The sequence below is a fragment of the Ructibacterium sp. SJQ-7 genome, from assembly GCF_054696575.1.
Genome location: NZ_CP195193.1, coordinates 1268772 through 1384114, shown reverse-complemented (window position 1 = coordinate 1384114; position 115343 = coordinate 1268772). Strand labels below are relative to the sequence as shown.

The following is a 115343-nucleotide window of genomic DNA, read 5'->3' as shown; positions in this document are numbered from 1 at the left end:
ATTATATTCAGCGGAATATGCGACAATTCTTTGACTGTTAATCAACCGCAAAAAGACAAAGTAAGAGCAAATATATTTAAGAATATGCTTGCTATGGCAGGTAAATAAGGAGGATGATTGGAATGTATGATTTATTTTCAGATTTGTTTGATGGGTTTGATTGGTTTATGCAGCCGACAACTTATAAAGAGGAAAAGAAGTGTCCCGTTTGCGGACGTACTTATTCCGATTTCAGACGAGATGGCAAGCTTGGGTGCAGTGAATGTTACAAAGTGTTCAGAGGTCCTGTAACCGAAACATTACGACAAATTCATCCGAGTACCGTTCATGTCGGTAAGATACCGTCAAAGTCAGGCGAAGAACTTAAATTAAAGAGAAAGTACGAAACACTAAAGCAAGAACTTTCGGCGGCGGTTAAAAATGAGGATTACGAAACAGCCGCAAAACTTCATAAACAGATTCGTGAAATAGAAAATGAGGTGAAAAAGTCATGATTTGGTATAAAAATAATAATTCGGACATAGTTGTTTCAACAAGAATACGTCTTGCGAGAAATGTTGATAAAACACCGTTCCCGAATGCCCTAAAGGACACAAAGGAAGTAACAGAAAAAATTAAAAACGCTGTTTTGGGCGGTAATTCGACATTGGCAAAGGATTTTGACTTTATTGACCTTGATAATACACCGCTTATCAGAAAACAGGAGCTTGCCGAAGAACATCTTATAAGTCCTGTTATGTGCGAGGGCAAAGGTAAGTCGGTTATGATAAGCAAAGACCGGACAATGAGCATTATGCTTATGGAGGAGGACCATATCAGACTGCAAATCATAAAAGACGGCTTTGCACTTGACGAGGCTTACTCACTTGCAAGCAAGGTTGATGATGTAATCGAAGAAAATATCACATATGCTTTTGATAATGATTTCGGTTACTTGACAGCTTGCCCTACAAATACAGGTACAGGTATGAGAGCGTCGGTAATGATGCACTTGCCTGCACTTACAATGACCGAGAATATCAACAGAGTTATTTCTTCGGCAGGCAGTCTTGGCATTGAAGTAAGAGGTCTTTACGGTGAGGGTACAAAGGCATACGGTAATTTGTATCAGATTTCAAACAGAATTACTTTGGGACTTTCCGAAAGTCAGGTAATCGAAAAATTGACTAATGTGGTTAATCAGATTGTCGATATGGAAACAAAAGCAAGAAATATGCTTAAAGAAAAAAATTATGACGTCATTGCGGACAGATTGTTCCGCTCATACGGTACACTTAAATATGCACGAAGTGTGTCGTCATCAGAGGCGAAATCACTTTTGTCCGATGTAATGCTTGGACAAAGTTTGGGTATAATTCCAAAGGAAAGCAAAATTGCACCGCTTGAATGTATGGTGCTTTCAGAGCCGGCGCTTGTGTGTGACGGTAAGGAATTATCACCGAATGAACGTGATAAAAAACGTGCAGAATTAATAAGAAACAATATCTAAATAACAAATAACACATAGAAGAAAAGGAGTTGATTATTATGTTATTCTCAAATTTCACAGAAAAAGCAAGAATTGCGATTAGCGAGGCTCACGATGCGGCTGCGGAAATGGGTCATAACTATATTGGCAGTGAACATCTTCTTATGGGACTTATTCGAGAGGGTAGCGGAGTGGCTGCTAAAGTGCTTGAGAAAAACGGCGTAACCGCCGAAAAGGTTAAAGATAAAATAAACGAATATATCGGTATCGGAGTTTCTCTCCCACAGCAGACCGAACTTCCGCTTACACCGCGTTCAAAACGTATTTTGGAAATGAGTGCTCTTGAAGCAAGACGTTTGAACCACAGTTATATCGGTACAGAACACTTGTTAATGGCTATCATTCGTGACGGTGACGGAGTTGCCGCAAAAATTCTTGAATCGCTTGGTGTTAATTTGCCGAATTTCTATACGGATACAGTCCGTTCAATAGAGGGTGACGTTGAAATGGAGTCACAGCCGGGCGGCGAATATCACCCAAATCCAAATTCGTCAACACCGACTCTTGACCAGTTCGGACGTGACTTTACAGCTATTGCAAAAGAGGGTAAATTTGACCCCGTAATCGGCAGAAGTAAGGAAATCGAACGTGTAACTCAGATTTTGTCAAGACGTACAAAGAATAACCCGTGCCTTATAGGTGAACCGGGTGTAGGTAAAACAGCCGTAATTGAGGGACTTGCTCAGAAAATTGCGTCAGGCGACGTTCCTGAACCGTTAAAGACAAAACGTCTTGTATCGGTTGACCTTTCGAGTATGGTTGCCGGTGCAAAATACAGAGGCGAATTTGAAGAACGTTTGAAGAAAGTTGTAAATGAAGTTCTTGCGGCAAAGAATGTAATATTGTTCATTGATGAATTTCATACAATCGTCGGTGCAGGCAGTGCCGAGGGTTCGATGGACGCGTCGAATATCCTAAAGCCGTTCCTTGCAAGAGGTGAATTGCAGCTTATCGGTGCGACAACGCTTAAAGAATATAAGAAATATATCGAAAAAGACGCCGCACTTGAAAGACGTTTTCAACCTGTAACAGTCGGTGAGCCGACAGTCGAAGAAACGGTTGAGATATTGAAAGGTATCCGTGACAAGTACGAGGCACATCACAGCGTAACAATCACGGATGACGCATTGAAAGCCGCCGCAACATTGTCGTCACGTTATATCACAGACAGATTTCTTCCCGATAAGGCAATCGACCTTATTGATGAGGCGGCATCTAAAAAACGTCTTGGTTCACAGACAGAACCCGATGATTTGAAAGAAAAAGAAAAGAAACTTGAAAAATTGCAGTCGGAAAAACAAGAGGCTATAACTGCACAAGACTTTGAAAAAGCCGCAAAAATCCGTGATGAAGAAAAGGTATTGAAAGAAGAAGTCGAAAAACTAAAATCTTCATGGAAAGGTACAGGCTCATCTTCGGGACTTGTTGTAGACGAGGACGATATTGCCGACATCTTGGCAGACTGGACTCATATTCCTGCCGCAAGATTGAAAGAGGAAGAAATGGAGAGATTAAAGAATCTTGAAAATATTCTTCACGCAAGAGTTATCGGTCAGGACGAGGCTGTAAGTGCGGTTGCGAAAGCAATCAAGCGTGGCAGAGCCGGACTTAAAGACCCTAAACGTCCTATCGGTTCATTCCTGTTCTTAGGTCCTACAGGTGTAGGTAAAACAGAACTTTCAAAGACTTTGGCTGAAGCGATGTTTGGCAGTGAAAATGCACTTATCCGTGTAGATATGTCGGAATATATGGAGAAGCACGCCGTATCTAAATTTATCGGTTCGCCTCCGGGATATGTAGGTTTTGAAGAGGGCGGTCAGCTTACTGAAAAAATCAGAAAACACCCTTATTCGGTAATCTTGTTCGATGAAATCGAAAAGGCACATCCTGACGTATTCAACATTATGCTGCAAATTCTTGATGACGGTATTCTTACAGACGCACAGGGCAGAAAAGTAGACTTCAAGAACACTGTTATCATTATGACATCTAACCTTGGTGCAAAAGAAATTCTCGGCAATGTATCATCTAAACTTGGTTTCAAGAAAGACGAGGAAAAGGACAAGAACATCAGTGAACACGACAGTATCAAGAACAAAGTTATGGAAGAAGTTAAACGTGCGTTTAAACCTGAATTCCTTAACAGAATTGACGATATAATCGTATTTGACAGATTGACAGAGGATAACATCAAGGAAATTGCAAAACTTATGCTTAAATCTCTTGAAAAACGTTTGAATGCGAATGAAATCAATGTAACATTTACGGAGAGTGCCGTAAGTAAAATTGCTAAATCGGGCTTTGACCCTGTATACGGTGCAAGACCTTTAAGACGTGCAATTCAAAACGAAATCGAAGATATGCTTTCGGAAGAAATAATTGACGGTAACATTAAGAGCGGTGACAGCATTACTGTAGATGTTGAGGACGATAAGTTTACTGTTAAAAAATAAGACTCAAATAAGGCAGTCACATTTTTGCGACTGCCTTATTTATGCAAAAAAATATAGTTGCTCATTTGAGCAACTATATAAATTTTTGTATTTAATTATGCAGCCGGAGTAGCTGTCGGAGCAGCTGTTTCAGCCGGAGCTTTTGTCGGTGCTACAGTAGCAGATGGGTCTGCGGTAGCATCAGGAGCAACAGTAGCTGTTGGGTCTACAGTAGCCTCAGGAGCAACAGTAGCTGTTGGATCTGCAGTAGCAGTTGGTTCAACTGTTTCGACAGGAGTATCAGTACCGTTTATAACAACTTCAGCTTGGCTGATCTTTAGATCATCACCTTCATATTGTACTGATTTATTTCCTGCATTGTTGACTGAGTCAACAAGAAGTGATGTGTTGTAACCAAGCTTTGTGTTGTATCCGTTTGAAAGTTGGAATGAACCCTTTTCGCCTGTAAGTGACTTAAATGTAAGTTTCATAACAGCACCGTCTGTCTTAACTGCTGTTTCGGCATTAACAGTAACAGATGCGGCTTTTACATAACCGTATGTAAATTCAGGGTTTGCTGCACCGATTGCACCTTCGATTACGTTGTCGCCGTTTACAAGTTCAGCTTTTACGAATTCAAATGCAGTAGGGTCATACTTAACAGTTGCAGTTACGCCTGAAACGAATTTTTCAGTCGGAAGATTTTCTGCGTTTACAGAAAGAACAACTTCTTCATCCTTAGCGGCTGTTAGCTTGTCAGCTGAAAGTGACAATGCAGGAACGCCTGCGTCTGCTGAAGGAGCGTTAGCTGTTGTGATATTGATTGTGTAATCAGCGTCATTCCAGTTGACTTTTGCGTCAAGAGCTTCACTGATTGCTCTTAGAGGAATCATAGTTCTGTCGCTGATTATTTGAGGAGCAACGTCCAAAGTTACGTCATTTTCAGGAGCAACGAAGTCTTGTCCTGACATAAGAGCTCCAAAAACACCGCTTACGTCAAAAACTTTCATTGTACTGTCGTCGATAGTCAATCTGATAAGAGTTTTGTTATCAGAACTTGTAACGTCAACAGTTCTTGTATCTTCTTTCCATTCAACCTTTGCACCCATAGCCTCAAATACGCCTCTTGCAGGAACAAGAGTAGTACCTTCGCCAAGAATTACAGGAGCTTGGTCGTCAAAAAAGATTTGACCTTGGTTCACGAATACAGTAGGAGTTTTATCCTCTGCCATAGCAATACCTGTGCATGAAACTGCAAGTGCAGCTGCAAGAGAAATGCTTAAAATTTGTTTCTTCATAAAAAATACTTCCTTTCATTTTACGAATTTATCAAACATTATAACACAAAAACTCGAAATATACAATAAAATTTTTTAAATTTGTATAGCCATACAATCGAAAATGTAGTATAATAATAAACAACTGAGGTCATATAGAGGATATATCGCCTTAAGCTCCAAGAAAATGAAAGGAGTATCTGAATATGAATGCGTTTTTGGAATACTTAGTAAAATATGTACAGTTGCTTAGAATAAGTGATTTAATTGACATATTGATAGTTTCGGTTATAGTGTATTATCTTATAAATTTAATTCGTGAAACAAGAGCAATGCAACTTGTAAAAGGTATTATATTTTTGTTTATAGCATTCTTTTTAAGTCAGTGGCTGAAACTTAATGCTTTAAACTATATTTTAGGCGGTGCAATGCAAATCGGTGCATTTGCGGTAATCGTAATATTTCAGCCCGAATTGCGTAATTTGCTTGAAAGAATGGGGCGTTTCAAAGTCGGACGTATAATTGATTTTGCGTCGGACACTACAGAGGACGATTTACACAGGGTTATAGATTCGATTGCACAAGCCGCCGCGAATATGTCGGCGACAAAGACGGGTGCGCTTATTGTAATGGAACGTGCAACGCGATTGGGTGAATATATAAGTACGGGGACAATGCTTGACGCGAATGTATCAAGCGGACTTTTGGAGAATATATTTGTACCGAATACACCTTTGCATGACGGTGCGGTTATAATAAGGAATAATAAAATTGTGACAGCCGGCTGTCTTTTGCCGCTTACCGCAAATAATAATTTATCAAGAGATTTGGGTACGCGTCACAGAGCGGCGATAGGACTCAGCGAAGTCACAGACGCAGTTATTATAGTGGTTAGCGAAGAAACAGGCAAGATTTCCATAGCGTTAAACGGCTCGCTTACACGTAATCTTTCAAGAGAATCGCTTGCAAAGGCACTTAAAAAGATTATGAGTCAAAAGCAGGAAACGAACGAAAAGATAGATAAGATTATGTTTTGGAGGACGAAATGACGGAGAAGAAAGCGAATGTAACGAATACTCAAAAGCTGAAAACCGTAATACTTTCGGTTTTCCTTGCAGTAATCGTGTGGTTTATGGTTATATATGTGAATGATCCCGATATTACGACTACCGTTTCGGATTTGAATGTAAGATTTGTCGGTGAAATGTCGCTTAGGGATAAAAAACTTGCGGTGACCGGTAAGGATAAAATTCCCGAACTGTCAGTTGTTGTAACGGGTAAACGAAGTGACCTTATGAATTTTATGGACGATATATATGTTCAGGTTGATGTCAGCGATATTGACGCAACGGGTGAATATAATTTGTCGGGAGTGATTTCAATTCCGACAACGAGAATTTCAGTTGAAAAGGAAAAGTACGGAGATATTCCGATTACGGTTGAACCGCTTGAAATGAAAGATATTGAGGTTACTGTAAAACAGACCGGTATGCTCAAAGACAAGATAGTAAAATCGTCTGTAAATAATCCGACTGTCACAATAACAGGTGCAAAAAGTGAAATAGACGAGGTTGCAGGTGCTATTGCAACGGTTGATGTGTCAAGTATTCAAGAGGACGGCGTGGAAAACGTGAACTATCTTCTGACGGACACAAACGGTGAACTTATAAACAAGAATGAAACGATTGAAAGTGCACGTTCTTATGTGGAGGTTGTAAATACGATATATGACGCAAAACTTTTGCCTGTTGTGCCGAGACTTTCGGCAGAGCTTGACAAGGAATATATTTTGAAAGCGGATAAATCTTTTGCCACACCTGCAAGCGTTACGGTTGGCGTGGACGAAACTAATACGGATGATAAAGTCATTGCACTTATAGATAAAGTTCCGTCAGACGGTTTCGGCGAATATGAACTTGAATTGTCAAGCGGTATGTATATACCGGAGGATAATAAAAAAGTCAAGTATAAATTGGATATAGTAAAAAAAGCCGTTGCACAGCTTGAACTTACCGTACAGGCACAAAATGTACAATCAGGTTTGACGGCTAAGATAAACAATAAACTCATCGCACAGGTTTGGGGTGAGGAAGGAAAAATTACCACAGATAATGTAAAGGCTTACGTTGACGTAAGCGGACTTGGAGCGGGAACATACAATTTGCCTGTAAAAATTGAAGGTGAAAATGTTAGTTTCGCAGAAAATTATACAATAGAAGTTACTGTAGAATAGGAGAATAAATAAATGGCAGATAAATTAGTAAGAGGAAACAGTATGGACGGTGCAATCCGTGTTTTTGCGACGGTGACAACCGACCTTGTGAATGAGGCACAGAGAATACATCATACTTATCCGGTTGCAACGGCTGCACTCGGCAGATTGCTTACAGGTGCGGCAATTATGGGTGCGGCAGGATTGAAGAATGAAACAGACAGTATGACGGTTCAGATAAAGGGCGAGGGTGAAATTACAAACCTTGTTGCCGTTACGGATTGTCACAGTAGGGTCAGAGGTTATGTTTCAAACCCGTATGTTGACAGACCGCTTAACAATAAAGGTAAACTTGATGTCGGCGGTGCTATCGGCGGCGGATATTTGAGTGTTGTACGCGATTTGGGATTGAAAGAGCCGTATGTCGGACAAATTCCGCTTGTATCGGGCGAAATTGCGGAGGACTTGACATATTATTATGCAAAAAGTGAGCAGATACCTACATCGGTTGCACTTGGCGTGCTTGTTGATACAGACAACAGCGTAATAGCGGCAGGCGGTTTTATGATACAGCTTATGCCGGAGGCTACCGAAGAAATGGCAGTTCAGCTTGAAGATATATTAAAGGAGTTGCCTCCTGTTACGACAATGATTAAAGAGGGTATGACTGCGGAGGATATTCTGTTCAGAGTAACGGAAGGATTTTCGATGGTATGTGAAAACAAGGCGGTTGTACCGGAATATAAGTGTACGTGTTCAAAAGAGCGTATGGAAAAAGCACTTATTTCAATAGGTAAAAAAGAGCTTGAAGAACTGATTGAGGATCAGGGGGAAGCTGAACTTACTTGCCAGTTCTGTGATAATAAATACCATTTCAATAAGAAAGAACTCGAAGATTTATTGGAAAAAGCAAAATAAATAAAGAATTTAGTAAAAAATGCTTGACAATCCGAGAGAAAATCTATATAATATTTGAGGTGTCTATTTTTATGATAGGAATAAAGACGGCTGATTGGGGCCGGAATTAAGCAGAGGAGGTGCTGTAACAATGAAAAGAACATTTCAACCGAAAAAGCGTCAAAGAGCTAAGGAACACGGTTTCAGAAAGAGAATGTCTACTAAGTCAGGCAGAAAGATTTTGGCTAGCAGAAGACAGAAGGGCAGAAAGAAGTTATCTGCATAATATATGAAGATGTAGGCAGGAAGCGGGGAGGAATTCTTTGCTTGTTGCCTTTTTTTCATAATAAGACAAATGAGGTTTAATATGAAAAACACTCAAAGTTTAAAACTCAACAGAGATTTCAGACGTGCATACAAGGGTGATAACTTTGTCGGAGGATATACCGTTGTATATATGAAGAAAAATAAATATCAGTTTAACCGTCTTGGTTTGAGAGTCGGTAAGGCGACCGGTAAGGCTGTTACGCGAAATCGCTTGAAAAGGCTTATGCGTGAGAGTTATCGCCTTATGGAAGATGATATTGAAAAGGGTTATGACTTCATAATTGTTGCACGAAACAGAGCTGTTGGAAAAACACAGTCGCAGATTCAAGGCGATATTAGGTTTGCTATGAGAAAGCTGGGACTAATTAAATGAAAAAATTTTTAATCGCATTGATTGATTTTTACAGACACCAAATTTCACCGTATAAAGGCGGGGCGTGCTGCCGGTTTGTCCCGACCTGTTCACAATATGCAAGAGAGGCAATAGAGAAATACGGTGCTTTGTACGGGACATATCTTGCCGTAAGAAGAATATTGAGATGTCATCCGTTTCATAAGGGCGGCTATGACCCTGTACCCGATAAACATAAAGGCAGCGGAGAGGAAAAATAAGACATATGTTTGAATATCTTATTACACGACCGATGGGCTTTATAATTGAGCACATCTATAATCTTGTTTCAAATTATGGTCTTGCGATAATTATCTTTACGATTCTTATAAAGCTGATTTTAATTCCGCTTAACATACATTCGCAAAAGGCTATGAAGAAACAGCAAAAAATACAGCCGCTGATGGCTGAACTTCAAAAGAAGTATGCAAATGACCAAGAAAAACTTCAGCGTGAAATGATGAAGATTTATAAGGAAAATAATATAAGTATGACAGGCGGCTGCTTGCCTATGCTTATTCAAATGCCTATATTGATTGGTCTTTATCAGGTTATTCAGAAACCTCTTTCATACCTAGCAGGTGTTGATTGGGCTAATGCGTCGGTTATTAACGAAGTTATCCGTCTAAAGGACGCAATGGTAAATTTGGGATATAACATTGGTAATCTTGCTAATGCTACAATGGAACAGCTTGCGAACAATTCGCAAATCCAGCTTTCAAAGTGGGCAGGTATTGTCGGAACACAGGGAACGGCTCTTGAAGGTGTTTCGGGCGGAGTTCACCCTTGGGTATTGAATTTCAATTTCCTTGGTCTTGACCTTTCAAACGCACCGTCAGCGGCTTTCGGACATATTATGGCACTTGATTTTTCAAATATGAGTGTTATATTATTGCTGCTAATTCCTGTTTTGGCGGTTATTGCGTCGGTAATTTCAATGAAAGTTACTCAGGCACAGACAGGTCAAAATCAAAACACAGAAGGTCAGGCTGCTCAAATGACAAAGTCAATGAATCTTATGATGCCGGTAATGACAGCGTTCTTTACAGTTACACTTCCGGCAGGTCTTGGATTGTACTGGATTATAAGCTCAGTTGTACAAATTCTTCAGCAGTTGATACTAAATGCTTTTTTAGATAAGAAAGGGGAAGAGATCGTTGTCACAGTTCCAGAAAAGAAACAACAGCATAGAAAAAAACGCAAAAAATAAACAAGACGCAATCGAACTTGCATTAAAAGAGCTTAACGCAAGCAGAGAGGATGTTGAAATAGAAGTTCTTGACGAGGGTTCAAAAGGATTTTTGGGAATAGGTGCAAGAGATGCACGTGTTAGAGTAACTCTTATAAAGAGCGAAGAACCTGTAAATGAAACTTATGTTCAAGAAAAAGAAGAAGTAGCAGAAACAGAAGTTAAGCCTGTAAAGCGTGAGCCGAAAGTGAAGAAAGAATCACTTGGCGATCCGGCTGATGACGCTAAGAAATTCCTAAGCGACATATTTAACGCAATGGATCTTGACGTTGCCATTGACGCAAAGATGGAAGAACAGTCTGTTTCAATCGACCTTTCAGGCGAAAATATGGGTATTGTAATCGGTAAAAGAGGTGATACTCTTGACAGCTTGCAGTATCTTACTTCACTTGTTGTAAACCAAAGATCAGATGATTATATCAAGGTTTCAATAGATACTGAAAATTACAGAGAAAAACGTGCGGAGGCATTGTTGGCACTTTCAACACGTCTTGCCGATAAGGTTACAAAGACAGGTAAGAAGTTTACTTTAGAGCCGATGAATCCGTATGAAAGAAGAATAATTCATTCAAATCTTCAAGACAGCGAAACAGTAACAACTTATTCTGTAGGTTCTGAACCGTATCGTAAAGTCGTAATTGCACCTAAGAATGCAAAGCCTTACGGTAAGGGCGGTTATAAAAAGGACGGTTATAAAAAGAGAGGTCCTAAGCCGCACAGAAATCATTCGGATAAGCCTGTTGCAGAAAAAACAGGAAGTTACACAACAACTTATAAAGCTGACTTCAAGCCTCAACAGCATAAGGCAGAATACAAGAATTTTGAAGATTATCTTGCAGGTCACAGTGATGAATTTAAAGGTGAAGAATAAGTATAAAAGCTATCGCATATTTGCGGTAGCTTTTTTGTTGACAAAAAAGTAAAAAAGATATAATATGAATACATAATTTAAGTGTGAAATGAGGGGATACGATGGAAAAATATTTAGAGTGTCACGGAACAAAAATGTACCTAAAGGAAATGACTCCTGAAATAGAGTTTTTATTTAAAATATTTGCAGGTAACTTCAAAACAAAAAAATGGGTATTAGATAATATAGATTTTATAATTAAAATAATGACAGATAGATTGCCGGAAAAATATAAAAAAATAACTAAGCGTATATATGATTTACCAAAAAACAAACAAGAAGATGAATTATTAATATATTTAGATTTTGATTATGATGAAGATGTAGCAAAGCTATTTAGAATGCTAAGACATCCAATGAGAAGTAAAATTGTAAAAGGAGTTTTAGGTAGTCATTGCAATGCAACTTCGTTAAGATTCGTATATGAAGAAATTTTTGAAGAAATAAAGCACCTTTTAGAATATGGTCATCTTGTTACTGAAACAGTATATTTAAAAACAATAATAGATAGATATAAATTATCTATAAAAATTGAAAAACATGAGTTAGATGCTGATTGCAATCAAAAAAGTGAAAGTGAGCTGGATGAAAATTTTACGTCTGTAACTTTTTTTCATGACGGGGAAAGAACAGTATACAATTATTTCGGATATGCGCAAGAAAAAATTATAAAATCGATGTTTTGGAATATAATGAATATTTGTAATAACAAGGAATTATTAATCAAATCTGATAGCTTTTCATCAAAACTACGTCATTTTTTACTGCTCAAAGGATATTTATATGTGGAAGATGTATTTCAAGATATAGAGATATTAATTCAACAGTTTATAAATTTTGATGAAAACGAGTGTGCAGATGAACTGAAACATTTAAAATTGGTTAACGAGGAAAGAGAAGATGTAGATGTAGATGTATATAGAATCAATGACGCAGTGAAAAATAAAATTGAGAAATATTCAGAGGTTCCAACAGTTATGGATTTTATAAATGATTCAAAAGGTGAAGATGCTGAAAGTGATATTGTAGAATTTGCTGAAAGATTGAAAGAAGATTTTGCTGAAAGATTGAATGATGATGAAGATGAGATAGATGACATAGATTTTGAGGAAGATGATGAGATATAGATAAAGATTAGCCTAATAAATGATTTAGTAAAACGACGTGTGAAAAGTGTTAAAAATGTATCAAATTGACAAAACAAATATAGCATAGTATAATAAAAATAAAGTACCAAAATATAAGGAGCGGAGATATGAAAACGGAATTTGTGAGATACCTCGAAAGACTATCGGAACTTTATCCGACGATAGACAAAGCATCTACGGAGATTATCAACTTGCAGTCAATCCTGAATTTGCCAAAGGGAACGGAACATTTTCTTTCTGATATTCACGGTGAATATGAGTCGTTTTCGCACGTTTTGAGAAACGGTAGCGGTGCGGTCAGAAAGAAGATTGATGATGTATTCGGGCATACACTTGGTACAAATGACAAGAGTGAGCTTGCGTCACTTATTTACTATCCAAAAGAAAAAATAGATTACATAAAAAGCCTTGATAAAGATACGGAAAATTGGTACAAAATAACGCTTTACAGGCTTATTGAAATATGTAAGGTGGTTTCGTCAAAATACACGCGTTCAAAGGTCAGAAAAGCACTTCCGCCGGCATATGCGTATGTTATCGAAGAACTTATAACGGAAAAACCTGAGGTTTTAAATCGCGGTGCGTATTATGACGGAATAGTGAATACAATTCTTGAAATCGGTGCGGCGGAAAAGTTTATTATCGCAATAGCGGAACTTATACAACGACTTGTCGTTGACCATTTGCACATAATAGGCGATATATACGACAGGGGCAGCGGAGCGCACAAGATAATGGATAAGCTTTGCTCTTATCATTCACTTGATATTCAGTGGGGCAACCACGATATTCTTTGGATGGGTGCGGCTGTCGGCAATCCTGCTTGCATTGCAACCGTTATCAGAAACAGTATCAGATACGGCAATCTTGACGTTATCGAGGACGGTTACGGAATTAATATGATACCGCTTGCAACGTTTGCTATGAGTGTGTATGCAGATGATGACTGCAGTTGTTTTGAAATCAAAAATAAAAAGCACTCATACGAAACGGAAATAGAACTTGAAATGAAAATGCACAAGGCAATTACCGTTATTCAATTCAAACTTGAGGGACAGCTTATACAAAATCACCCTGAATTTGATATGAACGAAAGGTGCTTGCTTGATAAAATTGACTTTGAAAACAGTACGGTAACTATCGGTGAAAATGTTTATAAAATGAAAGATGTCAATTTTCCTACAATTGACAAGGAAAATCCGTATAAACTTACCGAACGTGAAGAAGATATGATGAATAAACTTTACAGCGCCTTTGTGAAGTGTGAAAAATTGCAGAAACATATGCAGTTAATGCTGAAAAAAGGCGGTATGTATAAGGTTTATAACGGTAACTTGCTGTTTCACGGTTGTGTGCCGATGAACAGTGACGGCAGTTTTAAAGCAGTTAATGTGAACGGCAAGGAGTACAGCGGTAAAGATTTGTATGACGCCTATGAGGCTTGCGTGAGAAAAGTGCTTGTTTCAAACAATAAAAAGGAAAAAAGCATCGGCGGTGATATTTTGTGGTATCTTTGGAGCGGTTCGGGTTCACCATTGTTTGGTCGTGACAGAATGACAACGTTTGAAAGATACTTTATTGAGGATAAAACTTCACATCACGAAGAAAAAAATGCGTATTATGATTTGATTGAAACGGAGGACGCGACAAACAGGATTTTTGAAGAGTTCGGTCTTGACGGAACAGGGCATATTATAAACGGTCACGTTCCCGTACATCAAAGCGAGGGTGAAAATCCGCTTAAATGTGACGGTAAGGTTATAATGATTGACGGCGGTTTTTCAAAGCCGTATCATAAAGTGACCGGAATTGCCGGATATACTCTTACATATAATTCATATGGACTGACATTAACGGCACACGAGCCGTTTGAATCGGCGGAACAGGTTATTCAAAACGGCAAAGATATTGTGTCCAACCAAGTCGCCGTGCAGCACGCATTTAACAGAATACTTGTCGGCGATACCGACAACGGTAAGAAATTAAAAGAAAATATAGCCGATTTAAAGGAGCTTATAGAGGCGTATAGACAAGGTATTATAAGCGAACGAGAAAAATAAAACATCATTATAAAATCAGATGGTGAGAAATTAGTTCGCAAAAAGTGCACAGGCAAGCCGTATCTCAAAGATAGGCTTGCCTGATGTTTTTTTATAGTTGAAATAATATTTTGCACGTTCCGGACAATTTGTCGGTAATCTGATAGACAAAACCGTTGCGGTTTTGTCTATTTTATTATTTTAGTCCGTTGTTTTCTACGAGATTTTTAAATTCCTTCAGCTTATCAAGTGTATTCACACCTGTTCCGCGGTCAAGAATTTTTTGCTGCATTTCGGCGGAAAGTGAGTTGAAATATTGTGTTGCCTCAACATTCGACGAAATAAGCTGACTTATATTTTCGCAATCCATAAAATCACCCTGTAATAGTATGTGCGAATAATTACGAATTATGCGATAAATTGTTGCTTGCGTTTATAGGTGTGCTGTTTTTGTAATTTTTGCCGAGTATCAAAACCGACAGAAACGGTATTTTCCGTATTATGAATTTTGACACGACAATCGGAATAAACAATCCCAACACAAGTACCGATACACAGCATATAACAGTCGGAAGCGGTGAATATGCGAGCAGTATTCCCATCAATCCCGACACAAGAAACGGTGCGTGCATAAGATAAATGTCATACGAATACATACCGAGTGTTTTTAATAATCTTTGCGGTGCTTTGTTTTGAAGATGTTTTGAAATGTTGCATACCGTCATAATTCCTGTTACGGACGAGATACTTCTTATCAAATACAGTACACCTTTCAAAACACCCGACGGCATTTGTGTAACGTAAAAATAACTGTACAGACAGTTGGTAACAACGAATATCACTGCGGTGACAATAGTGTTAATTGATTTTTTGTTGCCGGTGCTAAACGCAATTCTTGCAAGTGAGAAAAACAGTAAATCGCTTGTTACATAGTCAAGTATTCCGTAATAATGCACATATGCTTTTGAAATATACAATCCGAGAAGTACAATAAGCATTGGTTTTGATTTCATAATTTTCGGAATAAGTATATTCACAAGGAATACAATAAACAGTGAAAAAACAAACCATAAATGCTTGTCAATGTGGTTATTGTATGTAACAATTTGCAGAATTGCGTCTTTTAAACCGACTGACGTATATCCGCCGTTTTCAAGAACTTTTGCAAGCAGTGGAATTTTTAACGAAAAACCGATAAATAAATATGCAAAGGTTGAGAATATCAAATACGGCAACATCAGATATTGTAATTTTCCGAGTATGAATTTTCCTTTGTTCGTGTAGTGAGGAAGTCCTTTTTCAAACAAATACCCCGATAAAAAGAAGAATAACGGCATATGAAAATTATATATAAATATCCATAAAAAGCCTGCAAAACCTGTTTCGCGAACCTGAGGAACAAGTGTATGACCGAGTACAACGAGGATTATTCCGATACCTTTTGCAATGTCTATCCAATCAAGTCTTTTTGTATTCATAGCGATTAACCTTCCTTGATTATAAATTATATGTATGATTATATAATAGTTGTAACAATAGTGTCAAGTATTGTTATTTGATTTGAAATATTAAATTTGATATAATTGATACACATATTATAGTGGGAGGAGTCTGCCTTGAAGATATTGTTGGTAAATAAATATCTGTACCGAAAAGGCGGTGCGGAAACTTATTTTATAAAATTAGGCGAATATCTGAAATCACTCGGCAACGAGGTTGAATATTTCGGTATGGCAGATGAGCGTAACTGTGTAGAAAATAGGGTAGAGGCATATACGGAAAACATTGATTTTCACAAAAAATCGTTAAAGCATATTACTTACCCTTTTAAAATTATTTATTCGGTTAATGCAAGAAAACAAATCCGCAAGGTGTTAAGCGATTTTAAACCGGATGTTGTACATTTGAATAACTTTAATTATCAGCTTACGCCGTCAATAATATATGAAATAAAGAAACATAATATACCGATTGTTTACACCGCACATGACGTACAGCTTGTATGTCCCAATCATAAATTAAAAAATGATTATACGTACGGTCTTTGCAGAAAATGTGACGGCGGTAAGTATTTTGAGTGTGTAAAAAATAATTGCGTACATTCTTCAAAAATACGCAGTATTCTTGGAGCGGTCGAGGCTTGGTACTATAAATTGCGTCATACATACAAAATGATAGATTTAACCGTCTGTCCGTCTGAATTTATGGAAAAAGAAATCAGCCGTAATGATGATATAAACGGAAGAACGGTTACGATGTACAATTTTATTGACGAGATAAAACCGTTGGGAGCAGAATGTGAAAATTATGTTTTGTATTTCGGCAGATATTCAGAGGAAAAGGGAATATTAAACCTTGTTAAAGCGGCAAAGAAACTTAGTAATATACCGTTTGTATTCGCGGGCAAGGGCGAACTTGAAAATGAAGTGAACAGTGCGGATAATATTAAAAATGTCGGTTTTAAGACAGGCGATGAATTAAGGAATATTATAGAAAAAGCGTTGTTTACCGTACTTCCTGCCGAATGGTCGGAAAATTGTCCTTTTTCTGTTATGGAGTCGCAGAGTCTTATGACTCCCGTACTCGGTGCAAAAATCGGCGGTATTCCCGAACTTATCAATGACGGCAAAACAGGCATACTTTTTGAAAGCGGAAACTTGAAAGAGTTGACTGAAAAGATAGAATATTTGTATAACAACAAAGAACTTTGCAGACAAATGAGTGAAAATTGCAGAGATATAAAGTATGACACAATAAAAGAATATTCCGAAAAACTGATAAAACTGTATAAGGAAGTTACAAAATGAAAATCGCAATGATAGGACATAAAAGAATACCGTCACGCGAGGGCGGTGTTGAAATAGTTGTTGAAGAACTTGCTACAAGAATGGTCGAAAAAAGTCATAGCGTGACGGTGTATAACCGAAAAGGGAAACACGTTTCCGGCGGTAAGACCGTTAATTTGAAAGAATATAAGGGCGTTAAGATAAAGAGTGTACCGACGTTTGAAAATGGTAAACTCAACGCAATAGTTTATTCGGTTATAGCAACATTTCTGGCACTTTTCGGCAGATATGACGTTATACATTTTCACGCCGAAGGTCCTTGTTCGATGATATGGCTTCCGCATTTATTCGGAATACATACCGTTGCGACAATACACGGACTTGATTGGCAGAGAGCCAAATGGGGCGGATTTGCCACGAAATTTCTCAAATTCGGCGAAAAAACGGCGGCGAAATATGCAGATGAACTTATTGTACTGTCTGAGGGAACGCGTGACTATTTCAAAGAAACTTACGGCAGAGAAACGGTTTTCATACCGAACGGAATAGATGTTCAAAATGAAAAGAAAGCCGATATAATCACAAAAAAATACGGTCTTGAAAAAGATGGATATATATTGTTTCTTGCAAGAATTGTTCCGGAAAAAGGATTGCATTATTTGATAGACGCATTTATGCAGACGGATACTGATAAAAAACTTGTAATTGCCGGAGGAGTAAGTCATTCAAGCGAATATGCAAAACAAATTCACGATATGGCAAAAGACGACAGAATAATATTTACCGGCTTTGTCGAGGGGGACGAGCTTTGGGAGCTTTATTATAATTGCAGAATGTATGTACTTCCGAGTGACGTTGAGGGTATGCCGATAAGCCTGCTTGAAGCAATGGCTTGCGGTTGTGAGTGCCTTGTAAGCGATATAGATACTGCAAAAAACGTAGTAGGGGAGTATGGGTATACATTTAAGAAAAGTGATGTAAATGACCTTAAAAACAAGCTGTGCGAAATACTCGGCAAACCGAAAGCGGATAAGGCAGAGCAGATTGAATATGTAAAAAACAATTACAGTTGGGACGAAATTACGGACAGAACATTGGAATTATATAAAAAATGATAAATGACGGAGATTTGTTTTCTGTCAAAAAGGTGAATTGAATGAAAAAAAGAATTTCACTGTACGTCAGAAGTGTATTGACATTTTTGCGTATAGTAATAACAAAAATATTTAATATAAAAGGTTTTCGCTCTGCATTTATACAGGATTTTTCGATTACAACAAAAATATCTGTAAATGAAAGAGGGAAGATTTTATTAAAAAAGCATATACATACTAAACGTAATGTTATTTTATGTGCAGAGGGAGGAACGCTTGAAATCGGCGAAGGGTGTTTTTTCAACAACGGCTGTATGGCGGTTGCAAAAGAAAGAATAACCATAGGAAATCGAGCGGCATTCGGTCCGAATGTGCTTATATATGACCACGACCATGACATATCATCAGCTGAAAGCATACACGACAGCGGTTATAAAACGTCGCCTGTCGTTATAGGTGATGATGTGTGGATTGGTGCAAATACAGTTATACTTCGCGGAACGGTAATAGGGCGTGACTGCGTTGTCGGTGCGGGTTCGGTGCTGAAAGGCGTATATCCCGCAGGCAGTGTGATAGTGCAGAAACGAACTGAAAATATTTATGAGAAAGGGCGTGTAAGCGGTTGATTATAAACGGTGAAAAACGAAAGATAGCAATGGAAATTGCGTATATTTTAATGCTTATGTCTGCGGCTATGGGTGACCTAAAAGTGTTTTCCGTTTCCCAAACCCGTATGATGAAAGCGATAAGTCTTTTCATTGTTGTTATGGCTGCGGCGTACCTGTTTATATCAGGACGGTTGGAAAGAGTTAAAACGGCGGCAAGCTTTGTCGGTGTTTACGGCTTTGTCCTTATCGGAATTATCGTATGGTCGATATTTTTGTGGATAATCAACATTGAATCTATCGACTTCATTCTGCGTGGCGCATCGAAATTTATGTATCAGTTTCTGGTGCTGCTCATTATTTTCTCCGGTGCATATTTGTTCGGAGAACGAGCGATATTTACTACATTTTACGGACTTGCGGCGGCAAATATGCTAATGGTCGTGTACAACTTGGGCGTGTACGGAATATCGGACAGTATAAATTCCGTAATTGCAATGCTTATGGGCAGTGATGCACAAGAAGGTTTTGCAAGGGCAATGGAAATACACGATATTACGTTTACATACGGCTTTTTCATAATATACTTACTGTTTTTTGCACAACACACGAAAGAGAGAATATTATGCCTTTTGGTGTCAATATTCTTCTTCATACTCGGATGGAAAAGAATTGCACTTTTGGCTTTGCCGGTTGCGTTGTTTTTCGGATTGATTATGGGGCGAATGAAACCTAACAGACGTATCGGATTTATGAAATTCATCGGTTGGTGTGCGGTTATCATTTCGTTTGGGTATGTGGTTGTAACAAAAACAGGTGCATTTGAATACATAACGAATTACTTCGGCATAGATACAATGGGTAGAAATGATGTGTACAAGTACATTGAAAAATACTATCAGATAAGCTTAGGTTTTATGGGGTACGGATTTGAGTACACAACAGTAATTTTACAGAAAATTATGGTTGACAATCCTAACGCACATATCGGTGTCGTTGCACTTCACAATAACATACTTACAATTTACATAGAGCTCGGTTTCTTGGGATTCTGGGCATGGATGATATATACTTGGGTATTTCAGGTTAATTGGATGATAAATCACTGGGGAGAAAAAACAGGTATGCTGTTCTTCCTCTGTGAAATGTACATCTTTATAACATACACAACAGATAATACATTATACTATTTCTTTACAAGTCTTGTACTGAGACTTATGCCGCTGGCTTATGCGTTCCATATTCCGACAACACAGGATATAAAGCTGTGGCCATGGGTAAAGGAAAAAAAATAGAGCCTGTCGACAAAATGTCGGCAGCTCCAAAAATCACATCATAGATGTAATTTTTGGGTATTTTCAGAGAAAAAATCAAAAGTTCCTCCAAAGTCGAAACTTTAGATTTTAAGCCATTTCTGCCGCACAGGTCGTCAGAAATGATTTTTACTTGAGGTTGCACCTCAAACACCCTAAAATAAAGTCGACAAAACCATAAAGGTTTTGTCTGCAATCCCAAAAATGGTTAAATACAGAAAACTATTATTGGAATTGATGGAAGAATGTGATAAAATATAAAGTAGTTATGATATTTTAAGATTATAAATTATAGTTGGGAGAGAGAAGATGAAAAAAATGTGGAAAGGTCTGCGTCGTTTCTTTAAGAGAAGTGATGAGAAATTTACAAATGTGAATTTGGAAGACACAAACATATTCAAACGTATTCTTTTTATAGTGCTCAGCAATATAAAAACGATAGTCGTACTTATGTGTGTGTTTGTATTTATATCTCTTATCGTGACGTATACAGGCAGTTTTAACAAGAAAAGCGTAGTGTTGTCGCTTAACTATGAGGAAGCGTCAAAGGGGCAGAACCCTAACCTTACACGTTACAATGTCTATGAATTAAAGTCTGACAGAGTAATGGAAAGGGTAATCAGTAATGCCGGACTTCAGGACGTTTTGACACCGACTGAACTTTCGGAACATATTGATATTGCCGAAAACAGCAGCGGTAAGACGATAGATCCTAACGATTCAAGCACTTACTATATTTCAACAAGCTATACGGTTTCGTACAGAATGAACAGGGAGATTAAAAATATTTCTGTTGACGATATGATGACGCTTATTTGTAAATCGTATAACGATATGTTCCATGAGGAATATGTAGGTACAAAGTCTGTCCTAAAGTACGACCTTGGCGATATTGAGGGTAAGGAATATATCGAAATCGCAAAGCTGTTTACAAACAAATCGGATCAAATGCTTAGATATATTCAGCAAAGAATTGAAGAAAATGCTACATATCGTTCAGACATAACCGGTCAGAGCTTTCAGACTATAAAGAAAATGATTCAAAATGTTCAGAATTACAGTATTAAAAAATACAGTGCATTCGTACTTGAATCGGGACTTTCAAGAAACAAAGACCACTACATAAGAACATTGAATTATAAAAACGATATGCTGAATATAAACTACCAGAAATTTATGATTGATTATAATGTCAGAAAACAACAGGTACAGGACTATGATTCGGCAATGATTGGTACGGTTATGGTGCCGTCAATCAACGAAAAACAGGAATATTATATGTCGAGAACAAATACGGGTACCGACTACCTTACAAAAGAGGCTGATTACAGTCTTTCGCAAGGTAATGCGGTTGACCGTGACATTATCGACAACAACGATATAATCGCAAAAGTAAACGCGTCAACGGCTGATGAGGAAAGCTATAAAAAAGCCGATGAGCTTATCAAAACAGTTGATGAAGAATTAAAGCAAGTAGCAAATACTGCTGACACAACCGACAAGGAGTATATCAAGCATACAACAAAGGATTACTTGACGTTTACCGAATATACAGGCTCGGGTAACAAGATGTTTATTCTTGAAACGGTTATCGGAACTGCTGTAGTATTCTTTATTATACTTTGTGCTGTATATTACGTTATAGACGGATATATCAGACGAAAGGAGGACGGCAGATATGAATAAATTTAATTTGCTTAAATATCTTAGTAAATGGAAATATCTTATTTTTGCTGTCTGCGTACTCGGTGCATTGATTGTTTACAAGTATGCCATGTATAATCAGGAATATACAGCAAGTACGGTTATCAGTTATACCGGACAGAATGCCGCAGACGGAAAAACTCCGAGCGGTGACGATATAGACGTTACGGAAATTTATTCGGCGGCGGTAATAACCAATGTTTTGGAGGACCTTAACTTGAATATCGGTGCGGACGCAATCCGTTCAAAATGTAAGGTTACGGAAATTATCCCTCCGGACGAAGAAGTTAAAAAACAGGCTCTTTTGGAAGCCGGTGAAGAATATACTTATTTCCCTACAGACTATGTTGTGTCGTTCTCTGTCGGCAGTGAGTACAGCCAAGATTTTGCAAGAACCGTGCTTGATTCGATAATCAAGAATTACTTCGCAACATACGGTGAAAAATATATCAACCAACAAACATTGCCTAATAATAACGTGCGCGGAACTGACGGTCAGTATGATTATATTGAACGTGTGGAAATCCTTGACGCGTGGGCGCTTAATATTTCCGACTATCTTGCGGCTAAAAAGGAAACTCAGCCGAATTACAGAAGTGCGGAAACGGGATATTCATTCAGTGACTTGTATGAAATTTATAAGTCATATATAGATTACGATATTCCGCAGATTTATTCGCTTATATTGGAACAAGAGGTTACAGGCGATAAGGAAACTCTTATTAAGAAGTATCAGAGTGATATAAGTACATATGAACTTGATTTGCAGAATATGGAGGAGAAAATCAACGACTTAAATGACCTTATTACAAAGTACAGTGATAAGAATAAAGAGGGCGTTGAATATCACTACGGTACACAAAGTGACGAGGGCAATGACGCAAGTGACTACATCTTGAAGAATGTGTATGATGAATGGAATCAAGAGGACGGTCACGTTCAGAGTGAAACAACATACGATACTCTTATTAATGAGTACGTGGACATTGAAACAGAAAAGGAAAAACTTGAAGTTGACCTTGAGCATAAGAAAAAGCTGCTTGCCGTATTTACTGACGGCGCTCAATCGGATGATATGAGCAATAAGGACGAAATCGAACAGAGCCTTGAAGAACTTTCACAAAAGCTTGGTGATATGTATTCAAGTGTTTCGACAACTGTTGATGAATACAACCAATATATCGGTGCGTATAACGTTTCAACACTTTCGAGTATTTCGACAAGTGAGAAGATTAATGTAAAAATGTATATCGTTCTTGCGATTATCATATTCTTCTTCGGCGGTTGTATCGGTGCTATTATACTCGGCCGTTCAAAAGACTTCCTTGATTATATTATGTACACTGACCGTAAGACAGGGCTTCCGAACAGAGCAATGTGTGATATTGAGATTGAAAAGTATGCAGCTGATAAGCTTAAAGACTCATTTGTATTCTTGCTTATTAAGCTTGATAACTTGAAGTATGTCAATGACAAGGGAGGACGTGAGGCAGGCGATGCACTTTTGAAAGTATTCGGTAAGGTGCTAAAGAGAGCCGCGTCAAGTTACGGATTTGTCGGATATAACGGAAGTGACCAGTTTATCGGTATGTTTGAAGAGTGTACCGTTCAGCGTGCAGAGGACTTTAAGCAGTACCTTGAAGAACTTGTGCATTATCATAATGTACAGACGCCTAACGTTACAATGCAAGTAAGCGTAGCTGTTTCGGAAACAAATTCAGAGCAGATTTATGATATAAGAAAACTTATGGGTGCTACATTCCGTAAAGCTTCTGCTCAACAGCCAAGACGTGAGGCTGAAAATAAGTCGGAAGATAAAAAAGAAGAAAATAAAGAAGAAAATAAAGAAGAAAATAAAGATAACAAATAATCGGGGAGGATACGTTAATGGCAGAGAGTGAACAAACTCAAGTAATTCAGCCGAAAAAGAAAATGGGATTCGGCAAAAAGCTGATTATAATTTTAGCTGTTATAGTTGCATTTTTGGGCGTATGCTCGCTGATGATTGTTCATCAGAATAATCAACTTGAAAAGAAATTTTATCAGGTAAAATCAAATAAAGTTGTAGATAATATCCGAATTGTGGCACTTGCCGATTTGCATTTAAAGGAATTTGGCAAGGACAACGAAAAACTTGTGGCTGAGGTTAAAAACCTCAGTCCGGATATTGTCGCAATAGTCGGTGATATGAATTTGGAAAGTCAGCCGGACAATTACAGCAGTGTAATATCACTTTGTAAACAGCTTAATGAAATTGCACCTGTGTATTATTGTCTTGGTAATCACGAAATTGACGCAATGCTTTTCAAAAATTCCAATATATATAAGGATATTAAGGCGGAAGGTATTAAGATATTCAATAATGAAACCGAAACCGTCAATATCGGCGGAACTGCTATTGATATAATCGGTTTGACGCAAAATCCGACGGAGTTTGATGAATACGGAAAAGATTTCTTTGAAAAAGCAATGAGTGCGGACGATAATTTCAAACTTTTGTTGACGCATTATCCGGAATATTTCTTGGGTAAATTAAATGACTATGATATTGACCTTGCAATTACAGGTCACGCACACGGCGGTCAAGTCAGACTTCCGTTTATAGGGGGACTTTACGCGGCGGATCAAGGCTTGTTCCCTAAGCTTTGTGACGGATACCACGAAGACGGTAACAGTAAGTTCATCGTTTCACGCGGTTTGGGTAAATCGGGAATTGTTCCGAGAATTAATAATAAGCCTGAAATCGTAATTGCAGATATAAGCTGGTATTAATGAAGGAAGTGGGGCGAATGAAAACAAAAGAGCTTAATAAAGGTGAAATTATTATAACATCACAAGATTTGCATAAACCGATATATGAATTTTTTAAAAGAATTCTTGATGTAATTTGTTCGGTTGTGGCTCTGATTGTTCTTTCCCCTGTTTTTCTGGTAACGGCATTGGCGGTAAGAAGTGACGGCGGACCTGCGTTTTATAAGCAGACAAGAGTGGGGAAGAATAATACTCATTTTGAGATGTATAAATTCCGCAGTATGTGTAAAAATGCAGAGAATCTGCAAGATGATTTGATGAAATATAATGAAATGGACGGTCCTGTATTTAAGATTAAGGGCGACCCGAGAATAACAAAGGTCGGTAAATTTATCAGAAAATACAGTATAGACGAACTTCCACAGCTTTTAAATATTGTTAAAGGCGATATGAGCATAGTAGGACCGCGTCCTCCGCTTGTAAGGGAGGTTGAACAGTATAATTCATATCAAATGCAGAGATTGCTTGTTACGCCCGGTTTGACGTGCTTTTGGCAGGCGTACGGCCGCAGTGATCTGTCTTTTGATGATTGGATGGATATGGATATGAAGTACATAAAACGTAGGAATATTTTCCTTGATATTAAACTTATCGTTAAAACTGTTTTTGCGGTTATTTTTAAACGCGGTGCATATTAAAGAGCGGTCTTTATGTGTGGTAATTTTGCGTTGTGGTATGTGATTTGTTTTCGTAGGGGCGACCAATGGTCGCCCTTTTTGGTACATTCAATAATCAGTGTACTTTTTTTCCGTAGGGGCAGTGCCGACGATGTCCATTTTTCTCGAATTATTTCATATGACGGTCTTTTGGATAAAGCCACCACTCCGCCTTTCAGGCACCTCTCCTCAAGGAGAGGCTTTTTCGGCTCCCATTGAGGGGGCTGTCGACAAAGTCGACTGAGGGGTGGCATAAAATTTTCACATATCAGCAAAGGAATGTTGATTGCATCGTCAAATACAGAAATGTTTTGAAGATTACACAAAAAAAGAGGCGACCAACGGTCGCCTCTACATTGCCGAAAAAATTATTCTTCGCCTTCTTCGATAGCGTCTTTATGTGAAAGTGATATTTTACCTGTCTTTTTATCAACTTCCATAACCTTAACCTTTAGCCAATCGCCTTCCTTAACAACGTCCTCAACCTTTTCAACCCTGTGATTAGCAAGTTTTGAAATATGGCATAGACCGTCTTTACCCGGAAGAATTTCAACGAATGCACCGAACGGTTGAATTGTCTTAACAAGACCGTTATAGATTTCGCCTACTTCAGGTTCTTTAACAATAGCTTCAATAGCGTCTTTTGCAGCCTTACCGCTTTCTTGGTCAACTGCGAAGATATGGATTGTACCGTCTTCTTCTATATCAATTTTAGCACCTGTTTCTGCAACAATCTTTTGAATAACCTTACCGCCTTGACCGATTACTTCACGAATTTTATCAACGTCAATTTTCATTGTTTCAGCTTTCGGAGCATATGCCGAAAGTTCTTCTCTCGGAGCAGGGATAGCCTTTAGAAGTATTTCGTCAATGATATAACATCTTGCTTTTCTTGTCTTAGCAAGAGCCTCTTCAATTACTTCGTATGGCAGACCGTCATTCTTTATATCAACCTGAATTGATGTGATACCCTTTTTAGTACCGGCTACCTTAAAGTCCATTTCGCCGTAGAAGTCCTCAAGACCCTGAATATCAACCATTGTTGTAAAGCCGTCTTCTGTTGTTATAAGACCGCAAGAGATACCTGCAACAGGGGCTTTAATAGGAACGCCTGCTGCCATAAGTGCAAGTGTAGAACCGCAGACACTGCCTTGTGAAGTTGAACCGTTTGAAGAAAGAACTTCTGATACAACTCTGATAGCATATGGGAACTCGTCCTCTGACGGAAGTACAGGAACAAGTGAACGTTCTGCAAGTGCACCGTGACCGATTTCACGTCTGCCCGGACCTCTTGAAGGTCTTGTTTCACCTACTGAGTATGACGGGAAGTTATAATGATGGATATATCTCTTTGTTTCTTCAAGGTCGATACCGTCAAGCTTTTGAATTTCTGAAAGAGGAGCAAGTGTAGCAACTGAAAGCACTTGAGTTTGTCCTCTTGTAAACATACCGCTGCCGTGTGTTCTCGGAAGCAGGTCAACTTCTGCCGCAAGCGGTCTGATTTCATCAAGGCCTCTGCCGTCAACACGTCTGCCCTGAACAAGCCATGCGCGAACGATTTCCTTTTGCATTTTGTAAAGAATTTCGCCGATTTGCTCGTTTATGTCAGGGAACTGTTCTTCAAGAGCAGGGATAATTTCGTCTGTAATTTCACCGATTCTTTCATCACGAACATTTTTGTCGTCTGTATCAAGAGCATACTGTAACTTCTCAAAAGCCATATTCTTGATTGCGTCATATAGGTCATGGTCAACATCGTGTGATTCGTATGTGAACTTCTCTTTACCGATTTCAGCTTGAATACCGCTGATAAAATCGCAAAGTTCGATAATGTGCTTGTGAGCGAATTTGATACCTTCAAGCATAACGCTTTCTTCAACTTCATTAGCACCGGCCTCAATCATAACAACCTTTTGCTTTGTACCTGCAACAGTTACAAGCATTTCGCTCTTTTCTCTTTGTTCAACAGTTGGGTTGATAACGTATTCGCCGTCAACAAGACCAAGCCAAACACCGCCGATAGGACCGTTCCAAGGAACGTCTGAAATAGAAATAGCGATTGAAGTACCGATCATAGCGGCAACTTCCGGTGGGTTGTCCTGTTCAACTGAAAGTACTGTTGCGACAACAGATACGTCATTTCTCAAATCTGACGGGAAAAGTGGTCTGATAGGTCTGTCGATAACACGGCTTGTAAGAATAGCCTTTTCAGACGGCTTACCCTCACGCTTGATGTATCCGCCCGGAATTTTACCTACGGAATAAAGCTTTTCTTCGTAATCAACGCTTAGAGGGAAGAAGTCAACGCCCTCTCTCGGTGAACGAGACGCTGTTACGTTTACCATTACAACTGTGTCGCCGTAACGTACAAGACAATGTCCGTTTGCAAGTTGTGCCATTTTGCCTGTTTCAATTACAAGCGGTCTGCCTGCAAGAGTTGTTTCAAATGTTCTAAACATAGTTTTTCTCCTTTAAATTTATTTCTTCGGAGATACGTTTTAGCAGATAAATACAACGATAAACTTAGTTTTGCCAACAGCTCGTATATGGCTTAACGCTCTATTTATTTGCTAAACAAATATCTCCATAAATATATATAGGCAAACAGGAATAAATCCCGTTTGCCTTATAAACAAATATAAAATTACTTTCTAAGACCAAGCTTAGCAACTAAAGCACGGTATCTTTCGATATCCTGACTCTTTAGGTAATTCATAAGACCACGTCTTTTACCAACCATCATAAGAAGACCTCTTCTTGAGTGGTGGTCTTTCTTGTGAATGTTAAGGTGGTCATTGTTAAGGTGGTTGATTCTTTCTGTAAGAAGTGCAATTTGTACTTCAGGAGAACCTGTATCACCTTCATGAGTTGCGAAAGTCTTTATGATTTCTTCCTTACGTTCCTTTGTCATGATTTCACCTCCTATAATAAATCATCGCCCGAGTCTGAGATACCGTTGGTGATTCGGTTTTCTAAGATACGGGTTCAACTTATAAACTGTAATAAAAATAATTGTTGCAAGAAAATTAGTCTTGCTTTGCTGTTCTGTTGAAACGTCTGTTGAACTTTTCAACTCTACCGCCTGTATCGACAAGCTTTTGCTTACCTGTGAAGAATGGGTGGCACTTTGAACAAATTTCAACTTGGATATTTTCCTTTGTTGAACCTGTTTCGATTACTTCGCCACAAGCACAAGTAATGGTAGTCTGCTTGTAATCAGGATGAATTCCTTCTTTCACTACCGTCAGCCTCCTTTAAAAATTTTACGGTACAAAAAATACCACTATGTATTTTAACATATAAAACGACTGTTTGCAAGTCTTTTTTTACTTTTTATGAAAAATTTTTTTGATTTCACCTGCGAGGTAAAGTGAACCGCATACGCAAACAATTGAATTGTCCGAAAAATCGAGAGCGTTTTGAAGTGCGTCTTTAGGGTTATTGTTAACAAATACGGGAATGTTCATACTTCCGATAATATCGGAAATTTTTTCGGACGAAAGACACCTTGGCATATCAAGCTGTGTCGCAAAAACAGCTTTTGCAACAGGCGATATTTCACGAATACAGGCTTTGTAATCCTTGTCCTCCATCATTGCAATGACAAGTACTATATCACGATTTAACGATAAAAGCGATTTTTTCAACGCCTTAATTCCGTCAATGTTGTGACCGCCGTCAATGACCACTCTGTCGGATACAAATTCAAATCGTGCCGCCCAAGATGTGTGCGACAAACCGTATGATATATCTTCATCGGAAATGTTAAAGCCCTGCTTATTAAGTGCACTTGTGATTTCAAGCACAACCGCCGCATTTTGCGGTTGATATGTACCTTTTAATGAAAGAGGGTATTCTTTGCTTTTGTAAATAAAACCGTTTTCAGTCGGTAATGCGGTGTCGGCGAATGTAAGCGATACATTTTTGCTCTTTGCATATTTTTCTATTATATCTCTTACATCATTGTTCGGATATGAAACGGCTGTGCCGCCGTCACGCATAATACCGCATTTTTCTTTAGCGATTTCTTCGACAGTGTTGCCGAGATATTGCGTGTGGTCAAGACCGATTTTGCATATAACACTTACAAGGCTTGAGTCTATAACGTTTGTTGCGTCAAGCTTACCGCCCATACCGACTTCAAGAACGACAATATCGCATTGCTTTTCGTAAAAATACAGGAACGATACTGCGGTGATAAAAGCAAATTCCGAAACAAGTGCGTTGTTTTCTTCCATAGTGTTTTTTACTCTTGTAACGTATTTGGCAAGGTCATTGTCTGTAATATTTTCACCGTTTATTCTTATGCGTTCATTGAATACTTCAAGATACGGAGATGTAAAAAGTCCTGTTTTAAAACCGCTTTTTTTCAGTATTTCCGCAGTCATTGCCGCAGTTGAGCCTTTGCCGTTTGTTCCGGCGATGTGTATGAATTTTAGCTTTTTTTGCGGATTGTCGAGGTGAGTCAGTAATTTTTCAAGATTTGCATTGCCTAACGGTCGGCGAAATTTGGGGATTGAATGTATGTAGTTTATCGATTGTTCGTAATTCATTGCATTGTACCTTTCTTGTGCAGTGTGATTTTTTCGGTCGTAGGGAAGGGGGCCTCAACGTTCCGCCTATTGCGGTAAAATATCGTAGGGGTGATCGTTGGTCGCCCTCATTACAGATAATAGATACCCCCTTCAGTCGCGGTCGCGACAGATCCCCTTGAGGGGAGCCATATAAAAGCCTCTCCTTGAGGAGAGGTGTCACGAAGTGACGGAGCGGTGGCGATATTATTATTTTTGAATAAGGGACGTCGAGGCTCTGTCCCATACGGAGCATTGCGTGAAACTGACAACACACAAATAAAAATCACACCGATAATATTATCTCTTATTATTATAATCCCCTACAATATACAAGTCAAATGTTACCTTTAACAAAAAATTAATAAAAAAGATATTGATTTTTTTATGCTAAAGTGGTATATTGTTAAAGATGATGTAAAATGAGGAATGATCATTTTATATTGGTACAATAAATGAAAGGAGAAAATACAGTTATGAACGGAGCCGAAAAGAAAAAAGCAACTCCCGCCGATAAAGCGGTAAATGCGATTATAGTTTTAATTATATTGGTATTTGTCGCTGTAGGAGTTTACGCAACATACGGTAAAATATCGGAAGGTGTTACAAACAAGGAGATTGAAAGCGGTAAAGCAGAGGCGACTGTTGAATATCTTGCAAATCAAGCCGGTCAATCTGTTGAAGATTACCTTGCACAGTATGGTCTTACTCTTGGCGATACAATCAAAGCAAAGACTACTGAAAGCGAAATGCTTGACAATATGACTATTGAAAATTATGCTAAATACAATGGTCAAGAGGCTGACAGTTTTCTGCAAGGAATGAGCGATTCAGTAACAAAAGATACTGTATGGAAAGACTTAATGGCAATGCCTGTATCTCAAGTTATAGACGCAGACGCTCTTGCACAGGTTAAGAAGCAGTATCAAATAGGTGATGATGAAATTTCAGATTCAACTACTTACGAAGAATTCCAAAAAGTGCTTTATCAAAAGGCAGCAGCCGCATCACAAGCCTCACAGGCAACTGATGCACCGACAGCAGAAACAACAGAAACACCTGCTGAATAATATTATATAAGGAGATTTAGAACAGTGAGCGACGAAAAGAATCTAAATGAAGAAAATAACGAATCAGTAAACAATGAAGAACAAACTCCTGTAGAAACAGAAGAAACAACTGCCGAACAGGCAGAAGAAACAGCCGACACACCGGCTGAAACAGAAGAAACACCGGTTGAAACTGAAGTATTGGAAACAGCCGAAACAGAGGAAACTCCGGCGGTTGCCGAAGAAAATACAGACGTAGAAGTTGACGAGGCTGTTGCGGCGGCACAAGCTGCTTTTGAAAACGTTCAAAAGGACGAACAGAAAAAGGGCGGCAAAGGCGGACTTATCGCTATAATCGTAGCTGCGGTAATCGTTGTTGCAATAGTTGTCGTACTTGCAGTTAAGTTCGGTCCGTCAATGTTCAATAAGTATAACAGACTTGGTTATGTTGACGTAAGCGGACGTACAGTTGCACAGGTTGCAGAAGAACAGGGAATGGACGTTGACGAATTCCTTGAACAGTTTGATTTACCGTCAGATATGCCTGGTAACACAACAGAATCAGCTGCTTATAACTGTATTCCTGTATCAAAAATGGCAGAAATGTATGGTATGGACTTTAATACAATCAAAGAAGTGCTAAAGTTCCCTGATGATGTAGATGAAGATACAGCTTGGGGCGATGCCATCGGTCAAGTAAAACTTGGCGATTATGTCGGTGAAGATAATCTTGCTGAATTCAAAGAAACTTACGGTTTTGGTGATGATATAACAGCAGATACACTTTGGAAAGACGTAAGACAAACTGTTGACGAGAAGAGCAGACAACAGAGAATTGAATCTGAAAAAGCTGAAAAAGAATCAGATAAGAACAAGGATACTGACAGTGCCGAATCAACAGAAGCACCTGCCGAATCAGCAGAAGCACCTGCCGAAACAGACAGCGCAGATGCAACAGAAGCTCCTAATGCTTAATAAATTTTGAACCAAGGCGGATTGCTTAAAGCAATCCGCTTTTAGAATGCCGATAAATTGTCCGGAACGTGCAAAATATTATTTTTTATTCTATAATTTATTATTATAATAAATTACAGGCAAGCCTATCTCCGATATACGGCTTGCTTGTGCACTTTTTGCGAAAATAAACTCTAACGTACCATCGTACGCCGACGAGTTCATTTTCGCAAAATCCGAACTAATTTCTCGGCTTCTGCCATCGTGTAGACAAAAATGTCCACACGCTGAAGCGGATTGCTTAAGCAATCCGCTTTTTATATATTGAAACTTTTGAAAAATAGTGATATAATTTATCTATATTGTTTTTAAGGAGAAGAATATGATAGCGATTATAGATTACGGTGCGGGAAATCTGCACAGTGTTAAAAATGCACTTGATTTCTTGAACGCAGAAAGCATTGTCACAGGTGACAGTGAAACGATTTTAAATGCTGACAAGGTGATACTTCCGGGTGTCGGTGCGTTTGGTGATGCAATGAAATGTCTTGAAAAAAGCGGACTTGTTGAAACGGTTAAAGCTGTTGCAAAGAGCGGTAAACCGCTTTTGGGAATATGTTTGGGACTTCATCTGATGTTTGAAGAAAGTGATGAAACGCCGGGTGTAAAAGGTCTTGGAATATTCAAAGGCAAAATCGTAAAGATACCCGAAAAAGACGGACTTAAAATTCCGCATATGGGTTGGAACAGTATAACTGTTACTAAGAATAGTAAAATATTAAAGAATATCGGCAGTGAACCATATGTATATTTTGTTCACTCATATTATGTTAATGCGGAGGACGAGAGTGTTATTTCCGCATACACCGAGTACGGTCAGAAACTTGATATAGCCGTTGAAAAAGATAATGTGTTTGCTACACAGTTCCACCCTGAAAAGAGCGGTGAAACAGGTATGACTATACTAAAGAATTTTATTGCATTATAATAAGGAGATTACGATATGTACGCAAAAAGAATTATACCGTGCCTTGACGTTAAAGAGGGAAGAGTGGTTAAAGGTGTCAATTTTGTAAATCTTATTGACGCAGGTGATCCTGTCGAATGTGCAAAGGTTTATGATAAAGCCGGTGCGGACGAGCTTGTTTTTCTTGACATAACCGCGTCATCGGATGCACGTGAAACGGTTGTCGATATGGTTGAGGCTGTTGCGAAACAGGTGTTTATACCGTTTACGGTAGGCGGCGGAATACGAACAGTTGAAGATTTCAGAAAAATTCTTAATGCCGGTGCGGATAAGGTTGCCGTCAACAGTGCGGCGATAAAACGTCCCGAGCTTATCAGCGAGGCGGCTGAAAAATTCGGCAGACAGTGCGTTGTCTGTGCGATTGACGCAAAAAGACGTGAAGATAAGAGCGGTTGGGATGTGTACCTTAACGGCGGCCGTGTGAATACCGGAATTGATGCGCTTGAATGGGCGAAAAAAGCCGAGGAGCTTGGCGCAGGTGAGATATTGCTTACAAGTATGGATTGTGACGGTACGAAAGCCGGATATGATATTGAACTTACAAGACGTGTTTCGGAAAATGCAAAAATACCTGTTATAGCGTCGGGCGGTGCAGGCAAGATGGAACATTTTCTTGACGCATTCACTGAGGGAAAGGCGGACGCGGTTTTGGCGGCGAGTCTGTTCCATTTCAGAGAAATTGAAATTAACGATTTAAAAAAATATCTGCGTGAAAACGGTGAAAGCGTCAGATTATAGGAGGAATTTATGAGCAAGAACAGAAGAAAGTCACTGAAAAAAGAACCTGTAATTCCAAAAACGGATTTTTCGTTTTACGAATCGAAAATATATATAATTGCGACAATTATTATGTTTCATATTGTACCGCTTGTATTTGTTATTATGGGCGAAAACGGTCAATTATTACTGTTACAATTTTTCCTTATGATGTTAAACCCAATGTTTATCGCATTATCTGGACTTATATACGGAATAAAACAGGGATTTAACTTTAAATTTCCGCTGTTTATGGCGATTATCTCAATGGTATCAATACCGATGTACTATCAGTTTGACGCGGCGGCAAATATGATGATGACAACGATTATTATGTGTATAGTTTATGCGATATTCTCATTTGCGGCAACAGTAATCGGAGCATTTGTAAAACGACTTTTACGTCTGTAATCACAGAAAGGATATATATTTATGGAGAGTAAAAAACTTTATGGTGCATCAACCCAAATGACGCCTGCTGTTTATAAAGATTTTTATAAAACATATTATAACGAAAAACTAAAGGTGTTTAAAATCGTTGCCGAAATAGTCGGATTGATTGCGATTTTTGGTGCATTTTATATACTTGCAAACGGATATGGAATTTTGTGGGGAGCGATTGCACTTTGGATTGGTGCATTTCTGCTTTTTTATCCGCGTATGATATACCGCAAGCCATACAAAAACGCAAAAGACAACAGTCAGACAACGCACTTTGCTTTTTTTGAAAATTATATGTCGGAAAAAACAAAATCACACGTAAATGAATATAAATATGACGATATACAAAAAGTGCTTGAAACGGGAAAGTATTTTTTCATATTTCACAATTCGGAAAGTGTGAGTATCGTTGATAAGGCTCACTTTAGCGGAGATGTCGAAAGTTTTTCGGGTTTTATAAAAACAAAGACACAATATAAGAAAATCAAGTAATAAAAAATGGGACTTAGCAAAAATGCCAAGTTCCATTTCTTTTTATCGCTACAACAGTTCTTCCCACCCCGTAATATAATGGTCAGACAGTTGTTTAAGCGCATCTGTTTCATCGGCGTTTGTTTCGTCAAATATTGCACAGGTTGAGAAACCACCCTTTTTAGCACCGCCGATACCTGTTGTTATATCTTCAAATACTGTACATTCTTCCGGAGGTATTCCGATACGTTTTGCGGCAAGCAAATAAACATCGGGATTTGATTTGTTCACTCCGACCTCGGACGAGAATGCACAAGCGTCAATGTAATTCCAAACTCCGAGCCTGGTAAAAGCCGTTTTGCAAAGTTCTTCATAACCTGATGTGGCTATTGCGATTTTAATTCCGCTGTTGTGCAATTTCTTTAAATATTTGTCTGCACCTTTTTTTAGCGGTACGGTCGTTTCGTATTGCTTTAATCCCATGTGCATAAAAGTATTTGAAAGTTCTTCAAATGACAAGTCAAGATTAAGTCTGTTTTTTATTGTTGGGATAGATTCTTTCATAGTCATTTCTTTGTATTCCTTTGCCTCCTCGTAAGGCAATTCAACACCGTGTTCTTTGAAAAAATCTACTACAACGTCCCACCAAACCTGCATTGAATCAAGCAATGTTCCGTCAACGTCAAAAATCGCTCCTCGCATTATATCACCTCTGTATTTCTATTATACAATAATTTGCCGAATATTTCAAGCGTTTATGAATTTTCCTCTTTCTCGGTAACAAATTTTTTTACCGCAACTAACTTTTCCGTAAGTCCCGTAAATCGTTGATGAAATTGGTTGTTCATAGTCATATTTTGAATAGTCTTTTCGCTGCCGACAAGCACAACCATATCTCTTGCACGCGTTACAGCGGTGTAAAATAAGTTGCGGCTCATAAGCATAGGCGAGAATGAGCATACGGGCATAATCACGATAGGGAACTCACTGCCTTGACTTTTGTGGACGGTTATCGCGTACGCAAGGTCAAGCTCATCAAGATTGGTAAACGGATATTCAACGAGCTTATCCTCATCAAACACGATATTCATACACTTGTCGCGGACGGAAATGCTCTCTATAATTCCCATATCACCGTTGAAAATCCCCATACCGTCCTCGCCGTTTTCACGTGAATAGACCATATCGTAATTGTTTTTTGTCTGCATAACTTTGTCGCCGACACGGAAAGTTATATTGCCGAAAACGTGTTGCGGACGTCTTTCGTCATATGGATTGATGTGTGACTGCAACAGTTTGTTTAATGCAATCGTTCCGGCAAGTCCTTTTTTTGTCGGTGATAGGACTTGTATTGATGAAATCGGGTTTACATTATAGCTTTTCGGCAGTCTGTTTTTGAATAAATCCATCACCGTAAAAGCACTGTCCTGCGGTGTTTTTCTTCTTAAAAAGAAGAAATCGCTTGATTTTACCGATAAATCGGGAAGTTCTCCGTGATTGATTTTGTGTGCGTTTACGATTATAAGACTTTCTTCGGCTTGCCTGAAAATTTTGTTAAGCTGAATTACCGGTATTGTTTTACTTTCGATTATATCGTGAATGATGTTTCCCGGCCCGACTGACGGCAGTTGGTCCGCATCACCCGAAAGGATAATTCTTGCACCTGTTTTGACCGCTTTTAAAAATGACGACATAAGATTTACGTCAATCATACTGACTTCGTCAAGAATTATAACGTCATACGGCAGTGGATTTTCTTCGTTGTGCGTAAAAATACTGTAACCCTCAGAAGATCGTTGAGTGCATAAAAGACGGTGTATCGTCTTTGCCTCGTAACCCGTAACTTGGCTCATTCGCTTTGCGGCGCGTCCTGTCGGCGCGGCAAGTGCGATTGAAAGCTTTAAATCTTCCAAAAGCTTTATTATTGTGTTTATTGTTGTTGTTTTACCTGTTCCCGGACCGCCGGTAAGAATCATACAACCTGCCGAAAGTGCGGTGACAACGGCATTGCGCTGCTCGGCGGCAAGGTATAAATTTGTTTTTGCTTCAAGCGCGTCAATGGCTTTTTCTGCTTTTTCTTCGGTCATTGTGAATTTTTGCGTGTTTTGCGACATTGCAATAAGTCGGCGCGCAATGTAATATTCAGACTCATAATAGCTGTAAAGATAGTATGCGTCAATTCCGTCAACTTTATCTTGGAACAGTTCTTTTGAAGAAAGCAATTCGGAAACAGCCGCAATTACTTCGTCATCGGTGACTTTTAATGTGTAGACGGTATGCTCGATTAATACATCTTTCGGCATATATACATGACCGCTTGTATATGCGGCACTGCGTAAAATATGTATAATTCCCGAACGTATACGCATAATGCTGTTTTTAGGCAATCCCATATTAAAGGCTATTGTGTCCGATGTTTTAAAAGAAATGCCGTCAACCATATCAGAAAGGATATACGGATTTTTCTTTATGAGTTCAACCGAATTTGCACCGAGAGAATTGTGTACTTTTACTGCGGTTGTTGCGGAAATTCCGTACTGTTGAAGGAACATAACGATATTTTGCATAGACTGTATTTCTGCAAATTGTTCGCCTATTTTCTTCGCTTTTTCTTTGCTTATTCCTTTGATTTCGGCAAGTTTTGACGGCTGGGTAAGCATTATTTGAAGTACGTCCAGTCCGAAATGGTCGACAAGTTTTTTTGCGGTAGCCTCGCGTATACCGCTTATTATTCCCGAACTTAAATATTTAATAATAGACTCCTCGTCCGACGGCATAACTGTTTCATAATATTCCGCTTTGAATTGTTCGCCGTAATCGGGGTGAGTTGTCCAATTACCCGACAGGGCAACGCTTTCACCCTCTGTTATAAACGGCATATATCCCGTTGCGGTGAATTGTCCTTCTTCAACGCTGTCGATTCCGACAACAGAATAACCGTTGTCGGGATTGGAATATATAATTTCTTCAACTGTGCCTGTTACTGTAATAATTTCACTCATTATTTTGCTCCGATACGGCTATTGTGCCGTTTGAAATTCCTGTGATTTCTGCGCCTTTTGTTTCAAGGTATTCTATGTAATCAATCTGTTCTTTTCTGATAGTTTCGCCTGTGTATATAACCGGTACTCCGGGCGGATAAGGTACAACCGTACTGCAAGAAATATGTCCGATTGAATTCTGTAATTTAGTGTCCCTTTGATTTGAGAAAAATGCTTTTTGCGGAAACAGTTTTTCTTTGCAAATCGGTGGAGGCGTTAGATTTAATGTGCTTTTTGCTTTAGGTGTATTGTTTGTAATTTTGATAAGCTCATCAAAAAGCACGTCCATATCCGATTGCGTGTTTGACGGCGTAACGATTAAAACTATGTTGAATAAATCAGCCATTTCAATGTCTATGCCATTATTTGAAAGTATGTCATCAACGTCAAAGCCTGTAATATCCAAATTTGAAAAATTCAGCACAAGCCTTGTCATATCGTCATTTTCAAGAAGTTTGATACCTGTATCGGTGATTTTTTCTTTAAATGATTTGCACATATCATATGTTTTCTCCCACATTGCACCGTCGGTTAATTCATCTCTTGCAATGTCCGCCGATGACGCGATGACGTATGACGGACTTGACGATTGAAACATATAAAGTGATTTTTCAAGACGTTTTCTGTCGATTAAATCGCCGTTTATGTGAAGATACGAACTTCCGTTCATTGCGTTAAGCGTTTTGTGAGCACTTTGGCATACTGCGTCTGCATATTTTACTGCGGTTTGCGGAAATAAATTGTTTGCGATAAAGTGCGCTCCGTGCGCCTCGTCAACAAGTAAAGGAATATTTTTTGCGTGACATTCTTCGGCTGTGTTTTTAATGTCGGAACATATTCCGTAGTAATTCGGTGATGTAATTATAACCGCGTCAATGTCGTCCGTTAAATGTTCTTTTAGTGTCCCTGTACCTTTGGGGACACTAAAACTGCTGTCTATTTCTTTCGGAAATAATTTTAAATTGATACCGAGTAAAGCGCAAGTGTTTATAACGCTCATATGGCAGTCGCCTGCCGAAAGCAGTGTGCCGCCGGGCTTTACGCCTGCACATATCATAGACTGAATTGCAGATGTTGAACCGCCTGTGAGTATGTAGCTTTTGTCACTGCCGTAAAGGTTTGACAAAAGCTCTTGTGCTTTTAAAACATACTCACCGGGGTGGATAAGATTTTCCGTTGCGGAAAGTTCCGTTACATCAAGGGACAGTAAATCTTTTTTTAATCCTCTGCCGTTTTTGTGACCGGGCATTGCAAATGATATTCTGTTTTGTTTTGAGTATGCAAGCAAATGCTCATACAGTGGTGCTGACATAGACACATCTCCTTAGTTGTTTCCTATTATTATATAAAATTTTTGCGTATATGTAAAGTAATATGGAATACAAAATTGAAAAACACAAAAGAATATGATATAATAGTGACAGGTTTAATAACAATAGTTATTTTTGGAAAGGACAGATAAATTATGAATGTATATGATGCGATAATGAAAAGAAGAACGATAAGAAAATTTGAACAAAAGACAGTCAGTGAAGATAATCTTGTGAAACTTGTGGACTGTGCAAGAGTTGCGGCATACGGTGCGAATGTTCAGCCGCTTAAATTTATGATTGTAAACAACAGCGAAATACTTCAAAAAATATACCCAATGACAAAGTGGGCAGGCTATCTTGCAGACGGTGCACCGAAAGAGGATGAACGTCCTGCGGCATATATAGCGATACTTGGCGACAGCAGTATTAAATCGAATAAAATGTATGAAGTTGAGGCAGGCGCGGCAGTAACAACAATGATGCTTGAGGCGGTTGAAATGGGACTTGGCACTTGCTGGCTCGGGGCTATACAGCGTGATGAAATAAAAAAACTTTTGGAGTTGGATGAAAATCTTAATGTTGTATATTTGCTTGCGGTAGGCTATCCGAAACAGGAAAGCAAAATCGTGGATATGAAAGATAATGACGTTAAATATTATGAGGATGAAAACGGAGTTATAAATGTTCCGAAACGTTCGCTTGAAGAAATACTTATAAAATAAAACAAAAGGGACATCACTTGAACCGACCCCCAAAAGTTAGACCAAAAATCTAACTATTGGGAGGTCGGTTTTTTCATGGCAAAATATAGTTTTGAATTTAAAATGGAGGTTGTGCAGGCATATCTAAATGCTGAAGGTGGGTATAGATATTTAGCAAGTAAATATAACATTCCTGCAAAGAGGAGAATTGAAGAATGGGTACACGCATACAGAGAATTTGGTGAAGAAGGGTTAATGCGTTCGAGACAAAATAAGAAATATACTTTTCAATTTAAGCTTTCTATGGTAGAATTGTATCTATCAAGTGAGGTCTCATATCAGGAATTAGCACTATCACAAGGAATTAGTAATCCATCATTGATTGTAAAATGGGTCAATGATTTCAGAATTGCCGGACCTGATGCTTTGAGACCTAAAAAGAAAGGTCGTAAGAAAACATTGGATATAAGAGAATGTAAAAAGCCTTCTAAATATGACGGAGAAAAACCCGTGGATACAAGTGCCGAGCATGTCAAAGAACTTGAAGACGAACTACTTAAACTTAGAATAGAAAATGCATATTTAAAAGAATTGAGGAGACTGCGTTTAGAGGAGGAAACTCTTCTGAAAAAACAGCGAGAATTGTCCACAGTCTCCGAGGACAGTTCAAATTAAAAGACATTCTCGCAGTAGTCGGTTTTCCAAAGGCAACATATATGTATTGGCAAAAACGATTTGACAGAGAAAATCCTGATAAACAGTTGGAGGATGAAATCACTAAAATCCATATAGAAAACAAGGATTACGGTTACAGACGGGTATATAGAGAATTACGAAACAGAAAGATTTTTGTGAATAAAAAGAAAGTTCAAAGAATCATGCAAAAATTATGTTTCCAGGTCACATCATTTACTCGAAAAAGTCGCAGATATAATTCGTACAAAGGCAATGTTGGTAAAATAGCACCAAACAGAATTAACAGGCGATTTAATACATCTGTACCGCATCAAAAGATAACTACTGACACGACCGAATTTAAGTATTATGAGATTGACAACAAAGGCCGAATGGTAATTAAGAAATTGTATTTAGACCCATTTCTTGATATGTTTAATGGTGAAGTGTTAAGCTATGGTATAAGCAAAACTCCATCAGCGGCAAGTGTTTTATCGGCACAGAAACAAGCAATAGAAATAACATCTGATTGCCCATACAGAAGAACATTCCATTCAGACAGAGGTTGGGCATATCAAATGGGTGCATATTCCTCTGTTCTTAAAGAAAACAAAATATTTCAAAGTATGTCTCGGAAAGGAAATTGTTATGATAACTCTGTGATGGAAAATTTCTTTGGAATATTAAAGCAGGAAATGTATTATGGAACTACATATTACAGCTTTGAAGAGCTTAAAGATGCTATTGAAAGATATATAAAATATTACAACGAGAAAAGAATAAAAGAAAAACTTGGGTGGATGAGTCCGGTTGAGTATCGGCTCAACACCTTGGCTGCATAAAAATAGCGTAGCAGTCGTTAAAACTACTACGCTATAAAAAGTCTAACTTTTGGGGGTCACATCAACTTGATGTCCCTTTGAATTTACTTGATTATGCGCCTAAAATAACAAGAACTGTTGTTGTTATAAGGAAAAGAATTGCAATAGTTGTTGTAAGCTTAATGAACATTGCTTCCTTAGTAGTTCCGCCGTTCTTCTTAAAGAATGAATCGCCCATATCGGAAGATGCACCTTGAATACCTCTCATACCCGGATCTTTACCTTCCTGAGCCATAACTACAAATATAAGTATAACAGATACTATCAAATGTAATACCAAAAATAGAGTTTGCATTATATAAACCTCCTTTTTCTTCTAAAGTAAATCATTAAATACTTATCTATTATATCACAAATTCTAAAATTTGCAATACTTTTTTTGCCTTTTTGTAAATCAGTTTTGTTTTTAATGCTTTTGAGCAAAATATGATAAAAAATTTCTGATAATAGCAAAAAACTAATGGTAACTGTACTTAAATTGATGTATAATATTATCATAATTAATATTACGGAGGAATTTTGTAATGGAAAGATTAAAGAGAACGGAAAAAAACACACTTACGGAACGTGTACTTCAATTCGGTGAGGGCAATTTCCTGAGAGGTTTTGTGGATTGGATGATAGACAAACTTAACAAGGAAAACGGCGGAGATTACGGTGTGACAATAGTTCAGCCGCTTGCGGGCGGACTTGTTGACAAGTTAAATGCGCAGGACGGACGATACAGCCTGTATTTAAGAGGACTTTTAAAAGGCGAAAAGGTTGAGGAAACAAGAATTGTTGATTGTGTGACAAGAGGTATCAATCCGTATACAAATACAGATGAATTTTTTGAATGTGCAAAAAATCCCGACTTACGTTTTATCGTTTCAAATACTACAGAGGCAGGTATCGAGTACAAGCCTAACCAAAATCCCGATGATTTTAACGGACTTACTTTTCCGGGCAGACTTACTTTGTTTATGAAGAAAAGATTTGACGAGGGACTAAAAGGTTTTATACTTCTTCCATGCGAATTGATTGACAAAAACGGTGACAATCTAAAGGAATGTATTTTAAAGTACAGCGAGGATTGGGGTTACGGCAGTGAATTTGAGAAGTGGATTGAAACCGAAAACCATTTTACAAATACACTTGTGGACAGAATAGTTACAGGTTATCCGCGAGATAATGCAAAGGAAATGGAGCAGTCATACGGTTATCTTGACGATATGATTGACACTGCGGAGATTTTTCATTTGTGGGTAATAGAGGGTGATAAGAAACTTGCGGAGGAAATACCGTTCCATAAAATCGGTCTTAATGTACTTTGGACAGACGATGTTACACCGTACAAGAAACGTAAGGTGCGTATTTTGAACGGTGCGCATACAATGACAGTGCTTGCGGCACATCTTGCCGGCCTCGAAACAGTCAAGGACGCAATGGACGATGAACTTGTATTTTCATTTATGAAACAGGGTATTTTTGAAGAAATTATTCCGACTCTTGATTTGCCTAAAAACGAACTTGAACAGTTCGCAAATGACGTAATCGAAAGATTTAAAAATCCGTTCATCAAGCATTATCTTTTGAGTATTGCTCTTAATTCCGTTTCAAAATACAAAGTGCGTGTGCTTCCGAGCGTGCTTGAATATATTAAGGAAAAGAATTGTGAGCCGAAACGACTTGTATTTTCACTTGCGGCACTTATCGCATTTTACAGAACAGACGCGGCGAATGATGATAAAGCGGTAATGGAATTTATGAAAACGGCAAGTGCGGAAGATATTCTTAAAAAGACGGAATATTGGGGTGAAGATTTGTCATTCTTACTTCCGACTGTACAAAAACATCTTGACGAAATCGAAAAGAACGGTATAAGAAAGGCTATGGAAAAGGTAGTTGACTGAAAATGAAACAGATAAAAATTAATGAAAAGGATAACGTAGCCGTTATGCTTGAGGGCGAATTGAGCGGTCATAAAATTGCCCTTAACGATATAAAAAAAGGCGAAAATATAATTAAATACGGTTATCCTATCGGTCATGCGACAGAGGACATAAAAAAAGGCGACCATGTACATACGCATAACATTAAAACGAATTTAAGCGGTGTGCTTGAATACAAATACGAACCGCAAAGAAACGAAATACCGAAAACGGAAAAACGCACTTTTATGGGTTACAGACGTGCAGACGGCAAAGTCGGTATAAGAAATGAAATTTGGATTGTGAACACTGTCGGTTGCGTGAACAAGACGTCCGAAATACTTGCAAGAGAGGCTGATAAGCTGTACGGCGATATGTGTGACGGTGTGTTTAATTATGTGCATCCGTTCGGCTGTTCTCAGCTTGGCGATGACCAGAAAATGACTCAAAACGTGCTTAAAGGTCTTGTCAATCACCCTAATGCGACAGGTGTGCTTGTGCTGGGATTAGGCTGTGAAAATAATAATATTTCCGTATTTAAAACAGTTCTTGGTGAAGTTGACGAAAACAGAGTTAAATTTATGAGTACGCAGGATTTTGATGATGAAATCGGTGAGGGGTTGCGTCTTATAGGCGAGCTTGCCGAATATGCGAAAAATCAAAAACGTGAAGAATGTGATGTGTCGGAGCTTGTTGTCGGTTTGAAGTGCGGCGGCAGTGACGGCTTTTCCGGACTTACCGCAAATCCGCTTATAGGGAGATTTTCCGATAAGCTTATAAGCAAGGGCGGAAGTACGGTGCTTACGGAAGTGCCTGAAATGTTCGGTGCGGAAACGATTTTGATGAACAGATGTGTTAATGAAGAAGTTTTTGATAAGACGGTTTCGCTTATAAATGATTTCAAGGATTATTTCACAAGTCATAATCAAGTCGTTTATGAAAACCCGTCACCGGGTAATAAAAAAGGCGGTATAACCACGCTTGAAGATAAGTCGCTCGGTTGCGTGCAGAAGTCGGGCAGTGCAGACGTTGAGGACGTTATTGAAATCGGCGGAAGTGTTACAAGAAAAGGACTTAATCTGCTTACCGGACCGGGTAACGATATTGTTGCGGTAACAAACCTTACCGCGTCGGGTTGTCATTTGATACTGTTTTCAACAGGACGCGGTACACCTGTGGGTGCGCCTGTGCCGACTGTGAAAATTGCGACGAATACAAACCTTGCAAAAAGAAAACCACATTGGATTGATTTTAATGCAGGTGAGATTATAAACGGTGCGGATTTGACCGATGAACTTTTTGAATATGTTATAGAAGTTGCAAACGGCAAACAAACGAATAATGAGAAAAACGGTTATAAGGAAATTTCAATTTTCAAAGACGGAGTTGTATTATGAAAGAGTGGCTGTGCCGCTCTTTTTTTGACTAAATGACGAAAATGTGATAAACTGAACAAAAAGGGGTGAGATTATGAAAAGAAAAATTTTTATACTGACGGCACTTGTTATGATGATATTTTGCGTCAATGCGTGTGCGTTTTCTGATGTACAGAGCGGAAGCTGGTATTATGACAATGTAACCGATATGACAAACCAAGGATATTTAAGCGGTTATGAGGACGGAACGTTCAGACCTGACGGAACTGTTACAAAAGCGGAGCTTGTATCGATAGTCGGCAGAATTGCGGGGCTTCAAGAGAGTGCAAAGCAAAACAATCATTGGGCAGACGGTATGGTGCAAACGGCACTTACAAAAGGTTTGTTCGATTGGGACGAGATACCGCCTACGGCACAAACATATGACGAGCCGATAACAAGACAGTTGGCGGTTAAAATTGTTATGAATGCATTTTTTAAAGACGAACGCGGTGATTACAACAGAGTGAGTTCGTCTGTATCTGATTTTGCACAGCTTGACGGACGATATTATGACAGTATGATTGCGGCTTACTGCAAAGGCATTGTATACGGTGACGACAAGGGCAATTTAAACCCGAAGTCATCAATTACAAGAGCTGAGGCTTGTGCTATAATTATGCGTGCGGCGAGTATGAAAGGTGATTTAAAACCTTATGAGCCGACTGTGACGGAGCAACCAAAACCGCAAACGACAAGAAAAGGCGGTGTAAGTGAAAACGGTGCGTTGCACGTTGACGGTACGCAACTTATGAATGAAAACAACGAGCCTGTCGTGCTTCACGGTATGTCGTCACACGGTTTGCAATGGTTTGGTAATTTCGCGGCCGAAAATGCTGTTAAAGCAACTGCTGATTACGGTGCAAACTTGTTCAGATGTGCAATGTATACCGATGAGGGTGGATATATAAGCAATCCGTCTGTAAAAGATACACTTATAAATGCGGTTGACAGTGCGATACGTCAGGATATGTATGTAATAATCGACTGGCATATACTGTCGGACGGAAACCCTATGCAACATATTGATGATGCGGTTGATTTCTTTGGCGAAATGTCGGAGAGATATAAGGACAGCAATGCTGTGCTTTATGAAATATGTAATGAGCCGAACGGCAATGTGACTTGGAACGATAATGTAAAACCGTATGCCGAAACGGTGATACCTGTTATACGTGCAAATACAAACGCTATTATATTAGTAGGAAGTCCGACATGGAGTCAGGATTTGCATGAGGCTGCAAAAAATCCGATTAATGCCGAAAATATAATGTACACATGCCATTTTTACGCGGGAACTCACACCGATTGGCTAAGACAACGTATAGCCGACTGCGGTTTGCCTGTGTTTGTGAGCGAGTGGGGTACAAGTGCGGCTGACGGAAACGGAGGTGTTTATCTTGACGAGGCGCAAAGGTGGATTGACTTTATGAATGAACGAGGAATAAGTTGGGCGAATTGGTCGCTTTGCGATAAAAATGAATCATCTGCCGCACTGGTGAACGGTGCGAATGTGAATGACGGAATAAGTGAGGACGAACTTACCGAAAGCGGAAAATTTGTTTTTAAAAATTTCTGAAAAAATGTTTAAACTCTTAATTTGGTGGTATATATAATACATAAGCACGAAAGAGAGGGGTGGAATTTATGAAATACGTTGTTACGATTGCGAGAACTTACGGCAGCGGCGGTAAGGAAATCGGTAAATTGCTTGCGAAAGAACTCGGAATAAAATATTACGGTCGTGAGATTTTTGAAATGTCACAAGGAGTTGAGAGTGATTTGGATTCCGGCGATGATGAAAGTATTCATAATGCATCTCTTGAAGAGGCTGACGAATTGTTTAAACAACAGTCTAAAACAATTCGCGAAATTGCCGAGAAAGAATCGTGCGTTATAGTCGGACGATGTGCCGATTATGTGCTTCGGGATATGGATAATGTCGTTAAGATTTATCTTTACGCACCAATCAGAGATTGTATGCGTCGTGTAATAAGATTGTATGAGCTTAATCCCGAAGATGCAAAAAGTCTTATTCATTCGATGAACAAGACAAGAGGTGATTATTATCAGCATAATACCGGTTTGAACTGGTCCGAGGCTGTGCATTACGATATATGTCTTAATACAGCCGGATTGAAAAAAGAAAAGGTTATTGATATAATCAAAAACTATATAAAAACGAAAATAGATTGATTTGAAAAATCCTCCAAAAAAGCGGTGCTAAATTAACAGCACCGCTTTTTAAATGTTATATTTTATGCTTTGCTATGCTCTGTACCTTGATTGCGGAATAAAAGAGTTATGCACCATAGACCTGCAAGACCTACAATAACATAAATAATTCTGCTTATGATTGCGGCTTGACCGCCGAAGATTGACGCGACAAGGTCAAATTTGAAAAGTCCGACAAGCAGCCAGTTTACCGCACCAATAATTGTTATGATTAAAGCAGTATTGTTCATAATACTTACACTCCTTTTGAATTGGTTTATATTGTTGTTTTTAGTGTAAACAAAGAAGTGAAATTTTAAACGTGGTAATAACTTCATAAAAAACTTCATATTATATATGGGGTGAGAAGATGGGGAGAAAAGCTATGATGTATTTTATTTCTGTTGTTATAATAATAGTAACTACATTGATGTTTGTGCTTTTTGCCAGCGGTGAAACCGATACGAACAATATTGTGTTTTTGAAAGGATATGGTTGGGAAGTGAGGACAAAATCTGTTGAAAAGGAGGATATTATAATTCCGAAACCTTTTGACCGCGTGTATGAAAATTATAATGATATTCAATTAAAGGCCGGACTTGATTTAAGACCGTATATGGGTATGAAAGGCGTGAGATATACATATATAGTAGAAAATTATCCGAAAGATGTCGGCGAAGAGGTCAGGGCGAATGTAATCTGCATAAATAACGAACCTGTCGGCGGTGATATAATGACCGTAAGTATCCGCGGATTTATACATTCTTTGAACTTTGACGATTCACTTCGTTAAAATTTGATTACAAATTATTAAGTTTTGTAATAATACCAAAAATCATACGTGTAAAAGTATACAAAAAAATATTTGCAAAATCATTAAATTTGTATAAAATTTAATGATTTTTTTATACAAAAAAGCTTGCCAAAACGGCTGTTATAGTGTATAATAACAGTGTTGTGACTAAAGTATGCGAAAGCATATAGGTACTGACAAACGATGAAGCGGGAGGTTGCGGCGATTTAACGTCGGTTTTTCTGTGGAGTGAGTCCGATTCATGAAACCGGGCGGCAGTCAATGTATACTTAGGAAAAGTGCGGTCTTTTGACGGCATAAGACAGGATAAGTATGCGGCGAAATTGGCTAACTTTGCCCGAACTCTACAATATGAGGTTCGGGTTTTTTTATAAGGGTGATGCGAAACACCCGGCGGTGTGTGCCATTTTCTTTAAGCGCTGTCGTGCAGATTACAACACAATAACAATTCGAGGAGGGAAAAGTATGGCAGCAAACCAGAAAATCAGAATCAAGCTTAAGGCTTATGACCACGTTGTACTTGATCAGAGTGCTGAAAAGATTGTTGAGATTGCAAAGAGAACAGGTGCTAAAGTTTCAGGCCCTATTCCGCTTCCTACAGATAAGGAAGTTATCACAATCCTAAGAGCGGTTCATAAGTATAAGGATTCTCGTGAGCAGTTCGAAAGAAGAACTCACAAAAGATTGATTGATATAGTTGTTCCGGGTGCTAAGACTATGGAATCACTAATCAAAATTGATCTTCCTGCTGGAGTGGATATCGACGTAATCCAGAAGTAAGATCGTCTATAAAGTGCAGTAGCCTATGCGGCTATGATGCAGGTCAAGTTTCCGATAGCTTTTGCGGAAACCAATAACTGTTAAGGAGGAAAAATCAATGGAAAAAGCAATTTTGGGTACAAAGATTGGTATGACTCAAATCTTTGGCGAAGGCGGAGTAGTTATTCCTGTAACTGTTGTTATGGCAGGCCCATGCGTAGTTACACAGAAGAAGACTGTTGAAACAGACGGCTACGAAGCTGTACAGGTTGGTTTTGGTGACGTTAAAGAAAAGCACCTTAACAAACCGCAATTAGGTCATTTCAAAAAGGCAGACACTGCAAACAAAAAGTATGTCAGAGAGTTCAGACTTGATGATTGCGAAAGTCTGAATGTTGGTGACGAAATTAAGGCTGACATTTTCGCAGCCGGAGACAAAGTAGACGTAAGCGGTATTTCAAAGGGTAAAGGCTTTGCCGGTCCGATGAAACACGGTCTACACAGAGGTCCTATGACTCACGGTTCAAAATCAAAGAGAGTTTCCGGTTCAATGGGTATGTGCTCAAACCCTGGACGAGTTTTCAAGGGTAAGGTACTTCCGGGACACATGGGTGTTCAAAAAGTTACAGTCCAGAATCTTGAGGTTGTTAAAATCGACGCTGAACAGAATTTAATCCTTGTAAAAGGTGCAATTCCGGGAAACAAGGGCGGACTTGTTACAATCAGAAACAGCGTAAAGGCATAATCGAGGTTATTGGAAAGGAGGAAATATAATGGCTAAAGTGGCTTTATATAACATGGAAGGCACAAAGACAGGCGATATGGAAGTATCAGACGCTATCTTTGCTGCTGAAGTGAATAAATCAGTTTTGCATCAGGTAGTTGTTAACTATCTTGCAAACCAAAGACAAGGCACACAGTCTACAAAGACACGTACAGAAGTTCGTGGCGGCGGTATTAAGCCTTGGAGACAAAAGGGTACAGGTCGTGCAAGACAAGGTAGTATCCGTGCTCCGCAGTGGACTGGCGGTGGCGTAGCACTTGGTCCAAAGCCAAGAAGTTACAGATTCAGCGTAAACAAGAAGATTAAGAGAATCGCTCTTAAGAGTGCTCTTTCAGCTAAGTATGCTGATTACAAAATATTTGTTATAGATGAACTTGCTGTTGACGAAATCAAGACTGCTAAGATCGTAGCTCTTCTAAAGGGACTTGACGTTAATTCAAAGGCTCTTATCGTTACAGCAGATGCTGATGAAAAGGTTTATAAATCAGCAAGAAACATTAAGGGTGTTACACCGACTCACGTTGGTACACTTAACACATATGACGTTCTTAACAACGATGCATTCATCGTTTCAAAGGATGCCATTGCAAAGATTGAGGAGGTGCTTGCATAATGAATTCATTTGATATTCTAAGAAGACCAATCATCTCTGAACACAGCATGGAAACTGTTTTAGACAGAGAAGGTAACGAGATTAAGAGATATACCTTTGAAGTTCCAAAGACTGTGAACAAGGTTGAAATAAAGAAAGCTGTTGAAGAAGCATTCGGCGTTAAGGTTGCTAAGGTAAACACAATGAATGTTCTTGGTAAGGTTAAGAGAATGGGCAGAAACGAAGGAAGACGTCCTTCATGGAAAAAGGCTATCGTTACTCTTACAGCTGACAGCAAAACTATCGAATTCTTCGATATTTAATCGTTATTAATTTATAGATAAGGAGAGTAAAGGATAATGGCTATTAAAAAGTATAATCCTACTTCGCCTGCCAGAAGATTTATGACAGTTTCAGACTTCGCTGAAATCACAAAGAAGTCACCGGAGCGTTCGCTTCTTGCTAAGAAAGACAAGCACGCCGGCAGAAACTCATACGGTAGAATCACTGTTCGTCATAGAGGCGGCGGCAACAGAAGAAAGTACAGAATTATTGACTTTAAGAGAAATAAAGACGGTATGCCGGCAACAGTTATCGGTGTTGAATACGATCCGAACAGAAGTGCCAATATCGCTCTTATTCAATATGAAGACGGCGAAAAGGCTTACATCATCGCTCCTATCGGTCTTACAGACGGTGACGTCGTAGTATCGGGCGAAGGTGCAGATATTAAGCCGGGTAACGCATTGTTTATAAAAGATATTCCGGTTGGTACACTAATTCATAACATTGAATTGTATCCTGGAAAGGGCGCTCAGCTTGTAAGAAGTGCAGGTAACAGTGCACAGCTTATGGCTAAGGAAGGCGACTATGCACAGGTTAGACTTCCAAGCGGCGAAGTTAGAATGATCAGACTTGATTGTAAAGCAACTATCGGTGTTGTAGGTAACCAACAGCATGAAAACGTATCTATCGGTAAAGCCGGAAGAAAGCGTCACATGGGTTGGAGACCGACAGTTCGTGGTGTTGTTATGAACCCTAACGATCACCCTCACGGTGGTGGTGAAGGTAAGTCACCAATCGGTCGTCCTGCACCGGTTACTCCTTGGGGTAAACCAGCACTTGGTCTTAAGACAAGAAAGACTAAGAACAGAACTGACAAGTTCATCGTTAAGAGAAGAAACGCTAAATAATAGATATTTAATTTTGATATAGATTGAAAGGAGGAAGATTTAATGGGCAGATCACTTAAGAAAGGACCTTTCGTTGAAGAGCGTCTTATGAAGAGAATTGACGCTATGAACGCAGCTAATGAAAAGAAGGTCGTAAAGACATGGTCAAGAGCTTCCACAATTTTCCCAGAAATGGTTGGACACACAATCGCAGTGCATGATGGCAGAAAGCATGTTCCTGTATTCATCAGTGAGGACATGGTAGGCCACAGACTTGGCGAATTCGCTCCTACAAGAACATACAAAGGTCATGCCGGAGCTAAAACTTCTAAGTAATATCTATGATATTGCTTAGAAGCAAAGAAATAAGATTTACAGAGGGATGTTAAATCCCGTTACTAATATTGCAAAAGGAGGAATCCACATGGAAGCACGTGCAGTGTTAAGATATGCTCGTATTTCACCTAGAAAGGTTAAGATAGTGCTTGATCTAATAAGAAACAAGCCTGCTAACGTTGCAATGGGTATTCTAAACAACACACCTAAAGCAGCAAGCGAGTATTTGACAAAGCTTCTTGCGTCAGCGATTGCAAACGCAGAGAATAATCATGATATGGATAAGAATAAGTTATACGTTGCAGAATGTTACGCAACACAAGGTCCTACTTTAAAGAGAATTCAGCCTCATGCTCAAGGCAGAGCGTTCAAGATTTTAAAGAGAACCAGCCATATCACTTTAGTATTAAAGGAAATGGAAGACTAATCGAAAAGGAGGTTCACTCATGGGACAAAAAGTTAATCCACACGGACTTAGAGTCGGAGTTATAAAAGATTGGGATTCTAAGTGGATTGCAGGTAAAAAAGATTTCGGAGACCAGTTGGTTGAAGATTATAATATAAGAAAGTTCGTTAAGAAGGCTTGCTATGATGCAGGTGTTGCTAAGATCGGTATTGAAAGAAAGCAGAATAAAGTGTTTATCACAATTCATGCTGCTAAGCCTGGTATCATCATCGGTAGAGGCGGTGCTGAAATCGATAAGCTAAAGGCTCAAATCGAAAAGCTTACTTCAAAGACTGTTAACGTAAACATCATGGAGGTTAAGACTCCTGATACAAATGCACAGCTTGTTGCTGAAAACATTGCTGCACAACTTGAAAGAAGAATTTCATTCAGACGTGCAATGAAGCAAGTTATGGGCAGAGCAATGCGTCTTGGCGTTAAGGGTATCAAGACTGCAGTTGCAGGTCGTGTAGGCGGTGCTGAAATCGCAAGAACAGAACAATATCACGAGGGTACAATTCCTCTACAGACATTGAGAGCTGATATTGACTATGGCTTCGCTGAAGCTCATACAACATACGGTATTCTTGGCGTTAAGGTTTGGATTTACAAAGGTGAAATCCTAAACGTTGCTGACGGCAGAAGAAAGGAAGCTGCTCAACAAGCGGCTGACAATAACAGACGCGATAACAGAAGACGCGGCGATAGAAGACCGAAGGGAGGCAGATAATCATGTTGTTACCAAAGAGAGTTAAATACAGAAGAGTTATGCGTGGCAGAATGAAGGGTAAGGCAACACGTGGTAACGTTGTATCACACGGCGAGTTCGGCCTTCAGGCTCTTGAGCCGGCATGGATTACTTCAAGACAGATTGAAGCAGCCCGTATAGCTATGACAAGATATACAAAGCGTGGCGGTCAGGTTTGGATTAAGATATTCCCTGATAAGCCGGTAACAAGAAAACCTGCTGAAACTCGAATGGGTTCAGGTAAGGGTGCTCCAGAGTATTGGGTAGCAGTAGTTAAGCCTGGCAGAGTGCTTTTTGAAATGGCAGGCGTAAGTGAAGAAGTAGCAAGAGAGGCTATGCGTCTTGCTATGCACAAACTACCAATCAAGTGTAAGTTTGTAAAACGTCAAGCAGAGGATGGTGAATAAGAATGAAAGTAAATGAGCTAAGAGATTTATCAACAGCTGAATTGGAAGAAAAACTTGCAGAAAGCAAGCAAGAGCTTTTCAACTTGAGATTTCAGAATGCTATTAACCAATTAGAAAATCCAAAGAGAATTGGTGATGTAAAGAAGACTATCGCTCGTATTTTAACCATCATTCATGAAAGAGAACTACAAGGCAGTGCGATGTAATGCCGGTACTTGTTTGACAGGTACAAATTGAGCAGATAGAAGATTATTAGAAACGTGCGGAAGGAGGCACTTATCTGTGGAAGAAAGAAACAGCCGTAAGGTTAAGATCGGTAAAGTAATCAGCAATAAGATGGATAAGACAATCGTTGTTGCTATTGAAGAAAATAAAAAGCATCCGCTTTATGGTAAGATCGTTAAGAGAACTTACAAACTAAAGGCACATGATGAAGAAAACGTATGCTCTATCGGCGATAAGGTAAAGGTTATGGAAACAAGACCTCTATCAAAGGACAAGAGATGGAGACTCGTTGAAATAGTAGAAAAAGTTAAGTAATATAGCGTTCCCGGAAAGAGTGGAACAACTTGCTTTGCAAGTTGTAGTAAGCAAATCGCTTGCGATTTGTGAAGCGTAAGGAGGAAGTTTTAATGATTCAACAACAAACACTTTTAAAAGTGGCTGATAACACTGGCGCAAAGGAAGTTATGTGTATCCGAGTTATGGGCGGCAGTAAGAAAAGATATGCAGCAGTTGGCGACGAAATCATTTGCAGTGTCAAGAAGGCAACACCGGGCGGCGTTGTAAAAAAAGGTGACGTTGTAAAAGCTGTTGTAGTCAGAACGGTTAAAGAGTCAAAGCGTGCTGACGGTTCATACATCAGATTTGATGAGAACGCAGCAGTTATCGTAAAAGATGACAAAAACCCAAGAGGTACTCGTATTTTTGGCCCTGTTGCAAGAGAGCTTAGAGATAAAGAGTACATGAAGATACTATCATTGGCTCCGGAAGTTCTTTAATTAAGGAGGATAATTGATACAATGAAAAAGATGCATGTAAAAAGAGGCGACACTGTAAAAGTTATCGCCGGCAAAGATAAAGGTAAAGAGGGCAAGATTATCACAGCTATTCCGGCTGACGGTAAGGTAATCGTTGAAGGCGTTGCTGTTGCTAAAAGACATCAAAAGGCAAGAGTTCAAGGTCAGGAAAGCGGTATTATCCATAAGGAAATGCCAATCGACGCATCAAACGTTATGAGAGTTTGCTCAAAGTGCGGTAAAGCTGCAAGAACAGGTGTTAAGGTTCTTGATGACGGTTCAAAGATGAGATACTGCAAGAAGTGTAATGCAGAACTTAACGATTAATTTTCGAGAGGAGGAAGATTCTAACAATGAGTAGAATGCAAGATAAATATAATAAAGAAGTTGCTCCGGCTCTTATGGAGAAGTTCAGCTATAAAAGTACAATGCAAATCCCTAAGCTCGACAAGATCGTTATAAATATCGGTATGGGTGAAGCTAAAGACAACCCTAAGGCAATCGAGGCTGCTTGCGGAGATTTGGCTGCTATAACAGGTCAAAAGCCTATTATAACAAAGGCTAAGAAGTCAGTTGCGAACTTCAAGTTAAGAGAAGGAATGAATATCGGCTGTAAAGTAACACTTAGAGCTGACAAGATGTATGAATTCTTAGACAGATTTTTCAATGTTGCTCTTCCACGTGTAAGAGACTTTAGAGGTATCAACCCTAACGGTTTCGACGGTAGAGGTAACTATTCTGTTGGTATTAAGGAACAGCTTATATTCCCTGAAATTGACTATGATAAGATTGACAAAATCAGAGGTATGGACATCAACATTGTCACAACTGCACAGACAGACGAAGAAGCTCGTGAACTTCTAAAGTTAATGGGCGCTCCGTTCCGTTCATAGTTAAAAAGGAGGATTTAACATGGCAAGGAAAGCAATGGTTTTAAAACAACAGAAACAACCTAAGTATTCAACACAAGCTTATACAAGATGTAAGATTTGCGGCAGACCGCATGCTTACCTTAGAAAGTTTGGTATTTGCCGTATATGCTTTAGAGAATTGGCTTACAAAGGTCAAATCCCTGGCGTAAGAAAAGCAAGCTGGTAAAATCGAGCGTTTCTTATAAGAAACGAATTGATTTTTAGATATATGATAAAATTCGGACTTACAAAAATCCGAAAGAGGTAAAGTGACTTGCACAGCAAGTTATAGCTGAAGCAGGTATTTGATGCGAGACATCAAATACCGTAGCATAAGGCAAACCGCTTGCGGTTTGTGAGAGCGTAAGGAGGTAAAATAAATGCAAATAACTGATCCAATCGCAGATTTGCTTACAAGAATCAGAAATGCAAGCTCATCAAAGCATGAAACAGTCGATGTTCCTGCTTCAAACATGAAGAAGGCGATTGTTGAAATCCTTAATGATGAGGGTTATATAAAAGATTTTCAAGTAATCGAAGACGGTAAACAAGGCGTTATCAGAATTACTTTGAAATACGGACCTAACAAGGAAAGAGTTATAAGCGGTCTTAAGAGAGTTTCTAAGCCTGGTCTTAGATTCTACGCAAGCGTTGACGAACTTCCAAGAGTTCTTAAGGGTCTTGGTATCGCAATCGTTTCAACATCAAAGGGTATTATGACAGATAAGGAAGCAAGAAAGCAGCACGTTGGCGGCGAAGTACTTGCTTACATCTGGTAATTAATATTAATAAAAAAATAACTGAAAACCTGTGGAAACACACGGCTGTGTGTAAAACAGAGCAAATTTAAGTTAAGGAGGAAAAATCCCTATGTCAAGAATAGGTAAGTTACCTATCACTGTTCCTGCCGGAGTTGAGGTAAAGATCAGTGATACAAACGAAATCACAGTAAAAGGTAAGAACGGCACACTTTCAAGACAACTTCATCCTGATATGATCGTTAAGCTTAACGATGGAGTTATCACAGTAGAGCGTCCTTCAGAAGATAAGATGCACAAGTCATTGCACGGTCTTACAAGAACACTTGTAAACAATATGGTTATCGGTGTTACAGAAGGCTTTACAAAAGAGCTTGAAATCAACGGTGTTGGTTACAGAGCTGCAATGCAAGGCAAGACTCTTAACTTGAGTCTTGGTTACTCACATCCTGTTTTGTATGAACCAAAGGAAGGCGTAACAATCGAAGTTCCTGCTCCAAACAAAATCATCGTTAAAGGTGCCAACAAAGAAGACGTTGGTGCAACAGCAGCGAAGATTAGAGAGTACAGACAGCCTGAACCATACAAGGGTAAGGGTATTAAGTACGTTGATGAACACATCAGACGTAAAGAAGGTAAAACAGGAGCTAAGAAGAAATAATTGAAAGGAGTGTTCTTAAATGATTAAGAAGATAGATACAAAAGCGGCTAGAGTTAGACGCCACGCAAGAGTTAGAAAGAACATCTCCGGCACAGCGGAGAGACCTCGTCTAAACGTATTCAGAAGTGCAAAACATATATATGCTCAGGTTATTGATGATGTAAAGGGTGTTACACTTGTTTCAGCATCAAGCATGGACAAAGAATTTGAAGGCTACGGCGGAAACGTTGAAGGTGCAAAGGCAATCGGTCAGAAAGTGGCTGAAAAGGCTCTTGCAGCAGGCATTAAAGCAGTAGTATTCGACAGAGGCGGATATGTATATCACGGCAGAGTTGCTGCTCTTGCAGAAGGCGCAAGAGAAGGCGGCTTGGAATTCTAATAGAAGGAGGAAGAGATAAGTGGCTGAAAGAATAGACGTAGAAGCTTTAGAGCTTGAGGAAAATGTCGTAGCAATCAACCGTGTTGCTAAGACTGTTAAAGGCGGTAGAACAATGAGATTCAGCGCTTTGGTCGTTGTTGGTGACAGAAATGGTCACGTTGGCTTCGGTCAAGGTAAGTCTGCTGAAATACCTGACGCAATCAGAAAAGGTATTGAAAGCGCAAAGAAGAATTTGATTTCTGTTCCTCTTGTAGGTTCAACAATTACTCATGAAGTTGTTGGTATTTCAGGTGCAGGTAAGGTTCTTCTTAAGCCGGCTGCACAAGGTACTGGTGTGCTTGCAGGTGGTGCTGCTCGTGCGGTTCTTGAACTTGCAGGTGTTAAAGACATCAGAGCAAAGAGCTTGAGATCAAATAACAAGAGAAACGTAGTTAGTGCTACTATACAGGGATTGTCAGAGTTAAAGCAGCCTGAAGAAGTTGCTAAGCTAAGAGGCAAGACTGTAGACCAAATCAGAGGTTAATAAGGAGGCACACAGTAATATGGCTAAGCTAAAAATTACATTAGTTAAGAGTACAATCGGCAGAAAGAAAGACCAAATTGCTACTGTTGAAGCTCTTGGACTAAAGAAAATAAGAAGTGTTGTTGAACACAATGACACACCTCAAATCAGAGGAATGATTAACAAGGTATCTCACCTTGTAACAGTTGAAGAAAACTAATTAGTAAGGAGGTGTAGCAAATGAACTTAAACGAATTGCAACCTGCTGAAGGTTCAAAGTTCGCTCCTAAGAGAGTGGGCAGAGGTATCGGAAGCGGTACAGGTAAAACTTCGGGAAAAGGTCATAAAGGACAAAACGCAAGAAGTGGCGGTGGCGTTAGACCGGGCTTTGAAGGTGGTCAAATGCCATTATACAGAAGACTTCCTAAGCGTGGATTTAAGAATATATTTGCAAAGCAGTATGTTGCTGTTAACGTTGAGGAGCTTAATAAGCTTGAGGACGGAGCAGAAGTTACAGCAGAAACACTAAAGGCAAACGGTATAATCAGCAAAACACTTGACGGTGTTAAAATACTTGGCAGAGGTGAGCTTAACAAAAAGCTTACTGTAAAGGTGGCTAAGATGAGCGCTTCTGCAAAGGAAAAAATAGAAAAGGCAGGCGGAAAGGCTGAGGTGATGTAATCGTGTTACAGACACTAAAGAATGCTTGGAAAATTCCGGACCTACGTCGCAGAATTCTATTTACATTAATGATGCTTATAGTTTTCAGATTCGGTGCACATATTCCTGTACCGTATCTGACAGCTGATGCTATGCAAGCGTTCCTTGGAAACGGCGGAACTGACTTGTTCAGCTTGTTCGATGTATTCACAGGTGGTGCGTTCTCAAACGCAACAGTTATGGCAATGGGTGTTTCACCATACATCAACGCATCTATTATCGTTCAACTTCTTACTGTCGCAATACCTTCTCTTGAGCGTCTGGCTAAAGAAGGTCTTGAGGGCAGAAAGAAAATTAACAAGATTACAAGATACCTTGGTATTGCGTTGGCATTCATACAAGGTGCCGGACTTTATGTAACACTTTACAATATGAGCGTTACAAACGGTCTTGACGCAATCAAAAATCCAAGCGTTTTAACATTTTTCGTAATAGTTCTTACATTCACAGCAGGTACAGCATTTATTATCTGGTTGGGTGAACTTATTACAGAAAAGGGACTTGGAAACGGCGTATCACTAATTATCTTTGCAGGTATCGTATCAAGAATACCATCAGCTGCATACGGAATTTATAATCAATTCTTGGGAGCAGGATTAAATGCAAAGGGTCTTATATTCGTAGCTGCCATCATTGTTGTGGCAATAGCTGCTATCACGTTCGTTGTATTCTTCTCAGAGGCTGAAAGAAGAATTCCGGTTCAGTACGCTAAGCGTGTTGTTGGAAGAAAAATGTACGGCGGACAAAGCACAAACATTCCGATTAAAGTTGCAGCAGGCGGCGTTATGCCGATCATCTTTGCATCTTCAATCATGGCATTCCCTGCAACAATCGTAAGATTGGTTTCAGGCGGTAATATGCCGACAGCCGGTCTTGGATATTATATCCTTGGTTGTTTATCAGCCGGCTATGCGTCAGCATGGTGGACCAGTCTTGTATACGCAATTCTTTATGCGTTGCTTATACTATTCTTCACATATTTCTATTCTTCAATTCAGTTCAATCCGATTGAACTTGCAAATAATATGAAGAAGAGTGGAGGATACATTCCGGGTATCAGACCTGGTAAGCCGACAAGCGATTATATAGGAAAGATTTCTTCAAGATTAAATCTTGTAGGTGCATTCTTCCTTGCAATTATTGCAATCCTACCTGTAATTGTCGGTGCGATATTCAATGTAACGGCACTTCAAATCGGCGGTACATCACTTCTAATTATGGAAGGTGTTGCTCTTGAAACTGTCAGACAAATTGAATCACAAATGACAATGCGTCATTATAAAGGTTTCCTTGAATAATTTCAGGAAAGGCGGTATTTAGTATGAATTTGGTATTAATGGGCCCTCCGGGGGCAGGAAAAGGCACTCAAGGCGAAATTTTATCTAAGAGATTGGATATAAACACAATTTCAACGGGTGTTATGCTGAGAACCGCCATCAAGGAACAGTCAGAAATCGGAAAGATTGCTGAAAAGTATATCAATGATGGAAAACTTGTTCCGGATGACGTAATTGTTTCTATAGTAAAAGAAAGATTGCAAAAGCCTGATTGTGCAAAGGGATTTATCCTTGACGGATTCCCTCGCACAACAGCTCAGGCTGAGGCATTGACAGAATCGGGCGTAAAAATTGATAAAGTGCTTTCTCTTGAAGTTGCCGATGAGGCAATAATCGAGCGTTTGTCATCAAGACGTGAATGCTCAAAGTGCGGAGCACCGTACAATATCATATCAAACAAGCCTGAAACTGAAGGAATATGTGATAAATGTAAAGGCGAACTTATTCAGCGCGCCGATGATGTTCCTGAAACAATCAAGAACAGACTTAATGTTTATCACGAACAGACAGAGCCGATAAAAGCGTATTATGAAAAGCTTGGACTTCTTGTTACTGCAAAGGGCGAGGATAAGCTTGAAGATACAACAAGCAATGTTGCTAAGGCTTTGGGACTTGAGGTGTGAGTTATGATAACTATTAAATCAGCAAAACAAGTCGAAAAAATGCGTGCGTCAGCAAAAGTTACAAAAGGTGCGCTTGAGCTTCTTGAGAAGCACATCAAACCGGGTGTAACAACGGCGCAGCTTGATAAAATCGCATATGATTTTATTATATCACAAGGTGCAAAACCTAATTTCCTTAATTATAACGGTTTCCCGGGAACAATTTGTGCGTCAATCAATGACGAGGTTGTTCACGGAATTCCAAGTAAGAGAGCCATTTTGAAAGAGGGCGACATAATCAGCATTGATATGGGCGCTATACTTGACGGATGGCACAGTGATGCCGCAAGAACATTCGGAGTCGGAAAGATTTCGGACGAGGCACAAAATCTTATAGACGTTACACGTCAAAGTTTCTTTGAGGGAATTAAATATGTAAAGCACGGTGCCAAATTAGGCGATGTTTCGTCAGCAATTCAGCAGTATGTTGAATCGCATGGTTACAGCGTAGTGCGTGACCTTGTCGGTCATGGAATTGGTCGTAATCTTCATGAAGATCCGAGCGTACCGAATTTTGGCAAAGCCGGTCATGGCGTAAAGCTTGCCGCAGGTATGACAATTGCTATTGAACCTATGGTTAATGCAGGTGATTATCATGTTGCGGTACTTGATGATGATTGGACAGTTGTAACTGATGACGGAAGTTTGTCAGCCCACTATGAAAACACCGTATTGATTACAAAAGACGGGTGTGAAATATTAACACTTTAGGAGTATTATATGGAAATTATAGAGGGTTCAATCGTGCGTTCCATTGCGGGACGTGACAAGGGTGATTTGTTCATCGTCCTTTCAAGAGAAGGCGATTTTGTTTATCTTGCAAACGGTGAATTGCGAAAAGTGGATCACCCGAAAAAGAAAAAGCTCAAGCACCTTCAGGGTACAAACTCTGTTTCGGATTTTGTAAGTAACAAACTTGCAACTGCGGGTAAGGTTACAAATTCAGAGGTGCGAAAAGCATTAGCGGAGTTTAATTAAACCTGAAAGCGTATCTAAAGGAGGTTTATAACATATGTCTAAGCAAGATGTTATAGAAGTTGAAGGTAAGGTTGTTGAAAACTTGCCTAACGCACAGTTTAGAGTTGAGCTTGAAAATGGGCACCAGGTTACAGCACATATTTCAGGCAAACTGAGAATGAATTTCATAAAAATTCTACCGGGAGATAAGGTAACTCTTGAAATGAGTCCTTATGATCTTGATAAGGGCAGAATTACATGGAGAAGTAAATAATTTACTTCGGTCAGATAAGTGACGACAAGGAGGTAATAGATATGAAAGTACGTCCGTCAGTAAAACCAATTTGCGAAAAGTGCAAAATCATAAAGAGAAAAGGCAAAGTAATGGTTATTTGTGAGAATCCAAAGCATAAGCAAAAGCAGGGTTAATCAGTCCATATTTTGCACATTCCGAACCTTTTTCGAACTTTGTGTACACTGAGTACACGGCAGTTTGAAAGAAGCTTTGGACTGCACTCAAATCTGAACTGATTAAAATAGCCGAGAGGTTATATCACAGGATACTAATTTATATATTATTTTGCAAAACGCAGTGAAAAGCACTGCATTAAAATTTGTTTATGACTTGTTCAGGCGAACAGCCTGAATGAGTTTTAATACAACACTATAAAAATTTTTTGATGATATCTTTTAATGGAGGTGTAGAAAAGTATGGCAAGAATAGCAGGTGTTGACTTACCTAGAGAAAAGAGAGTAGAGATTGGTCTTACCTATATATACGGCATTGGACTAAAGAGTTCTCAAAAGATTCTATCTCAAACAGGTATAAACCCAGACACAAGAGTAAAGGATCTTACAGAAGCAGATGTAAGTAAGCTAAGAGAAGTTATCGACGCTGAATACACAGTTGAAGGTGACCTTAGAAGACAGTTGGCTCTTGACATCAAGAGACTTATGGAAATCGGATGTTACAGAGGTATCCGTCACAGAAGAGGTCTTCCTGTAAGAGGACAAAACACAAAGAACAATGCAAGAACCCGTAAGGGTCCTGCAAGAGCGATTGCAGGTAAGAAGAAATAAAGGAGGGACTAAGCTAAATGGCTAAGGTAGCAAAGAAGACTACACGTACAAGACGTCGTGATAGAAAGAATATTGAAAAAGGCGCGGCTCATATCCGTTCAACTTTCAACAATACAATAGTTACAATTACAGATACAGCTGGTAATGCTATATCTTGGGCAAGTGCCGGCGGTTTAGGCTTCCGCGGCTCAAGAAAGAGCACACCTTTCGCTGCTCAAACAGCTGCAGAAACAGCAGCTAAGGCAGCTATGGAACATGGAATGAAGACAGTAGAAGTTTACGTTAAGGGCCCTGGTGCAGGTAGAGAAGCTGCAATCAGAGCACTTCAAGCAACAGGTCTTGATGTTACAATGATTAAGGACGTAACTCCTATTCCTCATAACGGTTGTAGACCACCAAAGAGAAGAAGAGTCTGATTTGTATATTATTGTAAAGGAGGAAAAATTAACATGGCAATAAACAGACAACCAGTGTTAAAGAGATGCAAGACTTTGGGCATTAACCCTGCAACAATGGGTATTGATAAGTCATCAAACAGAAACCCAAAGCAAGGCAGAAAAAAGCAGTCTGAATATGGCTTGCAGCTTAATGAAAAGCAAAAGGTTAAGTTTATATACGGTGTACTTGAGAAGCAATTCAGAAAGTACTATGTAATGGCTACAAAGAAACAGGGCATCACAGGTGAAATGTTGCTTCAAATCCTTGAGTCAAGACTTGACAATGTTGTTTTCAGATTAGGTTTGGCTAATACAAGACGTGAAGCAAGACAAATTGTTAATCACGGTCATATCACAGTAAACGGTCAAAAGGTTGATATTCCGTCATACCTTGTTAAGCCGGGTGATGTAATAGCAGTTAGAGAAAAGAGTAAGAACTCTGTTAGAATTAAGGAAATCGTTGAAACAAACGCAAACAGGGTTGTTCCAAAGTGGCTTTCAATGGATAAGAATACACTTACAGGTAAGGTTATCACATTGGCTGCAAGAGATGACATCGACTACGAAGTTGAGGAACACCTTATCGTCGAACTTTATTCTAAATAATTATATGTTACCCTCGGTACGTGGATATATATATATGTTTTTTCGAGAGATTTCGGAGCTTAGACTGCTCCGAAGTCATCTCTAATTATGAAGGAGGGTTCTGAAATGATAGAAATGGAAAAGCCTAATATAGAATGCGTTGAAATGAGTGACGACGGCAGATACGGCAAATTCGTTGTATCTCCTCTTGAGCGCGGTTACGGCACAACTCTTGGTAACTCACTACGCAGAATTTTACTTTCATCATTGCCTGGTGCGGCTGCTACTTCAATTAAAATTGAAGGTGTGCAGCACGAATTTTCAACTGTACCCGGTGTTACAGAAGATGTTACAGAGCTTATACTTAACATTAAAAAGCTTGCTTTGAAGATTCACGGTGATCTTCCAAAGACTGTTTACATCGAGGCAAAGGGTGCACAGGAAATTACAGCAGGTGACATAAAGCGTGACGAAGATGTTGAGATTTTTAATCCGGATCTTCATATCGCAACACTTAATGATGATGCAAATCTTTATATTGAGATTACTCTATCAAAGGGCAGAGGCTATGTAAGTGCTGATAAGAACAAGCAAGCAATGCAGCCGGTAATCGGAGTAATCCCTGTGGATTCTATCTATACTCCTGTAACAAAGGTTAATTATACAGTAGAAAACACTCGTGTAGGTCAATATACAGATAGAGAACAGTTGGCAGTTGAGCTATGGACAAACGGAACAATTAAGCCTGATGAGGCTGTGTCTTTGGCTGCTAAGATAATGAACGACCTACTTTCATTGTTCGTAGACCTTTCAGATGACGCTAAGAATACTGAAATCATCGTTGAAAAGGAAGAGAACAAGAAGGAAAAGGTTCTTGAAATGACTATCGAGGAACTTGATTTATCAGTTCGTTCATATAACTGCTTAAAGCGTGCTGGTATTAACACGGTTGAAGACCTTACAAACAAATCTGAAGAAGATATGATGAAGGTTAGAAACCTTGGTAGAAAGTCGCTTGAAGAAGTCATAAACAAATTGAATGGTTTAGGTCTTTACCTTAAAAAAGAAGAAGATTAATAGGAGGTAACAGTAATGCCGGGAACAAGAAAGTTAAATCGCCCAACAGACCAAAGAAAAGCTATGTTGCGTAACCTTGTAACAAGCTTCTTGGAAAATGGCAGAATTGAAACTACTTTAACAAGAGCGAAAGAAACTCAGAGCATGGCAGAGAAAATGATTACTCTTGGTAAGACAAATACACTACATTCTCGTCGTCAGGCATTGGAGTTTATCACAAAAGAAGACGTTGTAACAAAGGTTTTCTCTGAAATAGCTCCTAAGTACGCTGACAGAAACGGCGGTTACACAAGAATTTACCAAACAGGTCCTCGTCGCGGTGACAGTGCACCTATGGCAATTCTTGAGCTTGTAGACTAATTAATTGTATATTAAGACGGTTCGTATGAACCGTCTTTTTTGTGTTTACAAAAATAGAAAAGTGTGATATAATAATTTTGCGATAGAAATGAATATTTAATACCAAATCAGTTTACGTTAGTAAAAAACGTAAGCTTTCTTTGATATATACTGATTTGGTGTAATTTCTGTCGCAAGAATACAAGCAAAGCTGCGTTTTTAGTGCGTGGTTTTGCCACGCACTTTTTTTATGGAGGTTTGTATTATGGAAGAGATTTTTGGATTTAATGACCAATTTTTTGACGAGCGTATTGAAGTGGCAATGTTACATCTTGAGAGCAACGACAGTAAATATAACAAGGTATTCAACAAACTCAGTGCAACTCTTTCGGATATGTTTCACCATTATTGTAACGGTGGAGAAGGTATACCTGAGGGATATGAGGAGCGTATACAGTATTTTTTTGAAAACATACAGGGTATTGATAATGTAAGATTACGTACCGTATATTTTGCCGCTGTAGTTGATTGTATGAATATGTTAGTAAAGTTAGGTTACATAAAGATATAAAAAAACGACTGTTTCAAAACAGTCGTTTTTGTTTGTCTTAAATTACATTAACTTTTGCAATCTTTCGTTTACTGCAAGCAAGAATTCTTCTGTATCAACCTTTTGCTTATTTTCAAGAGTTGAAAGTGCGGCAAGGTCGCCTGTCATAAAGCCTTCTTCGATTGTTTGGATTGTAGCTTTTTCAAGATTATCAGCGAACTTGATTAGATCGTCAAGACCGTCCATTTCGCCTCTCTTACGAAGTGCGCCTGTCCAAGCAAACAATGTTGCAACAGAGTTTGTTGAAGTTTTTTCGCCCTTTAAATGCTTGTAGTAATGTCTTTGAACAGTACCGTGAGCAGCCTCATACTCATAAACACCGTCAGGTGATACAAGTACTGATGTCATCATAGCAAGTGAGCCGTAAGCGGTCGCAACCATATCCGACATAACGTCACCGTCATAGTTCTTACAAGCCCAAATATATCCGCCGTTTGAACGGATAACTCTTGCAACCGCGTCATCAATCAATGTATAGAAGTATTCGATACCGGCTGCCTCAAACTTTTCTTTATATTCGTTATCATAGATTTCTTGGAATATATCCTTGAAACGATGGTCATATTTCTTTGAAATTGTGTCCTTTGTTGCAAACCAAATATCTTTCTTCATATCAAGAGCATAGTTGAAACATGCTTTTGCAAAGCTGGCAATAGATTCATCTCTGTTATGAACACCTTGAATAATACCGTCCTCGTTGCTGAAATCGTAAATTAATTCACGAGTTTCTTTTCCGTCCTTGTCTGTGCAAACAAGCTCAGCCTTACTGCCGGCTTTAACCTGCATTTCGACGTTTTTATAAATATCGCCGTATGCGTGACGTGCGATTGTTATAGGCTTTGTCCAAGTCGGAATGTAAGGAGTGATACCCTTAACAAGAATAGGTGTTCTGAAAACTGTACCGTCAAGCATGGCACGGATAGTACCGTTAGGCGATTTCCACATTTCCTTTAGGTCATATTCTGTCATTCTTGCAGCGTTAGGTGTGATTGTCGCACACTTAACCGCAACACCGTATTTCTTTGTTGCATTCGCACTGTCAACTGTAACTTGGTCGTTAGTTTCGTTTCTGTGTTCAAGACCCAAATCATAGTATTCAGTCTTTAAGTCTATGTAAGGTGTAAGAAGAATATCCTTAATCATCTTCCATATGATTCTTGTCATTTCGTCGCCGTCCATTTCGACAAGCGGTGTTTTCATCTGAATTTTTGCCATTTTCTTATACTCCTTTTTATTATAGATAAAAAGGGACTGTAAAAAGCCCCCTTGCTGTTTATTATCTTAGCATATATATTTAATTATGTCAATGTTCATTTTGACGAATTAAGTAAATCGGAAAAATCCTCATACGGCAATGGTTTAGAATAGAAATAACCCTGAACCATATTACAGCCTGCATTTTTTAAGAAATCACGTTGACTTTGTGTTTCGACACCCTCGCAGATTGTTTTAACGTGAATTTTTGATGCCATATTAATAATTTCCTCAACAATAACTTGACTTCGCTGAACATCTTCGGTACTGTCGATAAATACTTTGTCGATTTTAAGTGTATCAATCTGCACTTTTCTAAGCAGGTTAAGCGATGAGTAAGCACTTCCGAAGTCGTCCATTGATATTGTAAAACCGTGTTCTTTCAAATTGTATATAAGTGCGATTGCCGAGCTGTCCTCTTGACTGAATATACTTTCTGTAATTTCCATTTCAATATACTGCTTAGGCACTTTGTACTTTGCGACAACCGCCTCAAGCTTGTCAACAAAATTCGTATCTGAAAGGTGACATCTTGAAACGTTCATTGAAATAGGAATAACCTTTTTACCCATATCAAGGCGATGTTTTTGCATTTTCAAAACCTGTTCATATACATAGAAATCAAGGTCAACAATAAAGCCGTTGCGCTCAAAAACAGGGATAAATACGCCCGGTGAAATAATACCCTTTTCCTTGTGATTCCAACGCACAAGAGCCTCCGCACCGATGATTGTATCGTTTGCAAGTTCGTATTTCGGCTGATAGTAAACGACAAATTCGCCCTTGCTCAATGCACGAACCATTTCGCTTTCAATCATATTTTTCATATTAAGTTTTTTGTTCATATCGTCCGTGAAATAGCATATATAATTTGTATTTCGCGCTGATGTGTACTTTTTGGCAATATTTGCTCTGTCAATGTAAAGCGACAGGCTCAAAGCGGGGTTGTAACGCGGAATAGGGCAAACACCGATTTTTAGCGGTACTTTATAATTTGTTGTGTTATGTATTGAAATATCCAAGTCCACAAGGCTCTTTAAAAGCTCACGGTTTTGTGAAGTGTCTTCAACGAGAATTAAGAAACTGTCACCTTGCGAACGTGCGTAAAGCCCGTTTTTGTGGAATTTTGATTTTATATTCTTGGCAATGTTCATAAGCGTCTGGTCGCCGACTATGTGACCGAAACGTTCGTTTATAAGTTTGAAGTTTCTTGCATCAAGCGATGTGAGTAAGTATGATTTATCGCTGTTGTTATCCAATATTTTTTCAGCCGTTTTCATAAAATACTGCTTATTCGGAATTTGTGTAAGTGTGTCCGTATGCAGAAGTTTTTTGTAATAATATTCACGCCATTTTATGAATACGATTATCGCGATTATAACAAGCAATATTATAAATACCCATTGCTTGTTTGTTTGCAACATATCTTTTAAAGTCGGAACATATATATGATTTAATGTGTAGACTTTCCTTTCAAGTTCCGAATTTGTAAGTGTTACATTTTGGATTGTCTTGTTCAAAAGGCTTACGATATGCTGATTGCAGGTAAGGTTGGAAACACCGAGACTTGCGGGAACTTCGACGTCAAAGTCTTGCAATATTGAAAGCTGGGGATGTGCAATCAAACTCATTTTTGTCTGTAAATCTGTCGACGAAACAAGTACAGCTGAAACAGTGTTGTTTTCGACTGCCGTTAAAAGTGAGTCAATGGATGAATATTTTTCGACAGACCATTGTTTGTATTTGTCGTCAAGATAATCTGTAATCCACGAATCGTCTGCCAATATGCCGACGTGAATTTCACTGTCCTCAAAAATGTTCGTGTCTTTTTTCACTAACGGCAAGTATGAAACCTTTGTATAAGGCAGTGTTGCAGTGGTAAGACCTTGTTTTGAACCTGAAACCGTAAGAATTATGTCGGCTTTGCCCATAACAATTCCGTTCATTGACATTTCGGATTGATCGTACGAGATAAATTCAATTTCAAAACCGGCATTGTCGGCAACTTTTTTGATAATATCTTCGTATATACCGTTATATTCGCCCGTGTCCTTGTCATAATATGATGACGGATAATTGTTGTCGGGCGCAAGTATGCGAAGTTTAGGGTGATTTTCCTTTGCTGTCTGCTCTTCTTTCGTGTAGCCTATTGAATTGCTGTAAGGGCGTTTAAACAGCTTTGTATATTCCATTGACAGATAGAACGGATTTTGTATTTTGTATTGATTTATAGCGCTGTTTAGCTTTGTAAGAAGATTGGTATTGCCTTTTTTTACGGCACAGTAGTAGTCCAATTTGCCGCCTTTGGCTATTAATTTTAATCCGTCGGGATTGTTTGTTGTAGGCGTAAAAATTGCATCGATTGAATTGTTTTTTACGGCACTTAACATATCGTCCACAGTATCGTAATAAACAGGGATGTATGTAAAATTATTTGCAGCCGAAAAATCGGAAAGAATTTTTTCTATATACGAATTTTTAAGTAAGCCGATTTTAATTTGATTGAATGTATCAAATTCTTCAAAATATAATTGCTTGTAATCAGTGGTATAAAGTCCTAAAAAGCCTGTTGCGATAGGTGATGATGTATAGTCAACATACGCCAAAAAGGCATCACTCACAGGAACCATACATAAAAAATCTATATTTCCGCTTTGAAGGTCGGAAATACCTTTATTAAAAGTTGTGTCATCGAAGTTTATTTCGTTAGCTATAAAATTTGTACTTGCAGTTGTATCTAAAATAGTATTCATACTATCTTCGGCATATTCACTGATACTGTTGCCGTCAAAACTGTAATCATCAAGAATACCGGCTTTTAGCGTATTCGTTTCAGCATATACCGAAAAAGAAGTAAAGCAAATAACAGATGTTAAAAGCATTAAAATAATTGCTTTTATGTTTTTCATTCAAATTCCCCTTTGTTTAAATCCTCTCTCTCATATATTATATACCACATTGTCCAAATGTTCAAACAAAAAATTTAAAAATATTAAAAAATATTGCAGACAAAACCTTTAAGGGGTATCTGCTTTATATTTGGTATACATATTATAAGTTATCGTGCATATACATATAACATATATTTTGGACAAAAGGAGGAAACAAAAAGTGGAAGAATACAATATTTACAGTGATATAGCACAGAGGAGTCAAGGAGATGTTTATATAGGTGTAGTCGGACCGGTCAGAACAGGTAAATCTACATTTATAAAAAAGTTTATGGATTTGCTTGTAATACCTAATATAGAAAATGTGTATCAGGCAGAGAGAACGCGAGATGAATTGCCACAGTCCGCCGGCGGCAGAACGATTATGACGACAGAACCGAAGTTTATACCGAATGAGGCGGTTGAAATATCCCTGGGCGATAATGCACATTTAAAGGTGAGAATGATTGACTGCGTCGGCTATATCGTGGACAGTTCGCTTGGGTATGTGGAGGATAACGAGCCGAGAATGGTTACAACTCCGTGGTTTGACCACCCGATTGCTTTTAATGAGGCGGCGGAAATAGGTACGAAAAAAGTTATTTGCGAACATTCGACTATCGGTCTTGTTGTTACGACTGACGGTACGATTACGGAGATTGACAGAAACGATTATGTTGACGCCGAAAACAGAGTTATAAATGAATTGAAAGCGATTAATAAGCCGTTTATCGTACTGTTAAATTCGGTAGCGCCTAATTCACAGAGTGCACAGAATTTAAAGGCTGAACTTGAGGCAAAGCACGGTGTACCTGTTGTGGCGGTGAATTGTGAAGAACTTAATGCAACGGATATACATAATATTATTGAAACGGTGTTGTTTGAATTTCCGCTTAAAGAAATTAATATTAAAATTCCCGATTGGATTGAAGAACTTGACAGTGAGCATTGGCTGAAAAAAGAGATATACGGTGCGATAATCGAAAAAATCGAGGACGTAAACCGTATTCGCGATGTGCGTGCATTGTCGGACGGTATGGCTGAGTGCGGTTTTGTTCAGCGTTCGTATATCGAGGGTATGGATTTGGGTGACGGTACGGTTAAGCTGTGTATGGAACTTCCGCAGGAGCTTTTCTATCGTGTGCTTGGTGAAATGTCCGGCTTTGAAATTGACGGCGAACATCAACTTATGACGCTTATGTCGGAGCTGGCACAGATGAAAGCACAGTATGATAAGGTGTCATTCGCACTTCACGAGGTAATGGAAAAGGGTTACGGAATTGTGTCACCGTCAACAGAAGAATTGACTCTTGACGAACCGAAAATCGTTAAACAGGGCGGTAGATTCGGTGTTAAACTTAAAGCGTCCGCACCGTCTATACATATGATTCGTGCGGATATTGAAACGGAAGTAAGTCCGATTGTCGGTACTGAAAAACAGTCGGAGGAGCTTGTGCATTATCTGCTGTCGGAATTTGAAACAGATCCGACAAAAATTTGGCAGTCGAATATATTCGGTAAGTCGCTTTATGAGCTTGTAAATGAAGGACTTCATAATAAACTTTCAAGAATGCCTGAATCGGCAAGAATGAAATTAAAAGAAACTTTGCAGAGGATTATTAATGACGGAAGTAACGGCTTGATTTGTATAATTCTGTAATAAGGGGCTTGATAATGAAACGTATAATAGCTGTAATCCTCGTGATTCTTTGTTTGTGCGGGTGCGATATGAAACGTATCCGCACAGAAAGCAGTATAAAGGAATATGAAACCGATTTTTCAACGGTGTATGCCGAAACAGTTAAATTCAGCGGTATGAAAAACAGTGAGTTTGAAAAAAATATCAACGCACAGATACAACAGTCCATAGACAGTGACCTTGTTGCTTTTGATTCCAAAGCACAGGAATGTAAGGATAATTTGCAAATGGGGAACAAGTGCGTTATGGAGATAGGTTGGGAGGAAACTTATAATAAAAATGATTTTATCAGTGTGGTTGAAGAAAAATATATTTATACCGGCGGTGCAAGAGGTACAACGGTGCATATTCCCGTAAACATAGATGTGTCGGGCGAAAAGGAAGTGAAACTTGCGGATTTGTTTGCTGATGACGGGTATGTCAGTACGCTTAACAGAATGATTAATGAAGAAATGGAAAAACATTCGGAAGAATATAAGGATTTGTGGGCAAAGCCTGAAATAAAACAGGAACATCAGACGGATTTTTATATTCAAGACGATGATTTGGTTATATTCTTTCAACCGTATGATTTGTCATACTATGCCCGTGGATTCGTGGAATTTAGACTTGATTTGGAAGATTTGTCCGGGTATATGAAAGAGGAATATAGACGGATGATTGATTAGGGGCGACCATCGGTCGCCTTTTTTGCGTTTGTGTGAGTAGGGGACGGCGCCCACGACGTCCCTTTTCCCACATCAATTCCGTAGGGGCGATCATCGGTCGCCCCTTGTTCAACACACTTAAACATCGATTTCAAAATGATAACTACCGCCTACAAGTGTATGAATATCACCGTTAGGCAATTTCAAAGTTGCGGTTGTATTAGTCGGAACGGTGCAATCATACGTAAATTTACCGTCATGCAATTTCCACGCAGAACTGATTTTACCGTAAGGTGACGTAAAACTGCCTTTGGCATAAGTCAAACCGCCTCCGAATTTCGGTGAAAGCATAAATGATTTATACCCAAATTCAACGGGACAAATACCAAGTATATCGGTAAAGAACCATTGACCTATCGCACCGTAAGAATAATGGTTAAACGAATTCATTGAAACATCGCCGAAAGTGCCTGTTTCGGCAATATACGAATTCCAACGCTCCCATATGGTTGTAGCACCGTTTTTGACACTGTAAAGCCAAGACGGATTGTCTTCCTGTTCAAGCAACTTAAAAGCAACATCATCAAGACCGACTTTTGAAAGTGCAGGTGCAAGATGTGATATACCGAGAAAGCCGACTGTAAGTTTGCCGTTGTTTCTCAATATTGAGTTTTTGAAATATTTTCTTGTATTTTTAAGCTTGTCTTTGGGGATAAGGTCAAAGTCAACTGCAAGTGCATATGCTGTTTGACTCGGACAGTGCGGAGTGTTTTCGGCATAATATGTATATCGCGTAACACTTCCGTCAAGTGCGACCGATTCGCCGCAATGTGCGGTCTGTGAACTCACTTCGCCGTAATACGAAACAGAGCCGTCATCATTAACCCACGCATCATTGAATGCACGTTTTATATTTTCAAATAATTCAGTATATCGTTTTTCATCATCGGTTTTGCCGAGAATGTACGCGGTTCTGCGGAGTATGTCGGCAGAATGTGCGGCATATGCCGTTGCGGAATATATGTAAGGCGTGGAATTGTCATAAGTAAGGTGGTCGCCACGGCATTGCTGTACTTGAATATACGGAATTGTCGCAAGGTCGGATTGTTCCGGTACTTCCTTGCCGTCAACCGTTCGTACACCGTAATTACGGCGGTCAGTGCTGTTTTGATATTCAACCCACTTTTTCATCATATCATAGCATTTTTTAAGTATGCGTATATCGCCGTATGCTTCATACATTTCCCACGGCACAATCGTTGCGGCGTCGCCCCAACCGCCGCAACCGTCAATGCGGTTATCACCTCCGAGTGGGGCGGTATCGGGAACAGCACCGTTTTTATTGTACATAGTTTGTGCGTCAATCAAATCATCAAGCCATTTGTCGATAAACGACTTTATGTTCATATTATATGCACCTGTTTTTGCAAAAACCTGCATATCACCCGTCCAACCCATACGCTCGTTGCGTTGCGGACAATCAGTAGGAATTAGCAGAAAATTGCCGATTTCACCCCAACGGATATTGTGCTGAAGCCTGTTAATAAGCGGATTTGAACATTCAAATTCACCTGTAACAATATCAATATTCGATATTGCAAGACCGTCAACCGAGATAATCATATCTTTTGATATATCGCAACCGTTACCGCTGATTTCCGCATATCTGAAACCGTGTGACGTGAAAGTAGGAATAAACTCCTCCGTATCACGTCCGCAAAGTGTATAAATATCGGTATTTGCGGCGGAACGCAGATTTTTTATATAAATACAGCCGTCTTTATGCGTCATTTCGCCGTAACGAATTTTAATCGACTGACCGCATTGACCTTTAACTTTCAATTTTATTGTTCCGACCATATTTTGACCGACATCATAAACGAAATGATTTTTCGGATTTTCACACACGAATTTACCGACAAAGTTTTTTATAATTTTTGCAGTGTTACCCTTTTGGGCGGTTAATTTAAAATCAGTATCGGATAGTGTGCCGTTTGTCGGGACAGGCTTTTTAGGTTGTTGTTTGATACCGCATTTAACCCAGCGTTTATCGTCCGCAAGGGGATTGTATTCAAGCCTTGCGTCATAGCTTTCACCGTCAAAATAATCACAGTCGCTTATCGGTGCTTTATCAGTAAACTCCCACGAACTGTCTGTTTTGATAACCTCGCTTGTTCCGTCAGTGTAGACAATATTCAGCATAGCAATAAACGAACTCTCTTTGCCGTATATCATAGCACCGCTGTAACCGCAAAAGCCCGAATAATGTCCTTTTCCAAGAACTGCACTTATGATATTTTTACCGTCTGCAAGCATATCGGTAACGTCAAAAGTTTGGTATTGAATTCTTAGTCTGTAGTCGGTAAAACCGGGATTGTAAAAATCGTCACTGACTTTTTCGCCGTTTATGCAGGCATTGTAAAAACCTTGCGCAGACGCATAAAGACGTGCCGATTTGATTGTTTTTTCTATATTGAAACGTTTGCGGAGATTTACAGACGGTACGGGATTGACAATTTCAAATGCGTTGTTGATTGTGAGTTTTCCGTTTTCGTATGTGCCGAGTGCCGAAAGTAAGCCGTTTTCAAAATTATCCTCTTGCAAAACAAGATTGTTTGTTTCGATTTTTAAGTGACTGATTTCGGCAACACTGTTTAGCTGATTAAAGCCGACAGACATTAAAAATGCCTTGCGCGGCTGATTTATGATATTTTTCGGAAGAATATCTTCATCAATTACTTTTTGACCGTTCAGATAAAGAAGTACATTTGTTTTGTTTACCGATAATTCAAGGCTGTCGGAATGTTCGGTAACATGGAATGTACCGAGTAATTTTTTATACGGAACATTGTCATTCCAAGCATTGTCGGATATTTCGTAAACAGAAACGCTGTCTTTGCAGATGTTAAATAGGACATAGTTATCTTTATTTCTTGCGTTCGCAACCAAGCCGAGATTGTCCGACTTGAAAGTACAAGAAATTTTATAGTTATCAACGGCATATGTGTTGACGGTTTCTTGCGGACTGCCAATCCAATCGGAATTAAATTCATTATTCATTAAGCCTGTTTCAAAATCGGCAGTATCGCTTGTGTATTCATTGCCTTGTTCGTCCCATACGCTTACTTGCCAAGAATACTTTGTCATAGCCGATAAAGATCGACCGTTGTATTCAATGCAGATTGAGCGGTCAGACATAACTTTACCGCTGTCCCAAACCGTATCATTGTCGGAGCGAACAATAATTCTGTAAGCGGTTTGAACAGTACCGCTGATTTTCGATTGCAGTTTCCAAGAAAATCGCGGTTTCTTTTCATCAATTCCGATTGGATTTATTAAATCCTCTGTTTTCATATCGTAAATAATCATAATTCTAATCTCCGTCTGTTTTATTAATATCATTATACCATAGCACAATATAAAATGTTTCAAAATTTTGCTTGAAATCGTTTATTTTTTGCTTTGTATTTTGACATTGCATATAATATTTGATATAATATGCAAGTTAAAAGAAGGGAGAGATCGGAATGAAGAAAAATGTAAAGAAAATAACGGTCGGAGGACTGCTTATCGCATTGGCACTTGTATTGCCTATGGCATTTCATTTAACGGGAGTGCCGCAACCGGGTCAAGTATTTTTGCCTATGCACATACCTGTATTACTCGGAGGATTTGTTTTAGGACCTGTGTTTGGATTTTTTGTAGGATTGTTTTCACCGATTATAAGCTCTGTTTTGACGGGTATGCCGGCAGTAGGCAGATTGCCGTTTATGATGATTGAGCTTGCGGTATATGGATTGGTAAGCGGTTTGATGTATAATACATTTAAGTTTAATAAGAAGAAAATGGGTACATATATTTCACTTTTAACTGCCATGCTTTGCGGTAGAATTGTGTATGCAATTTCATTGTTTGTTGCGGTAAATCTTATGGGTATACAGTGTGGCGGACCTATTGCGGCAGTTACCGCAACAGTCAGCGGTGTACCTGGAATTATAATTCAAGTTTTGATAATTCCGCCTGTTGTATATGCACTTGAAAGGAGCGGTTACATTGACAGACATTTTAGAATCTGCAAAGGAACAGTTGCATAATAATAATTTTTCTATTGTGATTGTAGGCGAAAATGATGTTTATACTTCAACGAAACACGGCGTTGCACCTCTTTTGGAAATTCTTGACGGTGGGGATGATATTATAAAAAATTCGTTTGCTGCCGATAAAGTTGTCGGTAAAGCGGCGGCTTTACTTATGGTAAAAGGCGGAGTAAAAGAGGTTTATGCCGATATTATAAGCTCTCATGCACTTGATGTTTTTGAAAAATATAAGGTTAAGGCATATTACGATAATTTGGTTGAGTATATTATAAATCGTGATAAAACAGGTATGTGTCCTATGGAAAAGGCAGTGCTTGAAGTAGATGAACCGAATACGGCATATGATGTGCTGAAAAAGAAAATTGCTGAAATGAGAAAGGGCGGTCATTGATCGCCTTTTGCTATATAATAAATATTTCGTAGGGCGGCCGTTGGTCGCCTTTTTGTGTGGTTTTGTATTGCAATACGGCAAGTGTTTCGTAGGGGCGACCATTGGTCGCCCTTAATGAGTTAGTGTGTGTGGGAAAAGGGACAGCACCACGACGTCCTTTTTTGCCACCACTCCGTCACTGCGTGCCACCTCTTCTCAAGGAGAGGTATTTTGTAAGGCTCCCATTGAGGGGAGCTGTCGGCAAAACCGACTGAGGGGTGGTGATAGAAAAATAGGCAACGGGCGACCGATGATCGCCCCTACGAAATATAAAAACGCATAAAAAAACACCGCCGTATCGGCGGTGTCAAAAACATATACATATTGGGGGGAGTAAATGTTTTAAATGGGGGAGTTATCACAACTATAAAAGATGTAATATATATATATGAAACAAATATCAAAGATATTTGTAACTTTTGGGGGGACCCTTGCCTTTGGGGAAGGCAAGGGCATATGAAAAAAAGGATGGTATCGACTGTTTTTACACAGTCTATCAATTAAAACTGGATAGCTTATTTAGTTTTATCTGCCGAGTCTTCCATCAAGCGAACCTGTACTTCCATAGTTTCACCGTCTCTTAAAATCTTAAAGGTCAAATAATCGCCCGCTTTTTTCTTATCACGGATTTCGTTGACCTCCTCGGTAGATGAGACCTTCTGACCGTCAACTTCAAGAATCATATCGTTGACTTTAAGTCCGGCCTCTGCCGCTCCGCTGCCCTCGGAAACACTTCCGATAAACAAACCGTAGCCTGTATCTTTGATACCGATTCCGACAAGCGGTCTGCCTGTCACGTATCCTGATGCCATCAAGTCGTCAATGATTGGTTTTGCCTCTGATATTGCGATAGCAAATCCCATACCTTCAACGCCTGTGGTTGATAATTTAACTGAGTTAATACCTATAACCTCACCGTATTGGTTGATTAAAGCACCGCCCGAGTTACCTGAGTTAATGGCGGCATCTGTCTGCAATAGGTTATAAGTTCTGTTATCTATATTCATTGTTCTGTTTACGGCACTGATTATACCTGACGTAACTGAACCGGAAAATTCCTGTCCCATAGGGTTACCGATTGCAACTGCCGTTTCACCGACTTGAACTGTTGTCGAGTCGCCGAGTGTTGCGGCTGTAAGCTTTGTTGAACCCGGATCGATTTTCAAAACCGCAAGGTCTGTTTTTGTATCCTGACCTACAAGTTTTGCGGTGAATTCATCACCTGTATTAAGTATTACCGATATTTCCGAAGCACCGTCAATAACGTGCTGATTTGTTACAATGTAACCATCGTCTTGGAAAATAATTCCTGAACCGCTGCCTTGTTCAACGGTTTGACCGTCTGTGCTTCCGTCGCCGCTTGAATAATAATATCTTCCGCTGAACGGATCGTAATATTTTTGCGGTTGAACTGTAGTCTTGTTTATAACACCGACAACGCTTGGTCCGACTTGTTCTGCAATTTCGGGAATTGTAAGAACTTTCTTACCGTTTTTGTATGCTGCAAGTTGAGCTGAATCCGAAGATGATGAATCATCCGATTGTGTTGTTGCACTTGCAACTGCCGCGCTTTGAGTGTTGTTGTTCATATTCTTTTGCATAAAGTACATTCCTGTTCCGAATACACCTGCTGTAAATATGCTTGCTGCAAGAGCTGAACAGACAGCTGTTAGCCATACTTTTTGTTTTTTCTCTTTCTTTGGCTTTTGGTCGTAAATAATCAAGTCAGTTGATTCTGTATAAGGGTATTTCTTCATGGTCGTCATCCTCCTTATATCATTATTATCAAAACAATCTAAATTCATACTCTTTATAGCTTTCCTTTGACTATGGTTATATGATACAGTACACTTTTGACACTGGTATGAATTAAATGTAAATAGAAATGACTTATTTTATGAACAAAGTGTGAACAGGTATTGACAAATAGAGATAATAAGGTTAGAATATGTATAAATGCGAATTATTTGCAACAAAATATACACGCAAAGATATTATAAAGTAGAAAGGATTTTATATGAAGAAGTTACTTATACTTGATTCAAACAGTATTTTAAACCGTGCGTTTTACGGTGTGCGTTATTTGTCCGCAAAGGACGGTACTCCGACAAATGCGATATATGGTTTTCTTAATATATTATTGAAACTGATAAAGGAGCAGGAGCCGGATTATATTTGTGCGGCTTTTGACGTGAAAGCACCGACATTTCGTCATAAGCAGTACGAGGGATACAAGGCACAGCGTAAGCCAATGCCCGAGGGACTTGCCGCACAAATGCCTCTTGCAAAGGATGTACTTCGTGCAATGGGCGTAACAATTCTTGAAAAAGAGGGTTACGAGGCTGATGACATAATCGGAACAGTTGCAAGACTTTGTGAAGAAAGTGAAATAAGCTGTTTCATTGCAACGGGCGATAAAGACGATCTGCAGCTTGCGAGTGACAAAACAAAGGTCATTTTGACGGTTACAAAGTCGGGATATAATGAAACGATTATTTATGATGACAAGGGTGTTAAGGAAAAGTACCACGTCACACCGACTGAATTTATTGACGTAAAAGCGCTTATGGGCGATCCGTCCGATAATATTCCCGGTGTTAAGGGTGTCGGCGAAAAAACGGCTATGAGCCTTATCGAAAAACATCACAGCATTGAATATATATATGAAAACATTGACGATATAGGTCTAAAGGGCGCTATGCTCCAAAAGATGAAAGACGGCAGGGAAATGGCGTTTATGTCAAAGGAGCTTGCGACTATCAACAGAAATACACCGATCGAATTTAATGCGGAGAAATGTGTATTTGACGGTTTTGAAAACAACGGCGAGCTTTACGAAATATTAAAGCGACTTGAACTTAACAGTATTATAAAGAAGCTTGATTTGTCAGGCGTGGATAACGTAAAAGAAAACGAGGATATTTTTAAAGATTTTTCTTATCAAGTCGGGGATAAGAATATGATTAGCGGTGATAAGGTGACCGTTGTGCTTGACTTTGACGGTGATAATATTTCATCGGCGGCAGTCGGAGCGGGGAATAATGCGGTAGTATTAAATGAGCAAGACGATATAAAAGAGTTGCTTGAAGATGACAGCATAGCAAAGGTTATGTTTGACGTCAAAGAGGCTATCGTTAAATTAAACTGCAGAATTGACATAAAAAATATAGCAGATGATACCGCAATCGCCGCATACCTTGTAGATCCTGCAAAAAATGAATACACAATAGAAAAATTGGCAAGCGAATATTTCGGCACGGTTATAGAAAAGCCTGAAGTCAAGCAGTTGTCATTACTTGACGATGTGGAAACCGACAGGAGCGAATACCTTGCAAAATGTGCAGTTGCACTCGGTGTGCTTAATGAGCGTATAGGCGATAAGATAAAGGAAAACGGACAGGAAAAGCTGTATCAAGAGGTGGAATTACCGCTTGTTACGGTGCTTGCACACCTTGAAATAAACGGATTTCTCGTAGACGACCATCAATTAAAGGAATTTGCCGATAAACTTGGTGAAAAGATTGATGCGCTTACAAATGAAATATATATGCTTGCCGGTGAAGAATTTAATATTAATTCACCGAAACAGCTTGGTGTAATTCTTTTTGAAAAACTTGAATTAAAGCCTGTAAAGAAAACAAAGACCGGATATGCGACAAATGCAGATGTGCTTGAAAAGCTCAGAGATAAGCACCCTATAGTTAATTTTATTATGGAATACCGTCAGCTTGCAAAGCTGAAAAGCACATATTGTGACGGTTTGCGGGCTGTTGTAAATCCGAATACGCACCGCATACATTCAGTGTTTACGCAGACAGTGACCGTTACCGGCAGACTTTCATCAACAGAACCGAATTTGCAGAACATTCCGACTCGTACGGAGCTTGGCAGAGAAATCAGGAAAATGTTTGTTGCGAAAGAGGGTTATGTACTTGTGGATGCAGACTATTCACAGATTGAGCTTAGAGTGCTTGCGCATATCGCAAATGATGAAACAATGATAAATGCGTTTAGAAATAATGAGGATATTCACGCAGTTACCGCATCACAGGTGCTTGGTATACCGCTTGAGGATGTTACAAAGGAACAGCGTTCAAGTGCAAAGGCGGTAAACTTCGGTATTGTGTACGGCATAGGTGAATTTTCACTGGCACAGGATTTGCATATATCGGTTAAAGAGGCTAAGGCATATATTGAAAGCTATCTTGAAAAGTATCACGGCGTAAGAAATTATATGGAGAGCATAAAGGAACAGGCGAAAAAGGACGGCTATGTTAAAACTATGCTTAACAGAATACGTTATATCCCTGAATTGAAGTCACCGAATTATAATATACGTCAGTTCGGCGAACGTGTTGCACTGAATACACCGATACAAGGTACGGCGGCGGATATTATAAAGCTTGCAATGGTGAGAGTTGATAATAGACTTATAAATGAGGGATTGAAGTCAAAGCTTATATTGCAGGTACATGACGAACTTATCGTTGAGGCACATAAGGACGAAGTGGATAAGGTTAAACAAATTTTGAGCGAAGAAATGCAGAGTGCAATGGAACTTAATGTTCCTCTTAAAGTGGATATGTCAACAGGACATAGCTGGTATGACGCGAAATAGTTTGCCACCACTCCGTCACTGCGTGCCACCTCTCCTCAAGGAGAGGCATAAAAGGCGCCACTTGAGGGGAGCTGTCGTGAAACGACTGAGGGGTGGCAAGTATAGATAATAGATAAATTCGTAGGGGACGACACCCACGACGTCCCGTATGTGCGATTATTACATCAAAACAACAACGAAAGGAAATAAAAATATGAAAAAAATTATAAAGCTGATACCACTAATGCTTATACTTGTTTTGGCATTGACATCGTGTCAAAAAAACGCTGAAAACAGCGGCAAACCAAAGGTATACACATCATTTTATGCAATGTATGACTTTACGAAAACAATCGGAGGTGACGATATAGATCTAACAAACATAGTACCGACAGGAACAGAGCCGCACGATTTTGAGCCGACTGCGTCTGATATGGCGAAACTTTCGGAGGCTGACATATTTATATATAACGGCGTCGGAATGGAAAGCTGGGCGGACAAAATAATCGAAACACTTCCGCAGAACGTAAAAGTTATATGCACATCGGAACAGATACCGACAGACGGAAACGATCCGCATATTTGGCTTAGTCCGCAGAATGCAAAATTGCAAATGCAGGCAATATGCAACGTGTTGTCAGAGGTGGACAGCAAAAATGCACAGAACTATATAAACAGACTTGACAGTTATCTAACTCAAATTGATGAGGTAGACACCGAGTACAAAAATGCCGAACTTGACGGTAAGACGATATTTGTAACACACGGTGCGTACAGCTATCTTTGCAACGATTACGGTATGAAACAAGTTGCGCTTGAGGGGGTTACAGGTGACAGTGATCCGTCACCGTCACAAATGGCAAAGGTGGTTGACCAAATAAAGAGCGAGGGCATAAGCTGTATTTTCTATGATCCGCTTGAGGGTGACAAAATGGCACAGGCGGTTGCGAATGAGGCTGATATTCAGGCACTTCCGCTTTATACTTTTGAGGGTGACAGCGAAAGTCGTGACTATGTAACGGTTATGAAAGCAAATCTTGAGGAACTAAAGAAGGGGATTTAAAATGAAAGCATCAAAACAGATTTCAGAATCACTTCCGATTATGATACTGCTCACATTGTCCGGTGGATTTATGGACGCATACAGTTATCTTTGCAGAGGTGAAGTTTTTGCAAATGCGCAGACGGGTAACATACTTTTGTTCGGTGTTAATTTGTCAATGGGGCATTGGAGCAAGGCACTCCAATATGTGTGTCCTGTTTTGGCATTTGCGATTGGTATTGCGGCGGCAGAATTTGTGAGAAGAAAGTTTACAAACAGAAAACACGTTCACTGGCGACAGATAATTGTATTTTGCGAGGCAGTGATATTATTCGGCGTAATGTTTATACCGCAGGAACTGAATTTGCTTGCAAACAGCCTTACATCGCTTGCGTGCGGTGCACAGGTTGAAAGTTTCAGAAAGATACAGGGCAACGGTATGGCGACTACAATGTGCATAGGTAACTTGCGTATGGCAACGCAATCGATATGTGATTATTGGTTTACAAAAGACAAACCCGCAATGGAAAAAGGATTTTTGTTTTTCGGCATAATTGCAATATTTACGATAGGTGCGATTATGGGTAACGTATCTGTCAGATTGTTCAGCGAAAAGGCTATTTTGGTAAGCAGTATATTGCTGATAACGGCGTTTTCGATTATGCTTATTAATAAGGAAGATTGAGGATAATATGGAACAGGAAATTTTAAAAATTGAAAATTTGTATTTTGATTATTCCGATACATCTGTATTGCGTGATGTGAATTTTACATTACATAAGGGTGATTTTCTCGGTATAATCGGTGCAAACGGTGCGGGAAAAAGTACACTGATAAAAATAATTTTAAAAATTTTGCCGTACAACAAGGGTAAAATAACACTTTTCGGAGAAGATTTATCGAAGTTTAAAGAAAATTATAAAATCGGTTATGTTTCTCAAAAAGCAAATTCGTTTAACAGCGATTTCCCTGCAACGGTTAAAGAGGTTGTAATGGCAAATCTGTACAGCAGACGCGGACTTTTTAAACGCTACAGAAAAGAGGATTACGAAAAACTAAGTACAGTGCTTGAAAAAGTGGGAATGTCGGGATACGAAAACCGACTGATCGGTAATTTGTCGGGCGGTCAGCAACAGAGGATATTTATTGCAAGAGCGTTGATTTCGGAGCCTGAACTGTTGCTTATGGACGAGCCGACAGTCGGAGTTGATGCGAAGTCGGTAAGACAGATAATGGACATAATAAGCGAACTCAACAAACAGGGAATGACGATTATTATGACAAACCACGATACTCCGGAACTTGTCAGAGTATCGGACAAACTTTTAATATTCTGCGAACACGGCAACGGCGAATTTGTAAGCCGAAACGACCTTACAATGCAACAGATAAACGAAATATTTGCAGGGAAGAGGGTGCATCATCATGGATAATATTTTTCAGTACGCATTTATGCAAAGAGCATTTGTAGTTGCGGCAATAATTGCGGTGATTGCACCGTGTATAGGCGTTTCGATTGTACTTAAAAGACTTTCGGCGATAGGTGACGCAACGTCACATTCGGCATTGGCAGGTATCGCATTCGGACTTTTGCTCGGAATTAATCCGATTTTGGGTGCGGTGATGTTTTCGATTTTTGCGGTTATCGGAATAGAGGTTTTCAGAAAATCATTCGGCAAATATTCGGAAATTGCAACGGTGGTTGTTATGTCGGCGGGTATCGGTCTTACGGCGGTATTGTCGGGATTTATAACCAACGGCTCAACCAATATAAACAGCTTTTTGTTCGGCTCGATAGTTGCAATAACCGATTTTGAATTGTACTTAACGATTGGACTCGGCATAGCGGTTATTATAACTTCAATATTATTGTATAAAGAATTGTTCTTCGTTACGTTTGACGAAGAGGCGGCAAAGCTTGCGGGAGTGCCTGTCGGCGGTATTAATCTTGTACTTATGTTATTAACGGCGGTTACGGTTTCGGTTGCGTCAAGAATTGTCGGCGCGCTTATGATTTCGTCACTTCTTGTTATACCTGTTGCGGCGGCAATGATGATTGCGAAAAGCTATAAGCAGACAATATGGTGGTCAATCGCGTTTGCAGAATTTTTCACTGTTGCCGGACTATTCATATCGTACTATCTTGACCTCAGACCGGGAGGCACGATTGTGCTTTTGGGTGTGGTATTCTTGATTGTAATAATGGCTTGTACAAGTAAAAGGAGAAGGTGAGAGTATGGAGGATATAAACAGCATACTTTCAAAAGTAGGTTTGAAATGTACAAAACAGCGTATAAGCGTTATGCAGGTACTGTCGGACGCAGACGCACCTCTTACGGTTGAAAATATATATGACAAGGTTGACGGAATGTCGCTTTCGACCGTTTACAGAATTGCGGAAAAGCTGTGTGAAAAGGGTATAGTTAGTAAGCATACAATTCAAGACAGTGATAAGTTTTATTATGAACTCATAAACGGCGAACACCGTCATTATGCAATATGTCTTGGCTGTAAGGAAATGCGTTACGTCGATATATGCCCCGTACATTCACCGCATATAGATAATTTTACGGTGACGGGACATAAACTTGAAATATACGGCTATTGTGATAAATGTCAAAAGAAATTGAATACAAAAGGACGCTGATTTCAGCGTCCTTTTTGGTTGAATTATTTTTGAGTTATTGGTGTTAAGTAGAGATTGTATAAATAGCCACCGTTATAACCAAACTCAAAGTTGTTATCATCTGAAATACGACCGGCTTTAACTCGAAGCTTATCAACACCTATAAGATTTACTTTGACATCTACGGCTTTTTCGAGTCTTTTATTTGAAACTGTTGCAAGCACCTCATCGGTATCTTCATTTATGAATTGTACAGCATTTATGTCATCATCATTATCACGATCAGGTACGGCAAATAAGCCTTCTAAAGAAGAATATTTGCCGTCAAGAATAAATAAAGTACTACTATAAGGAGCAAAACGGTTATCAGGAACAATTGTAACTTGTCTAAGGGGAAATGTAGCACTTGAACTGTTTAAAATATGGGTACCTTCAACTGGCTCGATTTTTGCCATATTAACTTTGTCTGTTTCTAATTTATCGCCGATATATATAGTGCTTGTGTCACTGTCCCAATCAACGTTTTGTCCCAGAGCGTTTGAAATGGATCTTACGGGCAGATAGGTCGTGCCGCTGGAGATAAACGGCTTAACAGGGGTGCCGTCACTGTCACGCGGTGTTGTCGGCTTTCCATTTACGACAACTTTGATGTCAGTGTAAGCCACTTCAAGAAATTTTCTGTACGTATCGGCAAGCGCGGACGCACCACCGATTGCCATTGACAATGCGCAGCCGACTGCAATTCCTTTTACAAAATCCTTTTTCATATAAAAACTCCCTTTCAAAATATATTTGTTAATATCAGTATAACATACAAATATAGCTAATTACAAGTGTAAATGAGTATATAATAAAGGGGACACTAAATTTTAGTGTCCCTATTATATTGCTTTATTTTATCATTTCGATTAAATCGGGGATACATTCCTCGAATTTAACCGCGTACCAATGCTCTTTTTCGCTCCCTACAGTGTGCTTGATACAGTCAACCGTAAAGTCAACGGCTATCCTAACCGCCTTACTCATATCAAATCCCTTAACCAATGCACCGCACAAGGTGCTTGAAAAAATATCGCCTGTACTGTGGAAGTAACCGGGAATATTTTCGTTAAAGTACGATGAAAATTCGCCTGTTTCTCTGTTGTAGGACATAACGCCCTGTGAATTATCGTCAAAACTTACACCTGTAAGAACGACAATTTTTGAACCGAGATTTGAAAGACGTATAAGCAGATTCTTTATATATTCTTCATTATATCCGCCGTCGATATAGTCCTCGTCAAGCAGCTGTGCCGCTTCGGTAAGGTTAGGCACGATTACGTCGGCTTTTGAACAAAGTTTTTTCATTTCCAAAGCAAAATCTTCGGTGAAACCGGCATAAAAATGTCCCTTGTCACCCATTACGGGATCAACGATTATAAGGTTGTCATCGGTCTTGAATTTATCGAAAAAGTCCGAAACTATTTTTATCTGCTCAAATGAGCCTAAATAACCTGTTGCAACTGCGTCAAATTTTAAATCAAGGCTTTTCCAATGGTCTGCGATAGACGGAATATCGTTCGTTAAATCGCGATATGTATAGCCTGTAAATCCGCCTGTATGCGTTGAAAGTACCGCCGTAGGTACGGGACAAGCTTCTATACCCATTGCGGAAATTATAGGAAGCGCAACGGTAAGCGAACATTTACCGAAACACGAAATATCTTGTATTGACACAATTCTTTTCATTCTAAAACTCCATTCCTTCGTTTATAAACGACTTTAGATATTTTATAACATTTCATTGTTAATGTCAATAAAATCATCATAAAGTTGTCCGAATGTACATAATTTAATATACATAAATAAATATTGGGAGGCGAGAAAAATTGTGTTATGACTATGCGAGAATGTTGAAAGACATAGAAATGCTTACGGACAATTATAACATTATAGAAAGATTTTCGATAGGAAAGAGTGTTATGCAGAAAGATATTCCGTGTTTGAAAATCGGAAAGGGAAAGAAAAAACTGCTTTTAAGCGGTGCGTATCACGGACTTGAATATCTTACGGCGGCTTTTTTGATAAAATTTGTGTCAAATTACACCGTAAAGCTGATGACGGAAACGGAATATTTCGGGTATGACATAAAAAGGCTGTATTCGGATATTACGGTTTACATTGTACCTATTGTCAACCCTGACGGAGTAGATATTGCACTTAACGGTCTTGATATTACTAACGAATATCACAGGCACTTAATCAGTATGGTGGGAATACATAGTTTTAATCATGTTTGGCAGGCAAATTCGAGGGGAGTTGATATAAACCATAATTTTGACGCAAAGTGGCAGATGGTTGTCGATAAACCGTCACCGTCAAAATACGGCGGTGAATATGCGGAGTCCGAGCCCGAAACAAGGGCAATTACGGAATTTGTGAGAAAAGAGCAGTTTGATATGTTGTTGGCATTTCACAGTCAAGGCCGTGAGATATATTATGACTTTGACGGTATGACAGGTGAAAATTCGGTTGAGATTGCAAAGAAAATGGCGGAGGAAAGCGGATATGCGGTGTGTATTCCGACAGGTACGGCGTCATACGGCGGTTGTAAGGATTGGTTTATAAAGGAGTTCGGAAAAGAGGGATTTACGGTGGAAATAGGTACGGGACAAAACCCTTTGCCGATGAGTATGCTTGATGAAGTGTATGATGAAAATGCCAAAATTGCTTTATGTGCCATGCATGAATGTGCATATAACTAAAAATGAGCTGTTGAAAAAACAGCTCATTTTCAGAGGACAATAAATTGTCGTATTATTTTTAGTCTAATTTTGAACCGCACTTATAGCAGAAATGAGTATTCGGTGCGTTTACAGAGTCGCAAACGGGACAAGTAATCGGCTTAGGTGTGTCATTTTCTGTCGGAGCGACTTGTTCGGTTGTTTGTGGTTGAACAGGTGGTTGAACAGGTGTTTGAACCGGTGCGGATTGTGCCTGTGGTGCCGAATATGTTGTTGACTTTACCGGAGTCTTTGCATATTCATAGAAACCTGCGTGTACAAGACCGAAGAACAACGGTGCAAACAATGTATATACAAGCTGAACTATGACTGTGATAACCGCAAACAATATACCGACAAACGGAATCTTTGAAAGCAATGCAAGTATAGCCATAACAGCATAAATCAGCAAGTTAGGGATAAATTCGGCACAGAACATTTGAAGTTTGTAACCGTTTGTATCCTGCATTGATTTTCTGAGTGCCGCAGTTGCGTTTACCGATTTTTCTTCATTAAGTATATACGGTGTGAATGAATACGCATAATACTTTGAAATAGCGATAAACGGACCTGCAATCGGAACTAAGAACCAAATGAAAATCCATAGCTTTTTCCAACACATACCGCCGGCAGTTCTCCAAAAATCTTTAAAACCTTTGAAAAGCTGGTCGGAATAAACTTCCTTACCGTTGAAACCGTCAAGATAAACTGCCGCCATACCTGCGGAAAGAACCGCTATAACAGGCACAATAACTATCGGTAATACGCCGAATACAAGAACGAGTATAGTTAAAAGTGAACTCAAAAGTGAAAGTCCCCATAGCTTAAACGGCATTTTTGACAATACGTTAAAAGCTCTTTTGTAGATATTACTTATAATCATAATAAAAACCTCCTTAAAAAATTAATTGTTTTGACCGTAATATGCGTTTGCGCCGTGTTTTCTGTAATAGTGTTTATCCTTTAATTCTTGAGGTGCCTCTTGAACTTTCGGATTAATCATTTCGGTACGCGCTGCCATTTTCGCAACTTCTTCAAGTACGACTGCATTGTGAACAGCCTCCATACCGTCTTTGCCCCAAGTGAAAGGACCGTGATTTTTACATAGTACGGCAGGCATTGCAACGTAATCTTTGTCTTTGAAGAAGTCAACGATAAGTACGCCTGTATTTTTTTCGTATGCCTCGTCGATTTCTTCCTTTGTAAGATTTCTTACGCATGGAATTTCGCCGTACATATAGTCAGCGTGAGTTGTACCGTAGCAAGGAATACCGCGTCCCGATTGTGCCCAGCTTGTTGCCCAAGGTGAGTGTGTATGTACGATACCGCCGATATTAGGGAATGCTTTGTAAAGCTCAATATGAGTCGCTGTGTCTGATGATGGGTTATATTTACCTTCGATTTTGTTACCGTCAAGGTCCATAATAACCATATCTTCAGGCTTTAGCTTATCGTAATCAACGCCCGACGGCTTGATTGCAAAATAGCCTGTTTCTCTGTCAATTTCACTTACGTTACCCCAAGTGAATGTAACAAGTCCATGCTTTGGTAACTGCATATTAGCCTCGTAAACTCTTTGCTTTAATTCTTCTAACATATTATATATCTCCTTTTATTAGTATTTCAAATATTCAACTGCCGCTTTTTCGATAGGCAGACCGTTCTTGTAACGTACAGCAAATTCGTTAAATCCTTTAACGTCCTCGTCTGTCGGCTCAAGTGTGTATGATTCACTTTGTGAGAATACTTTGTTGTTAAGGAAATCGGTAAGTGTTTCGTTTTCTGATTTTGCAAGCATATATGACGCAAGCAATGCGATACCCCAAGCACCGCCCTCACCGGCTGTTTCCATAAGTGAAACAGGTGTGTTTATAGCGGCAGCCATAAACTTCTGACCAACGTCCTTTGTCTTGAACAACCCGCCGTGACCGAACATTCTGTCAAGCTTGACATTTTCCTTGTCAAGAAGAATATCCATACCGAGCTTTAATGTTCCGAGTGCGGAATAAAGGTGAGTTCTCATCATATTTGCAAGGTTAAACTTACTGTCCGGTGTACGAACGAAAAGCTGACGGCCTTCTTCAAGACCTGTAATATTTTCGCCCGAGAAATATCCGTATGAAAGAAGTCCTCCGCAGTCTGCGTCACCTTCAAGAGCTTTTCTGTAAAGTGTGCCGTATAGCTTTTCCGTACTTATTTCAATACCGAGTTCGGCTGAATATTCTCTGAATATATTTACCCAAGCATTAAGGTCAGATGTACAGTTGTTTACGTGTACCATTGCAACGTCGTCACCGACCGGTGTTGTAACTATATCAATTTCGGGATAAGCCTTTGAAAGCGGTTTTTCAAGTACAACCATAGCAAATACGGACGTACCGGCTGAAACGTTTCCTGTACGCTTTGTAATGCTGTTTGTTGCGGTCATACCCGTACCGGCGTCACCCTCCGGAGGGCATAGCGGAATACCTGCACCGAGTTTGCCTGTTGTGTCAAGAAGTTTTGCACCCTCTTCTGAAAGTGTACCGGCATTTTCTCCTGCAACAAGCACTTTTGGAAGTAAGTCTGAAATTGTATAAGGAAGATTTTTATTTGAAATCAACTTATCGAATTTCTCAATCATACCCTTATTATAATCTTTTGATGCACTGTCGATAGGGAACATACCCGACGCCTCGCCGATACCGAGTACAAATTCACCTGTAAGTTTCCAATGAACATATCCGGCAAGTGTTGTAAGATACTTGATTTTTGAAATATGTTCTTCTCCGTTTAAAATCGCCTGATAAAGATGAGCAATGCTCCATCTTTCAGGAATATTGAAGTCAAAAAGACTTGTAAGTTCTGCGGCGGCTTTGCCTGTTATGCTGTTTCTCCAAGTACGGAACGGAACTAAAAGCTCCTTGTTTTCGTCAAATGCCATATAGCCGTGCATCATAGCACTGAAGCCTATTGCACCGATTTTTGTAAGTTCTTCGCCGTATTGATTTTTAACGTCGTCAGCCATATTTTTGTAGCTTGTCTGAATACCTGTCCAAACGTCCTCAAGACTGTATGTCCAAATACCGTTTTCCAAACGGTTTTCCCATTCGTAACTGCCGGACGCGATAGGATTGTTATTTTCGTCAATCAAAACTGCCTTTATACGAGTTGAGCCAAGCTCAATACCGAGTACGGTTTTGCCGTTTTGAATTGCGTTTTTAATCTGCTCCATAATTTTCTCCCTCTGTTTTTTTATTTAAAGAATAAAACTCTTAACTATTATTATAAACAACTTATCTATGTTTGGCAATATAAAAAAGAGATTTTTTCCAACAAATTTGAGGTAACTTCTGCTGTTGCAATTCTTTTGATAATGTGCTATAATCAAACGAGATATAGATATTTGGAAGGTGAACATAGTTGGAATTATGTATATTTAATAAAATAGAAGATGACCTATGTATAAAGGGGATATTGGAAAAGGATAATGTTATCGTTTTAAGAAACATTATCGAATTTTCCGAAACAGAGGGCGTTACAAGCAGTGCAATAAAAGAATACGTTGCAACACGTCTTGCGAATGACGATAATATTTTATCACGTCTTGCACAGGCGGGTAAATTTATCGGAGACGACCTTTACAGACTTGCGAAGTTTGATATTGAGCAGATTTATAAAAAGCTGTTTTCAACTCAAATTAAGTACGCACCGTCAGGTAATCCTATCGGATTCAGTAACGGATATGTGGCATCAATCAGAGCGATAACAGAGTCAAAGTCGGCACAGGAACTTCTTGATTTGCTTATTGAGCATTACAGAAAGTTCGGCAGCGGAATTTTGGCTAAGTATAATGCGTTTAGATATGACGGCGAACTTATCGGAGTATCGAATACTGATGATATTACTTTTGATTCGCTTGTCGGTATTGAGTATCAAAAACAAGTGTTGATTGATAATACAAAAGCGTTTGTCAGCGGTAAAGCGGCGAATAACGTATTGTTGTTCGGTGACAGAGGTACTGGTAAATCATCATCTGTAAAGGCACTTTTAAATATGTTCTGTGATGACGGACTTCGTATTATCGAAATGCCTAAGCATTGTATAAAGGATATACCGTCACTTTCAAAGGTGTTGGCTGAAAGCCCGAATAAGTACATCATATTCCTTGACGACCTTACTTTTGAATCACACGAAACAGAGTACAGAGCGTTAAAGGTTGCAATGGAGGGACAACTTCAGGCTAATCCTACAAACGTGCTTATATATGCAACGTCAAACAGAAGACATTTAATAAGAGAGAATTGGTCAGACAGAGAGGGCGGAGAAATCCACGTAAACGACCAAATGCAGGAAACACTTTCACTTTCGGAACGTTTCGGTATCAGTCTTGTATTCTCTGCACCTAACCAAAAAGAATATCTTAATATCGTTTCCGAAATGCTTAAAAAGCACAATATCCAAATGAATGCGGATATTGAAAAAGAGGCGGTAGTATGGCAGATGAACTACGGAGGCCGCAGTGCAAGATGTGCAAAGCAGTTTGTAACGTCTTATATTGCAAAATAAATTCAGAGAGGAAGTTTATAATGAAAAAGAAAATTATAGCTATTACACTTGCAGTTTCGGCAATGATGTCAACAGTTGCTTTTGCCGAAAACATTAATGCAAATTATACGGATAATGTATTGTCATTTGAACAGACAGACGAAAATATTGCCGTTGTTTCGTGCTATGACGAAAACGGCAAGCTTTGCTACAGCAATATGTATAAGTCTGAGGACGGCAATTTCAGTGCCGATATACCTAAAGAGTATAAGGGGATGAAAACAAAGGTTTACTTTGTAAATTCAAAAGAGATAAAAGAAGTCAGCGTAAGTGATGATGTTCAGCCGACAGCCACACCGTCTGTAACACCGACAGCCACACCGTCTGCGACAGAAAAGCCGTCTGCAACAACGGTACCGACAACTAAGCCGTCAACGGACACACCGTCAATTTACGAAAAAGTAACAGACGCAATTTATGCACCGGCGGTTGTTAAGGAAGTTGAAACAACTACAAAAGACGGTGAAGATATGTATGCCGTTACTTTGCTTGCACAGGGCAAGGAAATAAAGACGTTGATTGAAAATGATGTTACATTTGAAACTTCTTCGGAGGCTTATTCGTTTATGAAAGGCAAAGACGCAGGAAATCTTGAGGAGGGTGACGTTATCAGCCTTACATCAAACGTTGCCGGAACAAGAATAAATCATATGTACTTTATTTACAGACCGCAGGACGAAGATATAATTACGGGCAGTCAGGATTTCGGCACTGACTTTGAAAAGTTAATTACTGAAAACGGCTCAAGTGTTGCAAATCAATGGAAGCTTATGAAGTACGGTGAAAAAGCGTCAAGCGACAGATATCAGTACGCATTCGGACTTATCGGTAAGGTGGGTTCAAATTCACTTACTTTGATAAACAAGAGCGGCAGTACAGACAATGTTATCGAAGTTGATACAAAGAAAGATACAATAGTTTATACTTGCGATGTATCGAATAAGAATGAAGTTGAAATTGCGTCAGTTGGCGATATAACTTCAACAATTCCGAAAAGCACTTTCGATAAGGACAATACAATAGATTTCACAAACGATTACAGCTATAATTACGCACTTGTAAGAGTGGTTGACGGAACGGCAACGGATATAGTTGTATACGAAAATTATAATGATTAATCAGATTGTCTGCAAACCCTCTATGGTTTTGTAGACAGGCTCAACAATTAATGTAACTCAACAAATCCTATACGATTGTAAAATTGTAGAAAGAGAGTAGGAGGAAATTAAAAATGAAAAAATTAAAGAAAGCTGTTTTGGCAGTTTTATCAGCGGTATTGGTGGTAGGAAATATTAACGCAGTGTTCGCTGACGGTGATATAAGTGTAAGAATGAATGGGATTGTGTCGAATGACGTCAGTTACATAAATTTTACGGATACGAAACCTATACAAATCGATAACCGAACATTGACGCCCGCAAGGGCAATGGCGGAGGCTGCCGGTATGGAGGTTGAATGGGACCAACCGACTCAGACCGCACTTTTGACGCTTAAAGCAGACGCAAATTCGGACAGACCGATAGAACGTTTTGCGTCAGAGGCGATTAATAAAATTGACGGTTTGGGGTTGGATATGACGCCGACAAGTATAACGGCAGCTTTAAGACTTAATGACAGCAACGCTGTTATTAGGTATAACTTTACCGATTCTGACGGCGATAATGTGCCGTTTGGTAAGGATTATGAAATGGTTTCGCAGGCTGTTTTCATAGAGGACGGTACGCTTATGATACCGATACGTGATTCTATGGAAATGTTCGGACTTGATGTTAAATGGTATCAAGATGAGCTTTGTGCGGAAGTTAATATCCCCGAGGAAATAGGTATTCCCGAGGGACTTGCAATAATTCCGAACCACGGAAACGGTAAATACAGCGCAGATAATCTTGCCGACAACTCAAATCCGAGTATAGATATTGAGGATGTGCCTGTTGACAATGATCAGCAACTCGGTACATATTTGGGTAAGTTTAAGATTACGCATTATTGCCCTTGTTCAATCTGTAACGGCGGTTGGGGAGCGTATACCGCCTGGGCGGGTGAGCTTATTCCCGGTCAGACCATTGCGGTGAACCCTAAAATTATTCCTAAATTAAGTTGGGTGTATGTTGACGGCTATGGTTACAGACACGCCGAAGATACCGGCAGCGGTATAGGTGAATATCATATTGATATGGCTGTGCCGACTCATTCAATGGCAGTGGCACTCGGTGTTGTATACAAAGATGTATATTTGGTTGAATAACAGAGTGCCGACAAATTGTCCGGAACGTGCAAAACATTATTTTTATATTTCAAAATTTAATTTATAGCTGTAACAAATAACAGGCAAGCCTATGGCTTGCCTGTGCACTTTTTGCGAAAATAAACTCTAACGTACCAATGTACGCCGACGAGTTCATTTTCACAAAATCCAAACTAATTTCTCGACCTCTGCCAGTCTGTCGACATTTTGTCGACAGGCTTTTGTATTATCTTTCCATTTTCCAATACTGTACACTGTAAGGCGGTAATTCACTGCCGCCGCCGAAGTCGTGCATATTACCGCTGATTAAGTCAACAGCCGTACCGCAACCGGCGTCAAAATGCACTGTAACAGGATTTTCGTCTGCATTGATAGCGACAAGAACACGTTCATCATCGCATTTTCTTTCAAATATACAGTGCTTGTTTTGTAAAACAACCGAACGGAAATCACCGTAGCACAATGCTTTACTGTTTTTGTGTGCCATTGCAAGTTTTGATATAAATTCTGAAAGTTCGTTGTCCAAAGGCTCATCAAAGCATACACGAAGTGCAGGGTCACCCTCGTTTTTATGTGCTTTTGCACCCCATTCACTTCCGTAGTACACGCAAGGAATACCCGGCATACCGAAAATCATACCGTAAGTAAGCGGTATATGCTTTTCGTTTGTAAGTATGCTTGCAATTCTTGAAACATCGTGGTTGTCAACAAAACTCAATAGGTGCTTGCCACGGTACAGTGTCCACTGTTCAGGTCCGAATTGACGTAACAATGAGTGTACAATTTCAAACATATTCATACTGTTGAAACTTGAATAAATACCCTTGTAACATTCATAATTAGTGCAACTGTGGAGCATATCGTCATTGACAAATTGATTGTAGTCACCGTGAAGAAGTTCGCCGAGCAGAAGAAAATCATTTTTTAAACTGTCAGTGTAACTTCTTAATCTCTTTAGAAAATCCTTGTCAAGACAGTACGCAACGTCAAGACGTAAACCGTCAATGTCAAATTCGTCAATCCATAGTTTGATACATTCAAAGATGTGATTTATAACTTCTTCATTGCGAAGGTTGATTTTTACAAGGTCGAAATTACCCTCCCAGCCTTCGTACCAAAGACCGTCATTGTAATTTGAATTACCGTTGAAATCAATAAAGAACCAATCGCGGTAACGTGAGTTCTCCCTGTTTTGGAGAACGTCCTGAAATGCCCAAAATCCTCGTCCGACGTGGTTGAATACGCCGTCAAGAACAACTTTGATGTTGTTTTTGTGTAGATTTTTGCATACTTCTTTAAAGTCGTCATTTGTGCCAAGACGACAGTCGATTTTTTTGTAATTACGAGTATTGTAACCGTGTGTGTCCGATTCAAATACAGGTGAAAAATATATTGCATTCGCTCCGAGATTTTTTATATGCTCAATCCAATCGTTTACTTTTAAAATTCTGTGCGTTAAAATACCGTCATTCTCAAACGGTGCACCGCAAAATCCTAACGGATAAATTTGATAAAATACACTTTCATATGCCCACATATTTCCGGCCTCCTTAATGGTTATAATTTATTATATCATCTGTGCAGTATAAACGTCAATAAAAAGAAAATATTTATAGAAAAAACTTGAAAAACCGCATAGAATGTGATAAAATAAATTAGTATGAACAAATTTAAAAGGAGTTTTAATTATGTCAGGACATTCAAAATGGAGTACAATTAAGCGTAAAAAGGGTGCAAACGATGCCCAAAGAGCTAAGATATTTACAAAAATCGCTCGTGAAATTATAGTTGCCGTAAAGGCAGGCGGTCCGGATCCGGATAATAACTCAAGTCTTAAAGACGCTATCGCAAAGGCTCGTTCAAATAATATGCCTAACGATAATATAAACAGAACAATTAAAAAGGCGGCAGGCGATACAGACGGTGATAACTACGAAAGTATCACATACGAAGGTTATGGACCTGCAGGTGTTGCGGTAATCGTAAACGCACTTACAGATAACAGAAACAGAACTGCCGCAGACGTACGTCACGCATTCGATAAGAACGGCGGTAATATGGGACAGACAGGTTGCGTAAGCTTTATGTTTGACCAAAAGGGCATTATCATTATCGAAAATGAAGATATGGACGAAGATGAAATCACTATGGACGCTCTTGAAGCCGGTGCAGATGATATTGAAGTAGAGGACGGCGTTGCAGAAATCGTGACAGCTCCGTCTGATATGGGTGCTGTTCGTGACGCACTTGCGGAAAAGTATACTATTTCTTCTGCCGAAGTCAGTATGGTTCCTCAAACAATGACTGAACTTACAGAAGATGGTCAAATCAATGCAATGACCAAGCTTCTTGATATGCTTGAAGACAATGATGATGTACAGGATGTATACCACAACTGGGATATGCCTTCAGAAGACTAATTCAAGCAATTTTCAGTCTATTTGCACATTTTTTAAGTCTTGAAGTATATACATACGTCTGCGACTTAAAAAAAGCACAACTAAACTAAAACTTGCTTGAATTAAAATTTAAGTGGTTTTTCAGCCTATTTGCACATTTTTTAAGTCTTGAAGTATAAACATACGCCTGCGACTTAAAAAAGCACAACGAAACTAAAACTTGCTTGAATTAAAATTCGAGTTATTGGTAGCATATCTGCACAATATTTTAAACTTGAAGTATAAAAATACGTCGGCAGTGAAAAACTGTACATCTATACCAACTAACTTGAATTGAAATTTGCGGGTTTTAAACACAAACATTAACAAAGGATTATATTATGAAGAACAAGATTATTCAATTATTGCAAAGCACAGCGGGAATGCTCATATTTGCACTTTTAAGCGGTTGTGCGTATTATATTGTAGTATTAAAATTCATACTGTCACACACATCTGTCGGCGGCGGATTATTAGGATTTTTCTTTCTGCCGGCAATCATATTCGGTGCGGCGCTTGTGCTTATAAAAATAATAAAGCAATGTATGGAAAACGGTAACTACAATGCGGTTAATTTAATATTTTGGCTGCATATTGTATTTATAATAATATCAGCCGTATTTCTTGTTTCGATGTTTGTATAATTTAAAACGGTGTTCGTCGTGAACACCGTTTTTCTTATTTTAATTTTTCAAGCAAATATTTTTCCTTTGTTGCCATACCCCCACGAATGTGACGTTCTGCCTTGTTCTGCTCCAAAACCGACTGTGCTTCTTTGTACAGTGCAGGGTTTATTTTATAAAGTCGTTCATGTACATCTTTGTGCACGGTTGTTACTATTAGTGTCGATTTCAACTACGTCTGAAATATTGATAGGGAAGTTCAGTCCCTCAATATCTTCGGCTATGTTAAAGTAAACATATATCTCGTTTTTTGAAACAACACGAATTTCTTTTACAACCTTTTTCAATTCCTCGTTTGTGATGTTTCCCGAAAAATCAAATGCACTGAATGTGTTAAGAAATGCTTGAATACTTGCTTTGATTTTTTGAGTGATTTCTCGTGTCTTGTTTGTTTCGTTAAGACGAAAACTCAATTTTTCGATTTCTTCGTTTATAGGAATCATATCGTGTTCCGCCTCGTCCATTGTAATAAGTGCTTTTACGGCAAGTGTTTTTAATCGTTCACGTTCCTGTTTTAATTCGTCAAGACGGTTTTCGACTTCCTCCAACACAATACCGCTTGTATTTCTGATGTATTCTTTGATTATACTGTTGCACCTTGTTTCGACAAGTGTAAAAAAGCTTTCTCGGTCGTTAAGCAATGATTTAAACAATGTATTCAAAGCCGATTTCAACCAATCTTCATCAATGCGGATGTATTCGGAATCACATCTGCCGCTGCCGTATGAGCTGCGTTTTGAGCAAGTCCACCAAACTTTAGGCGGGCGATTAGGGGAGTATTGCTTTTGGTACCGTCTGTATGAAAAACCGCAGCTGTTGCATTTTATAAGGTTTGAAAATAAATGCTTGTTACTGCGTTTCTCACGTTGACAGTATTGTTTTGCGTTCTTTTCTTTTATTTGCTGTGCCTTTTCAAATTGCTCGTCCGATATAATGCGAAATTCCGGTCTTTCCGATACATACCATTCTTCTTTAGGATTTTTTTGTCGCTGACTTGTAAATATATCTTTCATACTCTCTTTACCGTTAATGACAGTGCCTATATAAATCGGATTGGTTAAAATTCTGCCGACAGAAATTTGACTCCAATTATAATTCGGTTGACCGTCTTTTAATTTTTTTGTCTTGACGTGTGACTCGTAAAGAAATTTTGCAATTTTCGCCATACCCCATTCTTCTTCGGTGTATAAGTCAAAGATTTTCTGTACCCAACGGCTTTCTTCGGGATTGGGTACAAGAGTGTATTTGTCTGTTCTGTCGTAGCCAAAAACAAAATTCGGAACAATACCTCGCTCCTTGCTAAATTGCTTGCCGAATTTTGTACGTTCACTGATTTTCTGACTCTCGTTTTCCGCAATCATAGCCATAAGGTTGAGCGTAAACATGTCAATATCTTTGCCCTCACCCATATTTACAAGGTGCAGTTGAACACCGAGATTTGCAAGCTCCCTTGAAACCGTTATAAAGTCAAGAGTGTTTCTGAACAGACGGCTTATGTCCTTGACATATAAACGCTGAAACTCGCCACGCCTTGCCGCACTCAAAAGCCTTTGTAAATCTTTTCTGTTTTTCATTTTGGTGGCTGATTTGCCTTTGTCACTGTATATGCGAATGAGCGTGTCGTTACGATTGCCAACGTATTTTTCAAAAAATTCACGCTGATTTTCCAGACTTAGCTCTTGTTCTTCCTTGTTTGTAGAAACCCTGATGTATGCCACTGCGTCCATTTAAACACCCTCTCTGTTAATTCTAAAATATCTTAAAAGAAGTATATCATAGAATTATTTGAAATACAATAGTACAATGTAAATTTGTAAATAATATTAGATAAAGTATCACCAAACATTAAAAATGGTGAGGACGTACCTCACCATTTTGTGTTTATTGCGATACCATTATGTATTTATTCCGCTTTCAGAAGCGATATAGTCGTCTACGGCTTTCTTGGGAATTTTCCAACATGAGCCGATTTTAAAGCCTTTGATTTTACCTTTCCTCAGTAGGTTATACAAAGTGTTTCTTCCGACAAGAAGATAATCCATAACTTCATCAGTGGTCCATATTTCATAATTATCTGACATTATACGTCAACTCCATTCGTAAAATATTAATTGTATGTTATACGCACAAATCATCATAATCGGAATACTCCAATGCCAAGTCTAAAGGATTTCTGATTGTATCAAATTCGTAGCGCCTTGGAATTACGACAGGACTCACACCGATTTTATTAAACTTTTTAAGTATGGCTTTTATCTGAGATTTATTGAAATTAAGTATATCAAACGCCATATCTAAACTGCTGTGAGTAGCAGATGACTTTACAAGCTCTTTCATCAATTTCTTTGAATTTTTCTTGCATGATGATTTATCAATCATGGCATATATATCGGTAAGTTTATAAAAATCACCTGTGCCATAGAAGATATTTGCATAATGCTTGAAAATGTATTTTCCTATAATATCACTTTCCTTTAAAAAGGAAGATGCAGAAGTACATTTGAATTTCTTTGTAAGATGTCTGACTTTCTTTTTAAAACAACGTATTTCAATTCTTATAATTTTTTTTGAATTATCAATATAACGACATTTAGGATTTTTTTCTTTTAGCTGCCGATATTTGTTGTAGTAGGTGACTTCAATACCGTTATTTCCGGTTATGGTAATACCATTCTTTGATAAGGTATTTCTTTTAGATTTTTCGTTTTTATATTTTTTTATGGTATATTTGCTCGGGAAATATCCTCGTTTTAATAAATTTATGTAAGAATCAATTACTGCCTGATCATTAAGTTCCACATTGCTACAATAATCAATTCTTGATATATTGCAAGAATCAAATTCAGGTAAAAATGGTGATACGGTTTTTATCAATATATTAAATTTCTTTATAAGTTTATCAATGTTTTTAGAATTAAATATTCCAATATAGTTGTGGTTTTCCAATACACGTCTTGGATTTATTCTATAATATAAGACATGATGATTATATTCATCTTGTTTGTATTTTTTTATAAATATTATGATACCGTAATCTTGTAATGCGTTGAAAACAGCACAATCATCTTTGGGTTTGTAATTTTGTCCGGATGCATTATATAATTCATTGTATACAATACGCACATCATCAGTGGATAACTTGTAACTTAGTTCAAATGTATGAAAATTCATACTATTACCTCCTTAGTATTACCGCATTATTGGTTTATATATAATACGATATTAGTATTATATTGTTATCTTAATATTATTTTTTATATTTTTATTTGGTAAAGTATTTATACTTATATAATGACAGGTGATGTATAATCGGAGATGGTGAAGTGAGTGCAGAGATAAAAGTCGGTTTAAATATATATTTGATAGTAGTAATTGTTGATATTTTCCTTGACAATAAAAGAAAAATGATATATAATCTTAATTAATAATAAATCCTAACAAGGAGGACGAATGACAAGTAGAAGAAACACCATTCAGAAAGACTTAGTACGAAATGCTGTATATGAGATGAAAAGACATGTTACAGCAAATGAAGTGTATGAATTTATAAAAGAATCATATCCTACAATCGGAAAAGGAACTGTATATAGAAATCTTGATATATTGGTAGAGGAAGGTGCTTTGAGGAAAGTTGAAGTCTCGGAGGGACCAAACCGATTCGATTTTACATTGAAAAATCACTACCATGTCAGGTGTGTAAAATGCGGTGATGTATCAGATGTGGATATGGATGAAATACCGGATTTGATGAAAAAAATTCATGATACTCACGGAATTGAATTTTTGGATTACGATATTTCATTTAAAGGCATTTGCCCAAAATGCAGGGAGGAGGCAAAGGAGGAATAACATGGATAGAAAAGCAATGTATAGGCTGAGTTACGGACTGTTTGTATTGACTGCAAGGGAAGCTGAAAAAGATAATGGATGCATTATTAACACAGCGATTCAGGCAGCTTCGGAACCAAACCAATTAAGTATATGCGTCAATAAGACAAATTACACGCATGATATGATTGAAAGAACCGGAAAATTTACAGTATCAGTTCTGAGTCAGAATGCACAGTTTGAATTATTTAAACATTTTGGCTTTCAATCAGGAAGAAATACCAATAAATTTGAAACATTTAAAAAGTGTGACAGGGGTATAAATGATATTTATTATATTACGGAAGGTACAAATGCATATATTTCTGTAAAAGTTATTAAAACAGAGGATTTGGGTTCACATACAATGTTTATCGGTGAGATAACCGATATGGAAGTTTTAAGTAATATACCTTCTGTCACATATGATTATTACCAGAATAATATTAAGCCAGAGAACGTTGGAAAAACGGAGGACGGTCAGCCAATATGGCGTTGCAGAATTTGTGGATATGAATATGTAGGTGAAGAACTACCGGATGATTTTATATGTCCTTTATGTAAGCACCCGGCATCAGATTTTGAAAAAGTAGTAAAGAAAACGGAGGTAAAAGTAATGGCAGCAAACAAGTACGCAGGAACACAGACAGAGAAAAATTTACAGGAGGCATTTGCAGGAGAATCACAGGCAAGAAATAAGTATACTTATTTTGCATCTGTAGCGAAAAAGGAAGGCTATGAGCAGATGTCAGCTTTATTTTTAAAAACAGCAGATAATGAAAAAGAACATGCAAAGATGTGGTTCAAGGAATTGGCAGGGATTAGTAATACAAAAGAAAATTTAGCGGCAGCTGCGGAAGGCGAAAATTATGAGTGGACAGATATGTATGAGAGCTTTGCAAAAACGGCGGAGGAAGAAGGTTTCCATGAGCTTGCAGCAAAATTCAGAGCTGTAGGAGAGATTGAAAAGCACCACGAAGAGAGATATCGTGCTCTTCTTAAGAATATCGAAACTGCACAGGTATTTGAAAAAAGTGAAGTTAAGGTATGGGAATGCCGTAACTGCGGACATATTGTGGTAGGAACAAAGGCTCCGGAGGTATGTCCAGTATGTAATCATCCACAGAGCTATTTTGAAGTGCATGAAGAAAATTATTAAGGGGGAGATTATTACGAAGAAACAAACGATTAATTCAAAAAAAGCAGTAATGATAGGCTGTGGCTTTGTCGGTTCCGCATCTGTATTTGCTCTTATGCAAAGTGGATTATTTACAGAGATTGTTCTTATTGATGCAGATAAGGATAAAGCAGATGGTGAAGCGATGGATATTAGTCATGGAATACCATTTGCCAGTCCAATGAAAATATATGCCGGTGATTATGATGATGTTGTTGATGCTGCAATCGTTATCATATCTGCCGGAGCAGGACAAAAACCGGGAGAAACAAGACTTGATCTTGTAAATAAAAATGTAGCAATATTTAAGTCAATTATTCCTGAAATAGCAAAGAGGAATTTTGCAGGTATCATGTTGGTAGTCGCTAATCCGGTAGATATTCTTACTCAGGTAGCCATAAAGTTATCAGGACTTCCGGAAAACAGAGTTATTGGTTCGGGTACAGTGTTAGATAGTGCACGATTAAGATATAAGCTTGGTGAGCATTTATCGGTGGATAGCAGGAGTGTTCATGCATTTATCTTAGGAGAACATGGTGACAGTGAAGTTGTAGCATGGTCATCAGCCAATGTATCTGGTGTTCCGTTAAGTGAAATGTGTGAAATGCGTGGGCATTACAAGCATAAGGAAAATACGGAAGAAATAGCGACAGCGGTCAAGAATAGTGCTTATGAAATTATAAATAAAAAGCATGCTACATATTATGGAATTGCGATGTCTGTAAAAAGAATCTGTGAAGTGATTATGAGAGACGAGAAATCAATACTCCCAATATCTCACATGATTCATGGTATATATGACATTGACGGAGTTTCATTGAGTATGCCGGCTATTGTAGGTGCAAATGGTGTTGAGTCAGACGTACCTATTAATTTGAATGGCGAGGAAGCATTAAAGCTTAAGGAATCAGCTGATGCTTTGAAAAAAATTATAGAAAAAATTGAACTATAAACTTTTGCAGATAGAATAAAATGGAATATGCATATTAAGATTACATAATAACACAAATATAACAGCAATATAGGCTGTGCATTAATATATTTATAAGGAGGAACAACGAATGAAATACATATGTGATGTTTGCGGATGGGAATACGATGAGGAGAAGGGCTACCCGGAAGGTGGTATTGCACCCGGTACAAAATGGGAGGATATTCCGGAGGATTTTGAATGTCCGTTATGTTTTGTAGGAAAAGATCAGTTTTCAGAAGCTTAATTTGATTATAAAGGATATATATATGAAAGTAGAGCCACTTAGTATAGATATTGTTGGATTGGTAGGAGCTTGTTCTTATGCATTGGACTGCATCGAAGCAGAACTTGTAAATGTAAAAAATAAACATGGAAAAAGAGTGGCTTATATAAGTGTACGTATGGCTGAATATTGGTCAATCAAAAGTGATGCGTTACAAGATTTAGCCATGTGTGCTTTGTTGCATGATAATGCCCTAACCCAATATATTTCGGAAGAACTACAAAATCATTCCGATGTTTATATCAAAAATAATTTATCAGAGGAGAAAAAACATCTTCATTGTATTTATGGTGAAAAAAATATCTCAAAACTTCCGTTTAAAACAGATGTTTCAAACGCTATATTATATCACCATGAGCATGCGGATGGAACCGGTCCATTTCAAAAGACATGGCGGGAAATTCCATTGTTTGCAAGGATAATTCATTTGGCTGATATGATTGATATTATCGGAAACAGTAAGGACTTTAATGGGCAGAGATGGAATTTTATATGTCAGTATCTTTCAAAAAATAAGGATTGTTTATTTGACTCCGAATGTGTGAACGCTTTTCGTCATGCCTTCACAAAAGAATCCTTTATGTGTTTAAGTGATGATTCTTTTGAAACAAATCTATGGGGGATTATTCCAAGAAAAAAACAAGTTTTTGACTGGGAAACATGTAAAAACGTTGCAGACTTTTTTGCAAATATTATAGATTATAAATCTTCTTTTACCAGCAGGCATTCTGTAGGAGTAGCTGAAAAAGCATCTCTGCTTGCTAACTATATGGGATTTAACACAATAAATACGCAAAAAATGTATTTGGCTGGTGCTTTGCATGATATCGGTAAAATGGCAATAGGCAATGAGATTTTGGAAAAACCAGATAAACTCACGGATGATGAATTTTCTAAAATGAAAAATCATGCTGGGTATACGTATCGTATATTATCAGATATTGATGATTTTGAGGAAATACGAGATTGGGCGGCTTTTCACCATGAAAAGTTAAATGGAAAAGGATATCCTTTTGGAAAAACTGCTGATGAATTAAATGAGCCGGAACGTATCATGGCTTGCATTGATATTTATCAAGCGCTTACCGAGGACAGACCATATAAGAAAGGATTATCGCATGAAAAAACATGTGATATACTTGATGACATGGCACAGAAAGGTTTTATCGATTCAACTATCTCAAACAAAATCAGAGAATTTTTCAACATAATCTAAGACACTATAATAAAAAACTGCGATATAATTACTGAGAAAAGTAATATATCGCAGTTTTTTTATTTTGGCTTTTCCGAAGTTATAAACATATAGTATATATGTGAATGCTTGCATTCTTGATTCTAAGTTTTACTTTTTCAAAATATCAAAATGATAAACCTCGTTTTGCCTTCTTGTTATATGGCAGCACAGGTACATTTAAATCAACGATTGCAAAACATATTTGGGGCATTTTTAAAGAGTATTATACTAAGGCTCCAATAAATATTAAAGTAGCAACATTGCCGGCGATTCACTATGCATGCACTCAATTTCGTGATTGTGTATGCTTGCTTGATGACGGTGCACCATCTAAATACGGAAATGATGAAGTTGTGAGAAAATGCGAAAGCATTACACGAGCTGTCGGCGATGATACAGGTAGAAACGTTATGCAAGGTGATTCGGTTAAAAATAGTAAACCGTGTTGTTTGTCAGCAATTACTGCTGAATTTCAGCCATTAACCGATAGTTCGGATATAGCGCGTGCATTTCTGTATAAACTGGAATCTGGTGAGATTGATAAAAAAAACTTGTCCAAAGTTCAGAAACAAAAACATTGCCTTGTGAGGTTTGTTACAGACTATTTAGGTTGGATATGTTCTGAAAAATGGTCTTATATGAAATCACTCGAATGGAAATTTAAAAATTTCCGAAAACAAAATATTAAACTTGGTCAGATTCATAATCGAATACCTGAAAATGTTGCATGGATGCAGGCGGGGTTTGAAATGTTTTTAGAATTTATTTGCGATAAGTATAAGGTATCCCTTAAGCGTCTTAAAAAATACAAAAAAATTTTTAATTCTGCCACTGAAAAATCGATTAAACTTCAAAAAGAAGAACTTCATTCAAAAGACGAAGCAAAACTTTTTGTTGACACTATTAATGTAATGAGAGCCTCAAATAAGGTTTCACTTTCAGAAATACAAGAGGGTAAGAAGAATATAGCATCTTGTTCTAATAATTGTATTGGTTATTATGATGGAATTTATATTTATCTTATCTGGGAAGAGGCATATGCAAAAGCAAATGAATTTTTGCGGAAAGCAGATGATGGATTTTCTTTGCCCAAAAGAGAACTTGAAACAAAATTAATTAAAAAAGGGTATTTAATACCTGCTAAAGACGGGCGTCATAAAGTCAAAAAAACTATTAACGGGTCAAGAAGCGGATTAATGAGATTCGACCGCAAAAAGTTTGAAAATAATAAATAAATTTTAAGTGTGCCAAGTGTGACAGGTGTGTCAAATATAGTATTTATGCGGTTTATAGGCATATTACAGTGTGGCATCATGTCACATGTGGCACAGTATATATGATAATTTTGTTATTATTTTAATCTGCATTGCATATTATAACATATCACGGAAAGGGGGAGGTACGTTGGACAAGTCACAAAAAGTTATAACAATAGATGAAGTAGACGAGCGGATAAAAGAACATATAAGGGACGTTCTTGCAACCGCAATAGCAAAAAGCCTTGCCCGCACGGTTATTAAAGAAGTTTGCGGTGAGGATACGGATACATAAAAATTATAGAGCAGAGAATACGTTTTGTTATTCTCTGCTTTATTTTTTACATAACAGTCTATATTTTTTTACGATATTTTTGATTTTTACTGTTTGGTTTATCGGGAATAGTCATTTCTATGAGTCCGTTTTTAAGTGCCGGATTGAGATAATTTTTTCTGAAAGTAGGTCTATGTGAAAGTCCTAATCGTTGCATAAGCTGAGTAGCAGATAGCACTTCATTTCCCATACAATTTAACAGTATTTCAACTTGGTCGCTAACTTGGTCGCTAACTTGGTCGGTGGTGTCTAAATCATTTAGGGCATCGAATATTATTTGCATCATCATTTCTACAAATACAGTACAGTCAGCTTTGTTATCTGAGATAGCGAGAGCGTCATAATATTCTTGTTGTCGCTCTTTTATAAGTTCTTCAATAGGTAACCAAGAGAATAATTTATTCCATTGACTAAGTAATAGTGTGTGCCACATTCTACCGATTCGTCCGTTGCCATCTGCAAACGGATGAATAAATTCAAACTCATAGTGAAAAATGCAACTTTTAATTAAAATATGCAATGGAGATTGTTTGTACCATTCAAATAGGTCACTGATTAATTGAGGTACATAATTTGCAGGAGGAGCGGTATGAATTAATTTATTTCCGTCAAAAATACCGACACCGCCATTTCTAAAACGACCATTTTCTTTAACTAAATCATTCATCATTAGCTTATGTGCTTTTAACAAATCTTCAATACTAAGAGGATTGAGCGTAAGCATTATATCATAAGCTTCATATGCGTTTTGCACTTCTTTGATTTCTTGAGGTGCACCCAAAATTCGCTTACCATTTATAACCGCTGTAACTTGTTCTAATGATAATGAATTGTGTTCAATAGCCAGAGATGAGTGAATTGTTTTTATTCTGTTTTCACGTCTTAGCTTTAGACTGCTACTTTTATGCAATATACTTACTTGTCCGACAAGTTCACTGGTTTTGGCAAGTAAATTTATTATATCGTCATTAATTGAAAATGGTGGTTTGTATTCCATTTAGCATACCTGCCTTTCTATAAGCTATTTACAAATATTATATCATATTTGTTTCATATTTTCAAATCAATATAAATTTTAGATTGAAGTATGTTATCAGATGTTCCTTTGGCATATAGTGTATTAACAAACTCACCTATATTCCAACACTTTAACATATTCTGAAAAACTATAACTGCTGTTGTTAAAGCTTTGGTTCATGATAACCATAGGAGATTAATATTTTTGTGGCAAATACAACCGTTCCGATATATTTCTGTTATGATGTCTGAATGCTATTTTTGGTTGTCATTACACTTTATCATCTCACGCGGTGTACGACCCGTAAAATGCTTAAAATTGCGGTTGAAGCTGCATAGGCTGTCATAGCCGCACTCTTCCGCAATCTGCTGTATCTGCACATAATTTTGATTGCTGAGCATATACAATGCTCGGTTTATTCTGTATTTATTCAAATACTCCGTATAACTTATTCCCATACGTTTTTTAAAGGTTCTCGATAGATACGAATACCCATAAGACAATTCTTCGGCAGCTGTTTGCAAAAGACAGGGGGTTTTAAAATTTTTTTCAATATACCTTAGAATTTTGAGCAATAACCGTGATTCTTCATTATTTACAGTTTCTTTAAAATTTGTACTTTTTACTAAAATACCAAACACAGAATATAATAAGCCCTTTTGCTCAAATATATTTTTCGCGTCAAAATATTTTTTTAAATCCGAAATCTCCTTAATATCGTTTTTTTCGGGCAGCATATTTTGATAGTGGTTTGTAAATTCAGGGATTAGGTCCGGCATAAAAGTAATCACTCGTATTTTTGAACTTTGTGCTGTTTCATAACTATGGAGCTGTCGCGGAAATATTATCACGCTGTCATTTTGTTTTAAATTATAACAATCAGTATCTATTATGATATTTATTTCACCGTTAATAATAAAACATATCTCAAAAGACTCGTGGTAATGCATATTCCAATTCAGATTATCCACATCATATGAAAGAAATTTGTAATTCGGGTTTCCCCATTCTTTTTCATATATCATAAAAATCACCTATTAAAAGTATATCATTTCATATACTCTCGGTCAAGATTAAAGAGCAAAAATTGATTGGTTTACGGCAAATATGTATTTTTACCGATACATTATTTATGATAAAATACTATCATAAAAATAATATTTTAATGGAGGTAGGAAAATGGTACTGAAAAAATTGATAAGCATAATAAGCGTATTTGCTATTATCGTATCGTCATTTACCACAGCAGTTGTCAGCGCTGACGAGGAAATGACACCGATTGCCTGTACGCAAAGCGCGTCATACTTGACGGACGGTGACGGAAATGTTACGCAGACGATAGTGAACTATGCGGGCAAGGAGGATATTTCAAATATTAACTGGAATACCAAATCAAATTCTTGGGGCGGAGTGGGCGTTCTTGAATTTACCGTTCCTGCGGCAGAAGCGAAACGCATAAAATCCGCCACACTTACCGTAAGCGTACATAACGGCTCGTCAAGAAGCGGTGGCAGAACATATGATATATATCCAGCCGACATCACAATAAACGCCGATACAACGGCTTCCGAAATAAAGGCGATTTCACTTGACAAAAGTATGTATCAGGCGGATGGGGTTAAACAGGGCGAAACGCGCACGGACCAAATATCAACCGAAACAATTCGTGAATATGTAAAAGGCAAGGTAAAAGCAGATGTGGAAAGCAAAGTACAATTCGCGTTTTCAAACTCGTCACAGACGCTTGACATAGACCCGAAAACCGCGACGCTCGCACTTACAATGTATGACGGCGGCGTTGCACTTGATAAAAACGAGCTTATTCTATCTACCTCCGGCGAGCCTCAAAGACTTACCTACTCTATTTTCGGAGAGGGAATAAATGATGGTGACCTTGTATGGATAAGCGAAAATGAGGATATAGCCACCGTTGATGACACAGGTCTTGTCACACCGAAAAAGGCAGGCAGAACAGTGGTGTCTATAAAAACGGCTGACAGCAGTTTCAAAGCCGACTGCGCCGTTACTGTATTGCAGGCGGCTCAGGATATAACTATTGACAAAGCCTCTCTCTCACTGCTATCGGGCGGTAAAAACGGCGAACTTACAGCCAAATTGCTGCCCGAAACAGCAGTTAAACGACAAATAAAATGGACGTCCTCAGATGAGAATGTAGCAACTGTTTCATCAAACGGTATTGTGACTCCTATAAGCGTTGGTGAAACAATAATTACCGCAGCGGCGGCTGACAACGAAAAGCTTACGGCTTCATGCAATGTAACGGTAGCGGAAATGGCTGAACCTCAAAGCATTTCACTTGATAAAGAAAATGTATCTTTACCAAAGCTCGGTGCAACAACCGTAGTAAATGCAAATATTCAGCCGTCAAACGCGGATGACAGAATTACTTGGACTTCAAGTGATGAAAAAATTGCAAAGGTTTATGATGGCGTTATTGTCGCAGGCGAAGTCGGCACAGCGGAAATAACAGCCACTACATCAAATGGCAAAACAGCGAAATGTACTGTAACAGTAACAGAAGATAAGCAGCTTATAACAAACGACCGTTTCTATACCGATACAGACGGAAATATCCTATATTCGCAAGGTGGTGGTATATTCAAATTCCCTAATGATGATAAATATTATTGGTACGGCGTTCGGTATAAAGAGGCTGTAACGTATGCGACTGACCCTCTTTTAGGTAAAACGGTTGAGCATCCTGCTTTTGAAGCATACACTTGCTACACATCAGATGATTTGGTAAATTGGAAATATGAAGGCGATGTCGCAACGCTTGAAACTCTGGGTCAATCATGGTGTGGTTGGGCAGGCAGATGCGGTGTGGTATATAACGAAAAGGCAAATAAATATGTTCTTGTATCACAGTTTAACGGAACGATTATCGCAAGTGCGGATAATCCGAAAGGCCCATTTAAAACAGAAAAGGGATATTTTTGGGGTGGAACGTCACTTCCTGTTATCGCAAATGGTGATACAGGTGATTTAACAATGTTCTATGATGAAGACAGCAAAGGTTATATGATATGTTCAAGCGCGAACGGCAGAGGACATTTATATATTGCACCTATGGATGAAACTAAGAATTTCTGTGATTTTGATTTTGATAATATAAAAGAGCTGAACGGTTCTACCGGTTCATATTTTGATGAAGATGGTACAATAAAACAAAAAGATAAAGGCGGTATAGAGGGTGACTGTATGTTTAAATACAAAGACCATTATTATTTTACCGGTTCAGATTTATACGGCTGGCGTGGTTCAAGAGTGTATGTGTTTGAATCAAAAGATATACTCGGCGATTACAAATTAAAGCCGGATTATATTGATACTTCAAAATCAAGTTCAAATCTTCCGTACATTATGCCGGGTGCAAAGTATAGCTATGCACACAATTCACAAACCGGATTTTACTATACGCTTCACGGAAGCAAGCAGGACACGGTTATTTATTGTGGTGACCGTTGGTGTGATTTCGGAACACATGGTATAGGATATAATCAGTGGGTTCCACTGACAATGGACGGATATACTCCTCATTTCAACGATTTAAGTCAATGGAAATTAAACTCAGAAACAGGCGAGTGGACAATCGGCGACGGAAATAATTATATTGCAAACAATGAATTTGATGCTGACAGAGTTGATGTTAAATCATTGACAGGTTGGGAATGCAGTGACAGTACAGACGGTTCGGTAAACGGGAATGTAAAAGCAAGACGTTTTTACGGCAACTATGCCGCAAAGCAAAGTGCAGACACAGATTATACCGCAAGACTTAAACAAACAATTAAAGATTTGCCAAACGGTATATATACACTTCGAGCAAGCGTTATGTCAAGCGGCGGACAAAATGAATGTGTATTGTATGCAAATACAAACAATAAGAACTACACAGCTTCTCTAAAATCAAAAATGAGTAATTGGACAGATGTCGTTGTAAAGGATATTATTATTGAAAACGGAGAATGTGAGATTGGCTTGTACTCAGACTCACCGGCAAACTGTTATGTAAGGATAGACGATATGTATTTAACAAGAAATTATGACGGTACGGTTATCGAGGGTAGGTTAAATACTAATGTTCCGGATGAGCATATTGAAGATTCAATTACACTGAAAGATATGCAGGGCAACGCAGTAAATAAGCTTAACGGCGCAGAGGTATATGCCGAGGCAGTATATACAAACGACAATGCAGACAGAAAGGAATTAACATTGTATATGGCTTTGTATGATAACTATGGAAAATTAAAATCTGTAAAGCAAAGAAAAGAAACAATCGCTGCATACAGCACTTCCACGATAAAGACGGACAGCTTAAGTGCAGATACTGACTCATATATCAAGCTGTTCTTGTGGGAGGACGGAATGAAGCCGTTATATAATTCAATAACAATTAAGGAGGCAAAGTGATGAAAAATAAACTTAAAAGAATTTTAGGAGTGATAACAGCAATATCGCTTCTACTGCAAATGTCATTTGTTATAACCTCAAACGCGGCGGAATATTTTTCGCTTGATTTTGAAAGTGCAACGGATACAATGGGCTGGACGTCTGCAAATGCTCCGGGCGATATGTCAATAGCAACAGATGAAGACAACAGTATCAATAAGTATTTCAAATTTGCAAATACAAACGGAAGTGGAACACGAAATGCATACTATACCTTCGATTCTGACGCTCAGACAACGGAAAATGGTAAAGCAGTTATCGAATTTGACTTCTATATGACGAATACAGGAAATGAAAATATAAATCAGCTTGTATTACTTGATTCTGCAGCAGGCAACCCTAAAGGCAATGCAAATTACAGCGGAAATAATTATATCTTTTCATTTACACAACCTAAGAATAGCGATAAACTCATCATAAATAATTTAGATGGTTCTAAGGAAACATATACAACAACAGATTGGACGAATAAATCAGGCTGGACACACGCAAAGGCGATTATGGATTTTACAGAGCATAATGTGACAATCACATTGTCAAGTCATGACGGTGAAACGGTATATTTTGATAACAAGGTCCCTATGGGTACGACAGAATTAAAAATCGGAAAATTACTGATTTGTGAGGCGAGAAAGAATACTGTGACATTCGGTATTGATAATATTTTAGTCCGCTCATATGACAGCTCGCTTGATGCCGGAAACACATACTATAAAGTAACGTATGATGTAAAGGGAGAAAAATCTGAGGAAACTGTAAAGGAAAATACAAGTCCGTTAAATATTCCGGACTTAACAAACTATGGATATATATTTAAGGGGTGGCAAGTAAATGATGACACTGAAAATCTGATTGATGATTTAAAGGAATATAAAATTACAGCCGATACAAAATTTACGGCAATTTATGAAAAAGATACGGAATATATTGAGCCAATAATTTCTGCTGAAATAAAAGGTAATCAAATAATGACCTTTGGCGATAGTCCCGACATTGCGGCGGAAAACAAATATACACTTACGCTTACAGGTCAGAACGGAACGATTATTACAGCCGATACGATAGACAGCCGAATAGACGATTTTAACATTGAGTGGGATATAGACGGTTTTAAAACTGTAAACGATACTGATAAATATTGCGATAGCTATGGCGAGTTTGCCGAGCATACGAACACTGCGACAGAGGTTTTGTTTATGCTCAGACAATGCGATTTTAATTTTTATGGTAAGCTAAATGCCACAGTGACATATAACGGCGAAACAATCGAAGCGTCAATGTATGTTGCCGCAACAGGTGATAAGAGCATGGCAGATAACCAAATCTTGCCTGAAGCAGGCTACCCATCCGACTTTGACGAATATCCCGACAGTCTTGTTGGATATACTACATTAAAGGACACTTACGGCGGTAACGATATTATGGTCGGCGGCTGGGGTATGTCCGGTTCAGATAGCGGTGATGCAGTTATTATGAAAGAGGAGAATAACAAATTCCTTAGAATTAATTGCCCAACATCGAGTAAATCACATATGTTCACAAATTCAATAGATACACCGCAAAAACAAATTATATTTGAGCAGAATATACGCTTTAATGGCAATGGATGTATTACACTTACATCAAAACAGCCGTATTGGACGGATAAGGAAGGCTATACAACGCCTGTAACGCTTGAATTTGACGGAACAACAATAAAGCTAAATGGCATAGCTATAAAAAATAATGATATTGATGTTACAGTCAACAAGGGCAAATGGTATAAAATTGTACTGTCGGCTGACAAGACTACCGAAAGTTGTTTTGTAAAGGTGTATGACTTAAACGGTCAGTTTGTAGGTGAAACCGATAGCATAGCGTGGACTGAAAACTCGGAGCCGACATATTACTCAATCGGTTTTGCAAATAAGCAGACAGGAACGGTTGATTTTGATGCATATAGAGCATATTATCCGGCTGCGGATATTTCAACCTATACACTCAATATTTCACAGGAAACTTTGTCAATTCCAAACAAAGATACTGCAACATTATCTGCATCGGTAAAAAGCAAAGAAGGATATAATATAACAGGTGCGGCAGAATGGTCAATCTTAGAAGATGATATGCAAGACATTATAATAACTCCCGATGTAGTAGATTCTCACAAAGCAACAATAACTCTGGGAGAGGGTGCATCAGCCGGTGAGGCAACTGTTCAGGTGAATATCGGCGGCTATACCAAAACCATAAAGCTCAATATTACCGACTCGGCTGAAAGTATAAAGTTTACATCATCACAAGGAAGCCTTGCAATACCGCTTGATGAAAAATCAGTAAATACTGCTAAATACAGTGCGGCGGTAATCAACGGTGATGGTATGGATTTGAACAGAAATGTATCGCTTGGAATATATGACAAAAATAATGTCAATAAATATAATCTTCCCGACGGTATATCGTTTGACGCATCAGCGGGTACAATAAGCGTTACATCGGCAGCTGTTCCTTGTGTGTTTACCGTAAGAGCCACAGGCGAAAGCAGTGACGGCAAAATGTTATCAAGAAGTGTTAAGGTCACAGTTCACGGTTTGTCATTTGACTTCGGAAGTGGTGCGGATGAAAGTGTTGCGGATGGTTATACGGACATTAATCCTTCAACAACTTATACTGTATCACGCGGTTATGGAATAGAGGGAAGTGCAAAAGCAGAAGGCACACCAAGTATTGATAATGCAAAATCTGACTATTTGTCGGGTGATTTCACTTTTAAGGCTAAGGTTACAAAAGGAAAACATTACAGAGTAAAGATTGCTTTTAGTGGTGATTTGGTGTCCGAATATGTAAGTGAAGCACTGTCAGGTCATGAAAGAACTCTTGCCGCAGAGGGGACAACACATACGGGATATACTGTAAAAACAGAAGAAATAACCGAACAAGTATATGATATTCCGGTTGTGGATGATGTAATGGATTTAAAATTCTCAGGTGCAAGGGTTGCGTATATATCAATAGAAAAGGTTGAAAAGACTGCCGCCGAAAAACCTAACATTTGGTCTGTCGGCGATTCAACTATCGGCAACAGCGGCTCATACGCATATAATTTAGCACGTGATCAAGCCAATTATCCCGAGCTTACCGCACTTGCCGATTATCATAATAACGGTAAGGGTTCAAGAAATCTTAAAACATATTATACACAGGGCTGGCTTGATAATATTCTGATAAACATAAGACCGGGCGATATTGTCACCATTGGAAATATGGGGACAAATCCGGGCGGAATGTCCGGTACGCAGTTTAAGGCTCCGCTTGACTATTATGTTGATGCGTGTCTTGCAATGGGTGCAAAAGTAATACTTACAAGCTATACCCCGCACGGCTGCGTTGAAGGCTACGAATATGTATATGATAAAACAACACATACATTCCACGGCTGTCGAGAGGATGCGTATGATTCTTTAGGCATAAGAGTTATCTACGAGGAAAGAAAGGATGATCCTGATATTTTAGGATTTATTGATATAGGACTTAACGCTGACAATGCATTTAACGAATATGTAGCGGATTATGCAAAGAACGGTTATGAAAACGAGGATGCGGCGGCAAAGGCAATTATGGATTGCTTCGGCGACCATAACCATTACGGCAACGGGGGACGATCACAGCTTGCAGGCGATTTAATGCTTAACGGCTATGGAACTGCACCGGGTATAGTGTCGGAGCTTGTAAGAGTGCTGACTGAGAGCACAAATAAACCTTGCGTTAAAATAGAAGCGGAATATGACGATAACGGCACACTTGTCAATTTAACAAC

119 protein-coding genes and 3 pseudogenes (2 of these 122 cut by a window edge) are annotated in these 115343 nt (G+C 38.7%); 94 read left to right on the top strand and 28 right to left on the bottom strand.

What is annotated here, in order from left to right:
- The 4 genes in view from ACSAMO_RS06390 to ACSAMO_RS06375 are tightly spaced (at most 38 nt apart) and all read left to right on the top strand, a layout consistent with a single transcriptional unit that may run on beyond the window.
- On the top strand, positions 1-108 hold the 3' portion of the coding sequence (locus tag ACSAMO_RS06390) for a CtsR family transcriptional regulator (protein ID WP_117965259.1). It extends 342 nt beyond the left edge of the window; the window shows 108 of its 450 coding nt (coding positions 343-450); its start codon lies off the left edge, out of view; it ends in the stop codon at positions 106-108.
- 14 nt (positions 109-122) lie between these two features.
- A complete protein-coding gene (locus tag ACSAMO_RS06385) occupies positions 123-494 on the top strand; it encodes a UvrB/UvrC motif-containing protein (protein WP_022231024.1) in 372 nt (123 codons plus the stop codon).
- Complete coding sequence (locus ACSAMO_RS06380; protein WP_308455922.1) at positions 491-1489, top strand: protein arginine kinase; 999 nt, start codon at positions 491-493, stop codon at positions 1487-1489. Before ACSAMO_RS06385 ends, ACSAMO_RS06380 begins: the two co-directional genes overlap by 4 nt.
- Before the next feature lie 38 nt (positions 1490-1527).
- The gene (locus ACSAMO_RS06375; protein ID WP_022231026.1) at positions 1528-3981 is read left to right on the top strand and encodes an ATP-dependent Clp protease ATP-binding subunit; all 2454 of its coding nucleotides are present in this window, start codon (positions 1528-1530) and stop codon (positions 3979-3981) included.
- A 95-nt stretch (positions 3982-4076) separates the two neighbouring features.
- On the opposite strand, the gene ACSAMO_RS06370 is transcribed toward ACSAMO_RS06375, so the two are convergent.
- Positions 4077-5258, bottom strand: coding sequence for a stalk domain-containing protein (locus ACSAMO_RS06370; RefSeq protein ID WP_412275319.1), 1182 nt, complete (start codon positions 5256-5258; stop codon positions 4077-4079).
- Positions 5259-5443: 185 nt separating this feature from the next.
- On the opposite strand from ACSAMO_RS06370, the gene cdaA reads away from it, so the two are divergent.
- From cdaA to ACSAMO_RS06320, 10 genes and pseudogenes are all read left to right on the top strand, one after another.
- On the top strand, positions 5444-6286 hold the full coding sequence (gene cdaA, locus ACSAMO_RS06365; protein ID WP_022231028.1) for a diadenylate cyclase CdaA: 843 nt from the start codon (positions 5444-5446) through the stop codon (positions 6284-6286).
- Positions 6283-7470 (top strand): CdaR family protein, encoded by a 1188-nt coding sequence (locus tag ACSAMO_RS06360; RefSeq protein WP_499210049.1) that lies wholly within the window; start codon positions 6283-6285, stop codon positions 7468-7470. Before cdaA ends, ACSAMO_RS06360 begins: the two co-directional genes overlap by 4 nt.
- Positions 7471-7482: 12 nt before the next feature.
- A complete protein-coding gene (gene hslO / locus ACSAMO_RS06355) occupies positions 7483-8367 on the top strand; it encodes an Hsp33 family molecular chaperone HslO (RefSeq protein WP_499210048.1) in 885 nt (294 codons plus the stop codon).
- A gap of 130 nt (positions 8368-8497) precedes the next feature.
- Positions 8498-8632, top strand: coding sequence for a 50S ribosomal protein L34 (gene rpmH, locus ACSAMO_RS06350; protein ID WP_022231031.1), 135 nt, complete (start codon positions 8498-8500; stop codon positions 8630-8632).
- Between the two features lie 81 nt (positions 8633-8713).
- Positions 8714-9046, top strand: coding sequence for a ribonuclease P protein component (rnpA, locus tag ACSAMO_RS06345; protein WP_022231032.1), 333 nt, complete (start codon positions 8714-8716; stop codon positions 9044-9046).
- Positions 9043-9285 carry a membrane protein insertion efficiency factor YidD gene (yidD, locus tag ACSAMO_RS06340; protein WP_022231033.1) on the top strand — a complete coding sequence of 81 codons (243 nt, stop codon included), beginning with the start codon at positions 9043-9045 and terminating at the stop codon, positions 9283-9285. The genes rnpA and yidD overlap by 4 nt, the downstream gene beginning before the upstream one ends.
- A gap of 5 nt (positions 9286-9290) precedes the next feature.
- On the top strand, positions 9291-10274 hold the full coding sequence (locus ACSAMO_RS06335; protein WP_308455926.1) for a YidC/Oxa1 family membrane protein insertase: 984 nt from the start codon (positions 9291-9293) through the stop codon (positions 10272-10274).
- Positions 10222-10968 (top strand): annotated as a pseudogene (gene jag, locus ACSAMO_RS06330) (RNA-binding cell elongation regulator Jag/EloR); the annotation flags it as partial. The gene ACSAMO_RS06335 and the pseudogene jag, both read left to right, overlap by 53 nt.
- A 317-nt stretch (positions 10969-11285) precedes the next feature.
- Entirely contained in the window at positions 11286-12350 is a 1065-nt protein-coding gene (locus tag ACSAMO_RS06325; RefSeq protein ID WP_499210047.1) for a hypothetical protein, read from the top strand.
- Positions 12351-12478: 128 nt separating this feature from the next.
- The gene (locus ACSAMO_RS06320) at positions 12479-14431 is read left to right on the top strand and encodes a fructose-1,6-bisphosphatase (protein ID WP_412613461.1); all 1953 of its coding nucleotides are present in this window, start codon (positions 12479-12481) and stop codon (positions 14429-14431) included.
- A gap of 175 nt (positions 14432-14606) precedes the next feature.
- On the opposite strand, the gene ACSAMO_RS06315 is transcribed toward ACSAMO_RS06320, so the two are convergent.
- Both ACSAMO_RS06315 and ACSAMO_RS06310 read right to left on the bottom strand, forming a co-directional pair.
- A complete protein-coding gene (locus tag ACSAMO_RS06315) occupies positions 14607-14780 on the bottom strand; it encodes a hypothetical protein (RefSeq protein ID WP_022231037.1) in 174 nt (57 codons plus the stop codon).
- Between the two features lie 31 nt (positions 14781-14811).
- Positions 14812-15888, bottom strand: a complete 1077-nt coding sequence (locus tag ACSAMO_RS06310; RefSeq protein WP_412613460.1) for an acyltransferase family protein — start codon at positions 15886-15888, stop codon at positions 14812-14814.
- Positions 15889-16026: 138 nt separating this feature from the next.
- Between ACSAMO_RS06310 and ACSAMO_RS06305 the strand changes: the two genes are divergently transcribed.
- The 8 genes from ACSAMO_RS06305 to ACSAMO_RS06270 all read left to right on the top strand — a co-directional run bounded on the left by ACSAMO_RS06305 (position 16027) and on the right by ACSAMO_RS06270 (position 25361).
- Positions 16027-17217 carry a glycosyltransferase gene (locus ACSAMO_RS06305; RefSeq protein WP_412613459.1) on the top strand — a complete coding sequence of 397 codons (1191 nt, stop codon included), beginning with the start codon at positions 16027-16029 and terminating at the stop codon, positions 17215-17217.
- Positions 17214-18311, top strand: coding sequence for a glycosyltransferase family 4 protein (locus ACSAMO_RS06300; RefSeq protein WP_412613458.1), 1098 nt, complete (start codon positions 17214-17216; stop codon positions 18309-18311). Before ACSAMO_RS06305 ends, ACSAMO_RS06300 begins: the two co-directional genes overlap by 4 nt.
- Before the next feature lie 41 nt (positions 18312-18352).
- A complete protein-coding gene (locus ACSAMO_RS06295; protein WP_412613456.1) occupies positions 18353-18916 on the top strand; it encodes an acyltransferase in 564 nt (187 codons plus the stop codon).
- The gene (locus tag ACSAMO_RS06290) at positions 18913-20190 is read left to right on the top strand and encodes an O-antigen ligase family protein (protein WP_308455932.1); all 1278 of its coding nucleotides are present in this window, start codon (positions 18913-18915) and stop codon (positions 20188-20190) included. The genes ACSAMO_RS06295 and ACSAMO_RS06290 overlap by 4 nt, the downstream gene beginning before the upstream one ends.
- 327 nt (positions 20191-20517) lie before the next feature.
- Positions 20518-21894 carry a hypothetical protein gene (locus ACSAMO_RS06285; RefSeq protein WP_499210046.1) on the top strand — a complete coding sequence of 459 codons (1377 nt, stop codon included), beginning with the start codon at positions 20518-20520 and terminating at the stop codon, positions 21892-21894.
- Positions 21887-23782 (top strand): GGDEF domain-containing protein, encoded by a 1896-nt coding sequence (locus tag ACSAMO_RS06280; protein WP_499210045.1) that lies wholly within the window; start codon positions 21887-21889, stop codon positions 23780-23782. Before ACSAMO_RS06285 ends, ACSAMO_RS06280 begins: the two co-directional genes overlap by 8 nt.
- Before the next feature lie 17 nt (positions 23783-23799).
- Positions 23800-24684 (top strand): metallophosphoesterase, encoded by an 885-nt coding sequence (locus ACSAMO_RS06275; RefSeq protein ID WP_022231045.1) that lies wholly within the window; start codon positions 23800-23802, stop codon positions 24682-24684.
- A 17-nt stretch (positions 24685-24701) separates the two neighbouring features.
- Positions 24702-25361, top strand: a complete 660-nt coding sequence (locus ACSAMO_RS06270) for a sugar transferase (protein WP_117965223.1) — start codon at positions 24702-24704, stop codon at positions 25359-25361.
- Positions 25362-25747: 386 nt separating this feature from the next.
- On the opposite strand, the gene ACSAMO_RS06265 is transcribed toward ACSAMO_RS06270, so the two are convergent.
- The 4 genes from ACSAMO_RS06265 to ACSAMO_RS06250 form a co-directional block, all read right to left on the bottom strand.
- Entirely contained in the window at positions 25748-27838 is a 2091-nt protein-coding gene (locus ACSAMO_RS06265) for a polyribonucleotide nucleotidyltransferase (protein WP_022231047.1), read from the bottom strand.
- A 185-nt stretch (positions 27839-28023) separates the two neighbouring features.
- Entirely contained in the window at positions 28024-28290 is a 267-nt protein-coding gene (gene rpsO, locus ACSAMO_RS06260; RefSeq protein ID WP_022231048.1) for a 30S ribosomal protein S15, read from the bottom strand.
- A 115-nt stretch (positions 28291-28405) separates the two neighbouring features.
- Positions 28406-28618 carry a 50S ribosomal protein L31 gene (rpmE, locus tag ACSAMO_RS06255; RefSeq protein WP_022231049.1) on the bottom strand — a complete coding sequence of 71 codons (213 nt, stop codon included), beginning with the start codon at positions 28616-28618 and terminating at the stop codon, positions 28406-28408.
- Between the two features lie 87 nt (positions 28619-28705).
- Positions 28706-29932 carry a bifunctional folylpolyglutamate synthase/dihydrofolate synthase gene (locus tag ACSAMO_RS06250; protein WP_499210044.1) on the bottom strand — a complete coding sequence of 409 codons (1227 nt, stop codon included), beginning with the start codon at positions 29930-29932 and terminating at the stop codon, positions 28706-28708.
- 494 nt (positions 29933-30426) lie between these two features.
- On the opposite strand from ACSAMO_RS06250, the gene ACSAMO_RS06245 reads away from it, so the two are divergent.
- From ACSAMO_RS06245 to ACSAMO_RS06220, 6 genes are all read left to right on the top strand, one after another.
- The gene (locus ACSAMO_RS06245; RefSeq protein WP_499210043.1) at positions 30427-31020 is read left to right on the top strand and encodes a hypothetical protein; all 594 of its coding nucleotides are present in this window, start codon (positions 30427-30429) and stop codon (positions 31018-31020) included.
- 24 nt (positions 31021-31044) lie between these two features.
- A complete protein-coding gene (locus tag ACSAMO_RS06240) occupies positions 31045-31974 on the top strand; it encodes a hypothetical protein (RefSeq protein WP_118445836.1) in 930 nt (309 codons plus the stop codon).
- Positions 31975-32335: 361 nt separating this feature from the next.
- Positions 32336-32941 carry an imidazole glycerol phosphate synthase subunit HisH gene (gene hisH, locus ACSAMO_RS06235; protein ID WP_499210042.1) on the top strand — a complete coding sequence of 202 codons (606 nt, stop codon included), beginning with the start codon at positions 32336-32338 and terminating at the stop codon, positions 32939-32941.
- A gap of 15 nt (positions 32942-32956) precedes the next feature.
- On the top strand, positions 32957-33718 hold the full coding sequence (hisF, locus tag ACSAMO_RS06230) for an imidazole glycerol phosphate synthase subunit HisF (protein ID WP_022231054.1): 762 nt from the start codon (positions 32957-32959) through the stop codon (positions 33716-33718).
- Between the two features lie 9 nt (positions 33719-33727).
- The gene (locus ACSAMO_RS06225; protein WP_499210041.1) at positions 33728-34147 is read left to right on the top strand and encodes a hypothetical protein; all 420 of its coding nucleotides are present in this window, start codon (positions 33728-33730) and stop codon (positions 34145-34147) included.
- A 21-nt stretch (positions 34148-34168) separates the two neighbouring features.
- Positions 34169-34669, top strand: coding sequence for a YcxB family protein (locus tag ACSAMO_RS06220; protein ID WP_499210040.1), 501 nt, complete (start codon positions 34169-34171; stop codon positions 34667-34669).
- 48 nt (positions 34670-34717) lie between these two features.
- Here the strand turns inward: ACSAMO_RS06220 and ACSAMO_RS06215 are convergent, their stop codons facing one another.
- From ACSAMO_RS06215 to ACSAMO_RS06205, 3 genes are read right to left on the bottom strand one after another with little or no spacing between them, the layout of a single operon-like run.
- On the bottom strand, positions 34718-35350 hold the full coding sequence (locus tag ACSAMO_RS06215; RefSeq protein WP_022231057.1) for an HAD family hydrolase: 633 nt from the start codon (positions 35348-35350) through the stop codon (positions 34718-34720).
- Positions 35351-35403: 53 nt separating this feature from the next.
- Positions 35404-37650, bottom strand: a complete 2247-nt coding sequence (recD2, locus tag ACSAMO_RS06210; protein WP_499210039.1) for an SF1B family DNA helicase RecD2 — start codon at positions 37648-37650, stop codon at positions 35404-35406.
- Positions 37643-39001, bottom strand: a complete 1359-nt coding sequence (locus ACSAMO_RS06205) for an aminotransferase class I/II-fold pyridoxal phosphate-dependent enzyme (RefSeq protein ID WP_499210038.1) — start codon at positions 38999-39001, stop codon at positions 37643-37645. Before ACSAMO_RS06205 ends, recD2 begins: the two co-directional genes overlap by 8 nt.
- Before the next feature lie 153 nt (positions 39002-39154).
- Between ACSAMO_RS06205 and ACSAMO_RS06200 the strand changes: the two genes are divergently transcribed.
- Positions 39155-39724, top strand: coding sequence for a nitroreductase family protein (locus ACSAMO_RS06200; protein WP_337868785.1), 570 nt, complete (start codon positions 39155-39157; stop codon positions 39722-39724).
- Positions 39725-39799: 75 nt separating this feature from the next.
- A protein-coding gene (locus ACSAMO_RS06195) for an IS3 family transposase (protein WP_303693311.1) occupies positions 39800-41220 on the top strand; the annotation gives its coding sequence in 2 pieces (ribosomal slippage) (positions 39800-40322 and positions 40322-41220; 1422 coding nt in all).
- A gap of 91 nt (positions 41221-41311) precedes the next feature.
- Here ACSAMO_RS06195 and secG read toward each other — a convergent pair.
- Positions 41312-41554: a preprotein translocase subunit SecG gene (gene secG, locus ACSAMO_RS06190; protein ID WP_022231061.1), complete on the bottom strand. Its 243-nt coding sequence runs from the start codon at positions 41552-41554 to the stop codon at positions 41312-41314.
- A gap of 229 nt (positions 41555-41783) precedes the next feature.
- Here secG and ACSAMO_RS06185 point away from each other — a divergent pair, with 229 nt between their 5' ends.
- From ACSAMO_RS06185 to ACSAMO_RS06170, 4 genes are all read left to right on the top strand, one after another.
- Positions 41784-43151 carry a tagaturonate reductase gene (locus ACSAMO_RS06185; RefSeq protein ID WP_337868787.1) on the top strand — a complete coding sequence of 456 codons (1368 nt, stop codon included), beginning with the start codon at positions 41784-41786 and terminating at the stop codon, positions 43149-43151.
- Positions 43152-43153: 2 nt separating this feature from the next.
- Positions 43154-44566 carry a UxaA family hydrolase gene (locus tag ACSAMO_RS06180; RefSeq protein WP_412321947.1) on the top strand — a complete coding sequence of 471 codons (1413 nt, stop codon included), beginning with the start codon at positions 43154-43156 and terminating at the stop codon, positions 44564-44566.
- 73 nt (positions 44567-44639) lie between these two features.
- The gene (locus tag ACSAMO_RS06175) at positions 44640-46163 is read left to right on the top strand and encodes a cellulase family glycosylhydrolase (RefSeq protein WP_147514169.1); all 1524 of its coding nucleotides are present in this window, start codon (positions 44640-44642) and stop codon (positions 46161-46163) included.
- 68 nt (positions 46164-46231) lie between these two features.
- A complete protein-coding gene (locus ACSAMO_RS06170) occupies positions 46232-46780 on the top strand; it encodes a cytidylate kinase-like family protein (protein WP_412293600.1) in 549 nt (182 codons plus the stop codon).
- 62 nt (positions 46781-46842) lie between these two features.
- On the opposite strand, the gene ACSAMO_RS06165 is transcribed toward ACSAMO_RS06170, so the two are convergent.
- The gene (locus tag ACSAMO_RS06165; protein ID WP_022231066.1) at positions 46843-47049 is read right to left on the bottom strand and encodes a DUF378 domain-containing protein; all 207 of its coding nucleotides are present in this window, start codon (positions 47047-47049) and stop codon (positions 46843-46845) included.
- A gap of 134 nt (positions 47050-47183) precedes the next feature.
- Between ACSAMO_RS06165 and ACSAMO_RS06160 the strand changes: the two genes are divergently transcribed.
- From ACSAMO_RS06160 to ACSAMO_RS05995, 34 genes are all read left to right on the top strand, one after another.
- Positions 47184-47591, top strand: coding sequence for a DUF4830 domain-containing protein (locus ACSAMO_RS06160; protein WP_022231067.1), 408 nt, complete (start codon positions 47184-47186; stop codon positions 47589-47591).
- 486 nt (positions 47592-48077) lie between these two features.
- Positions 48078-48392, top strand: a complete 315-nt coding sequence (gene rpsJ / locus ACSAMO_RS06155) for a 30S ribosomal protein S10 (RefSeq protein WP_022231068.1) — start codon at positions 48078-48080, stop codon at positions 48390-48392.
- Positions 48393-48489: 97 nt separating this feature from the next.
- On the top strand, positions 48490-49116 hold the full coding sequence (gene rplC / locus ACSAMO_RS06150) for a 50S ribosomal protein L3 (RefSeq protein WP_022231069.1): 627 nt from the start codon (positions 48490-48492) through the stop codon (positions 49114-49116).
- A gap of 28 nt (positions 49117-49144) precedes the next feature.
- Positions 49145-49768 (top strand): 50S ribosomal protein L4, encoded by a 624-nt coding sequence (rplD, locus tag ACSAMO_RS06145; RefSeq protein WP_022231070.1) that lies wholly within the window; start codon positions 49145-49147, stop codon positions 49766-49768.
- Complete coding sequence (gene rplW / locus ACSAMO_RS06140; RefSeq protein ID WP_483229591.1) at positions 49768-50070, top strand: 50S ribosomal protein L23; 303 nt, start codon at positions 49768-49770, stop codon at positions 50068-50070. Before rplD ends, rplW begins: the two co-directional genes overlap by 1 nt.
- A gap of 36 nt (positions 50071-50106) precedes the next feature.
- The gene (gene rplB, locus ACSAMO_RS06135; protein ID WP_022231072.1) at positions 50107-50940 is read left to right on the top strand and encodes a 50S ribosomal protein L2; all 834 of its coding nucleotides are present in this window, start codon (positions 50107-50109) and stop codon (positions 50938-50940) included.
- 42 nt (positions 50941-50982) lie between these two features.
- The gene (rpsS, locus tag ACSAMO_RS06130; RefSeq protein ID WP_022231073.1) at positions 50983-51255 is read left to right on the top strand and encodes a 30S ribosomal protein S19; all 273 of its coding nucleotides are present in this window, start codon (positions 50983-50985) and stop codon (positions 51253-51255) included.
- Positions 51256-51343: 88 nt separating this feature from the next.
- A complete protein-coding gene (rplV, locus tag ACSAMO_RS06125) occupies positions 51344-51682 on the top strand; it encodes a 50S ribosomal protein L22 (protein WP_022231074.1) in 339 nt (112 codons plus the stop codon).
- A 19-nt stretch (positions 51683-51701) separates the two neighbouring features.
- Complete coding sequence (rpsC, locus tag ACSAMO_RS06120; RefSeq protein ID WP_117968371.1) at positions 51702-52430, top strand: 30S ribosomal protein S3; 729 nt, start codon at positions 51702-51704, stop codon at positions 52428-52430.
- Positions 52431-52432: 2 nt separating this feature from the next.
- Positions 52433-52855, top strand: a complete 423-nt coding sequence (rplP, locus tag ACSAMO_RS06115) for a 50S ribosomal protein L16 (RefSeq protein ID WP_022231076.1) — start codon at positions 52433-52435, stop codon at positions 52853-52855.
- A 2-nt stretch (positions 52856-52857) separates the two neighbouring features.
- Positions 52858-53061, top strand: a complete 204-nt coding sequence (gene rpmC, locus ACSAMO_RS06110; RefSeq protein ID WP_022231077.1) for a 50S ribosomal protein L29 — start codon at positions 52858-52860, stop codon at positions 53059-53061.
- A gap of 76 nt (positions 53062-53137) precedes the next feature.
- On the top strand, positions 53138-53395 hold the full coding sequence (rpsQ, locus tag ACSAMO_RS06105; RefSeq protein WP_022231078.1) for a 30S ribosomal protein S17: 258 nt from the start codon (positions 53138-53140) through the stop codon (positions 53393-53395).
- Positions 53396-53487: 92 nt separating this feature from the next.
- Positions 53488-53856, top strand: a complete 369-nt coding sequence (rplN, locus tag ACSAMO_RS06100; protein WP_022231079.1) for a 50S ribosomal protein L14 — start codon at positions 53488-53490, stop codon at positions 53854-53856.
- A gap of 21 nt (positions 53857-53877) precedes the next feature.
- Entirely contained in the window at positions 53878-54201 is a 324-nt protein-coding gene (rplX, locus tag ACSAMO_RS06095) for a 50S ribosomal protein L24 (RefSeq protein ID WP_022231080.1), read from the top strand.
- 26 nt (positions 54202-54227) lie between these two features.
- A complete protein-coding gene (gene rplE / locus ACSAMO_RS06090; protein ID WP_022231081.1) occupies positions 54228-54767 on the top strand; it encodes a 50S ribosomal protein L5 in 540 nt (179 codons plus the stop codon).
- Between the two features lie 19 nt (positions 54768-54786).
- Positions 54787-54972: a type Z 30S ribosomal protein S14 gene (locus tag ACSAMO_RS06085; RefSeq protein ID WP_022231082.1), complete on the top strand. Its 186-nt coding sequence runs from the start codon at positions 54787-54789 to the stop codon at positions 54970-54972.
- 193 nt (positions 54973-55165) lie between these two features.
- A complete protein-coding gene (rpsH, locus tag ACSAMO_RS06080) occupies positions 55166-55564 on the top strand; it encodes a 30S ribosomal protein S8 (protein WP_022231083.1) in 399 nt (132 codons plus the stop codon).
- A gap of 91 nt (positions 55565-55655) precedes the next feature.
- Positions 55656-56204 (top strand): 50S ribosomal protein L6, encoded by a 549-nt coding sequence (gene rplF / locus ACSAMO_RS06075; RefSeq protein WP_499210037.1) that lies wholly within the window; start codon positions 55656-55658, stop codon positions 56202-56204.
- Between the two features lie 19 nt (positions 56205-56223).
- Positions 56224-56583, top strand: coding sequence for a 50S ribosomal protein L18 (gene rplR, locus ACSAMO_RS06070; RefSeq protein ID WP_022231085.1), 360 nt, complete (start codon positions 56224-56226; stop codon positions 56581-56583).
- A gap of 19 nt (positions 56584-56602) precedes the next feature.
- Positions 56603-57106, top strand: a complete 504-nt coding sequence (gene rpsE / locus ACSAMO_RS06065; RefSeq protein WP_022231086.1) for a 30S ribosomal protein S5 — start codon at positions 56603-56605, stop codon at positions 57104-57106.
- A 19-nt stretch (positions 57107-57125) separates the two neighbouring features.
- Complete coding sequence (gene rpmD / locus ACSAMO_RS06060) at positions 57126-57305, top strand: 50S ribosomal protein L30 (RefSeq protein WP_022231087.1); 180 nt, start codon at positions 57126-57128, stop codon at positions 57303-57305.
- A 20-nt stretch (positions 57306-57325) separates the two neighbouring features.
- Positions 57326-57766 (top strand): 50S ribosomal protein L15, encoded by a 441-nt coding sequence (gene rplO, locus ACSAMO_RS06055; protein WP_022231088.1) that lies wholly within the window; start codon positions 57326-57328, stop codon positions 57764-57766.
- 2 nt (positions 57767-57768) lie between these two features.
- Complete coding sequence (gene secY / locus ACSAMO_RS06050) at positions 57769-59103, top strand: preprotein translocase subunit SecY (RefSeq protein WP_022231089.1); 1335 nt, start codon at positions 57769-57771, stop codon at positions 59101-59103.
- A 23-nt stretch (positions 59104-59126) separates the two neighbouring features.
- Complete coding sequence (locus tag ACSAMO_RS06045) at positions 59127-59765, top strand: adenylate kinase (protein ID WP_022231090.1); 639 nt, start codon at positions 59127-59129, stop codon at positions 59763-59765.
- Between the two features lie 3 nt (positions 59766-59768).
- Positions 59769-60515: a type I methionyl aminopeptidase gene (map, locus tag ACSAMO_RS06040; protein ID WP_022231091.1), complete on the top strand. Its 747-nt coding sequence runs from the start codon at positions 59769-59771 to the stop codon at positions 60513-60515.
- 9 nt (positions 60516-60524) lie between these two features.
- A complete protein-coding gene (locus ACSAMO_RS06035; RefSeq protein ID WP_147514166.1) occupies positions 60525-60782 on the top strand; it encodes a KOW domain-containing RNA-binding protein in 258 nt (85 codons plus the stop codon).
- Between the two features lie 34 nt (positions 60783-60816).
- Positions 60817-61035 (top strand): translation initiation factor IF-1, encoded by a 219-nt coding sequence (gene infA, locus ACSAMO_RS06030; RefSeq protein WP_022231093.1) that lies wholly within the window; start codon positions 60817-60819, stop codon positions 61033-61035.
- A 41-nt stretch (positions 61036-61076) separates the two neighbouring features.
- Entirely contained in the window at positions 61077-61190 is a 114-nt protein-coding gene (gene rpmJ, locus ACSAMO_RS06025; protein ID WP_008516283.1) for a 50S ribosomal protein L36, read from the top strand.
- A gap of 282 nt (positions 61191-61472) precedes the next feature.
- A complete protein-coding gene (gene rpsM / locus ACSAMO_RS06020) occupies positions 61473-61841 on the top strand; it encodes a 30S ribosomal protein S13 (RefSeq protein WP_022231094.1) in 369 nt (122 codons plus the stop codon).
- Positions 61842-61858: 17 nt separating this feature from the next.
- Positions 61859-62257 carry a 30S ribosomal protein S11 gene (rpsK, locus tag ACSAMO_RS06015; RefSeq protein ID WP_117968366.1) on the top strand — a complete coding sequence of 133 codons (399 nt, stop codon included), beginning with the start codon at positions 61859-61861 and terminating at the stop codon, positions 62255-62257.
- A gap of 33 nt (positions 62258-62290) precedes the next feature.
- Positions 62291-62884: a 30S ribosomal protein S4 gene (rpsD, locus tag ACSAMO_RS06010; RefSeq protein WP_022231096.1), complete on the top strand. Its 594-nt coding sequence runs from the start codon at positions 62291-62293 to the stop codon at positions 62882-62884.
- Positions 62885-62989: 105 nt separating this feature from the next.
- The gene (locus tag ACSAMO_RS06005; RefSeq protein WP_022231097.1) at positions 62990-63940 is read left to right on the top strand and encodes a DNA-directed RNA polymerase subunit alpha; all 951 of its coding nucleotides are present in this window, start codon (positions 62990-62992) and stop codon (positions 63938-63940) included.
- A gap of 15 nt (positions 63941-63955) precedes the next feature.
- Complete coding sequence (gene rplQ, locus ACSAMO_RS06000) at positions 63956-64300, top strand: 50S ribosomal protein L17 (RefSeq protein ID WP_022231098.1); 345 nt, start codon at positions 63956-63958, stop codon at positions 64298-64300.
- A gap of 244 nt (positions 64301-64544) precedes the next feature.
- Positions 64545-64850, top strand: coding sequence for a hypothetical protein (locus tag ACSAMO_RS05995; protein WP_499210036.1), 306 nt, complete (start codon positions 64545-64547; stop codon positions 64848-64850).
- A gap of 42 nt (positions 64851-64892) precedes the next feature.
- On the opposite strand, the gene ACSAMO_RS05990 is transcribed toward ACSAMO_RS05995, so the two are convergent.
- A complete protein-coding gene (locus tag ACSAMO_RS05990) occupies positions 64893-66104 on the bottom strand; it encodes an NADP-dependent isocitrate dehydrogenase (protein ID WP_147514165.1) in 1212 nt (403 codons plus the stop codon).
- Positions 66105-66199: 95 nt separating this feature from the next.
- The gene (locus ACSAMO_RS05985; protein ID WP_499210035.1) at positions 66200-69052 is read right to left on the bottom strand and encodes an EAL domain-containing protein; all 2853 of its coding nucleotides are present in this window, start codon (positions 69050-69052) and stop codon (positions 66200-66202) included.
- Positions 69053-69254: 202 nt separating this feature from the next.
- Between ACSAMO_RS05985 and spoIVA the strand changes: the two genes are divergently transcribed.
- Together spoIVA and ACSAMO_RS05975 are read left to right on the top strand one after the other, a co-directional pair.
- The gene (gene spoIVA / locus ACSAMO_RS05980) at positions 69255-70733 is read left to right on the top strand and encodes a stage IV sporulation protein A (protein WP_147514163.1); all 1479 of its coding nucleotides are present in this window, start codon (positions 69255-69257) and stop codon (positions 70731-70733) included.
- 14 nt (positions 70734-70747) lie between these two features.
- Positions 70748-71440, top strand: a complete 693-nt coding sequence (locus ACSAMO_RS05975) for a DUF3298 and DUF4163 domain-containing protein (RefSeq protein WP_499210034.1) — start codon at positions 70748-70750, stop codon at positions 71438-71440.
- 117 nt (positions 71441-71557) lie between these two features.
- On the opposite strand, the gene ACSAMO_RS05970 is transcribed toward ACSAMO_RS05975, so the two are convergent.
- Positions 71558-74788 carry a family 78 glycoside hydrolase catalytic domain gene (locus ACSAMO_RS05970; RefSeq protein WP_499210033.1) on the bottom strand — a complete coding sequence of 1077 codons (3231 nt, stop codon included), beginning with the start codon at positions 74786-74788 and terminating at the stop codon, positions 71558-71560.
- Between the two features lie 158 nt (positions 74789-74946).
- Here ACSAMO_RS05970 and ACSAMO_RS05965 point away from each other — a divergent pair, with 158 nt between their 5' ends.
- Both ACSAMO_RS05965 and ACSAMO_RS05960 read left to right on the top strand, forming a co-directional pair.
- Entirely contained in the window at positions 74947-75513 is a 567-nt protein-coding gene (locus ACSAMO_RS05965; protein ID WP_022231103.1) for an ECF transporter S component, read from the top strand.
- The gene (locus ACSAMO_RS05960) at positions 75473-75907 is read left to right on the top strand and encodes a DUF1893 domain-containing protein (protein WP_022231104.1); all 435 of its coding nucleotides are present in this window, start codon (positions 75473-75475) and stop codon (positions 75905-75907) included. The genes ACSAMO_RS05965 and ACSAMO_RS05960 overlap by 41 nt, the downstream gene beginning before the upstream one ends.
- 554 nt (positions 75908-76461) lie before the next feature.
- Here ACSAMO_RS05960 and ACSAMO_RS05955 read toward each other — a convergent pair.
- On the bottom strand, positions 76462-77703 hold the full coding sequence (locus ACSAMO_RS05955; protein WP_022231105.1) for a S1C family serine protease: 1242 nt from the start codon (positions 77701-77703) through the stop codon (positions 76462-76464).
- Between the two features lie 260 nt (positions 77704-77963).
- Here ACSAMO_RS05955 and polA point away from each other — a divergent pair, with 260 nt between their 5' ends.
- The 6 genes from polA (at position 77964) to ACSAMO_RS05925 (ending at position 84232) form a co-directional block, all read left to right on the top strand.
- Positions 77964-80564, top strand: coding sequence for a DNA polymerase I (polA, locus tag ACSAMO_RS05950; RefSeq protein ID WP_499210032.1), 2601 nt, complete (start codon positions 77964-77966; stop codon positions 80562-80564).
- 193 nt (positions 80565-80757) lie between these two features.
- Entirely contained in the window at positions 80758-81606 is an 849-nt protein-coding gene (locus tag ACSAMO_RS05945) for a metal ABC transporter substrate-binding protein (protein ID WP_308455957.1), read from the top strand.
- Position 81607: 1 nt separating this feature from the next.
- Positions 81608-82270 (top strand): YoaK family protein, encoded by a 663-nt coding sequence (locus ACSAMO_RS05940; RefSeq protein ID WP_022231108.1) that lies wholly within the window; start codon positions 81608-81610, stop codon positions 82268-82270.
- A 7-nt stretch (positions 82271-82277) separates the two neighbouring features.
- Entirely contained in the window at positions 82278-83018 is a 741-nt protein-coding gene (locus ACSAMO_RS05935; RefSeq protein ID WP_147514155.1) for a metal ABC transporter ATP-binding protein, read from the top strand.
- Positions 83011-83817: a metal ABC transporter permease gene (locus tag ACSAMO_RS05930; RefSeq protein ID WP_483229789.1), complete on the top strand. Its 807-nt coding sequence runs from the start codon at positions 83011-83013 to the stop codon at positions 83815-83817. Before ACSAMO_RS05935 ends, ACSAMO_RS05930 begins: the two co-directional genes overlap by 8 nt.
- A gap of 4 nt (positions 83818-83821) precedes the next feature.
- Complete coding sequence (locus ACSAMO_RS05925; RefSeq protein ID WP_117968687.1) at positions 83822-84232, top strand: Fur family transcriptional regulator; 411 nt, start codon at positions 83822-83824, stop codon at positions 84230-84232.
- 23 nt (positions 84233-84255) lie between these two features.
- Here ACSAMO_RS05925 and ACSAMO_RS05920 read toward each other — a convergent pair whose 3' ends face one another.
- Positions 84256-84978 carry a stalk domain-containing protein gene (locus tag ACSAMO_RS05920; RefSeq protein WP_412613426.1) on the bottom strand — a complete coding sequence of 241 codons (723 nt, stop codon included), beginning with the start codon at positions 84976-84978 and terminating at the stop codon, positions 84256-84258.
- A gap of 124 nt (positions 84979-85102) precedes the next feature.
- Positions 85103-85939, bottom strand: coding sequence for a pyridoxamine kinase (locus tag ACSAMO_RS05915; RefSeq protein ID WP_412275291.1), 837 nt, complete (start codon positions 85937-85939; stop codon positions 85103-85105).
- A 140-nt stretch (positions 85940-86079) separates the two neighbouring features.
- Between ACSAMO_RS05915 and ACSAMO_RS05910 the strand changes: the two genes are divergently transcribed.
- Entirely contained in the window at positions 86080-86955 is an 876-nt protein-coding gene (locus ACSAMO_RS05910) for a M14 family metallopeptidase (protein ID WP_499210031.1), read from the top strand.
- A 58-nt stretch (positions 86956-87013) separates the two neighbouring features.
- On the opposite strand, the gene ACSAMO_RS05905 is transcribed toward ACSAMO_RS05910, so the two are convergent.
- The 3 genes from ACSAMO_RS05905 to ACSAMO_RS05895 are packed head-to-tail and all read right to left on the bottom strand — an operon-like array spanning position 87014 to position 90187.
- Positions 87014-87856 (bottom strand): hypothetical protein, encoded by an 843-nt coding sequence (locus ACSAMO_RS05905; RefSeq protein ID WP_482490653.1) that lies wholly within the window; start codon positions 87854-87856, stop codon positions 87014-87016.
- Between the two features lie 21 nt (positions 87857-87877).
- Entirely contained in the window at positions 87878-88570 is a 693-nt protein-coding gene (locus ACSAMO_RS05900) for an L-ribulose-5-phosphate 4-epimerase (RefSeq protein WP_022231115.1), read from the bottom strand.
- A gap of 18 nt (positions 88571-88588) precedes the next feature.
- Complete coding sequence (locus ACSAMO_RS05895) at positions 88589-90187, bottom strand: xylulokinase (RefSeq protein WP_412275288.1); 1599 nt, start codon at positions 90185-90187, stop codon at positions 88589-88591.
- 188 nt (positions 90188-90375) lie between these two features.
- On the opposite strand from ACSAMO_RS05895, the gene ACSAMO_RS05890 reads away from it, so the two are divergent.
- The 3 genes from ACSAMO_RS05890 (at position 90376) to ACSAMO_RS05880 (ending at position 93805) form a co-directional block, all read left to right on the top strand.
- Positions 90376-91521 carry an ATP-binding protein gene (locus ACSAMO_RS05890; RefSeq protein WP_022231117.1) on the top strand — a complete coding sequence of 382 codons (1146 nt, stop codon included), beginning with the start codon at positions 90376-90378 and terminating at the stop codon, positions 91519-91521.
- Between the two features lie 20 nt (positions 91522-91541).
- A complete protein-coding gene (locus ACSAMO_RS05885) occupies positions 91542-92678 on the top strand; it encodes a hypothetical protein (protein WP_499210030.1) in 1137 nt (378 codons plus the stop codon).
- A gap of 113 nt (positions 92679-92791) precedes the next feature.
- Positions 92792-93805 (top strand): stalk domain-containing protein, encoded by a 1014-nt coding sequence (locus tag ACSAMO_RS05880; RefSeq protein ID WP_337868841.1) that lies wholly within the window; start codon positions 92792-92794, stop codon positions 93803-93805.
- Positions 93806-94031: 226 nt separating this feature from the next.
- On the opposite strand, the gene ACSAMO_RS05875 is transcribed toward ACSAMO_RS05880, so the two are convergent.
- Positions 94032-95342, bottom strand: coding sequence for an alpha-amylase family glycosyl hydrolase (locus ACSAMO_RS05875; RefSeq protein ID WP_337600925.1), 1311 nt, complete (start codon positions 95340-95342; stop codon positions 94032-94034).
- Between the two features lie 151 nt (positions 95343-95493).
- On the opposite strand from ACSAMO_RS05875, the gene ACSAMO_RS05870 reads away from it, so the two are divergent.
- The gene (locus ACSAMO_RS05870; protein ID WP_337599560.1) at positions 95494-96225 is read left to right on the top strand and encodes a YebC/PmpR family DNA-binding transcriptional regulator; all 732 of its coding nucleotides are present in this window, start codon (positions 95494-95496) and stop codon (positions 96223-96225) included.
- A gap of 359 nt (positions 96226-96584) precedes the next feature.
- Entirely contained in the window at positions 96585-96887 is a 303-nt protein-coding gene (locus ACSAMO_RS05865; protein WP_022231122.1) for a hypothetical protein, read from the top strand.
- 34 nt (positions 96888-96921) lie between these two features.
- Here the strand turns inward: ACSAMO_RS05865 and ACSAMO_RS05860 are convergent.
- The 4 genes and pseudogenes from ACSAMO_RS05860 to ACSAMO_RS05845 all read right to left on the bottom strand — a co-directional run.
- Positions 96922-97077 (bottom strand): annotated as a pseudogene (locus tag ACSAMO_RS05860) (sporulation transcriptional regulator SpoIIID); the annotation flags it as partial.
- Positions 97052-98653 carry a recombinase family protein gene (locus ACSAMO_RS05855; protein WP_499210029.1) on the bottom strand — a complete coding sequence of 534 codons (1602 nt, stop codon included), beginning with the start codon at positions 98651-98653 and terminating at the stop codon, positions 97052-97054. The gene ACSAMO_RS05855 and the pseudogene ACSAMO_RS05860, both read right to left, overlap by 26 nt.
- A gap of 168 nt (positions 98654-98821) precedes the next feature.
- The gene (locus tag ACSAMO_RS05850; RefSeq protein WP_178832539.1) at positions 98822-99007 is read right to left on the bottom strand and encodes a helix-turn-helix domain-containing protein; all 186 of its coding nucleotides are present in this window, start codon (positions 99005-99007) and stop codon (positions 98822-98824) included.
- Between the two features lie 37 nt (positions 99008-99044).
- Positions 99045-100097, bottom strand: a complete 1053-nt coding sequence (locus tag ACSAMO_RS05845) for a hypothetical protein (protein ID WP_022231125.1) — start codon at positions 100095-100097, stop codon at positions 99045-99047.
- A gap of 279 nt (positions 100098-100376) precedes the next feature.
- Here ACSAMO_RS05845 and ACSAMO_RS05840 point away from each other — a divergent pair, with 279 nt between their 5' ends.
- From ACSAMO_RS05840 to ACSAMO_RS05805, 8 genes and pseudogenes are all read left to right on the top strand, one after another.
- Entirely contained in the window at positions 100377-100775 is a 399-nt protein-coding gene (locus ACSAMO_RS05840; RefSeq protein ID WP_022231126.1) for a Fur family transcriptional regulator, read from the top strand.
- Positions 100687-101367: pseudogene (locus tag ACSAMO_RS05835) on the top strand (flavin reductase family protein); the annotation flags it as partial. The gene ACSAMO_RS05840 and the pseudogene ACSAMO_RS05835, both read left to right, overlap by 89 nt.
- 42 nt (positions 101368-101409) lie before the next feature.
- Positions 101410-101952, top strand: a complete 543-nt coding sequence (gene rbr / locus ACSAMO_RS05830) for a rubrerythrin (protein WP_499210093.1) — start codon at positions 101410-101412, stop codon at positions 101950-101952.
- On the top strand, positions 101936-102922 hold the full coding sequence (locus ACSAMO_RS05825; protein WP_022231128.1) for an L-lactate dehydrogenase: 987 nt from the start codon (positions 101936-101938) through the stop codon (positions 102920-102922). The genes rbr and ACSAMO_RS05825 overlap by 17 nt, the downstream gene beginning before the upstream one ends.
- A gap of 109 nt (positions 102923-103031) precedes the next feature.
- Positions 103032-103187 (top strand): rubredoxin, encoded by a 156-nt coding sequence (locus ACSAMO_RS05820; RefSeq protein WP_022231129.1) that lies wholly within the window; start codon positions 103032-103034, stop codon positions 103185-103187.
- Between the two features lie 22 nt (positions 103188-103209).
- Complete coding sequence (locus tag ACSAMO_RS05815; protein ID WP_302628594.1) at positions 103210-104442, top strand: HD-GYP domain-containing protein; 1233 nt, start codon at positions 103210-103212, stop codon at positions 104440-104442.
- 104 nt (positions 104443-104546) lie between these two features.
- Positions 104547-105698 carry a hypothetical protein gene (locus tag ACSAMO_RS05810; RefSeq protein WP_412275283.1) on the top strand — a complete coding sequence of 384 codons (1152 nt, stop codon included), beginning with the start codon at positions 104547-104549 and terminating at the stop codon, positions 105696-105698.
- A gap of 169 nt (positions 105699-105867) precedes the next feature.
- On the top strand, positions 105868-106014 hold the full coding sequence (locus ACSAMO_RS05805; protein ID WP_308455973.1) for a hypothetical protein: 147 nt from the start codon (positions 105868-105870) through the stop codon (positions 106012-106014).
- Positions 106015-106072: 58 nt separating this feature from the next.
- On the opposite strand, the gene ACSAMO_RS05800 is transcribed toward ACSAMO_RS05805, so the two are convergent.
- Entirely contained in the window at positions 106073-107050 is a 978-nt protein-coding gene (locus ACSAMO_RS05800) for a Fic family protein (protein WP_412275282.1), read from the bottom strand.
- A 275-nt stretch (positions 107051-107325) separates the two neighbouring features.
- Entirely contained in the window at positions 107326-108096 is a 771-nt protein-coding gene (locus ACSAMO_RS05795) for a helix-turn-helix domain-containing protein (protein WP_499210028.1), read from the bottom strand.
- 154 nt (positions 108097-108250) lie between these two features.
- On the opposite strand from ACSAMO_RS05795, the gene ACSAMO_RS05790 reads away from it, so the two are divergent.
- Positions 108251-111508, top strand: coding sequence for an Ig-like domain-containing protein (locus ACSAMO_RS05790; protein WP_499210027.1), 3258 nt, complete (start codon positions 108251-108253; stop codon positions 111506-111508).
- Positions 111508-115343: the 5' portion of an InlB B-repeat-containing protein gene (locus ACSAMO_RS05785; RefSeq protein ID WP_499210026.1), read on the top strand. 106 nt of this gene lie beyond the right edge of the window; only the first 3836 of its 3942 coding nucleotides appear in the window; it begins with the start codon at positions 111508-111510; its stop codon lies beyond the right edge, outside the window. The genes ACSAMO_RS05790 and ACSAMO_RS05785 overlap by 1 nt, the downstream gene beginning before the upstream one ends.

Coding starts and splice junctions, on each gene's coding strand:
- ACSAMO_RS06385 (WP_022231024.1), top strand. CDS start 123: ATGTATGATTTATTTTCAGATTTGTTTGATGGGTTTGATTGGTTTATG.
- ACSAMO_RS06380 (WP_308455922.1), top strand. CDS start 491: ATGATTTGGTATAAAAATAATAATTCGGACATAGTTGTTTCAACAAGA.
- ACSAMO_RS06375 (WP_022231026.1), top strand. CDS start 1,528: ATGTTATTCTCAAATTTCACAGAAAAAGCAAGAATTGCGATTAGCGAG.
- ACSAMO_RS06370 (WP_412275319.1), bottom strand. CDS start 5,258: ATGAAGAAACAAATTTTAAGCATTTCTCTTGCAGCTGCACTTGCAGTT.
- cdaA (WP_022231028.1), top strand. CDS start 5,444: ATGAATGCGTTTTTGGAATACTTAGTAAAATATGTACAGTTGCTTAGA.
- ACSAMO_RS06360 (WP_499210049.1), top strand. CDS start 6,283: ATGACGGAGAAGAAAGCGAATGTAACGAATACTCAAAAGCTGAAAACC.
- hslO (WP_499210048.1), top strand. CDS start 7,483: ATGGCAGATAAATTAGTAAGAGGAAACAGTATGGACGGTGCAATCCGT.
- rpmH (WP_022231031.1), top strand. CDS start 8,498: ATGAAAAGAACATTTCAACCGAAAAAGCGTCAAAGAGCTAAGGAACAC.
- rnpA (WP_022231032.1), top strand. CDS start 8,714: ATGAAAAACACTCAAAGTTTAAAACTCAACAGAGATTTCAGACGTGCA.
- yidD (WP_022231033.1), top strand. CDS start 9,043: ATGAAAAAATTTTTAATCGCATTGATTGATTTTTACAGACACCAAATT.
- ACSAMO_RS06335 (WP_308455926.1), top strand. CDS start 9,291: ATGTTTGAATATCTTATTACACGACCGATGGGCTTTATAATTGAGCAC.
- ACSAMO_RS06325 (WP_499210047.1), top strand. CDS start 11,286: ATGGAAAAATATTTAGAGTGTCACGGAACAAAAATGTACCTAAAGGAA.
- ACSAMO_RS06320 (WP_412613461.1), top strand. CDS start 12,479: ATGAAAACGGAATTTGTGAGATACCTCGAAAGACTATCGGAACTTTAT.
- ACSAMO_RS06315 (WP_022231037.1), bottom strand. CDS start 14,780: ATGGATTGCGAAAATATAAGTCAGCTTATTTCGTCGAATGTTGAGGCA.
- ACSAMO_RS06310 (WP_412613460.1), bottom strand. CDS start 15,888: ATGAATACAAAAAGACTTGATTGGATAGACATTGCAAAAGGTATCGGA.
- ACSAMO_RS06300 (WP_412613458.1), top strand. CDS start 17,214: ATGAAAATCGCAATGATAGGACATAAAAGAATACCGTCACGCGAGGGC.
- ACSAMO_RS06295 (WP_412613456.1), top strand. CDS start 18,353: ATGAAAAAAAGAATTTCACTGTACGTCAGAAGTGTATTGACATTTTTG.
- ACSAMO_RS06285 (WP_499210046.1), top strand. CDS start 20,518: ATGAAAAAAATGTGGAAAGGTCTGCGTCGTTTCTTTAAGAGAAGTGAT.
- ACSAMO_RS06280 (WP_499210045.1), top strand. CDS start 21,887: ATGAATAAATTTAATTTGCTTAAATATCTTAGTAAATGGAAATATCTT.
- ACSAMO_RS06275 (WP_022231045.1), top strand. CDS start 23,800: ATGGCAGAGAGTGAACAAACTCAAGTAATTCAGCCGAAAAAGAAAATG.
- ACSAMO_RS06270 (WP_117965223.1), top strand. CDS start 24,702: ATGAAAACAAAAGAGCTTAATAAAGGTGAAATTATTATAACATCACAA.
- ACSAMO_RS06265 (WP_022231047.1), bottom strand. CDS start 27,838: ATGTTTAGAACATTTGAAACAACTCTTGCAGGCAGACCGCTTGTAATT.
- rpsO (WP_022231048.1), bottom strand. CDS start 28,290: ATGACAAAGGAACGTAAGGAAGAAATCATAAAGACTTTCGCAACTCAT.
- ACSAMO_RS06250 (WP_499210044.1), bottom strand. CDS start 29,932: ATGAATTACGAACAATCGATAAACTACATACATTCAATCCCCAAATTT.
- ACSAMO_RS06245 (WP_499210043.1), top strand. CDS start 30,427: ATGAACGGAGCCGAAAAGAAAAAAGCAACTCCCGCCGATAAAGCGGTA.
- hisH (WP_499210042.1), top strand. CDS start 32,336: ATGATAGCGATTATAGATTACGGTGCGGGAAATCTGCACAGTGTTAAA.
- hisF (WP_022231054.1), top strand. CDS start 32,957: ATGTACGCAAAAAGAATTATACCGTGCCTTGACGTTAAAGAGGGAAGA.
- ACSAMO_RS06225 (WP_499210041.1), top strand. CDS start 33,728: ATGAGCAAGAACAGAAGAAAGTCACTGAAAAAAGAACCTGTAATTCCA.
- ACSAMO_RS06220 (WP_499210040.1), top strand. CDS start 34,169: ATGGAGAGTAAAAAACTTTATGGTGCATCAACCCAAATGACGCCTGCT.
- ACSAMO_RS06215 (WP_022231057.1), bottom strand. CDS start 35,350: ATGCGAGGAGCGATTTTTGACGTTGACGGAACATTGCTTGATTCAATG.
- recD2 (WP_499210039.1), bottom strand. CDS start 37,650: ATGAGTGAAATTATTACAGTAACAGGCACAGTTGAAGAAATTATATAT.
- ACSAMO_RS06205 (WP_499210038.1), bottom strand. CDS start 39,001: ATGTCAGCACCACTGTATGAGCATTTGCTTGCATACTCAAAACAAAAC.
- ACSAMO_RS06200 (WP_337868785.1), top strand. CDS start 39,155: ATGAATGTATATGATGCGATAATGAAAAGAAGAACGATAAGAAAATTT.
- secG (WP_022231061.1), bottom strand. CDS start 41,554: ATGCAAACTCTATTTTTGGTATTACATTTGATAGTATCTGTTATACTT.
- ACSAMO_RS06185 (WP_337868787.1), top strand. CDS start 41,784: ATGGAAAGATTAAAGAGAACGGAAAAAAACACACTTACGGAACGTGTA.
- ACSAMO_RS06180 (WP_412321947.1), top strand. CDS start 43,154: ATGAAACAGATAAAAATTAATGAAAAGGATAACGTAGCCGTTATGCTT.
- ACSAMO_RS06175 (WP_147514169.1), top strand. CDS start 44,640: ATGAAAAGAAAAATTTTTATACTGACGGCACTTGTTATGATGATATTT.
- ACSAMO_RS06170 (WP_412293600.1), top strand. CDS start 46,232: ATGAAATACGTTGTTACGATTGCGAGAACTTACGGCAGCGGCGGTAAG.
- ACSAMO_RS06165 (WP_022231066.1), bottom strand. CDS start 47,049: ATGAACAATACTGCTTTAATCATAACAATTATTGGTGCGGTAAACTGG.
- ACSAMO_RS06160 (WP_022231067.1), top strand. CDS start 47,184: ATGATGTATTTTATTTCTGTTGTTATAATAATAGTAACTACATTGATG.
- rpsJ (WP_022231068.1), top strand. CDS start 48,078: ATGGCAGCAAACCAGAAAATCAGAATCAAGCTTAAGGCTTATGACCAC.
- rplC (WP_022231069.1), top strand. CDS start 48,490: ATGGAAAAAGCAATTTTGGGTACAAAGATTGGTATGACTCAAATCTTT.
- rplD (WP_022231070.1), top strand. CDS start 49,145: ATGGCTAAAGTGGCTTTATATAACATGGAAGGCACAAAGACAGGCGAT.
- rplW (WP_483229591.1), top strand. CDS start 49,768: ATGAATTCATTTGATATTCTAAGAAGACCAATCATCTCTGAACACAGC.
- rplB (WP_022231072.1), top strand. CDS start 50,107: ATGGCTATTAAAAAGTATAATCCTACTTCGCCTGCCAGAAGATTTATG.
- rpsS (WP_022231073.1), top strand. CDS start 50,983: ATGGGCAGATCACTTAAGAAAGGACCTTTCGTTGAAGAGCGTCTTATG.
- rplV (WP_022231074.1), top strand. CDS start 51,344: ATGGAAGCACGTGCAGTGTTAAGATATGCTCGTATTTCACCTAGAAAG.
- rpsC (WP_117968371.1), top strand. CDS start 51,702: ATGGGACAAAAAGTTAATCCACACGGACTTAGAGTCGGAGTTATAAAA.
- rplP (WP_022231076.1), top strand. CDS start 52,433: ATGTTGTTACCAAAGAGAGTTAAATACAGAAGAGTTATGCGTGGCAGA.
- rpmC (WP_022231077.1), top strand. CDS start 52,858: ATGAAAGTAAATGAGCTAAGAGATTTATCAACAGCTGAATTGGAAGAA.
- rplN (WP_022231079.1), top strand. CDS start 53,488: ATGATTCAACAACAAACACTTTTAAAAGTGGCTGATAACACTGGCGCA.
- rplX (WP_022231080.1), top strand. CDS start 53,878: ATGAAAAAGATGCATGTAAAAAGAGGCGACACTGTAAAAGTTATCGCC.
- rplE (WP_022231081.1), top strand. CDS start 54,228: ATGAGTAGAATGCAAGATAAATATAATAAAGAAGTTGCTCCGGCTCTT.
- ACSAMO_RS06085 (WP_022231082.1), top strand. CDS start 54,787: ATGGCAAGGAAAGCAATGGTTTTAAAACAACAGAAACAACCTAAGTAT.
- rpsH (WP_022231083.1), top strand. CDS start 55,166: ATGCAAATAACTGATCCAATCGCAGATTTGCTTACAAGAATCAGAAAT.
- rplF (WP_499210037.1), top strand. CDS start 55,656: ATGTCAAGAATAGGTAAGTTACCTATCACTGTTCCTGCCGGAGTTGAG.
- rplR (WP_022231085.1), top strand. CDS start 56,224: ATGATTAAGAAGATAGATACAAAAGCGGCTAGAGTTAGACGCCACGCA.
- rpmD (WP_022231087.1), top strand. CDS start 57,126: ATGGCTAAGCTAAAAATTACATTAGTTAAGAGTACAATCGGCAGAAAG.
- rplO (WP_022231088.1), top strand. CDS start 57,326: ATGAACTTAAACGAATTGCAACCTGCTGAAGGTTCAAAGTTCGCTCCT.
- ACSAMO_RS06045 (WP_022231090.1), top strand. CDS start 59,127: ATGAATTTGGTATTAATGGGCCCTCCGGGGGCAGGAAAAGGCACTCAA.
- map (WP_022231091.1), top strand. CDS start 59,769: ATGATAACTATTAAATCAGCAAAACAAGTCGAAAAAATGCGTGCGTCA.
- ACSAMO_RS06035 (WP_147514166.1), top strand. CDS start 60,525: ATGGAAATTATAGAGGGTTCAATCGTGCGTTCCATTGCGGGACGTGAC.
- infA (WP_022231093.1), top strand. CDS start 60,817: ATGTCTAAGCAAGATGTTATAGAAGTTGAAGGTAAGGTTGTTGAAAAC.
- rpmJ (WP_008516283.1), top strand. CDS start 61,077: ATGAAAGTACGTCCGTCAGTAAAACCAATTTGCGAAAAGTGCAAAATC.
- rpsM (WP_022231094.1), top strand. CDS start 61,473: ATGGCAAGAATAGCAGGTGTTGACTTACCTAGAGAAAAGAGAGTAGAG.
- rpsK (WP_117968366.1), top strand. CDS start 61,859: ATGGCTAAGGTAGCAAAGAAGACTACACGTACAAGACGTCGTGATAGA.
- rpsD (WP_022231096.1), top strand. CDS start 62,291: ATGGCAATAAACAGACAACCAGTGTTAAAGAGATGCAAGACTTTGGGC.
- ACSAMO_RS06005 (WP_022231097.1), top strand. CDS start 62,990: ATGATAGAAATGGAAAAGCCTAATATAGAATGCGTTGAAATGAGTGAC.
- rplQ (WP_022231098.1), top strand. CDS start 63,956: ATGCCGGGAACAAGAAAGTTAAATCGCCCAACAGACCAAAGAAAAGCT.
- ACSAMO_RS05995 (WP_499210036.1), top strand. CDS start 64,545: ATGGAAGAGATTTTTGGATTTAATGACCAATTTTTTGACGAGCGTATT.
- ACSAMO_RS05990 (WP_147514165.1), bottom strand. CDS start 66,104: ATGGCAAAAATTCAGATGAAAACACCGCTTGTCGAAATGGACGGCGAC.
- ACSAMO_RS05985 (WP_499210035.1), bottom strand. CDS start 69,052: ATGAAAAACATAAAAGCAATTATTTTAATGCTTTTAACATCTGTTATT.
- ACSAMO_RS05975 (WP_499210034.1), top strand. CDS start 70,748: ATGAAACGTATAATAGCTGTAATCCTCGTGATTCTTTGTTTGTGCGGG.
- ACSAMO_RS05970 (WP_499210033.1), bottom strand. CDS start 74,788: ATGATTATTTACGATATGAAAACAGAGGATTTAATAAATCCAATCGGA.
- ACSAMO_RS05965 (WP_022231103.1), top strand. CDS start 74,947: ATGAAGAAAAATGTAAAGAAAATAACGGTCGGAGGACTGCTTATCGCA.
- ACSAMO_RS05955 (WP_022231105.1), bottom strand. CDS start 77,703: ATGAAGAAATACCCTTATACAGAATCAACTGACTTGATTATTTACGAC.
- polA (WP_499210032.1), top strand. CDS start 77,964: ATGAAGAAGTTACTTATACTTGATTCAAACAGTATTTTAAACCGTGCG.
- ACSAMO_RS05945 (WP_308455957.1), top strand. CDS start 80,758: ATGAAAAAAATTATAAAGCTGATACCACTAATGCTTATACTTGTTTTG.
- ACSAMO_RS05940 (WP_022231108.1), top strand. CDS start 81,608: ATGAAAGCATCAAAACAGATTTCAGAATCACTTCCGATTATGATACTG.
- ACSAMO_RS05935 (WP_147514155.1), top strand. CDS start 82,278: ATGGAACAGGAAATTTTAAAAATTGAAAATTTGTATTTTGATTATTCC.
- ACSAMO_RS05930 (WP_483229789.1), top strand. CDS start 83,011: ATGGATAATATTTTTCAGTACGCATTTATGCAAAGAGCATTTGTAGTT.
- ACSAMO_RS05925 (WP_117968687.1), top strand. CDS start 83,822: ATGGAGGATATAAACAGCATACTTTCAAAAGTAGGTTTGAAATGTACA.
- ACSAMO_RS05920 (WP_412613426.1), bottom strand. CDS start 84,978: ATGAAAAAGGATTTTGTAAAAGGAATTGCAGTCGGCTGCGCATTGTCA.
- ACSAMO_RS05915 (WP_412275291.1), bottom strand. CDS start 85,939: ATGAAAAGAATTGTGTCAATACAAGATATTTCGTGTTTCGGTAAATGT.
- ACSAMO_RS05905 (WP_482490653.1), bottom strand. CDS start 87,856: ATGATTATAAGTAATATCTACAAAAGAGCTTTTAACGTATTGTCAAAA.
- ACSAMO_RS05900 (WP_022231115.1), bottom strand. CDS start 88,570: ATGTTAGAAGAATTAAAGCAAAGAGTTTACGAGGCTAATATGCAGTTA.
- ACSAMO_RS05895 (WP_412275288.1), bottom strand. CDS start 90,187: ATGGAGCAGATTAAAAACGCAATTCAAAACGGCAAAACCGTACTCGGT.
- ACSAMO_RS05885 (WP_499210030.1), top strand. CDS start 91,542: ATGAAAAAGAAAATTATAGCTATTACACTTGCAGTTTCGGCAATGATG.
- ACSAMO_RS05880 (WP_337868841.1), top strand. CDS start 92,792: ATGAAAAAATTAAAGAAAGCTGTTTTGGCAGTTTTATCAGCGGTATTG.
- ACSAMO_RS05875 (WP_337600925.1), bottom strand. CDS start 95,342: ATGTGGGCATATGAAAGTGTATTTTATCAAATTTATCCGTTAGGATTT.
- ACSAMO_RS05870 (WP_337599560.1), top strand. CDS start 95,494: ATGTCAGGACATTCAAAATGGAGTACAATTAAGCGTAAAAAGGGTGCA.
- ACSAMO_RS05865 (WP_022231122.1), top strand. CDS start 96,585: ATGAAGAACAAGATTATTCAATTATTGCAAAGCACAGCGGGAATGCTC.
- ACSAMO_RS05855 (WP_499210029.1), bottom strand. CDS start 98,653: ATGGACGCAGTGGCATACATCAGGGTTTCTACAAACAAGGAAGAACAA.
- ACSAMO_RS05850 (WP_178832539.1), bottom strand. CDS start 99,007: ATGTCAGATAATTATGAAATATGGACCACTGATGAAGTTATGGATTAT.
- ACSAMO_RS05845 (WP_022231125.1), bottom strand. CDS start 100,097: ATGAATTTTCATACATTTGAACTAAGTTACAAGTTATCCACTGATGAT.
- ACSAMO_RS05840 (WP_022231126.1), top strand. CDS start 100,377: ATGACAAGTAGAAGAAACACCATTCAGAAAGACTTAGTACGAAATGCT.
- rbr (WP_499210093.1), top strand. CDS start 101,410: ATGGCAGCAAACAAGTACGCAGGAACACAGACAGAGAAAAATTTACAG.
- ACSAMO_RS05825 (WP_022231128.1), top strand. CDS start 101,936: ATGAAGAAAATTATTAAGGGGGAGATTATTACGAAGAAACAAACGATT.
- ACSAMO_RS05820 (WP_022231129.1), top strand. CDS start 103,032: ATGAAATACATATGTGATGTTTGCGGATGGGAATACGATGAGGAGAAG.
- ACSAMO_RS05815 (WP_302628594.1), top strand. CDS start 103,210: ATGAAAGTAGAGCCACTTAGTATAGATATTGTTGGATTGGTAGGAGCT.
- ACSAMO_RS05810 (WP_412275283.1), top strand. CDS start 104,547: ATGCTTGCATTCTTGATTCTAAGTTTTACTTTTTCAAAATATCAAAAT.
- ACSAMO_RS05800 (WP_412275282.1), bottom strand. CDS start 107,050: ATGGAATACAAACCACCATTTTCAATTAATGACGATATAATAAATTTA.
- ACSAMO_RS05795 (WP_499210028.1), bottom strand. CDS start 108,096: ATGATATATGAAAAAGAATGGGGAAACCCGAATTACAAATTTCTTTCA.
- ACSAMO_RS05790 (WP_499210027.1), top strand. CDS start 108,251: ATGGTACTGAAAAAATTGATAAGCATAATAAGCGTATTTGCTATTATC.